Origin of the sequence: Alcaligenes endophyticus, from assembly GCF_026344035.1 — a bacterium.
Taxonomy (GTDB): Bacteria; Pseudomonadota; Gammaproteobacteria; order Burkholderiales; family Burkholderiaceae_B; genus Alcaligenes; species Alcaligenes endophyticus.
The window spans coordinates 1-113,625 of record NZ_JAPKND010000003.1 but is presented as its reverse complement, the minus strand read 5'-3'; the positions used below and the strand labels follow the sequence as shown (position 1 = coordinate 113,625).

Sequence of the window (113,625 nt, the reverse complement as noted above, 5' to 3'; positions counted from 1 at the left end):
GGTTGAAAATCTGCGCGTGGATCATAAGGTAGTTGGTCTTTGTATAAAGCAGGATTGATTCCATGCGTCGCAATCGTACCCATTCCAATAGTATATCCATCCGGTTTTGCTCTGGCCAGATAGCTTGTTCCAATATTACCGCTGGCCCCGGTTTTATTTTCTATAACAACTGATTCCCCTATCTTTTTTGACAACTCTGCGCCTATTGTTCTGGCTAGCGTATCTAAAACGCCTCCGGCCGTAAAAGGAACGATTAAATGAATTGGCTTGTTAGGAAAGTCTTGGGCATAAGCATTACTTGCTATAGAGATAAACGCAATTGATAAAAAACACGCTTTTAGTCTTGAAAACATAGAAAAGTCTCCTTCATGTTTGACGCTGTATATTAAGGTTAAATAACATCAGGTTTAATTTTATTGGCAGAAGCTTAACATGATAAGTAATTGCTCTGTCAAATACATTTTGAAGATAAAGCGCTTTCTCATCGACAGCGAGATTAGTCCCCTGTTGGCTGTTTAGCCGCTTCTCCGGGCAGTTCTACGGCCTGAACGATGCTGTTTTTCTCACGCTCTATGAGGGACTCTAAAGTGGTATAAGTTTGTGAGACCAGTGCTTTCCCTAGTCGTTCTTCTAGGTAACGATACTGGGCTTCAATCAACGGTGCTATTTGTGCAATCAGCTCCTCACCTTTAGGCGCTGTACTGATGAACACACGCCGCTGGTCGTTGGGGACCTTCGCCCGTTGAATGAGCTCCTTAGCCTCCATCCTGGCTAAGACACCGGCCATGCTTGAACTGAGAATTTGACACATGTCGCACAGTTCGCGTGGTTCGAGTTGTTCATGTTCGCCCAATGTGCGCAGGATGCGCCATTGCTGTTCGGTCAAACCGAAGTGCGTGATGATTGGGCGAAAGTGACGGAATATGCTTTCGCGTGCTTTAAGGAGTAATTGAGGAAGGTTAGCTTGGGCCAGTTTAGGTGACATGGAGACTCTCTTGATTTTTTCCAGCTTGGATGATACTCAATATTTTTTGATACGGCCTGCCGTTGACTTACTAGCATGCTAGTGATTATTATACTCACATGTTAGTGAGTTGCGGTGAATTTTATAAAACCGCAAATGGTGTTATTTCATAAGGATAGGCACATGTTGTTACCTTTGGAGGGGCCGCCCAGTTCGGCGACGGTGTTTGGAGTGATACTCAATGATCAAGAGTCGGTGACGCAATTACAAAACGAGTTTGATCAGGTGCCATATAAGGCAGCTCCACAGGCTCCGATCTTGTACATCAAACCTGCTAACACGTGGGTTTCCTCGGGAGCAAATATTATGTTGCCTCAGGGTGAGCAGTCGGTGGAAGTGGGCGCCACTATGGGAATTGTTATGGGCCGTGATGCGGCAAGAGTTACACCAGAAACAGCCAGTGATTACATCTCTGGTTATACATTGGTTGCCGATTTGAGCCTCCCCCACGTCAGCTATTACCGTCCTGCTGTGCGCGAGAAGTGTTTCGATGATTCTTGTGTGTTTGGTGCGTTCATCCCAGCCTCCAGCTTAAGTGAGCTCAGCGATGTGAGCCTTCAGATTACGGTAGATCAAGTACAGAAAGGCAGCCGTACGTTTACCGACTTGCTGCGAAACGTGCCACAGTTATTAGCCGATATCTCTGAGTTCATGACTCTTAGAGCGGGGGATATCCTACTCGTGGGAGTCAAGTTTCAGGCTGTGCAAGCGATGGTAGGCAGCCGTGTTCAGATTACTGGATCACAAGTGGGGGCAATTGAGTTCACGTTACGAGCATTTGATAAAGAGGTGCAGGCATGAAGCAGGGGCGTATTGTATGGAATGGCGGTATTCATCATGTTCGACCAGGTCCAGACGGCACAGTTGTGTTGGCAGATGGCCGTCAGCTTAGCGAGCAAGACGTGCAGTGGCTACCACCGGTTGAACCGCGTACGGTATTTGCTTTGGGTCTTAATTATGCAGATCATGCTCGGGAGTTGGACTTTACACCACCTTCAGAGCCGGTAGCGTTTATCAAACCGGCGGGCACTGTTATTGGTCATCGAACCATAACTAGGCGTCCAGCCGATGTAACGTTTATGCACTATGAGTGCGAACTCGCTGTAGTGATTGGTAAAACAGCTTACCGAGTTAGTAAAGCTGATGCCTTGGACTACGTAGCAGGCTATACGGTTGCCAATGATTATGCGATTCGTGACTACTTGGAAAACTACTATCGTCCTAATCTCAGGGTAAAAGGGCGTGATAACTGCACTCCGATGGGACCATGGTTGGTATCGCGTGATGCCATTCGGGATCCGGGCAATCTGCGTTTGCAGACCCGCGTAAATGGTGTAGTCACTCAGGAAGGCACTACAGCGGACTTAATTTTTGATGTGCCTACCCTGATCGAATGGCTCTCTTCCTTCATGACTTTATCACCAGGCGATGTGATCTTAACCGGGACACCAAAAGGCTCTGTAGATGTGAAGGCCGGGGATGTGGTTGAAACAGAGGTTGAAGGCCTAGGTATCTTGGTCAATACCATCGTGAGTGATGAGCAGTATTTTGCATCCAAACAATAAGCTTCGAGAAACCTATGATTAAGCATCTTATTAACGGTGAATATGTTACTAGCACCGACGTATTTGAAACTCGCAACCCAGCGACTAACGAGGTTTTGGCAGAGGTGGCCAGTGGTGGCGCAGCGGAGGTGGATGCTGCAGTGCAGGCGGCAGCTCAGGCTTTCCCTGCTTGGTCGGGCAGGCCCGCTGCAGAGCGCGCCAAACTTATGCGCAAACTCGGTGAGCTGATCACCGCTCATGTGCCTGAGTTATCAGAGCTGGAAACACAGGACACAGGGCAGGTCATTGGTCAGACCCGTAAGGCTCTGGTACCTCGTGCTGCTGATAACTTTCATTACTTCGCTGATCTATGCATGCGTATGGATGGTGAGGCATTTCTGTCAGACACAGGGCATCAGAATTACACCATGGTGCAGCCGGTTGGCGTATGCGCTCTGATTTCTCCTTGGAACGTGCCCTTCATGACCGCAACCTGGAAGACTGCGCCTTGTATAGCTTTAGGCAATACTGCGGTTCTGAAAATGAGCGAACTGTCCCCTTTGACAGCCGATCGTTTGGGTGCGCTGGCGCTGGAGGCAGGTATTCCGGCAGGTGTATTGAACATTGTTCATGGTTATGGGCATACCGCGGGTGATGCACTGGTACGACATCCTGGTGTGCGTGCTATTTCTTTTACAGGCAGTACCGAAACGGGAAATCGTATAGTACAGAACGCAGGCTTGAAAAAGTATTCCATGGAATTGGGGGGCAAGTCACCTTTCATTATATTTGACGATGCTGATTACGAGCGTGCGCTGGATGCGGCCGTATTCATGATTTTCTCTAACAATGGTGAGCGTTGTACTGCTGGTTCCCGCATTCTGATTCAAGATTCTATTTATGAGCGTTTTGTTGCCGATTTCGCTGCTCGGGCACAGCGCATCAAAGTGGGCGACCCCATGGATCCCGATACCATAATTGGTCCTATGATCAGCAAGGACCACTGGAATAAGGTGACTAGCTATATTGAGTTAGGTCAGCAAGAAGGAGCACGCCTGGTTACGGGGGGTGGTACGCCAAGCCTAGACAGCCGGTTTGCCAATGGCTTTTGGGTTGAACCTACTGTTTTTGCGGATGTAGACAACAGTATGCGCATTGCCCAAGAAGAAATTTTCGGGCCGGTTCCTTGCCTGATTCGCTTCACCGACGAGAACCATGCCTTACAGTTAGCCAATGATATCCGTTATGGCTTGTCATCTTATGTATGGACAGAAAGCACAGGAAGAGCATTAAGAATGGCACGTGGCATTGAGTCTGGCATGGTGTTTGTGAATAGCCAAAATGTACGAGATCTGCGTCAGCCTTTTGGTGGAACCAAAGCTTCGGGAGTAGGAAGGGAAGGATCGCACTATAGCTACGAAGTATTTGCCGAACTTAAGAATGTGTGTATATCGATGGGGCAGCACCCTATCCCGCGTTGGGGAATTTAGTATGCCGCACTTGACGATTGAATACAGTGGGAACCTTCGTGAACAAGGGCGTTTTTCCCAGTTGTGTAACGATTTGGCAAGAGCCCTGGCGACACAAAGCTTTGACAATAAGCTTGTATACCCGCTGGCGGGTATACGCGTGCGCGCAATAGAGGTTGATGCTTTTTGTATCGCGAACGGGCAGGTGTCCGCTGCTTTTGTACATGCCAATCTTAAGATTGGGGCGGGGAGGCCCGAGGTGGTTAAACAGGCCACGGGTGATGCATTGTTCGCCATCATGACTCATCACTTTGAACCCTTAGACGAACAGGTGGATATTGCGCTTTCCTTAGAGCTGAACGAGTTCAGCGAAGCAGGCACATGGAAAAAAAATAAGCTGCATGCTCGTCTTGCAGCAGAAAAAAAATAGTGGTCTGTGGGTAGCGTTTTTGCTGGGCAGAGCGCTAACCCAAGATCGTCCGTAGCGTAGCAAGATCTGTGCTTGGGTTAGCGCCGATTGTTAAGCACAAGCGCTACGGTAGTCTCGTTTTTAATCACAATACAAACGTGCCGTAGCGGATGTTTAGCGCCATGAGCTTTTGTCGCTACGGACTTATTCAGGAGTGCGTGATGTTGGATTCCAAAATCATACAGCAGGTGGCGGCCGAGCTTGAGCAGAGCGAGCAAACAGGGCAACAGATTAAGCAGGTGTCACTCAGGTATCCAAACATGAGCATTGATGATTCCTACGCCATTCAGAGTGCGTGGGTGAATCACAAGCTGCAGACAGGCCGCAGTGTACGAGGGCATAAAGTTGGCCTGACTTCACGTGCTATGCAACTATCATCCAATATCGATGAGCCTGACTTTGGTGTGCTGCTTGATGATATGTTTTATCAGGACGGACAGCCCTTGCCCGCGCAGCGTTTCATCGTACCTAGGGTCGAAGTTGAATTGGCGTTTATTCTTAAGCATGATCTGGTTGGCCCCAATATCAGCTTGTCAGACGTGTTATTAGCGACAGACTACGTCGTGCCCGCATTGGAAATCATTGATGCTCGTTTTCATCAAATTGATCCAGAAACCGGAAAAACACGCACCGTATTCGACACCATTGCGGATAACGCGGCTAACGCGGCTGTAATGCTAGGTGGACGCCCGGTACGTCCCGATGCTGTTGACCTGCGTTGGATGGGGTCGGGGCTGATGCGAAACGGCATCATAGAGGAAACCGGCTTGGCTTTGGGTGTCTTAAATCATCCCGGTAATGGTGTCGCGTGGTTAGCCAATAAGCTTGCCTTGGTAGGCTCCGGCCTAGAGCGTGGTCAGGTGGTCTTGTCAGGTTCATTTACGCGTCCCGTCACGGCACAGGCGGGCGATGTTTTCTACGCTGACTACGGACCGCTGGGTACAATAAATTGTCGTTTTATCTAACTTACTTGCCGGGAGAATGAGTATGCAGCATCCTTCAAATCCATTTAAAACGGCCTTAAAAAGTGGCAGGCCATTGATTGGCTTATGGCAGGGTTTAGCCAGTGCCTACACAGTAGAGCTATGCGCCGGTGTTGGTTACGATTGGCTCTTAATCGATGGGGAGCATGTTCCCAATACTTTACAAACTATTCTGGCTCAGATGCAGGCTGTAGCTGCATATAATGTAGCTCCGGTTGTTCGGCCAGCCAGTAACGACGCTGTGCAATTGAAGCTATTGCTTGATATAGGAGTACAAAATTTCTTTATTCCTATGGTCCAGAATGCAGCCGATGCCCAAGCTGCGGTGGCGGCTGTGCGTTACCCGCCCCGAGGTGTCCGCGGTGTTGGAACCGCGCTTGCGCGTGCCGCCAAATGGGGTGGGGTAAGTGATTACGTTACCCGGGCGGACGAGGAAATTTGTCTTATCTGTCAGGTGGAGTCTACGCAGGGGGTGCAGCATTTGGATCACATACTTCAGGTGGATGGTGTTGATGGCGTGTTCATTGGCCCAGCTGATTTGGCCGCTAGTATGGGATATATCAGTACTCCTGGGCATCCAGATGTTATTGCAGTAATAGAGCAATCCATACAGCGTATACGTGAGAGTGGCAAAGCTTCAGGGATATTGCAATCCGATATTAATCAAGCCAAGAAATACCTTGATTTAGGGGTGGATTTTGTTGCGGTGGGTGTTGATGCAGTTCTATTGCGCCGAGCTGCTACCGAGTTGCTGGCAAAGTTTAAAGGGAGTATTGACGCTGTTGTTACCGTTCCCGGATCGGCATATTAATTCTTATACCTAAGTAGTTATATAGCGCTGAGTAGCACATATTGCAGGGACTAGGTATATTTTAAGCTCTGTGTACCTGAAAACTTATTCGGCCGTCTAAAGGTTTTCACGGCGGGAGAGGTTTGAACGAGTTGATACAGGGTCACAGGTACGGCGTATGTGTGGCACTATCTATCGATTTTGTTCACATATTTATAAAGATTAGCTCTGCCTTATACCTATGTTTAAATAGTACTTCACTCAAAAGGGGGAATACGCATGTAGCCACTTAGCTCGTCTGCCGGTTCGCTAAGGAGCATATCGAACTCAACACCCTGGATAGGGTGAGCCCAATGGCTTATGTGGGAGTGTACATAAATGCATGCGTACTCAATTGCAGGGCTCAGCACTGAGTAATAGGAGGCTGTCCCCTTCTTGAGTACCTATAAGTCACAGATTTATCCAGCTTTGATAAATAATAAAAATGGTATTCGGGCCGGATAAGCAAATCGATGGACATGGAGGCCACTAGCAACAGAGCGTTTTCTGGGCATATATCTGATCAACTTATGAAAAACCTTAGGGAGCATAATTATTACTAGAGGAACCTGCTTGCCGGCACGCATGTTTAGCGAGCATGAAGCCTAGTAATGAAAGTAGCTTGTCTGAGTCTTCTAGCTGATAGGTCGCGTGACTGGTTGAGTTTTGCGGGCCTACTCTAATGCTGATGCCTTGTTGCTGATTCACATAATTAAAAGCGGGCTCATCGGTTAGGTCGTCTCCTACCATAATGGGAATTTTGCCACTAAAAACAGGTAGCTGATGGGCCTTAGCCAGAGCTACACCTTTGTCGCACGCTTTAGGAATACATTCCAATACCGCTTTACCAGCAAGTAGGGTGTAGTGCGGATGAAGTTGCAGGATTTCCTGTATTTTTCTCTCTAGTGTGGGGCCGGCTTCTGGGCAAAGCTTATAGTGCAAGGCAAAACTGAGTGTTTTGCGTTCTAACCAAGCCTTGGGGTAAGGTAGCAACAAAGACTGTAAGGCTTGTTCTAGTTGTTCGAAACCACCTAGCTCAGGCTCGGCCGACCAAAGCACCTGTGAGTCTTGATCCTCCATGCATATACCGTGTTCAGCAATCAGGGCCACAGGAGTTGGGTGGCATAGGCGTCGCAGTGTTAAGAGGTCGCGCCCGGACACTAAGGCAAGTGAGCCATTGCAGGCGGTATTTAATTGTTCCAGCAGCCGTAAGGTACTACGAGGTAATTCTACGGCTTGGGGGCGCTGGGTGATGGGCGCTAATGTGCCATCCACGTCCAAGAATAGAGCGACATGGTATAGATCGGGTAGTAATTGCATTTTAGCTCCCTGGTGTGCCGCTAATAGACAATATGCTACCTGTTACATAGCTGGCAGTGATGTTGCTGCCTAAATATACATAGGCAGGGGCAATTTCTTCAGGTTGCGCAGGGCGGTGAAAGGCCGTTTCCTTTCCAAAGTCAGCCATATCAGAGGCGGGGCGATCGGCAGGATTTAGTGGTGTCCAGACTGGGCCTGGAGATACGGCATTCACTCTGATGCCTTCATCGACTAGATTGCTTGCTAATGAATAAGTGAAAGCGTTAATGGCCCCTTTGGTACTGGCGTAGTCCAGCAATTGTGCATTCCCCTTACTCGCGGTGACCGAGCTGGTATTGATAATGCAGTCGCCTCGGTGAAGATGGGGTAAACATGCTTGGGCCATGAAAATATACCCGTAAATATTGGTTCTAAATGTTTCGTCCAAACGCTCGGGGCTAAGATCTAGTAAAGAGGAAGCATGCTCTTGGAAGCCTGCATTATTAACCAGTACATTGATTTTTCCGTAATGCTCTACCACCTGCTCTGCCGCTTGACGACAAAACTCTGGATCTTTGACGTCGCCCCGCAAGCATAAACATTGTCTGCCCTCATTTTCCACATCCGCTCTAGTTTGCTCAGCGTCCGCCTCTTCGCAGAGATAAACGATGGCAATATCAGCGCCTTCTCGTGCATAAAGAACTGCTACTGCTCGTCCTATACCAGAGTCGCCACCCGTAATCAGGGCGACCTTATTTTCTAACTTTGCACTGCCGCGGTAGCGGGTCGCTTGATAGTCTGGCGGCGGCGTCAGATCAGTCTCAAGGCCAGGTTTCTGTTGCTGTTGCGCCGGTAGTGGAGGAGTGGGATAGTGGCTGCCAGGACGCGTGGCTGCATGGGTAACGGGCTCGGTTTGGTCTAAGCCTTGTTGGTCTTTTTTATTTTGTTGTTCTTGGATGTGACGCTGTTGGTTTAATGTGTCGCGGGTATCAGACATACTATGCGCTCCTTGACAGGAAAAGCCCAAGCGGCTTGGAAAAAAGCTCACTTGGGCGTTCTTGGACTTAACGATGCGTTTTCCCATGGCTAGCTTGGCCGCCTTTCTCACCTGCTTTACGAGCCTCTTCAGAGGTGAATTCGTGTGCTGTGCCCTTTTCATGGGCAGCTTTCCCCCCTTTTGAGCCTGCGTCGCGAGCCTCTTCAGAAGTGAACTCATGCGCGGTGCCTCGTTCGTGGGCTACTTTCCCACCTTTTTCGCCGGCTTTACGAGCCTCCTCAGAGGTGAATTCGTGTGCTGTGCCTTTCTCATGCGCAGCACGTCCCCCTTCCGCTGCAATCTCACGTTGCTTGTCTTTGTCCATTGAAGCAAAGCCGCGATTCTCGGTACCGTGGTGTTTATCATCAGTATGCTTAGTCATAAGACTCTCCTAAATTGAAAAAAAACCGTTGACCGGTACTTTTCTTCTAGCAGAAAGTGTTCCTAGGCTATTAAGGTGTGGGGCAGCTTGCGAGGAAATAGGGGCAGAACGGGAGACTTAATGCAAATCCTTCAATAAGGCATGGCGTGATCGTTCTTTAGCGTTCGGGATACGCATTTGTAAGCGGTACTTGGTAACGGTACGCTTAGAGATCGTTATGCTTTGTTGGCGTAAGTGCTGGTGTATGTCTACATCACTTAATGGGGCATCGCTGGGTTCAGCTTTGATTAAGTCACGAATGAGGGACTTAGCCGTGGCGCTAGAGCAGCGTCCTCCAAAACTTGTTTCTAGCTCACCGGAGAAAAAGAAGCGAAAGCTATAAATGCCCATCGGCGTACTGATGTATTTGTTCATGGTGGCACGCGAGACTGTCGATTCGTGCAGGCCTAGGTCCTGTGCAAGCTGACGTATAGTCAGTGCTTGCAGGGCTTGCTCCCCCACTTCAAAAAATAGAGCCTGATGCTCCACAAGGCGGGTAGCTACTCGACATATGGTGGCTTTACGCATGGCTAAAGCAGTGCTTAATTGTTGAGCTTCCTTTAATTTGGCCTGAAGTGCTTGATGTTTGTGGCTTGCCAAATATTGGATATATTCAGTCGGCACCGTTACTTCAGGCATGCTGTTCGGGTTGGGCGCAATAAGCCATTGGCCTTGATGACGAACAAGGTAAACGTCAGGTATCCGTATAGCCGGTTGGGTGGAAGCGAAATGTAGTCCAGGCTTAGGATTTAAGCGGCGCACCATCCTAAGTAAATCCTTGTAGCGCACATGAGGGGCTTCGGTTGAATAGTCATTTAAATGGCTCATTTCACCTTTGGCGATGCGCGCTAGGTCATGCTCAATGAAATAATGCAAGGCTTGTTCAAGGCTGGTGTCGCGCAGCCCTAAAGCTTGAACTTGTAAGTGTAGGGCTTCTGTTAGGTTTCGTGCAGCCATGCCAGCCGGGCTAAGCTGTTGTACAAGGGCCAGAGCTGTCTGCCAATCGCTGTCAGCCACGCCAGGGTGGCCGCTGGGTAATAAGTGATCGAACTGTTGCGTGAAATAGCCATTTTCATCTAATGCATCAATAATGAAATAACACAGTAGTTTGATCTCGGGGCTAGCATGGCTTAAGCGGACGTTGCTATAGAGCTGGTGGTAGCGTGGAGTAGGAGCAGTCACTCTGTCTTGCCACTCGGAGATATCGGCATGTGCGTGTTTATGGGTTAAATGATCAACTTGTAAGGGCTCGGGAGCCTCGGCCTGTTCAATACAAGGATTATCCTGACTCTGTTCGATGAGCTGCTGTACGTCTTGGGCAGACATTTCGAGTAGGCGGGCGGCTTGTTGTAGCCGTTGCGATAAATGCAATTGCATTTTCAATTGAGGAGTAAGTTGTAAGGACATGCTATGGCCTCCCTGTCGGTGTGAACATAAAGAAGAAAAAATGCTAGACCTTTCACCCTGTATCGCCAATTTAGTTAGCAAATAGTGTTCCCAAGGGCGGGCAGCACAGGATGGGCACAGTGCTTGCTAGGATAAAGATAAGTGGCTGCAGCTATCGGCATGCCGAACAGCAGTGGCAAATTTGATGAACACACAGTAAGGAGCGTATATGCGTAACCGTCATTGGATATGTATGACTTTTGCAGCGGCCTTGGTGTTGGGCATGGGGTTGCGGAGCGCACAAGCGGTAGACATGTTTTCCGAGGAAAAAGGGTTTATAGAGGATGCCGCCCACGCGGGTAACTACGAAATGGAGGCAGCACACTATGCCTTAGAGTACAGTACTGATCCTCGGGTAAAAGATTATGCTCAGATGATGGTTGATGAGCACAAGCAGCTAGCGCAAGCCTTACAGCAAATAGCGGCCCGGCTAGAGATAGATATGCCTGAAGGGCCTAGCTTGATGCAAAAAGCCAAGCTAACGTTATTAAAGAGCAAAGAAGGGCGTGATTTTGACGCCGACTATGCGCAAAAGCTGGGTGTGGCGGCGCATGAAGAAACCATCAAAAGGTTTCAAGACTATATCGAGCGTGGCAAAGATCGTGAGGTGCTAGGGTTTGCGAATGATGCATTGCCTATATTGCAGCAACACTTTCAGCATGCCACCGTGTTGTACCGTTCTATGCAAAGCCCTAGTCCGTAAGTGTACGTTTGGGCAGGGGGCCTCACGCCTCTTGCTCTAACTCAGTTGATAAGTGTATTTCTTGCTGATCACCGAGGATATAAGCGCGTAAGACTACGTTATGTAACTCACGGACATTGCCAGGCCAATCATAATTTTTTAAATGTGTCAGGCTAGCCGCAGAAAGTTGCTTATGAGTGTGATGCTCTTGGTTCAGGCTTTCTAAGAATTTCTGCGCTAGACGTTCAATATCGTCACCGCGGTCTCGTAAGGGAGGTAAGTAAATAGGGAATACGCTTAAGCGATAATAAAGGTCTTCGCGTAGGCGTTGTGCTTGAATAGCTTGAATCGGGTCGCGATTAGTGGCGGCAATAAGGCGAAAATTACAATGAAAAATAGTGCTGCTGCCAACCCGTAAATACTCCCCTTTTTCTACCACACGCAATAGCTTAGTTTGTGCCTGTATAGGCATTTCTGTTATTTCATCTAAAAATAAAGTGCCCTCATGGGCAGTAGCAAAATAACCTTGTCTATCCTTTTCAGCGCCTGTGAAGCTACCTCTTTCATGGCCGAAGAGCTCACTTTCTATGACCTGAGTGGAAAGGGCTGCGCAATTAACAGGCATATAGGCTTTTTCCCTACGTAAGCTATGTTGATGTATGGCATTTGCTGCTAAGTCTTTACCTGTGCCGCTCTCTCCGATAAGTAGCACTGGAACATCGGTGGGGGCCACCTTACGAATCTCTTGGTAAAGTTTAAGCATGCTGGGCGAACGCCCGACAAAGCCATAGAAATCATGCTGTGGCGGGTTTTGCTTAGCTAGATTTATAGTGGCCTCATGGTCATCTTTAATCTTTTGTAAAAAGCTATGTATGCGATTCACTTTTGGAGTTTTTGAGGCAGAGCCTAAGGGGGTGGACCAATAAAAGTGAGCGGCATGCTTTTTTGACCAACGCTCATGAAGCGCCTGGGCTGCATGTTCAGGAAACTGGGTTCCTACACAAACAAACTGAGCCGTTTTTTGTTGATATCGTACTAGGGCTTCTTCTACAGAGCCCGCTGCTACAGCAGTTAAGCCAACTGAGGCCGCTTGTTGTAGAAATAGCTCGATGTGTTCTGGGTTGTTTTCTAAATACAGTATATGGATCATGCACGCTCCTGACTGTTAGAAAATGGGTAAAGAAAGAGGCTACATTTTTATGGTATAGACTTCTGCGGGCCATGTTGTTTCTATATATGTATCGCTGATTATCGCTATCAGCAGATATATTTTTTAAAAGCTGGTTGCGCGTTGGCGGTGTAGCGCTCGCCTTCACTTTGGCGTTTGCTAACAAGTTAGGCAGTCGAAAGACTTACTTACGTTTTTGCTACGTTATTCCCGCAACAAGCAAGCATGAATGACTCGTTGCAACAGAATGAAAAGCACTAGATCAGCGAGGGTAAAGTTTGGATTATGGGGTCACTAAGGGAAAATACAATCGTTTTTATATGAGAGAAAATGATAATTAGTAAATAAACTATGCTAGAGTTTTCTTGACTTATGCGATGTGTGTATAAATATTGTGGTGGTTATGTGTAACAGGGGCTGCGTGAGTGGTTGAGACACTCACTCTTGTTGCTAATTTTCGCTAAAACGTAGCAACCTTTTTAAATGAGGTAGACATGAGTGCTCAGATCACCAAGCCGGCAGTGTCTCTGGATCAAATCTTTTCATTGACTGCGGTGAGAACAGACAGATGGCGTGAAATGCTTGAGTTAGGTCGTAAATGGCTCAAGCACGAGGTAAGTAGTGAGCAGGTGCAAGAGCATTTTACGCAGTTGAGTGATTTGGAAATACTCCATGCTTATCCGGGCAAACCCTTGATGCAAGCATTGGCTGCACAGTTGGTCGCTGAGCAACGAGATGCTTTTGTCGCTTTATGCGGACGTATTTCCTTTTCTATTTTGGCTCGTTACTACAAAGAAGAGTCGCATGAGTGGCAGCTATATCCTGATGCAAGCGCTTTAAGCGATGGCCGCGCGCACGACGAGGCTTTAGGAGGACGCCCCTATTTTGAGGTGTTGATCGTAGCACCAAGTGCAAACTCCCGAGTGGAGCGTAATGTCCAACTGCTGCGTTCGATGCGTCGCAAAGAGGACGATTTTGTCTATGAACCAGTAGTGGTGGAGAGCTTTCAGGACGCTTTTTGTGCCATAGCGGTTAATCCTAATATTGCGGCAGTGGCTATTTTTGAAGGCTTTGACTTTAGCAGTAAGCAAAAAGTGCCATTGTTGGATCACGCGATCCAAGAGCTCAGCGTACATATCGATGACGATCATTTAGCGTTACAACTGGCTGATGTGCTGGCCAATTACCGGCCCGAACTAGATATCTATATGTTATCGGATAGGCATCCTGAGGAAATCGCCAGTGATAGTCGTGCAAAATGTATACGACGGGTGTTGTATGCAGTCGAAGAGCCGATGGAACTGCACCTATCTATCTTGGAAGGGGTGAGGCAACGTTATCGCACTCCCTTTTTTGATAATCTCAAGCATTACGCCAAGCAGCCCATTAGTACCTTTCATGCTTTACCCATTGCTCGTGGTAAGTCCGTTTTTAAGTCAGACTGGATACGAGACATGGGAGAGTTTTATGGGCACAATTTATTTTTGGCGGAGTCCTCGGCCACCACAGGTGGTTTAGATAGTTTGCTTGAGCCCACTGGCAATATTAAAGAGGCTCAGGAGCGAGCAGCCAAGGCGTTTGGGGCAGAGCATTGCTATTTTGTGACTAACGGAACCAGTACGTCAAACAAGATGGTACTGATGGCGATAGCGAAACCCGGTGATATTGTCATTGTTGATAGAAACTGCCATAAGTCACATCATTACGGCATGGTGCTGGGCGGCTTGCTGCCTTACTATGTAGAAGCTTTTCCGATGAAAGCTTACTCGATGTACGGGGCTGTGCCGCTACGTGCTATCAAAAAGGCGCTGCTAGACTTAAAAGCCGAGGGCAAGCTAGAGCGTGTACGGGCAGTGGACTTGACCAATTGTACCTTTGATGGCCACGTTTATAACACCCGCAGAGTGATGGAAGAGTGCCTGGCTATTAAACCTGACTTGGTCTTTTTATGGGATGAGGCGTGGTTTGGTTTCGCTCACTGGTCTCCATTTTTGCGACCACGTACAGCGATGGGGGCCGCGGCCAATATTGAAAGCTGGTTAGCTGATCCGAACTCAATCCGAGATTATGAGCAGCAACAAGAGCAGTTGGGCGAGCAACCTTCGGCGGAAACCTTGTTAGCAACGCGCTTAATCCCTGATCCTAGGGCTGTACGCTTACGCGTGTATCAAACAAACTCGACCCATAAGTCCATGTCAGCGATCCGTCAAGGATCGATGGTGTTGGTCAAAGATGTGGATTTCTATAAGATTGAACCTCAGTTTCATGAGGCAGTATTCACGCATTCCACAACGAGTCCTAATCAACAGTTGATTGCATCCATTGATGTTGCCCGACGCCAAATGGAGTTAGAAGGATATGGCTTAGTAAGTAATGCTATACAAATCGCTTTTGATATTCGTAGTCAAATTAAGCGGCATCCCCTTATTTCTCGCTTTTTCACTGTATTGGGTGCCGATGAAATGATACCCGAGCAGTTTCGTGAAAGTGGCTTTGTTGACTTTCTGGCCGAAGGTATGCATTGGAATAAGGCAGTAGCGAGCATACGGGACGATGAGTTTTTCTTGGATCCAACGCGTATTACCTTGGTGTGCGGAACCGCGGGATACGATGGTACGCAGTTTAAAAACTTGTTAGCGAGCCGATTCGACATACAGCTTAATAAGACATCGCGTAATTCGGTACTGTTGCAATCCAATATTAATAATACCCGCAGTGACGTCGCTCACTTGATTCGCGTGTTAATGGAAATTTCTACTGAGATTGAAGTCCATTTAGCGCGTAGTGGCGAAGAGGGGCGTTTGCAGTTTGAGCAACGGGTACAAAGTTTGATGCATGATGTCCCGGATCTACCTAACTTTAGCGAGTTTCACCCTGACTTTCGCACGGATGTGGGTAATCATGCGGCGGTGGAAGGTAATATACGCGACGCTTTTTTCCGTAGCTGGGATCAGGAAAATTGTGAGTATGTGGCCTTAAATAGTGAAGAGTGCGACCGACGCCTACGAGAAGGGCCTGCCATGGTGTCAGCCAAGATGGTTATTCCGTATCCGCCGGGCTTTCCTATTTTAGTGCCTGGGCAAATCATTGGTGCAGACACGATTGAGTTCATGCGTAAATTAGATGTTAAAGAAGTACATGGCTACGAAGCTAGTAAAGGTTTGCAGCTTATCCGCCTAGCGGCTCAGTAATTAATCATCGGAGCTGATAGCCCAAAGCATTTATCGATGTTTTGGGCTGAGCTACTAAGGAGATAAAATGGAAATCTGGCATTGGATAGAGGCCACCTTGCGCTCTAATCCTGAACTGGCAATATTTTTAGCCTTGGCAGTAGGGTATTGGATTGGAGCGTTAAAGTTCGGTAGTTTTAGCCTTGGAGCTGTCACTGGTACTCTGCTTGCAGGCGTAATCATTGGGCAAATTGGTATTGATATCTCTTCGCAGATTAAATCCATTTTCTTTATTATGTTTTTGTTCTCTGTGGGCTTTGGGGTTGGGCCACAGTTTGTACGCGGAATCGCCAGTGATGGTCTGCCCCAAGCCGCCTTTGCGGTGGTGGTTTGTGTGCTGTGCCTATTATCAGTGTACATAGCTGCTCGTGTTGCAGGTTATGGCCCAGGTTTGGCCGCGGGCTTGTTAGCAGGAACGCAAACTATCTCTGCCTCTATAGGTTTGGCAACTGATGCACTAGGCGGCTTGAGCCTATCGCCAGAGCAAACTCAGGATGAGTTAGCGCATATGCCGGTTGCTTATGCAGTGACCTATTTATTCGGCACGGTGGGTACCGGTTGGATTATTGCTTTCTTAGGCCCCAAGTTACTGCGGGTTGATATTGTGGCGGAGTGTAAACGCTACGAAAAAGAAATGTCAGTGGGTGAACCAGACGGTGGTATTGAGTCTGCGTGGTTTCAGTACATTGTGCGCGCCTTCAAACTCAATAAGCCAGACTTTATCGCTGGGAAAACGGTGGCTCAGGCAGAGGCATGGGCGGGCGAGCGTTTGTTCCTAGAAAACTTGCGACGAGATGGAAAAATCATCGACTTTGATGATGATACGGTGCTGCAAGTGGGGGACGTTATTGCTGTGTCAGGGCGACATGAGTCATTGGTAGAATGGTCTCACAAAGCTGAAGAAGTGGCGGACAGGGATTTGTTGCAAATTCCGGTCGAGGCAATTGATATTGTAGTGACCAGCAAACATGCAATCGATAAAACGCTTTTAGAACTATCGAAATCGCCTAAAGCGCGCGGGGTGTACGTGACTCGAATTCGGCGCGGTTCACTCAACGTTGATATTCCAGTGCAGGCGCAAACTAAGTTACACCGTGGCGATATCGTCAGCGTGAGTGGTAGCCGCAAGCATGTAGATGCGGTTGCTGAAGAGTTTGGCTTTGCAGACCGTCCAACCAGTGTGACGGATATGGTGTTTGTTGGTGCTGGTATTGTATTGGGCGGTTTACTTGGCGCTATCGTTGTTCCGATCAACGGAGTTCCTATTACTTTGTCTACCTCGGGTGGGGCTTTAGTAGCGGGGTTGGTTTTTGGCTGGTTACGTAGCTTCAAACCTAAGTTGGGGAGTGTGCCCAGTGCTACGCTGTGGTTTATGAACTCAGTAGGCTTGAATGTGTTTATTGCAGTGGTGGGAATTACTGCTGGTCCAACTTTTATTAGTGGTGTGAAAGAGTTGGGGTTAGGTCTGTTTTTCTGGGGGCTGTTTGCTACCGGGGTGCCAATGCTGATTGCTCCGCTGATAGGGAAATACATTTTTAAATTTGACCCAGCGATTAACCTAGGTTGTTGTGGTGGTGCCCGTACTAGTACTGCCTCGGTTGCTATGGTGGCAGAAGCAGCACAAAGCAACGTTCCGATGTTAGGTTATACCGTGCCCTATGCCGTCAGTAATACCTTACTAACGCTTTGGGGGATGGTGATTGTCATGATGATTTAAAAAAGGTTGGGTATCTTTGCTGTACTGGAGACATATTACCCACAGCGTATTGCTATGTTCTTACAGAGCGATGCTGATACAGGAAGCTACATAGCGATACTTGTCAGTGGGGCTATGTCTTGTCATGATGTAGGCACAATGTATCTGATACAAGGAGGTTCCATGCATCAATCCATGAAAGCGTTTTTAGCGGCAGCAGCCATAGCCTTTGGCTTATCTAGCCCTTACGCCTTAGCACAAGGTGCGCAAGAGAACGCAGTTCCGGCTACTACGCAGGCAATACAGCCCAACGATACGCAACTGACACACTATGTCAGTACGTATAAGCAAGTTGCGCAAGCGGCGGCTGAGTATCAGCCACGCCTAGAGGCCGCACCAGATGATGCTGCTCGTCAAAACATCATTCAGGAGGCCGACCAGCGCTTAGTGAGCGTAGTCAAGCAAAGTGGTATGTCGCTAGATGAATATAATGGTATTAGCTTAGCCATACAGCAGGATCCCAACTTACGTCAGAAGGTAGAAAGCATGCTGCAGTAAAGCTGTAGCCTGTTTTTACGCTGGATCCGCCCTCGAGTTTGAGTCTTAGTGAGCGTAAACTCGAGGGTCTTTTATTGTCTGATGGCTTCTGTGGTTAGTTGCTGTTGCAGCTTCTGTGACCACTGCTGCCAAGGCAGGCTAGGGGTGGGGGAGAGGATGCGGCGTAGGACCGGTATAAGCTGTTCTTTGAGCGTGTAATCTGTATCAAACCATCGATAAGGCAGCACGTAGCTTAGGCTATCATCTACATTGCGCTCTGCCACCACAAAACGAAACGAATACTGTCCTGGGCCGATGCCCATGCGTAAGTCACTGGCAATGAGCAAGTCATCGATAAGGTCGTAACGTAGCCAATCGTTACTAAACCACCGCAAACGATCTAGCTCGGGCGTTTCTGGTAGGGCATTTAACCAATGCATTTGATGCGGTAGACATAGAAACTCTGTTGGGGTTCCGGCGGCTCGTAGTTTATCTAGCAATCCAATTTGTATTTCGCAGTCTTGGCCGGTGTCAGTACGTGCAATGACGCGCCAGAGCAGTATGCTTAGTGGCTGGGGGGCAGAGAATACACGTTCAGCGTGTAATCCTGCTCTACCTAACACCTGTTGAGCCTGCTGCTCAGCCCAGTATTTTGCTCCCACAGAGCTAGCTAAATACAGGCTACTGAGCAACAATGCCCACTGACAGACTTTCGCGCCAAGGGGACGCACTCCCACCCATAAGCCAATGAGTGTGGCGATGAGTAAAGGAAGTGTGTAGAGTGGGTCAATAATAAAAATGGATGACCAACTGGCGGGAGTTGCTGCGGTAGGCCACAGTAGTTGTGTCCCATACGAGGTGAAAGCATCTAATAAAGGGTGCGTAATGAGTGCCAGCCAAACAGCAACAAACAGGCGGATACCTTGGTATCGGGGGTCGGGACGTGCTACTCGCCAAAGCCAACTCAGAAGTAGAGCGGCAGCGGTGAGTACAAAAAGCGAATGGCTAAAACCTCGATGGCTCGTCATGGAGGTGATGGGGTCTGGGTAAGATAAGAAGACGTCTAAGTCTGGTAGTGTTGCTAGCAACGCTCCTGCGACAATCGCTTTACGGCCATGAAAGCGACCCAACGTAGCGCCGCAAATGCTAGCGCCTAGAACAGCTTGTGTAACAGAATCCATGTTTAGACCAAAGGCAGTGCAATCAGTGACGGTGCTACAGTACACTGGTTTGGATTAATGACCAAGATTTACGGTAGGTAGCGTATCGACAAGTCGTATCTGAGCGTAAAATAGTGGTGATTGTCCCAGTCAATGTCTGAGCTCGCTAAGTATTTGCTTATGTCTTGATGCTAGTCAAAAAGCCCGTTGCTAGTTTTTTATATAGTTTGTTCTATTTCTATGTATTGGCGCTCCTGCTACGTTCAGGGGTGGGCTTATCTCTCGAGTAAAAACCATGTCTACACATTTAGTGGCAGCCCTATATAAGTTTGTGGAGCTCCCCGATTTTGAGCAGTTACGTGATCCTTTATTTGCATTCTGTGAGCAGCAGCATGTTAAAGGTACGTTGTTATTAGCACGTGAAGGGATTAACGGCACTATTTCTGGCCCCGATGCGGGTGTACGCGCCGTGTTGCAGCATTTACGTCAAGACCCGCGCTTGTCAGATCTAGTGCATAAAGAGTCTTGGGCCGAAAAAGCGCCTTTTTATCGTTTAAAAGTAAAACTGAAGAAAGAAATCGTCACTATGGGTGTGCCTGAGTTGGCAACCGCTGAAATGGTAGGTGAGTACGTGCCGCCCGAGCAGTGGAATGAGCTGATAAGCCAACCTGGTGTCGTGCTCATCGATACGCGCAACGATTACGAGGTAGGAATAGGCACGTTTCAAGGTGCAGTGAACCCACATACCAGCAGTTTTTCCGAGTTTCCTGCTTGGGTGGCAGAACAACGAAAAGAGGGTGGACTATTGCATAATAATCCTCCTGTAGCCATGTTTTGTACTGGGGGCATACGCTGTGAAAAATCTACGGCTTTCATGCGCAGTCAAGGCTTTGAACACGTCTATCATTTGCAAGGCGGCATACTTAAATACTTAGAGGAAATCCCCGAAGAAAAAAGCATGTGGGACGGTGACTGCTTTGTCTTTGACGAACGAGTCTCTGTTCGCCACGGTTTAGAACGGGGTGATTATGATTTTTGTCGTGCATGTCGTATGCCTATAGGCGAGCTGGAAATGGCCACGGAACAATACGAGGCGGGAGTTAGTTGTCCGTATTGCTTTGGCACCCATACTCCCGAGCAAGAGCAGCGTTTTCGCGAACGTCAACAGCAGGTTGAGTTAGCGCGTGAGCGCCACGAAACTCACATTGGTGCCGACATGGAACAGCGTCGTCTGGATTACAAACTTGAAAAACAACGACGTATTGAGGCAGCGGCTAAGAAGGCAGCGGTCAAAAGTTAGCCAGTCTTGGCCTAAGCCCTAAACCTATGGTACACATAGTTGTTGTAGAACTATGTGTGCTGTGCATGTCTTTGCCTATCTTATATACTTTTCGCCGTTGCCCCTATGCTATGCGAGCCCGCCTGGCTGTGCTGAGCAGTGGCTTGCAGTGCGAACTGCGTGAGGTTATCTTGCGCAATAAACCACCAGCCTTATTAACGGCCTCGCCAAAAGGTACCGTTCCTGTGTTGATAACCGCCTCTGGCGAAGTGCTAGAGGAAAGTTTAGATATCATGCGGTGGGCACTGGAGCAGTCCGATCCTTCAGACTATTGGCCCAAAAAGGATGACCTACGCTCTCTCAGTCTAGTTTTGATTGAGCGCAATGATGGTGAGTTCAAGCGCGCTTTAGATCGCTATAAGTATCCGGACCGTTATCAACATGAGGCGGATTTCGATAATGCGGCTGACTATGCAATGAAATACCGCCGTTTCGGAGCGCAGATACTCGAGGATTTAAACCAGCGTATCGCTGGGCAGGGTTACTTGCTAGGTGAACAGGCCAGCTTGGTAGATTTGGCGCTGATGCCATTTGTACGTCAATTTGCCCACACAGATAAAGCTTGGTTTGCAGAGCAAAATTGGCCGGCTTTGCACCAGTGGTTGCAGCAGTGGCTGGATTCGGCTTTGATGCAAAGCGTAATGAATAAATATACCCCCTGGGAAGAGGGGGAAGCGCCTGTGTTGTTTGGTGGCTGAGACGTACGCCTTAGCCACCTGAGTGAGGCTAGGGCGTTAGTCTATTTCAGCCATGCCCGGGATGATGCAATTAAAACCAGCGTCAACGTGTGTAATTTCACCTGTTACACCCGCAGCAAGTTCAGATAACAAGAAAGCAGCGACGTTACCTACATCTTCTATGCTGACGTTGCGACGTAGGGGAGAGTTTGCCTCTACGTATTTCAAGATAGCGCTGAAGTCTTTGATGCCACTAGCAGCCAATGTTTTGATTGGGCCTGCTGAAATACCATTGGCACGGATGCCATGCTGCCCTAAGGATACCGCCATGTAGCGTACAGCGGCCTCAAGAGAGGCTTTGGCTAAGCCCATCGTGTTGTAGTTAGGTAAGGCCTTTTCAGCACCTAAGTAGGTTAAGGTGAGTACAGAGCTTTGGCGTCCCTTCAGTAAAGGCAGTGCCGCTTTGGCGAGAGCAGGGAAACTATAGGCGGAAATATCATGAGCGATGCGGAAAGCTTCGCGAGACATGCCATCAAGAAAGTCACCCGCAATGGCTTCGCGCGGTGCAAAGCCAATGGAGTGCACTAAGCCGTCTAGCCCATCCCAGTGTTCTCCAAGTTCGGCCATTGCACCGTCAATTTGTGCGTCTTCGGATACGTCGCAGGGAATAACAATTTGGCTACCTAATTCGGCGGCAAAGGACTGCACACGCTCTTTGAAACGCTCACCCACATAGGTCAATGCGATATCAGCGCCCTGCTGGCGACAGGCGTTTGCTATGCCATAGGCAATGGAGCGATTAGAGAGAACCCCTGTAACCAGAATTCGTTTTCCTTGGAGGAAGCCCATGTTGTGTAATCCTTCTAGATAAGTGTTTGGGACTTAACCACGTATAGCGCTACCGGGTACACGTAGCCGAGCGCCTAATGTTAAGTTATTGCTTTTCAGATTGTTTAACTTACGCAGCTCAGCAACGGAGGTATCGTAACGTTTGGCGATCGCAAACAGCGTGTCACCACGCTTAACAGTATGGGTGCGTACCGTATTACGTCTTTGCAATGTTTTGCTAGGCGTTGTTTGTTGAGCGGTGCTCGTATGGTTCAGGGATGCCAGTTGTATGCTGCCCTCGCCCAGCGAGGTGCTAGGAACTAATAAGGCATGTTGTTGTGCTTTACTTTGACGCGCACTCAAGCCGTTAATTGAACGCAGTTGGGCAACGGTGATGCCATGACGTTGAGCAATAGATAAATATGTCTCGCCTTGTTTGGGCTGGTATGTCTTCCAGTTACTAAGCTTTCCTGTATAGGCATCTAAGTTAGCTTGAAAGATAGCCACTTTTTCGGTGGGAATATTTAACTCGGCCCTATGGGCGGGTATGGTTGGGCGGTTATGGGCGGCATTTAACGCTTTGAACTCTTCCACCGAGATTTCGGCCAATTCAGCAGCAACGGATATATCGATATCGAGGTTTTTGCGTACCGTGGCAAAGTAGGGGGTGTTGTTTACCTTAGGTAGATTTACGCCATATTTTTCGGGGTTACTAACGATATTTTTAATGGCCTGCAACTTAGGTACATAGTTGCGAGTTTCATCCGGCATGCTTAAAGAAAGATAATCGACTTCACGCTCTGCTTTTTCGTTTTTTTCCATAGCTCTGCGTACAGAGCCCTCGCCCCAATTGTACGAGGCTAAGGCTAAATACCAGTCACCTTGGAAATCATATAAGTAAGATAGGTAATTTAATGCGGCATCTGTTGAGGCAACCGGGTCACGGCGTTGATCTGCCCAGAAATCTTGGGTAAGTTTGAAATGTGTGCCAGTGCTAGGAATAAACTGCCAAAGGCCCGAGGCATGAGCGCGAGAGTAGGCCTCTGGGTTGTAAGCACTCTCAACGAAAGGGAGCAGCGCAAGCTCGGTGGGAAGATTGCGCTGTTCAATTTCGTCGACGATGTGATAAAGGTAGCGTGAAGCACGCTGGCTCATTCTGTGTACGGCCTCGGGATGTGAGGCGTAATAGTTGGTCCAGTAGTCGACTCGCTCAGAGTGCAAGTTAGGGATAGCAAAGCCTCGTCGTATACGGTCCCACATATCTCGTGGCGGATGAGTAAGATCCAATGTACGTGACGTATCAGCGGCGATTCGGGTGTCAGTTTTGGCTGCTTTGTCAGCACTGACTTTAGGCGTTTGGCTCGCACAACCGGCTAAGATAAAGGCGCACAAGAGAGCAAGCAGTCGAAGGATTTTCATTAGGTCTACGGTATCTATCAGAAAGTGTTTTTCCATTCGCGCAATTGGGCGAAAACCTCGACGGCATCGTTCAGGGGGTGGCCTGCGTAATGTTCAGCAGCTTGCATAATAGTTGCTTGTCGGGTGCGTAGGAAAGGATTGGTGGCCAGTTCAGTCTCAAGGGTGGAAGGAACGGTTGCTTGTTCCTGATCGCGCAGGATACAGGTGTCTTGCCAACGTTGCTGTAAAGGTAGGTTACCGCTGTCTACTTCTAGGGCCCAGCGCAAATTGGACTGTGTATACTCGTGAGCACAGCAAATCAAGGTGTGGGTTGGTAAAGCAGCCAGTTTATCGAGCGATTCTAACATCTGCGTGGGCGTTCCTTCAAAAAGTCGGCCACAGCCACCCGCAAATAAAGTATCACCACAAAAAACAAACCCCTGTTGTACTTCATTTTCTCCATAATAGGCAACGTGACCGGCCGTATGACCTGGGATGTCTAACACCTTCAGACTGAGGTTCATCGAGGGGATATGAACCACGTCATCTTGTTTGACGCGTATATCGCAAACAGGGAGACGTTCTTTGGCCGGGCCCCAGACGGGGGCAGGGTGTTGATCTAGAATGTCTTTGACACCACCTACATGGTCAGCGTGGTGATGGGTTAGTAAAATAGCTGCTAATTGTAAACCATGCGCGGCGAGCCACTGTAGTGCAGGTTGGGCCTCTCCTGGGTCCACCAGGAGGGCTTGGTCACCGCGGCGCAAGGCCCAGATGTAGTTGTCTGTTAAGGCAGGAATAGGGATCGGTAAATCGGCGGGTGCAGCAGGAGTGTACTTTGCTTTTTTCATCATTTACGGAGGTATCTGTAGGTGGATCAGGCCATTTTTAATGATTTCGCCCAGTGGTTGAATTCTGTACCTGGTCAGTATGCAAGAGCATGGCAACAGCAGCAGCTAGACCGCATATTGACGACTGTTTTTGGCTATCATGCCATACAAATAGGCCTACCACAGTGGCAAATGTTGGGCGCCAGCCGTATTTCTCGCCAATGGTGTGTGGTGAGCAGTACTGATTATGCCATCGACAGAAAAGGTTTGGTATGTGCAGACCCCGCTTATTTACCCTTTGATAGCCAAAGCATCGACTTATTAGTATTGCCGCATGTTCTAGAGTGGGCCGCTGACCCGCATCAGGTGTTACGCGAGGCGGAGCGTGTGCTCATGCCCGAGGGGCGCATCGTGATCAGTGGATTTAATCCTTGGAGCCTTTGGGGAGTACGCGACCGAATACCTGGCATCGAGCCTTATTTACCTGTATCGTCACTGGATTTTTTGTCAGCGCAACGGGTGCGGGACTGGTTGCGTTTATTGTCTTTCGACATAGAGGAAACCATGTATGGTTGCTATGCCCCGTTGTGTCGGGAGCAAAGCTGGCAGCATCGTTGGCAGCGTTTGGACGCTTGGGGTGGCCGTTGGTGGCCTATTGCAGGTGCAGTGTATATGGTCTTGGCCGTTAAGCGGGTGCAAGCCGTGCGTATGGTCGGCCCAAGTTGGCAAACAAAGAAACGGCGTATGCGCAGGCGGCCAGTGGTGGTGGCTGGGGGAGCGCGTCTTAAGGAGTAAAAACATCATGTCAGCAGTAGAAATCTGGACCGATGGCGCCTGTAAGGGCAATCCAGGTCTAGGGGGGTGGGGGGCCTTGCTCAAGCATGGTCAACATGAAAAAACGATTTATGGTGGCGAGCCTAATACCACGAATAATCGCATGGAGCTTATGGGAGTGATTCAAGCTCTGCGCTTGTTAAAGCGCCCCTGTAAGGTCGTGGTGCACACTGACTCACAATATGTACAAAAGGGTATGAGTCAGTGGCTGGAAGGCTGGAAAGCAAGGGGGTGGCGCACGGCAGATAAAAAACCCGTGAAAAATGCTGATCTCTGGCAAGAGCTTGACACGTTGGCGCAGCAGCACGAGTTAACGTGGTTGTGGGTGCGTGGACATGCCGGCGATGCAGGCAATGAGCGTGCGGATGTCTTGGCGAATCAAGGGGTAGAGGTCGCACGTCAGCAACTAGGGTTGTAATATACAGCAACGCCCGTAAATTTTTTTTGCATTACCTATTAAGGTAAGACACCTATCATCATGTTGAATCTACGCTTATATACTGCGCCACTGACCAGAACGCTCCTACTCATTGCGCTAGTGCTGGGGGGAGTAAATAGCTTTGCTTCAACGATTAGGCGAGTGGAGGTGGTGCCCATAGAGGCTCGTACCTTAGGACGCGATATTCAAGCGGTGGGCACATTGACTGCGCGTGACTCAGTCGTGCTGCGAGCCGAGGTGGCAGGGCGTATCGTCGCGTTGAATTTTCAAGAAGGCCAAGAGGTGAAGCAGGGTCAAATTGTTGTGCAGCTCGATGACAGTATGGCGGATGCCCAGGTGCAGCAAGCGCAAGCAAATTTGCGCCTTACAGATAGTCAGTTAAGGCGTGCTGGGCAATTGGCGAATCAAGGGTTTATTAGTGCGCAGGCCAAGGATGAGGCCAGCAGCAAGCATGCGGTACAGCAGGCAGAGTTACGTCTAGCAAAAGTACAATTAGATAAAACACAGATACGAGCACCTTTTACGGGTATAGCAGGATTGAAAATGATCTCCGTAGGAGATTATGTGAGTCCGGGTGCAGAGCTAGTGAACATTGAAGATATCCATAGTTTGAGCGTGGACTTTAGTGTGCCAGAGCAGTATTTAGCTGGGCTTAAAGTGGGGATGCCAGTGAGTCTGCGACTGGATGCATTTCCTGGCGAAGTGCGTATGGGTGAGCTGAGCGTGATAAGTCCGCAGGTTGATACGGCGGCACGAACGATACGTTTGCGAGCTCGAGTTGATAATCAAGATGGCAGTCTACGGCCAGGCCTGTTTGTACGAGTGGGCCTGCAGATGGGCACCGAGCAAGCGTTAATGGTGCCAGAAACCGCCTTGGCACCGGCAGGTCAGCAGCAATATATCTACCTGGTGAAAGATGGCAAGGTAAGTCGGCGAGAAATCACGATTGGGGTCAGACGCGATGCCTGGGTGCAGGTAATTGGTGAGGCATTGCAAGCCGGGGATGCCGTGATCGTGTCGGGGCTACAGAAGATAACGGACGGTAGCCCGGTTGATGTTCAACAAATGCTGGATGTACAGCAGCAAGAACCCTAAGGTCTATTATGTCATTGCCTGAATTATGCATACGGCGGCCGGTTTTTGCTTCGGTGCTTTCGTTAGTCATTTTAATGGTGGGTTTAATCTCGTACGAGCGTTTAACCATACGTGAATACCCCGCTATTGATGAGCCTGTGGTGTCGGTGGTGACTAACTACAAAGGTGCATCGCCTGAAGTGATTGAGTCCCAGGTGACCAAACCATTAGAAGATCAGTTGTCCGGTATTGAAGGGGTCGATGTCATGACCTCGCGCAGTCGCTCCGAGCGTAGCCAAATTAATATTAAGTTCAATTTAAATCGGGCTCCTGATGCCGCCGCCGCAGATGTGCGGGACAAGGTTTCTCGTGCGCGTCGATTCTTACCTGATGAGGTCGACGAGCCTATTATTAATAAGGTCGAGGCAGACTCTACCCCTATTGTTTATGTCGGTGTGGATGCAGGTGATCTGACGCAGATGCAAGCTTCGGACTATATTAATCGCTACTTAAAAACCCGTTTTTCGGTCCTGCCTGGTGCCGCCGAAGTGCGTGTCTTTGGTGAGCGCTTGCCTTCAATGCGGGTGTATGTAGATCGGACTCGCCTAGCTGCCTTGGGCTTAACTGTCCAAGAGGTGGAAGATGCCTTAAGGCAGCAAAATGTCTTGATCCCTGCCGGGCGCTTAGAGTCACAGTCGCGCGAATTCTCCGTGGTGTCCTCGACAGGCCTTGAGACGCCTGAGCAATTTCAGAAAATTATTGTGGCTCAGCGCGGGCAGTATCCCGTGCGCTTGGCCGATGTAGCGGATGTGCGCCTGGCACCGGCTGAAGAGCGTGTATTGGCACGCTACAACGGCAGCAATAGCTTAAATATTGGCGTGACGCGGCAATCTACTGCTAACCCATTGAGCTTATCTCAGGCTGTGCGGGATGAGGTCCAGAAAATCAACGAGACCTTGCCCGGCAATATGAAGTTAATGGTGTCTTACGATAGCTCTATTTTTATTCAACGCTCAATCGAATCGGTTTATAAAACGATCACTGAAGCCATCATATTGGTGGTTCTGATTATCTTCTTTTTTCTGCGTAACGCACGGGCCAGCTTGATTCCCATTGTCACCATCCCTATCTCTTTGATTGGTGCTTTTGCGATTATGTACATGTTAGGGTTTTCTGTGAACACTCTGACCTTGCTGGCCATGGTGTTAGCCATAGGCTTGGTGGTGGACGACGCGATTGTGGTGCTGGAAAATATCTATCGCCACATGGAGGAAGGCAAGACGCGCATGCAGGCAGCGATTTTAGGGGTGCGTGAAATTGCCTTTGCAGTCATTGCCATGACGCTCACTCTAGTGGCTGTCTATGCACCCTTGGCGTTTGCTACAGGTCGCACGGGGCGCTTGTTTATTGAGTTTGCCTTAACGCTGGCTGGAGCGGTGTTGGTGTCTGGCTTTGTGGCCCTGACCTTAACCCCTATGATGTGCTCGCGCTTATTGAAGCCTCACGTCCAACCTGGGCGTATTAGTCAAGCAATTGAACGTTTTTTACAAGCGATTACCACGGCCTATCGGCGTGCGTTAATTAAAGCCTTACGCTGGCGCACCGGAGTACTACTACTGGGGGTGGCAGTGGCGTTAGGCGGTGGTTTTTTATTTACTGTGATAAAAAGCGAGCTTGCCCCAATTGAAGATCGCGGAGTTATTTTTGGGATTGTAAGTGCGCCTGAAGGCGCTACCTTAGACTACACATTGAAAAGTGTCGAGCAGGTTGAGCGTGAGTATAGCAAGCTGCCTGAAGCGGAAGGTTATCAATCGATTATTGGCTTTCCGACTGTGACAGACGCATTCGCTATCTTAAGACTTAAACCTTGGGAAGAGCGCACTGTATCGCAGCAAAGCATTGCGCGTGGTTTGCAGCCTAGTTTGTCGGCAATTCCGCAAGCGCGGGTGTTTCCGACTAACCCACCTTCTCTAGGGCAACGTGCCACCTCCAAGCCGGTAGAGTTTGTGATTCTAGGCCAAATGCCTTATGCCGAGTTGGCGCAAATCGTGGATAACTTTGTGGCTGATCTGAGTCTTTATCCAGGTTTGCAAAATATCGATACGGATTTGCGTTTGAACACGCCCGAGATTCGAGTGGAAATGGATCGCGACAAGTTAGCTGATACGGGCGTGTCAGTCAGTACAGTTGGACGCACGCTGGAAACGATGTTGGGCGGTCGACAAGTGACTCGCTATGATAGTGACGGTGAGCAGTACGATGTGATAGTGCAGATAGATAAAAGTGCACGCGCTAATCCTGATGACTTATTAGGCATTTATGTGCGGAGCAAGCAAGGCGAGATGGTGCCTTTATCAAATTACCTGACATTGCGAGAAAGCCTGTCGCCGCAGTCACTGAATCATTTTAATCGTTTACGGGCGGTGATTGTGCAGGCGGCCGTGGCGCCTGGGTATGCCTTGGGTGAAGTGCTTGAGCATATGCATGACTTAGCTGCCAAAACCTTACCTGATACCGTGCAAATTGACCTGGATGGCCAGTCGCGTGAGTTTAGGGACTCCTCCGGGAGTATCTACTTGGTGTTCTTGATGGCGGTCGCCTTCATTTATTTGGTACTAGCAGCGCAGTTTGAAAGTTGGCGTAATCCGCTCATTATTATGTTGTCAGTGCCTTTGTCTATGACAGGGGCTTTATTGGCATTATGGCTAACGGGTGGGACTCTCTCGATTTATAGCCAAATTGGGCTGATCACTTTAGTAGGTTTGATTACCAAGCACGGTATTTTAATTGTAGAGTTTGCCAACCAGCAGCGTGACGCCGGAGCGGGACTCTACCAAGCGGTGGTACGGGCTTGCGAAATGCGCCTACGTCCCATTTTAATGACGACAGGAGCTATGGTGCTGGGGGTGTTGCCGTTAGCGTACGCCACCGGCGCAGGGGCTGAGTCCAGGCAGCAAATTGGTTGGGTATTGGTAGGGGGCTTAACCTTTGGCACCCTTTTGACTTTGTTTGTGGTGCCTGCCGCTTATACTTTAATTGCCAAACATCGTGCAGCAGATCAAGAACAGTTAGACTTACTGCCCACCGAGGTCAAGTAAGTTCGACAAGGATAGAAGAAAAATGCGTCAAATTATAATGGATACCGAAACAACGGGTTTAGACCCCAGAGACGGCCACAGGATAGTGGAAATCGCAGGCGTAGAAATGGTGAACCGTAAGCTCACGGGTAATCATTTACATTTGTACTTGAACCCTGATCGTGATAGTGATCCAGAGGCCTTGCAGATTCACGGCTTGACCACAGAGTTTTTATCTCAGTATCCGCGCTTTGCTCAGGTGGCTAACGAAATGCTGGAGTTCGTGCAAGGCGCGGAAATCATTATTCATAATGCTTCGTTTGACGTGCGTTTCTTGGATTCCGAGCTCGAAAAAGCAGGTTTAGAAAAATTCAGCACCTACTGCGATAGCATCACCGATTCGCTTTTGTATGCGCGAGAATTACATCCGGGTAAGCGCAACTCATTGGACGCGTTATGTGAGCGGTACGGCATTTCAAACGCTCACCGCACCTTGCACGGGGCCTTGTTAGACTCGGAGTTATTGGCTGATGTTTGGCTAGCGATGACTCGTGGTCAGGATGCGCTAATCATGGACTTTGATGAGCAGGACGATCATGATAATCCTGGTATCGCTTTACAGCGTTTTGATCCATCGGTGCTTAAAGCGGTACAGATCAGCGAGCAGGATCTACAAGCGCATGCCCATTATCTTGCTCAATTAGAAAAAGAAAATAAAAAACCCACCCTATGGCAAGAGTGGGGTCATTGATAACAGGCAGGGTAAGCTGCCTGGTTGATCTGTTTTTATTGGCCTAGTCGATCCTGGCACCCGATTGTTTGACGGCGCTGCCCCATTTTTCAATCTCGGTACTGATGAAGCCTTGGCCTTGTTCTAGGCTATACACCAAAGGTTGAGCACCGCGCTCTTGTAGGGCTTGCTTCATTTCAGGCGATTGCAAGATAGCGTTGATTTGCTCATTCAAGTACTGAGCAATTTCGTCGGGTGTGCCTGTAGGGGCAAAGACGGCAGCCCAGCCTACGGCTTCAAATCCTTCGTAACCTGACTCGGCAATAGTTGGCACGTCGTTAATCTGTTCTACACGCTCTGAGGTGGTGACCGCTAAAGCTTTTGCAGCGCCCGATTGTATGTGCGGTAACGCGGCGGTTACGGAGTCAACCATGAGGGGAATATGATTCCCAAGAAAGTCCGCTTGTGCTGGGCCACTGCCTTTGTAGGGAATATGAGGCAGATCGACATTGGCGACCGATTTGAACATTTCTGCCGATAGGTGCTGCGTGCCACCTACCCCAGCACTCGCGTAAACGAGCGAACCAGGCTTGGCTTTGGCTTGTTGTACCAACTCAGACAACGTGGTGATACCGCTTTGTGGAGTGGCTAAGAAAACGAGTGGAACCGTAAAAATTCCACCTACAGGGATCAAGTCTTTGCTCAACGCATAGCCAGGGTCGGCATAGAGAGTTTGATTAACTGCTGCCGCACTACCTCCGACGACCAAAGTGTAGCCATCGGGTTTGGAGCGAGCCACTTGACGCATACCGATATTGCTGCCTGCACCGGCTTTGTTTTCGACGATCACGGTTTGACCTGTGCGAACCGCCAGTTGCTCACCTACCATGCGGGCAAAAATATCGGTGGCTTGTCCGGGAGGGAAAGGCACAATGAGAGAAATATTACGGTCAGGGTAGGCTGCGTGGGCCAGTGCACTGCTGCTCAGAAGGGCACAAGTTATGAAAGATCGTAAGGCGCGTGGGCGTGAGAACATGAAAACTCCGTAAGAACTGCAAAAAACAGGCTGAGGCATACGCTGTGCTTTGTGTTCCCGGTACGGATAGAACAAACAGACAGACAGGGTGTAGGTGTACCAACAGTCTGAGCTAACAGCCTTGTGGGTAAAGTTGGCTGTTGGCGCCTCAGGAATAAATGGCTGTATCGTTTAAGCATAAAATTGAGTAAAGCCGAGTGTGATCATAACCGTAGAATCGCTAAAACGGCTCAAGAGAGCGACGATGTCTTCATCTATTTAGCTTGCCATACGCTGTTAACGATGAAAATAACAGGTCAAACCTTTGATTTTTTCGCTATATGCTGTACTATATATCGGTGTTTTCGATCGAGTCTGGTTACAGTGATTCCAGACTTTATATTTGCGGGCCCTTGAGGCCCGTTTTTTTTCGTCCTGATATTATGCTTACTCCCCCTACAGCACAGGATAAGAGATGGTGACACAGCATCTAGGTACACATTATTTAAGTCGGCATGCTTTGCTAGATCCGGCTACGCACAAAAACTTGGATCAAGCAGCACTGCAAGCGGGAAAAAGCTGGGCTGAGTTGTTGTGGTCGGCTGCACAGGCTGTAGCCAATGAAGTGATGCAACGCTGGCCGCAGGGAAGCGTCCTTGTCTTATGCGGCAGGGGGCTAAACGGAGCCGACGGCTTTTTATGCGGCGAGTTATTGCGCCAACAAGGACGTACGGTCGATATCTGCAGTCTTTACGCTGAGACAGAGCTGAGTCCGCAAACGAGCTGGGCGAAGCAACAGTGGCATGGCAGGTTAGTGAGCACTGCACAACTAGCGTTGAGCCACTATACGGTAGTGGTTGACGCGATGGTAGGGGCGGGCCTGAATAGGCCGCTGGATGCAAAGCTAGCCACCTTGCTGGAGCAACTGATGCATGCCAATCTACCTGTGTGTGCGATAGACCTACCTTCTGGGATGGACGGAGATAGCGGCCAATATGTAGGCCCCCAGTTACGGGCTAGTTGCACGGTTACCTTTGAGCGCTATAAACCGGCACATGTTTTACAGCCTGGTGCCAGCTATTGTGGAGATATTGTCCTGGCTAGCTTAGCTGTGCCTAGCCAAGCTTATCGAACTTTACCTATATCCTCGTGGCGAAATGATCCGCAGTTATGGTGTGATGTTTTGCCATGGCCCACTGTAGACAGTCATAAGTTTACCCGCGGGCATGCGGTGATCTTAGGGGGCGAGTCGTTAACAGGAGCTAGCCGCCTAGCCGCACGGGCCGCCCAACGAGCTGGTGCGGGTCTGGTAAGTCTATATGTCCCACCATCCGTCTGGGCCCCCTGTGCTGCTGCACTGGAAAGTATTATGGTAGGCAAACTGGCAGATATTATTCCAGACGATCCGCGTATTAGTGCTTATTTATATGGGCCGGGTGCGGGAGTCAATGCACAGACTTATACGCGTGTCATGCAATTGTTGTGCAGTGACAAGCCGGTAGTGTTGGATGCTGACGCCTTGACTGTGTTTCAAGAAGACCCCTCTGTGTTGTGGGAGGCCATGTGCCCTGAGTGTGTCATTACCCCGCACGAGGGTGAGTTTGCACGCTTGTTTAAAGACCTGCAGGGGCCCAATAAGCTAGCGCGGGCCAAGGCGGCGGCGCAACGTAGTGGTGCCGTGGTTGTGCTGAAAGGGTCTGATACGGTGATTGCTGCACCGGATGGCCGTTGTATTGTCAATGTTGTAGCCAGCCCCTTTTTGGCAACGGGGGGGAGCGGTGATGTTTTGGCGGGTGTTATTACAGGACTCTTGGCTCAAGGCATGCCGGTTTTTGAGGCGGCTGCTGCAGCAGTTTGGCTGCATGGGAAAATAGGTTTGAATCATGGGCCAGGCTTAATTCCAGAAGATATTATTCATGCCTTACCACGAGTATTAAACGAGCTTTATGTGAATAACGACGGGTGCAAATAAATAGCTTTAATTAGGGCCCAGATGCGTAGTGGGTTATCTATTGAGTTAGGAGAGTCATCCAGCACTTGACGTTACGTGGGGGTTGCTTGGAGGGTTAAGTTGTTAGTCTAGTGTCAGTAATTGATGTTGCCGTGTCTGGGTGCAATGTGAGCTTATATGATTGTGGGGCAAGTGTGCGGCGAGCTCGCTGCTAATGAGTATCTGGTTGGGATGGGCTTGCCAGCTCAACATTAAGGCTGTTTCTGCATGATAGGAGTAGGCGTCTAGTGTGTTGCCTAGCGCGCTTGTGTGCTGGGCCATATGGATGCCGATGCTCGCACTGACAGTGGCGTTATTCATATGACGCTGAATGTGATAAGCAGCACGATGCATGGTGTGCGCTAGTTGATTCGGTTCACATTGCTCAATGTAATACGCGAGTAAGTGAGTAGCCGAGGCCAGCGTAATCAATGAGGTAAAGCTTGCTAATAGTTGTAGTGCTTGATGTTGCTGTTGTTGCAACAAGGCGAGGTTAAGTTGAACAGACTGGTCGCTTTTGGGGTGCAGTTTAATAGCCATAATGCCTAATGGCGTGGCTTGTGCGGGGAAGGGCTCACTGACGAGGTGTTGAGGACTATAAAAAGCATGAGTTTGCAACGGTCTACATAAGTTTTGTATTGGCTGTTGGGATCGTGTTTGCAGACGTTGCCAAGCTTGTAACACGTCGTTGTCGTGTGGCCATTGCTTTTTGCAGTGATTGAGCACCTGGAGTGCCACTTGGGTAGAACTTTTAGGTAAGAATTGTTCTATGTAAATACTGCGCGCTAGTGCTAAATTGGTTTCAATGGCCAAGTCCAGTTGCTGTTGCCAGTGATATAATTTTGATTTTTCTTGAAACTTAAAGTTATTGAGAAATGAGCCTTGGTATAGAGTCAGTTTATGGATAATTGTGTTTTCGTCTGTTTCATTGTTTAAAACGAATAGGGCGTCAATAAAAATATGCTGAGTATCGAGTAGTAACGAGTCCTTGTGTGTGCTAATTATGGGGTGTTTTTGATTTAATGCTTGTTTCAAAATATGAAGAGCATGCCGTAACCGAGCACGTCGCACGCCCGAGGGAACCTCTTCCCATATGCTGTCTGCCAATGTGCTTCGATCTAGCTTGTGTTCTTTAGCCATTGCTAACATGGTTAAAAGTAAACGTGCCTTCTCATAATTAAGCTCTTGGCTCACTGTTTGATGTTGCAGTGTTAGCTCAAACTTTCCAAGTGTTAATAAACTTCCGTGGAAATGTTGGTTATTTTTAAGCATCGATAAAATAATTATGAAATATTTTTAATTGAAATTAAAAAATAAAATTTATTGACTCTGTTTTTTACTTGATGGAAGTAATTATGGCATAAGAGAAATATTTTTAATGTGGTTGTTAAAAAATCTCTTTCATGCTTTATTGCTACAGCGCAAATGGCTCTGGCTTAAGCACTTAACATGACAAGATAAGGCATGTTAGGGTGATGATTACGTATTGAGTGTGGCATATGATTAATCTTGTAACGGGTTTGAAAAGTTTGCAGATGCTAGGCGTTAGTTCCATCAGGGATACCATTAGTAGTAAGCATCATTCACGAGATTTCAAATATGCTCGTGCAGAGTATATGCGCGTCCGTGTCATGCTCTTAGGGCTGGCTTTCGCGGTGCTGACGCCTTTTTGGGCGTTTATGGATGCAATGATATTGCCGCAATGGGTCAGTAATTTTTTGCCCGTACGTCTCAGCATGTTTTGCGGGTTGCTGCTCTGCGCTGGTTTGGCTTACCGAGGGCAAGATAAAATCTCGTTAATCTATGCGTTGAGTGGCTTAGTGTTTATTTTGCCAGCGGGCTTTTATGGCTATATGTTGTGGATTGCTCCCGAATCGGTAGGCTACATTGTGGAAGCATACGGGTTCATCCCCTTCCTCTTGGTTGCAACATTAAGTGTTTTTCCCTTTACGCTCATTGAGTCAAGTTTAGTAGGCTTGGCTCTTTTGGCTTTGCAGTTTTATGCCTCTTACCAAAAAGGCTTATGGTTAAGTCCGCAAAGCTTACAAGATGCCTGGTTGCTCGCGGCCTTGCTTGTGGTGTCATTAACGGCTAATTATTTCCATCTAGGGTTGTTACAGCGCTTATATCGTCAAGCTACTCATGATCCTCTCACTGGTTTATTAAACCGCGGCGCTTTAAATGCCCAAGCCATGCAGTTAGTACGCGCACCTCGCCCTATGGGTATACATATACTCATGATAGATTTAGATCACTTTAAGCAAATTAATGATACCCATGGGCACTCTGTGGGAGACTCGGTTTTAGCTACTGCCGGGGTTTTGCTTCGCAGTGTTTGCCAGCCAGATTGCTTAGTTGCTCGCTACGGGGGGGAAGAGTTCGTCGTTCTTATATTAGGACGCACAGATCAGAAAGCGTGGGAGCTCGCTCAGCTTTTGCGCAATAACTTAGCGGAACTCACCTTCTTGAATCATGACAGGCAACATTTTTCGGTCACCGCCAGCATGGGGTTGACTGCGCATGATGTAAAGGGTAGTTTGGCGGATTCTCTACGCAGGGCCGATGCCTTGCTATATCAGGCAAAACGTCAGGGGCGTGATAGGGTCAGTAGTGATGTAGTAATTTTGCCGGAGCAAGTGGCGGCGTAGTCAGGTTTAATTTAGCTCCCCAAATGAAGGTCACTGGCTGGTATGCGTAACTTGGTTTCTCAGCCGTTTATATAGGTTTTCTAGCCATGCAATGGTCTGCCTTACTGGTGCAGTTGCTTAACGGTCTTGCATCGGCATCTTCCTTGTTCTTAGTAGCTGCCGGTCTATCTTTGATCTTCGGTGTCAGCCGCATCGTCAATTTTGCTCATGGCTCGCTGTACATGTTGGGGCTCTATGTAGCATATGGGCTCATGCAGTGGTGGGGTGATGGGGCGTGGGGGTTTTGGCTCTCGCTACCCGCCTCAGCGTTACTGGTTGCATTGCTGGGTGTTGTACTGGAGCTGACTTTATTGCGCCGTATTTATGCCGCTCCCGAGTTATTCCAGTTACTGGCCACTTTTGCTTTAGTGTTAATTATTAATGACGCGGCATTGGCCTTTTGGGGGGCGGAGGATTTGCTTGGGCCTTTAGCGCCAGGTTTGGATGGGGCGGTCAATATAGCGGGGCGCTATTTTCCTGAGTATGACCTTTTTTTGATTGCTCTGGGGCCCTTGTTATTACTGTGTTTGCATTGGCTACTCAACCGTACGCGATGGGGGGTATTGCTGCGTGCGGCGACTCATGATCGAGAAATGTTGGGTGCACTAGGGGTTAATCAAGCTTATCTATTTACCGCGGTGTTTACGCTCGGAGCTTTACTGGCGGGCTTGGGAGGTGCCTTACAAATACCACGGCAACCTGCTAGCTTAACGCTAGATCTGGGCATCATAGGTGAAGTGTTTGTGGTGGTCGTCGTGGGCGGGATGGGCTCTATGTCCGGTGCATATTTAGCTGCCGTTATAGTGTCTGTGCTGAAGGCCTTATGTGTTGCAGTGGGGACAGTCACCTTCTTTGGTGTAGAGCTTGTCTTTCCTAAATTAACGTTAGTTTTGGAGTTTATCTTTATGGCCTTAGTCTTGGTGCTAAGACCTTGGGGATTACTCGGTAAGGCCCAAGCAGTAAGTCGTAACTCGGCACCCATCGAAGCCCCCTTAAAAAATGCTAGTAGGCGTATGCGCGCTACGTTTTCTCTTCTGGTTCTCGGGCTATTCCTGTTGCCGTGGATTGGCAACGACGGAGCTTACGGTCCCACCTTAATGATTGATGTCCTGCTAGCCGTGTTGTTTGCCCTGAGCTTGCACTTTTTAATGGGTCCTGGGGGGATGAACTCTTTTGGGCATGCCGCTTATTTAGGTTTAGGAGCTTATGGCGCCGCACTGCTTTACAAGTCAGGGCTTGGGGGCATGGAGGCCGCACTTATATTTGGCCCGTTGCTAGCCGCTTTAGCGGCGGGTTTGTTTGGGTGGTTTTGTATTCGTCTATCTGGTGTTTATCTAGCCATGTTGACCTTAGCTTTTGCGCAAATTGTGTGGTCAGTAGTCTTTCAGTGGGATCAGTTTACCGGCGGTTCAAATGGCTTGTTAGGTATTTGGCCGGATGGCTGGTTAGGGCAGGGTCGTTTTTATTACTTAGTACTGTGCGTGACGGTTGTAGCGGTAGTGGGTGTTAGGCGAGTCTTGTTTGCTCCTTTTGGTTTTGCGATGCGGGCCGGTCGAGATTCAGAAATGCGCGCTTTGGCAAGTGGCATACCTGTGCGTCAGGTACAGTGGTTTACCTTTGTGCTGGCAGGCACTTTGGCAGGTGTGGCAGGCAGTTTGTTTGTCTTTGCTAAAGGTAGTGTGGCCCCCGAACTGTTGTCGGTGACTAAATCGGTGGATGGTTTGGTAATGGTGCTGTTAGGCGGTTTGCAAACTTTGTCTGGCCCTGTGGTGGGAGCAGTCAGCTTTAGTTTGCTACATGACTTTTTATTGGGCTGGACTGAATATTGGCGTGCTCTTTTAGGCCTCATCATTTTAGTTTTGGTGTTGCTCTTTCCGCGAGGCCTGGCCGCTAGTGTGCCTACGCTTAGCGGCTGGGTGGCTCACACTGTACGGGAGCGGAAGACCTAATGCTGGCGATACGCAATCTACATAAAAGTTTTGGGGGTAATCAGGCGGTGCGTAACCTTAGCTTTGAGTTAAAAGCGGGGGAAATGCTGGCCCTGATAGGGCCTAATGGGGCCGGAAAAAGCACTTGTTTTAACTTGTTAAACGGACAATTGAAACCTGATCGTGGGACGGTCCGCCTCGACGGAGCATTAATAAGCGGGCTGAAGCCGCAGCGTATCGCTGAGCAAGGGTTGGCACGTACCTTTCAGATTGCGGCAACCTTTGCGTCGATGACAGTGATTCAGAATATTCAAATGGCGATGGCTGCTCACCATAAGCGTGTCTTTTCCTTTTGGCGTCCTTTACCTCATTATTATTATGCGGAAGCCATGGCGTTGTTACAGCAGTTAGATTTACAGCATCTTGCCGATAGTGCTAGTAGTCAGCTTGCTTACGGTGACGTGAAGCGTCTTGAACTAGGCGTGGCATTAGCCTCAGAGCCTCGTGTTTTACTGATGGATGAACCAACAGCGGGTATGGCGACTGCTGAGCGACGTGCGCTAATGAGGCTTGTACAGGAGCTGGTACGTCGGCGTGGGATGTCGGTGCTGTTTACTGAGCACAGTATGGATGTGGTCTTTGAGTGTGCGGATCGCGTGTTGGTGATGGCTAGGGGTGAGCTAATTGCGCAGGGGGCTGTCGCGGATATTCGCGCTCACCCAGAGGTACAAAAAGCGTACTTTGGCAGTGGAAGTAGTTTTTCAGGTTTGCTACGGGGGTAGGTATGCTTGATCTATTAGTAGTGAATCAGCTCAACGCTTATTACGGTTCGGCACAAGTTATTTTTGATATGGATTTGCAGCTTCAGCGTGGCGAGGTAGTGGCGTTAATGGGCCGCAATGGTGCAGGCAAGTCTACAACGCTGAAAGCAATAATGGGCTTGCTAGCAGGCACTCAGGGTAAGGTTGAGCTGATGGGAGCTGACGTCAGCGCGTGGCCTAGTTACCAACGTGCACGGGCGGGATTAGGGTATGTACCTGAAGATAGACGGGTGTTCAGTGATCTGACGGTATTAGAAAACCTAGAAACAGGCCGTCAAACAGCGCGTTTTTGGCCCGATGGGCGAGTTGCCCCCTGCTGGAGTGTGGACGCTTTATTAACCCTTTTTCCTAATCTGGCAGAGCGCGCCAACCAAGCGGCAGGAAAAATGAGCGGCGGCGAGCAGCAAATGCTAACGATTGCCCGCAGCTTGATGGGCAACCCGTACCTGTTGCTACTGGATGAGCCTTCAGAGGGTGTTGCTCCAGTTATCGTGGAACAAATGGTCGCCATGATTTTGCAGCTTAAGCAGCAGGGTGTGAGTGTTTTATTGTCTGAGCAGAATCTGCATTTTGCTGCCTTATTAGCTGACCGCGTTTACGTACTAGACCGTGGGCACATTTTCTATACAGGTAGCATGCAAAACTTGATGCAGGAAAAAGAGATTCTGCGCGAACATTTAAGTTTATAGAAAGCCTTTGCGGCGTGCGATTTCTTGGCGCTCAATGTGCGTGATATAGCCTTGAATGTTCATTTGGGCCTGCCCCGATAAATTGAGAAATGTACAGCCGATGCGGCGTATTGGACGGCCGGACTCTAGCTGTTGATCTTGTGTGCGTACGAAGAGCACGTCCAAGTTTACGTCGCCGATTCCTGGCAAGTGCAGCCGAGCATCTCGTACTAAAATTCCTGCTTGTGCATCAAGGCTAAGCGTGTCGTCATGGATAGCCATGCCACCGGCATTTATGTCGTGTAAAGGAAAGCTCCATTCCTGTATGCCCAGCTTGAACGAGACGGTAGCCGGATTGCTGACGGGGACGTTGACGCGGTAAAAGCGTCTGCGTTGTAGTCTGTGCACCGTGCTAGGGATGGGCAAGGATAAGGCAGGCTTTTTCTCGAACATGCAAGGGCTGGCGGGCCCCGCTTTGAAGCTGATGAGAATTTTCTCTAGGTGTGTTTGTAGCTGGTTGCTTGCTGAGCGTTGCAAGATGGCATTGATGTTATCGTCGGGGGCAGCGTCAATAATGAAGGTATTAGTGTCTACGGATAAGATGGTGGTGACCACACCACGGTTTTCCTGTGGGCAGGAAATATGCAGCAAACTTTGTGTTTTTTGTATTTTTCGTAAGATTTGCAGGATTTCTAGCTGGGAACGAACGAATAAGGCATCGTCGTCCGAAGCGGTATCATCACGGGGGGGACTAGTATCCATGTAAGCGAACAATGAATGAAGCTGTGGGATGATTAGGGTAGCATGCTTGTGTATCAAAAAGTGTGTCAATCTGACGAAATGTGCCGTTTGGCTTCATAGGATGAGGGCTAGGTAGAGAAGCATTATTGACGCAAATTAGCAGTTGCTTGGGCGAAGTTATTCTAAAATTTGTATCAAATCATTCTTGGACAGGAAAAATGGGACTCTTCAATTCTATGGCATCGGCGCTTTTGTCAGGAGCGTCACAGGCTCAAGTGCAAAGCAAGCTGCTTCCTGCGGTGGTGCAGGTGGTAAACGGTTTTCCGGGCGGGTTAGAAGGTTTGGCGGAACGGTTTCGCCAAGGAGGCCTAGCTGAGGTTCTTGGCTCGTGGATATCCAGTGGACCTAACTTGCCGGTACAAACGAGTCAGTTAAGTGCGGTACTGGGCCAAAGCATACTAAGCCAATTAGTAGTTAAAAGCGGTTTGAATGAGTCTGTGGTGCTAGAGGGCTTACAACAACTGCTGCCAGCACTGATTAAGCAAAGTAGTGTGGGCGGGGTATTGCAGACGGATAAACCCTTGGATGCATCGTCTTTGTTGGCCAGTGTTGGCCAACTGTTAGGTAGCAAGCTAGCGTAAAGCTACTAGAGCGTAGCCCCCCACCACGCGACAAGCTCGTTGCCTATGTGGCTAACGAGCTCGTCGTGTGGGTTGGATAGGGAGTGTTAGGCTTTACTAGCCTCAAGCGCTTGCTCTAAGTCGGCCAAGATGTCGTCGATGTGTTCAATACCAATAGATAGGCGTACTAGGTCTTCGCTGACGCCGGCAGCAGCGAGCTCTTCGCTATTGAGCTGGCGGTGTGTGGTAGTGGCTGGATGGCAAGCGAGCGATTTTGCATCGCCGATATTAACCAGTCGTAGTATCAGTTTGAGCGCATCAATAAAACGTGTGCCTGCAGGCAGACCACCTTTAATCCCAAAGGATAAAATGGCAGCCGGCTTACCGCCTACGTATCGTTGCGCCAAATGGTGATCGGGGTGGTCTTTCAGACCTGCATACTTTACCCAAGAAACTAATGGGTGCTGCTGTAAATACTCGGCTACTTTCTGTGCGTTTTCAGTGTGTCTTTCCATGCGTAGAGCAAGCGTTTCAATACCCTGCAAGATTTGAAAAGCACTAAACGGCGCTAAGGCTGATCCTGTGTTACGCAGTGGACCTACACGGCAACGGCCTATAAAGGCGGCAGCACCCATTGCTTCGGTGAAAACCACGCCGTGGTAGGACGGGTCTGGCTGATTTAGGATGGCAAAGCGCTCTTTGTGTTTGGCCCAAGGAAATTTTCCAGAATCCACCACAATGCCTGCAATAGTAGTGCCGTGGCCACCCATGTATTTGGTTAGGGAGTGCACCACAATGTCCGCACCATGTTCAAATGGGCGGCATAAAGCGGGTGATGCTACGGTGTTGTCGACGATTAATGGGACGCCGTGGCGATGAGCAACATCGGCCAAAGCTTGTATGTCGCAAATATTGCCAGCGGGGTTACCGATGGTTTCGCAAAACACAGCTTTTGTTCTGTCGTCAATAAGAGCCTCTAAGGCTTCAAGATCGTCATGAGGGGCAAAGCGTACGGTAAGCCCTTGGCGTGGTAGAGCATGGGCAAATAAGTTGTAAGTGCCGCCATAAAGCTTACTGACAGACACAATGTTGTCACCAGCTTCTGCGATGGTTTGTATAGCATAGGTGATAGCCGACATGCCGGAAGAAACGGCTAGGGCACCAATCCCACCCTCTAGAGCGGCAACGCGCTGTTCTAGCACGGCATTGGTGGGGTTCATGATACGAGTGTAGATGTTACCTTCTACCTTCAGATCAAATAGGTCTGCGCCGTGTTGGGTGCTATCGAATGCATAAGAGGTTGTTTGATAAATGGGTACCGCCACCGCTTTTGTGGTTGGGTCGGGCTGGTATCCGGCATGAACGGCAAGAGTTTCTAATTTCATGGAAAAGTGAGCGAGCAAAAAGTGTTAAAAGTCGGTTCTTTCAAAGCGTAGCGTGTTGCATGCCTGAAGGGGTGTATAAAAATAGATTATTCTTCTATTTCGATATTACTACAGCTTATATTGCTGAAAGGCTTACTGAGATAGGGGGATAATTCGTAAAAGTGCTGATACTTGCAGCGAAGTATGCATTTTTATACTGGCATGAGGTAGCATTCAGAGTTCATATCATAGCCATAAGATTGAAGGGATAATGTCGCGATGTTGCTGAGGGCTCAATGAAAGTATGGTTTAAACGGGGTTTGTTTGCATTGGTAGCCTTGGCTATTATTGCTTTAGTGGGTGGGGCCATATTTTTACTCACTTTTAACCCTAACTCTTACAAGCAAAAGCTGGCAGACGTGGTCTATCAGAAGTATCAGCGTACGCTGAAAATTGACGGTGAGATTGAGCTATCGTTATTTCCCCGTATAGGCCTGTCGGTTCAAGGTTTATCTTTATCTGATCGAAACTCTGCAGATACGTTTGCCTCGTTGGAGAGTGCGCGCTTTGCTGTGGCGCTATGGCCGCTAATTTCTAACCGTTTGGTGGTTGATCATGTTGCGGTAACGGGATTCAAAGCGTGGATAGTACGCGAAGAAGACGGAAGCTTTAATTTTGACGACTTATGGCAAGCGCCGCCGGCCGGAACAGATCAAGCTAAAGGATCTGCGCTTAACTGGTTGTCTGCTGCGCATGCGGCTAAGGCCCCCGCGGAAGACGAAGCAGTAGTCGCTAAGCAGCCTACTGAGCAGGATGGGTCTAGCTCACTGACTGACCGCTTAGCTCAGCGAGCAGTCGATGACACCGACTTTCAAATTGATATTGCCGGCTTAAGCTTACGAAAGGGCGAGATTCACTTTTATAGTAAGCGCAGTAACACCACGGCGCGCTTGCTAGACCTAGAGCTCAATACTGGACGGGTAACCTTTGGTCAACCCTTCGATGTGGACATGAAGGCGCAGTTGCGGGGTGATTACCCCAGCATTAGTGCAGAGCTAAATGGTCAAGCGCAATTAAAGCTAGAACCTAGCATACAGTCCTATGCAGCCCAGCGCCTAGATGTGCGTGTGAATGGTCGCTTTGATCAGCTAGAGGCACAAAGTGTCAGCGTGAAAGGAAATATCGCGTACAACGTGCTCTTGCGACAGTTTCAAGCGACTCAGCTTGAAACAAACCTGCAAGGGCAATGGTTAGGTGTTCATCCTATCCAAAATTTACAAGCCTCATTAAGCTCACCACGCTTCATGATTGATCAGGCAGGAGACCTGCTTTCTTTCGAAAAGCTGGCGCTTCGGGCGAATGGCAAGACACAAGAGCAGGCTTTAGAGCTTGCGGTGGATGTGCCTCGCATGGCCGTATCGGCCAGTGAGGCTAGCGCTGAACCCTTGACGGCGACTTTTAAGTTGACTGGCCCTAGAGTGTTGGGGCTTGCATTGCATTTAAAAGGCCTTACGGGAAATAGTGAGAAGCTGTATTTTGATGATGCTCGCTTAGAAGCTGCCTTTAAGCGCGGTACGCGTGTGGCTCAATGGAAAGCAGCTTCGCCTGCAGAATGGCAGCCGGCAGGGCAGTGGATTAAGTTGCATGACATACAGTCCAGCTTGAGAGTCGAGGACGAAGCGAGTAAGGGTAGTCGCTATAACTTACCTATCAGCGGAACGGCAGACTTAAACATCGGTCAGTCTATTTATAGCAGTGTATTAGCGGTGCAGACTGACGAGGCGCGTAGTCAGTTAGCATTCGATCTACGTCCCGATGCAGTAGGCTCGTTGCTGACACTTGGTTTGGATGCGGAAAGTGTTAACTGGGATGAGCTACAGTCTATTTTTGTAGCAGCTGCTCCTCAGCTAGAAGCGGAGAAAGTGGCCGAGCCTGAGCAAAACGCAGAGCAAACAGACGCCGCCGAGGCGGCAGCAACCCCTCCCAACGTTGAACCTGTCGTAGAAGAGGAATTAGCCAGCACGCAGGATCCCTTGAGCTGGCTCGAGCAGCTACGTGTGAAGGCCACACTCAACATTCAAGCGTTGCGTGCGCACGGACTGCGCTTAAGCGATGTGCAAGCGCAGTTAGAGAGTGATGCCAAAAACCTACAGTTGAAAAGCTTACGTGCTCAGTTGTACGAGGGTGAACTGCAGGCTAAAGCAAGTCTAAGTCGCGAGTATAAATATCAGCTAGATATGGACTTGCAGAAGGTGCAGTTGGGTTCGTTGTTGCTGGATGGTTGGGGCAACGATTATATGTATGGGCTGGCAAATGTAAAATTGCAGTTGCAAACTCAGGGTAGCACCCGTGCGGCTAGCTTAGCAGCCCTAGATGGGCAATTGCGTCTACAGGTGCAAGAGGGGGGCTGGCGAGGGATAGACTTGACCCAACGTGTCCGCGATATTAACGAGGCCATACGTAATGCGTTTAGTGGTGATGTGCCCGCTTTGCCGTCCGAGGCGCAATGGCAAGAGCGTACGGTTTTTAAACAGTTGCAAAGCCAGGTGAGTTTTAAACAAGGGCAAGGTACGGTAAAAACCTTACAGCTAGACATGCCGTGGTTGCGCGTGACTCAAAGTAAGCCAGCCAGCGTAGATTTACTCAGTGGGCAATTAGATATGGTTTTGCTTCTGCGCCTGCCGGCCAGTATGAACGCCGAGGAACGTAAACTGTGGCAGAGCCTGCGCAATGTCGCCTTGCCGCTCAGTATCAGCGGCCCCTTGGACGCTTTACAGTACCGTATACAGTGGCAAGAGATTAAAAGCACGGTGATTCAAAAAGCGTTGTCAGAGGGGTTGTTAGACTTATTCGAGAAGCAGTCGCCGGTAGAGTTGTTGCAAGAAGAGCAACAGGCCAATGCAGGTATGGTAGGGCAAAAGTTAGGGGAGCTGCTGCAGGCGAATGTACCGCCAGACAGTAAGTCGTTGGGGCAAACTATTAAAAATTTACTAGGTCAATGAGTCAAACTATTTCCCCTATTCAAGGTGCGCCAGGTGTAAAGATTGAGGATGCACTGTCTTATCAGCATCAGTGGCTATTGCTTTCGGGGCAGAGCTTAATAGATCAAAATAATTGTCCAGCTCTAGCGCAATTGGAAGTGGCCGTGCGTTGGGGGCAGCTGCAACTGCGCGCTCCGGGTATGATGCGTTTGGATATTGTGCTGGACGTCATCGAAGACGATGAGAGTGTGATCGAACAGCACGTTGTAGCCGGACAAGCGCTACGCTTAATTGATGAAGGTGAATTGGCGGGGGCTTGGTTTAGCAATTTCTTGCAACAGCCCGTACGTTTATATAAGCGCCTCTAGCCCGTTAACGCCTAACTAAGCGGGATTTATACTTTCTGCAGTGCGTGGTAGCGTGCCATCAGGGTAGCGTTGTCTTCTTGATGGTCTGGGTGGATTTCAATGCACTCTACCGGACAAACCACTTGGCACTGAGGCTCGTTAAAGTGCCCTACGCATTCGGTGCATAGAGATGGGTCGATTTCGTAAATTTCGGCCCCCATGTATATCGCGGTATTGGGGCATTGCGGCTCACAAACATCGCAGTTAATGCATTCTTCGGTTATATGCAGAGCCATTGTCAAGCCTGTGTAAAAGCAAGGGTAATCATATGCTTAGTGTAATACAGGCCTGCCTAAGATGTTTGCTTACTGCACTGATTATTGTTGATTTTGCTGTTGTCGACGCTCTTGGGCTTTGGTGTGGAGCCAGCGCTCTACCGAAGGAAAGACGAATTTGCCCACATCGCCACCCAATATAGCGATTTCTCGCACGATAGTGCCAGAAATAAATTGATACTGGTCCGAGGGGGTCATAAACATGGTTTCGACTTCGGGCAGTAAGTGGCGATTCATGCCAGCCATTTGAAACTCGTATTCAAAATCGGATACGGCGCGTAAACCACGTACAATGACACGTGCGTTTTGTTCACGTACAAAATCTTTGAGCAAACCGCTGAAGCTTTTTACTTCCACGTTGGGGTAATGGCTAAGGACTTCGGTAGCAATGGCAACACGTTCATCGACGTCGAAAAAAGGGCGTTTGTTTTGGCTTTGCGCTACCCCGACTACTAAGTGATCAAACAAGTTGGCCGCACGCCTGACTAAGTCTTCGTGGCCACGTGTTAAGGGATCGAAGGTTCCGGGGTAAACAGCAGTAATCATAATGATGTGTCGCTTATGTAAAATCGGGTAGATCAAGAAGTGGCGTGTTGTCTCAAGACAGTGCTTTACGTGTCATTATTGGCATTATTCACTTTTTCTTGCGTTGCAGCAAATTGCGCCAGCAGAAAATGAGCATGAGCCGTTTTTCCTGAGCGTAGTAACTCAAATTGTTCAGGTAAATTGATGGCAGCTTCTGATTCTACATAGATTAAACCATTATTCACTAATACCTGATTTAGGTGAGGCCATACTTTATCTAACCAGTGGGCACCAAAAGGAGGATCGACAAAAACCAGATCGTACCGCATTTGACTGCGTTGTAGTACGTGCATCGCATCGCCGACGTGAATGCGAACTTGCGTAGCCTGCAACTTGTCGCGTAAGGTTTTCAGGTTTTTGGCGGCGACGGGACTTTGTTCGACCAGTTGTACAAACTGCGCACCGCGCGATGCGGCTTCAAAACCTAGTGCGCCGGTCCCAGCAAAAAGATCCAGACATGAGCGTTGACTAAAATCACCAGACCAAATGTGTTGTAACCAGTTAAATACGGTTTCACGGACGCGGTCTGAGGTTGGACGCAAGCCGGGTGCATCAATGACGGGAATCTGGGTGCGACGGTAATCCCCGCCTACAATACGGATAGTGTGCTTTCTCATGGTGGCCTAGTGCCAGTAGTAGTGAATTTCAATTAAAAACTTCAGCTAGTGTAGAACGTATGTTTAGTTTTTTTAAAAGAAAGAAGGGTAGCCCGCAGGCCGAGCAGCAACAGAGTCTGCCTACCCCCGTGGAAACGTCTGAACCTTTGCCGGTTGCTGATTATCGGTCAAAGCCAGAGTCTGTGCCAGAGCCTGTATTAGATCTAGCGCCTCTTGAGGTGGAGACGGAGGGTGGGGCTGAGGAGGATGTTGTTTTGAAAACAACGCCCACCACGCAAGAGCTGGATGGGTTAGAGGCGCACACAGATTTGTCGTCGAACTCTGATGCCAACCAGCTTGAGCAACTGGTACCAGCCTCTCCTTCAGAGCCCGAAGCTACAGCGCCTTCTAAGGGCTCATGGTTACGTCGTCTACGCCAAGGGCTGTCACGTACAGGTCAAAGCATAGGTGGCTTGTTTGTGGGGGCGAAGGTCGATGAGGCCTTGTTTGAAGAGCTGGAGACCGCCTTGATTCTGGCTGACGCCGGCATGGATGCGACGACTACTCTTATTACGGCCTTACGGGCACGAGCTCGAAAAGAGCGTATCACCGATGCAGAGCAATTGCGTGCAGCTCTGGTGGATTTATTGAGCGATCATTTAAAGCCATTAGAGAAAGCCTTTCCTCTAGGTAGCCACAAGCCTTTGATTCTAATGATTGCAGGGGTAAACGGTGCGGGAAAAACCACTTCTATTGGCAAGTTGGCTCATGCCTTCCAAGCACAGGGGAGTAAAGTGCTACTGGCCGCAGGCGATACATTCCGTGCGGCGGCACGTGAGCAGTTGATTGAGTGGGGTAAACGCAACAATGTGAATGTTATCGCTCAAGACGGTGGGGATCCTGCGGCAGTTGCTTTTGATGCTGTACATGCGGGTAAAGCTCGAGGCATGGACGTGCTAATGGTGGATACGGCAGGTCGCTTGCCTACACAGTTGCACCTGATGGAAGAGCTCAAGAAAATTAAAAGGGTGATGAGTAAAGCTGATGGTCAAGCTCCCCACGAAGTATTACTGGTGGTTGATGGCAACACAGGGCAAAACGTCATTTCTCAGATACGGGCATTTGATGCAGCCATTGGTCTAACCGGTTTAGTCGTCACCAAACTAGATGGCACCGCTAAAGGCGGCACGTTGGTCGCGGTAGCAGCGGGGGCGCAGGGAGTACGGCCTGTACCCGTGTATTGGATCGGAGTGGGCGAGGGTATGCAAGACCTGCAACCCTTTGTGGCCCGTGAGTTCGCCAGTGCGTTGGTGGGTGAAAACCAATAAGCGAGCGGTTAAAGGTGCCTTAGCTGCTCGTGATGGTGTCTTAGCTCATAAGCGACAAGTGCTTTAAGAGCCTGCTGCGCTTTGGTTTGTCGGCTATGACGTGCTTTGCTTAACCATTGTTGAGCAAAGCTTGCTTGCTTGGGAGATAAAGCGTGTTTGGCATACCAAGCTAAGGCCACATCCATATCCGTCATATGGCCGATGCTATGTTGGCAATGTCGCAATAACTTGCAAAGAGTGGGTGCAGCCGCCTGCGAAAACTCCAAGCAATAGCGCATGGTTTTAATCCGGTTGCGCAACACATGTTGTTTTTCGGGATTGAGTTTATCGAAACGTTCGCTACCAAGCTGAATGGCTGTAAACCAGCGGGTCAGACGGTGTTCTATATCTAACGGGTGCCCTGGATTAGTGTGTATCGGAGCGCCAATGAGTAGTTCCTGCAAAGAGCGCAGTAATAAGGATTGAAACTCGGCAGCCGACGCTAAGCTTACGGCAGATTGAGTAGAAGGGGGTTGAGCGTGCTCGGGCGCAGGGCCAGGCATACCCGCTTTTAATAATAGTGGAGTGACCTCTAGCAGCACCATGTCGTAGTCGCGAGCATAGCCAAATAATCCGAAGTAGTAATGAAGTTGCTTATCTGACTGCAGTTCAGCTTGGCTGAGCCAAGGCTTATAAAGTTTGCGGCACGAACGGAGTCGCCGCAAACCAACACGCATTGCTGCTAAGTATTCTGCTTGTAACTCGAGGTTAGGGCGCAGATCATCCAGGCCAGCTAGTAACGATGCATTCCGTATGACTTGTTCTAAGCTTAATGCGGCAGCCTGGCGATAGAAGGTTTCAGGATCTGCGCTCTTAACGGTATGTGACTTGCCTAACTGAAAAGCCTTGCGACTGAGTAATTGAGTGGCGTTGGTCGTGTCGAGCGTTTCGGGCCGTAGACTTTTTTGACGTTTCGCGTAAAGCTGCGCAAGAGCGTCCCCACGCTCTGATTTGCTGCGCAACTCAAGAATAAGCTTATGTTTATACTGCCATTGCTCGCCCACTTTAAACATCGCCAAAGCAGAACCTTTGATGAGCTCCACTTCAAGTTCATTAACGGCATAACTCAGGTTGCCAGCGATAATCTGTCCCGTGTCCCAGGCCATTTCTAACTCATCTCCCTGCGGGGTTTGAATGAGTGCTAAACGACGTGTAACACGAGTTTCATAACGAGCGTGAATGAATTGACCGTGCTCAGCGATCACCGAGGCTAGGTGGGGTGCGCTGTAAAGGCTCAAGTCTAGCGTTGGTTCGGGGCGATTATGATTGAGCTCTAGGCGCGTTAAGGAATCGGGGCCAGGCATTTTTATTGTTTGCACCCATTGTTCACCTTCTAGGCGCAGGCGCAGGGCAATATTAGCCTTAGCTAGGTGGCGCTCAGGGGTATCAAAATAGATAGCCTTCAGGCTGATGACTCCGGTTTGTACGGCCGAGTAGGCCTGATCCAGATGCTCTCTGGCACCTTGCGGAACAAAAAACTTTAGTTCACGTTCAAGCACAGTTATATATCAATGAAAAACAACAGAAACAAAGCGACATTGTCGCTGGGGAAAGTGAAAAATAGCAGGGTTTATGCGCTCTGGGGTAGAGAAAAGCTTGAATGGTGCTAAATCAGCGCCGCTCTTTGGGTGGGCGTTGGCTTAAGGCAACTATAGGCTGTGCCGATCTTGATGAACAGTGGGACTGTACCGGATAGTCGGAAGAGGGGTGGGGGTATAGGACGCGCATACTTGTTGTTTTAGCTATCTCTAATAGCGGTGTGAGACCTGTGGTGAAGATGCTCATAGAAGGGGGGGCAGCAAATGCCAACACGTTTATGGCCTAGGTGACGTAAAATGAAGCTCATACTTATTTGTCAGGGCAATATTTACAATGAGTCAAGATATACAGCCTGGTGCCGAGACGCAGTCAGCCTACGGTATTTCTTCGGTGCTTGAAATTGTTGAAGAGCTGCGCGCTGGCCGCATGGTTATTCTGGTCGACGAAGAAGATCGTGAAAATGAAGGCGATCTAGTGATGGCCGCTGAGTTTGTGACGCCCGAAGCCATTAATTTTATGGTGACACACGGGCGAGGGCTAGTTTGCCTGACACTGACTGAAGAGCGTTGCCGTCAACTTGATTTACCTTTAATGGCGACTCGGAACGGTACGCGCTTTGGGACTAATTTTACGGTTTCTATTGAAGCGGCTGAAGGGGTGGAAACAGGAATCTCGGCTGCAGATCGAGCACGCACCGTGCAGGCGGCTGTCGCACCCGATGCCAAACCCCTAGATTTAGTGCAGCCTGGGCATATTTTTCCTTTGAAAGCCGAAAATGGCGGGGTGTTAGTACGCGCTGGCCATACCGAAGCAGGTTGTGATTTAACCGCCATGGCGGGGCTTACGCCAGCAGCAGTCATCTGTGAGGTGTTAAATACCGATGGCACCATGGCGCGTTTACCTGATTTGGTGAAATTTGCGTCCGAGCATGGTCTCAAAGTAGGCACTATTGCAGACTTGATCCAGTATCGTAGTGAGCACGAATCGATGGTCGAGCGTCTACACGAGCGTACGGTTCAGACTGCATACGGGGCTTTTTTATGCCGTGCTTATCGTGATCTTTCTGCGGGTGGCTTGCATTTAGTGTTACAGCACGGGGACATCCGCGCCGATCAAGAAGTCTTGGTGCGTGTGCATGAGCCCACTTCAGTACTGGATGTGTTGTTTGAAGAGGACGTAGGTCATAGCTGGTCGGTGGGTAAAGCCTTGAAAGCCATTGCTCAGTCGCCAGCAGGAGTCGTGGTGCTGATGAACTGTCAGCAAGAGCCTGAGGCTTTGTTTGAGCAGGTTGATTTCTGGGGTAATGCCCATACTATTGAGGCGCCACGAGGGCGTACGAGCCGTAACGATTTGCGCACGTACGGCATTGGCGCACAAATTTTGCGTGATCTAGGCATAAGCAATGCCCGCCTGTTGGCACAACCGCGTAAAATGCCGAGTATGGCAGGCTTTGGACTGACCATAACGGGTTACCATAACGAACCTGAAACTGACCTTTGAGCGGAGTAGTCATTATGAATCCTTACATTGTAACCCCCGACTTAAACGGCGAAAGCCTGCATATTGGCATCGTGCGTTCCCGTTTTAACGAAGAGATCGGCTTAGCTGAACTGGAAGCATGTTTAGGTGAGTTGAAAGCTTTGGGGGTCGATGAGCGTGATGTAACGGTCTTGACGGTACCAGGTGCGCTGGAAGTAGGTGTGGTGTTGGCGCAAATGGCGGAAACCGAAGAGTTTGATGCTCTGATCGCCTTGGGAGCAGTAATTCGGGGTGAAACCTATCATTTTGAAGTGGTGAGCAATGAAAGTGCGGCAGCCATTGGTCGAGTTTCTTTAGCAACTGGCATCCCTATTGCAAACGGCATCTTAACAACTGAAACCGATGAACAGGCTATGGTGCGTGCCGCCGAGAAGGGGCGTGATTGCGCTCGCACAGCCGTTGAGTTGGGTAACTTGGTAGCCGTGTTTGAGCCCGAGTTAGATGATGATTACGAGGATATAGATTTTGACGACGACAAGTAAAGGGCAGGTAGGCGGTAGTAAAGCGCACGGACGTAGCGCGCGCCGCCGTGCGCGCGAATTCGCACTGCAAGGGGTGTATGCGTGGTTATTACGTGGAGCTGACGGCACACAGGAAGCATTGTCCATAGATAACCACATTCGTGCCGATGAAGAGTTTAGTGAGGCTGATGCAGCTTGGTTTAAAACCTTGCTGTATGGGGTAATGCGTGAATCTGTTGAGTTGCGTGAACGGTTTACGCCCTACTTAGATCGTAACCTTAATGAGTTGTCTCCTGTTGAGCATGGTGTATTGCTGATTGGTAGCTACGAGTTAATTCATCATCAAGAAGTGCCCTATCGAGTAGCCATTAATGAAGCCGTGGAACTAACGAAGTCCTTTGGTGGAACGGATGGCTTTAAGTTCGTGAACGGTGTACTTGACCGACTAGCAGCCGATGTGCGGACGCAGGAAATCGCCGCACAGAAAAAGTAGTAAACGGGCTTTTTCGTTTTGAACGAGTTCGATCTTATCAAGCATTTTTTTAGTCGATCCACCCCTACTTACGACTTAGGGGTTGGAGACGACTGCTCTTTGCTCACCCCTCTTGCGGGTATGCAGCTAGCCACTAGCGTAGATATGCTGGTTGAAGGCCAGCACTTCTTTAGCGATGTCGATCCTTATTTGCTTGGGCACAAAGCCTTAGCGGTTAACCTATCCGATTTAGGAGCCATGGGGGCCGTGCCCCGAGCCTGTTGGCTGGCGCTATCGTTGCCACGCGTGGATACTGAATGGTTAGAAGCTTTTTCAGAGGGTTTTTTTCACCTTGCAGAGCAAGCTGATTGCCCTTTGTTAGGGGGGGATACGACACGTAGCCCGCAGGGTATCGTGATTAGCATTACGGTTATCGGACAACTCAAACCAGATCAGGCTTTGCTCCGTTCCGCAGCGAAAAACGGGGATGATATTTGGTTAACTGGGCAATTAGGAGCTGCTGATATCGCTTTACGTCAGCTTCTAGGTGATATTCCCACTCAGGAAAAACTATTAGCGGCCTGCAGGCCTGCTCTAGAACAGCCTTGGCCACCTTTTCGTTTTGGTGCCTCCCTGGCAGGGGTGGCGCACGCCGCCATTGATGTTTCTGATGGACTAGTGCAAGATTTACGCCATATTCTGAAGGCTAGCGCTTGTGCTGCGACGATAGATTTGCATAGACTGCCCATTGCTCCCGCGCTACAAGGATTGCCGGCCCACTTAATTCACCAGTCGGTATTAAGTGGTGGAGACGTGTTCGAATTATGTTTCACAGCGGCCCCTACACAAGCGCCGCAGATTCAGGCCTTAGCCGCCGCTCATGGGGTAGAGGTCACACGTATAGGCAGTATCCATAAGGGCCAGGGCTTATATGTGCGTGACGAAGAGTCTACACGCCTAGCCCCTGAGCAAGGTGGTTTTGATCATTTTTCCTAAGCTGGGGATGTATGGGTAGCAAAACGGATGTGGATGGCAAAATAATTTATCCTTCGTTGGCCTGGGTTTATGCCAAGCCATGGCGGGTGATTGCTTTTAGTTTGGGTACGGGTGTTCTAAGGCCGGGGCCCGGTACATGGGGTACGGTCTTTGGTTGGCTCGTGTGGGCTTTGTTATTGACCCACTTGTCTGATCTAGCCGTGGGCGCCGTATTAGTAGTGAGCTATATAGTAGGGTGCTGGGCCTGCCAGCGTACAGGTCAAGACCTAGGAGTAAGTGATCACGGTGGAATGAACTGGGATGAAGCGGTGGCCTTTTGGTTTGTGCTTTGGCTTAGTCCCGATACGTGGTTGGCGCAGACAGCGGCATTTTTGTTATTCCGTTTTTTTGATATCGTCAAACCTCCTCCCATCCGCTATTTTGACCAGCGTTTCGATAACGGATTTGGAGTGATGTGGGATGATATCGTTGCAGCAGCCTATGCTTTGTTAGGCATGGCAGTGCTAGTGCGACTAGGAGTGCTCACATGAATCTTCCCTTGTTAGCAGTAAGCCCAGCGCAAGCGCTAGGCATGGCATTAAAAGAACGCCATTGGCTGTTTGCTAGTGCAGAATCTTGCACGGGCGGTTTGGTCGCCGCAGCCATGACAGCCGAGCCCGGGTCAAGTGCATGGTTTGAGCGTGGTTTTGTGACGTATAGCAACCAAGCAAAAGTTCAAGAACTAGGTGTGCATGCCGAAACATTGGAGCGTTTTGGCGCGGTGAGTGAGGCTACGGCTATTGAAATGGCGGCAGGGCTTTTAACAGCCTGTGCTAGTGCAGACCTTGCTGTGTCCACTACCGGTATCGCCGGCCCCGATGGAGCTACTCCTGGCAAACCAGTGGGCTTAGTGTGCTTTGGCTTTGCGCAACGTACACCAGATGGGATAGTGACCCGAGCGATTAGCCGCATTTTTGCGGGTGATCGTTCTTCCGTTCGGGCTCAAGCAGTAGATTTCGCGCTAGAACAGGCCTTACTGTTTCTGAATCCCATCTAAACCTCAGGCATGGTTGATATTGCTTGCTTTATTTGGCAAGTAAGTGGCTTGGGCTATAGCCAAAATGACGTTTAAAAGCACGGCTAAAATGTGCCATATCGCTAAAGCCTGACTCCAGCGCGATTTGCGTAATGGTGCCGTTGGTGTGTCGCTGCAGGGCTTGATGGCTGTGCTCTAGGCGTTTTAGCCACAGCCAGCGCATTGGAGTATTGGCGTGATGAGCAAAAGCCCGAGCAATGGATCGTGGAGAGCTGTGCAAACTCATACTAAGCTGTTGCAAATTGAGTTCAGGGTCACCTAGGTTTTTTTCCAAGTAAGCGCAAGCGGCGGCATAAAGCTTGTCTAACGAGCTCCGTTGCTGTGCCTCTAATGGCTGGTAGAGCAATAGGGCTGCGGCCAGCATATCTAGTAAAGAATTGGCAATATGTGGGCGCGTATTGTCGTCCAGAGTGGCAAAATCCACCTCTTTAATTTGTTGCAAAAGTGAAAAAAATACGCTCCCAATGCTGCTATTGGGGGCTAGGTTTAGTGCGGTCAACTCTTCTGCCATGGGCGCGCGCTCAAGGATTTGTTGCCTAGGTATTTTCATCAGCACAATGGAGCCAGGATTAAGCTGAAAGTCAAAGGTGCTAGCAGTGTCATAGAGAACAAAATCCCCTGGCCCGAGTATGGCCTCACGCTGATTTTGTTGTAATACCCCTGTTCCGTTATGCATGGCAGCGAGTAAAAAATCATCACTTGAGAACTGCCGCACGTGGCGTTGGGTGCGATTCCAAACATGGGGGCTAGAGCTCATTTCACAGAGTTCTAAGCCTGCAATATGTCTGGCGGTAAAGGTCGCCATGAACTCTTCGGGTACTCCTTGCATGGAGTGATCTGCTAAAGCGCAGTGCGAGCAAACAGCATCGTTCCAATAGGCGGAGCGATGCCGGGCCTCAATAAATTGAGTTGAAAAGGTTTTCACTTGCGTCCCCTCGGTTTCCTGTTGAGCTACGAGATTCTTGTTTTAATTGATTTTTTATTCTTATAAAGTGCCATTTTTTTACCACTTCGGCAAGTAGGAATAATCTACTATGTGCTCGCTCAGTACAATCCCTGATGTGGCAATCTCAGGCAAGGCTTTGGCAAATCTAGGCAAGCTGGCAGCTGTTTTCTACCCTACTCTGTATTTCATTCTGATAAAAATTACGGAGACAGCAACATGGCACTGGATCGCAGACGATTTATACAGTTAGCGGCTGGGGCACTGGCCTACAGCAGTAGCCCTCGGCTACTTGCACAATCAAGCATAGATGGAACCAAGGCGATCAAGATAGGCAATATATTGGATCGCACTGGCGGTCTAAATATTTATTGCTTAAAGCAAATTCAAGCCGCTGCATTAGCGGTAGACGAACTGAATGCCCAAGGCGGTTTGTTAGGGCGAAAAGTTGAAATCGTTTTTTACGACGCGCAATCCACCAATAGATTGTATGCGCAATATGCTACTCAAGCGTTTGTGCGTGACAAGGTGGATGTGATTCAGGGTGGAGTGACGAGCTCAGCTCGTGAGGTGGTGAGGCCAATCGTACAGCGCTTTAAGGGTTTGTATTTTTACAATGCGGTCTATGAAGGCGGGGTGTGTGATCGCCGTCACGTTGGGACCGGCATGGTTCCAGGGCAAGAGCTTGATGCTTTAGTTGATTTTGTGATCAAAGAGCGTAACGCAAAAACACACTATATTTTGGCCGCAGACTACAACTATGGGCAGATTACTAGTAAGTGGTTACAGAAATATATACGCGAAAAAGGGGGGCAAGACCTCGCGGTCGAGTTTTTCCCCTTAGATGTGACTAACTTTGCGCCAGTGCTAAGTCGTATACAAGCCGCCAAACCCGATGCCGTGTGGTCAGCTTTAGTGGGCGATGCACATATGGGCTTTTACCGCCAGTTTGAATCCACCATAGGGAAAGAGAATGTTACGTTGGTGGGAACCGTATATGGAGCTGGGCGTGAAAATGCCATGCTTAGCCCAGTAGAAAATAGCGGTATCCTGACCGCCTCATCGTTTATAGATAGTTTGGATACGCCTGCCGCCCAAAGTTTCGTGAGTCGCTTTCAGTCCTTTACGGGAGAAAATGACTATATAGGTGAGTACGGAGAGTATGGCTATCGGGGGGTCATGCTATGGGCCGAGGCAGTAAAGAAAGCCGGCTCAGTCCAAGCCGAGGACGTAATCAAAGTGCTTCCGGGGATTTTCTTTGATGGTCCGGGCGGGCGCTACACCATTGATGAGCATAATAATCATGTACATATGGACATTCACATAGCTCAGGGAAACGCTGAACAAGGCTTTGATGTCTTGCGCTCTTTTGCTCAGCAGCCACCTACTGATGTGCAAGGAATGTGTGACCTGGTTCGCAACCCTGCAGACTCTACCCAGTATGAGCCGCAGCTTTAGTTAGGGAGCATTGGGTGGATACCTTTATTACCACAGTTTATTTGGTTGTTTTTTCAACCGCGACGCTCATATTAATCAGCCTAGGGCTAGCAATTATTTTTGGCTTGATGAAGGTGATTAACCTAGCTCATGGTGAGTTCATGATGCTAGGGGCATACGTATGTGTTCTCAGTGTGCAAGCCGGTGTGCCTTTATGGTTCGGAATTGTCTTGGCTGGGTTGGGTGTAGGGTTATTTGGCTTATTGGTTGAGCGATTAATTATTCGACACTTATACGGGCGTTTAGTGGACACTTTGTTAGCGACCTGGGGTTTATCGCTGATTATGGTTGGCGGTGTAACGACGCTATTTGGCGCTTCTGGTATGGGACTGTCTACACACATGGGCAGCAGCACGTTCGTAGGTGTCAATGTCTCGAACTACAACTTAGTACTCATCGCATTAAGTCTATTGTTGTTAGTGGGTAGTTGGCTCTTAGCTAGTTACACCAAGGCAGGCTTATTAGTGCGTGGAACGATGCAAAATGGCGATATGGCGGCGGCCTTGGGGGTTAATCCTACCTTAGTGCAGATGGGCACGTTTGCTTATGGCTCTATGTTGGCGGGCATGGCGGGTGCCATCTTAGCTCCCTTAACTGGCGTGAGTCCTTCTATGGGGCTGTTCTTTATAGCCAAATCTTTTATTACTGTGATTGTAGGTGGGCCCCTGCCATTGATTGGTTCGAGCACGGCTTCATCGCTGTTTGGTTTTATTGACGGTATTGTTGCTTATCGTTGGTCTTCCGTTATGGGGGAGGCTGGAGTTTTGTTAGCTGCCATTGTATTGCTGCGTATTTTACCAGTGGGCATAACGGGCAAGCTTAGGAGCGGGATATGAATGCACCGCAAAAGGCATTGCTAACGCAGGGTAAATTAACTGGCTTTGGCGTAAAGGCCGCACTGTCCATATTGCTGTTATTGGGATTGTTTCTTTTGCCTATGTGGGGAGATATTGCCGTAGTGCTTGATTTGTCCGTGGCACTTATCTTGGGTCTATTGGCATTAAGCATGGGATTACTGTGGGGCTACGTTGGTATTTTGAGTTTTGGCCAAACTATATTTTTTGGTTTAGCAGGGTATAGCTATGCGTTATTAGCCATGAATGGGGTGGAGGCCGTGTGGGCAGTGCTGCTCGCCATCATCATTCCTATGCTATTTGCTGCAGTTCTCGGTTACTTCATGATTTATGGTCGTTTAAGTGACATTTATTTAAGTGTTATCACCTTAGTGGTCACACTGCTTTTTGAGAAAACCATACGAGCTACTTCTGGGCCTGAATACGTAGTGGGAACGGTTCGTTTGAATGGGCAAAACGGCATACCGGGGGTACCCGGGCTCGATTATCAAATTGGCTTTTGGGACATGAGTTCTATTGAAGGGGTGTACTGGCTGGCGCTAATGTCTGTGGCAGTGATGATGCTGCTCAGTTATATGTTTTTACGTAGTCGTAAAGGCCGAACTCTACAAGGTATACGTGAAAATGAGTTGCGCATGGAACTGCTAGGTTACAACACACGACGATTGATGTTGCTTGCTTTTACTTTGTCGAGCGCATTGGCAGCTATTGCTGGAGTGTTGTATGTGATTTGGGGCAATTTCGTAGGGCCCGAAATGTTTAGTTTGAATCAGGCAGCATTAGTGGTGATTTGGGTGATTGTAGGGGGGCGCATGAGTTTGTTTGGACCACTGCTTGGAGCCTTACTGATTCAGTATCTAAGTACTTGGTTGGGTACGCAAGGGGTAGGTCAAGTAAATATAGTGCTAGGGGCTGTCCTGCTTTTTTGTGTGCTGTTGTTTCCCGAGGGCTTGGTGCCTTTTATACAGCAGCAAGGTCGGCGTTTGTGGCCTGCAGGAGCACGAGCATGAAGAGCGATTATCTCATTGAAGCGCAAGATATCAGCATGAGGTTTGGGGGCGTACACGCATTAACCAAGGTTAATTTTACCTTAGAGCGTAAGGAACTACGATGCCTGATTGGTCCAAACGGCGCGGGGAAAAGTACTTTTTTCAAAATACTAAGCGGCCAGCAAAAACCCAGCTCAGGGCAGTTATGGTACGCCGGTAAGGCTATGGTGGGGCGCCCCACTTACGAGTTCGCGCGTATGGGCATGGGCATTAAGAATCAGCTTCCCAGTGTGTTAGATGGCTTGAGCATCCAAGAGAATATTTATCTTGCGCTCAGCACTACGCATGGCAGCCGAAAACCTCAGTCGGCCGAGTGTATTTGGCACTTGCTAGAACAGGTAGGGTTGGATAAGCAGCGTGAACGTTTAGTGGGTGAGTTAGCTCATGGGCAAAGGCAGTGGATAGAGATAGCCATGGTATTGGCAGGCAACCCTGAGCTTGTGCTGTTGGATGAACCGGCCGCAGGTATGAGTGATGATGAAACAGGGCGTACGGCTGAGTTGATACGGGCAATGACCGAACATGCTGCTGTGATTGTGGTCGAGCACGATATGGCTTTTATTCGCTCCATCGCAAAAAAGGTCACGGTTTTTCATCAAGGGCATATTTTGATGGAGGATAGCTTTGATGCCGTGGTGCGAGACGTCACGGTGCGCAATGTTTATTTGGGAAGGAGCGCTTCATGTTAACGGTGCAATCGCTTGCCACGCACTATGGAAAAGTGCCGGTGTTATTTGGCGTAGGGTTACATGTACGGGCCGGTGAGCTGCTAGGTATTTTAGGGCATAACGGAATGGGTAAAACAACTTTGCTCAAAACCATTATGGGTTTTTTGCCTGCCAGTCAGGGTAGCGTTACTTTTCAAAGCATAGATATTACTGCATGGCCTTGCCACCAGCGAGCTCGTTTTGGTATGGCTTATGTCCCTCAGGGAAGAGGGATTTTTCCAGCACTTAGTGTGCGTGACAACCTGCGCTTTGCCCAAGCAGCCTCAGGGCGCAAAGACTGCAGACAAGAAGAGGAGATTTTGAGCCTTTTTCCGCGTCTAGAGCGCTTACTCACTCGCAGGGGGGGAGGATTGAGCGGTGGCGAACAACAGTTATTAGCCCTCGCCCGAGCCCTTGTAGCAAGGCCTGAGCTGTTGCTGTTAGATGAGCCCACTGAAGGCATACAGCCCTCAATTATTGAGGAAATGATTCAGACACTCTCTGAGTTACGTCAACAGACAGGGATGAGTGTCTTACTCGTGGAGCAGAACCTAGACTTTATTCGCTTTTTGTCAGATCGCGTACTGATTATGAGTAAAGGCGTTATCGAGAGTGAAATGTTACCTGATCAAATATCCGAGGATATGTTCATGGGAGCAAATTGAAAAAAACGAGATGTTTTTATATTTATGGTAAGGAGGAGTATCGATGGATAGTCAAATGGTACGTAATCTCGCGCGTATTGCTGCGTTGAATTTGGCACCAGGAAGGGAGGAGTTGATTAGCCCTACGCTACGAGCTTGGTATGAAGCAGCCAATGAACTTAATCAGAAAATGAGTGCTGCCCCCCATCAAAACTTGCAGCCCATTACCGTGTTTCAACAAGAGCACGAACAAGAAGAGTCATAAGTGGAATACGGAGGAGTTATGGAACTGATGGATTTAACATTGGCTCAAGCAGCACAGAACATACAAAACAAAAAAGTATCACCGGTAGAATTAGTGCAAGCGTGTTTGCAGCGTATTGAGCAATACGATGATCAGTTAAAGACGTTTATCACCGTGCAGGCTGAGTCGGCCATGCAAGTGGCGAAGGCTTCGGAGGCGATGCTCATGGCTGGCCATAAGCTGGGCTTATTGCATGGTATACCCATAGGATTAAAAGATAATCTAGCGGTCAATGAATGCCGTACTACGGCAGGCAGTAAGGTGCTAGCTAACTGGGTACCAAACTATGATGCTACGGTGAGTGCTCGTTTACGTAGTGCAGGCGCTATTTTTATGGGCAAACTGAATATGCATGAGTTTGCCTGGGGCGGAACCTCAGATAACCCTCATTATGGGGCTGTGCGTAACCCCTGGAACCCCAGTCGCTTTGCAGCAGGTTCTAGCGGTGGTTCGGGAGCGGCTGTGGCTGCTGGTATGTGCTTAGGAGCCATTGGTACGGATACCGGAGGTTCAATCCGTTTGCCCGCAGCCATCAACGGAATCACTGGCTTGCGTCCCACTTATGGTCGGGTCAGTAATCATGGCGTTATCCCGTTGGCTTGGAGCATGGATACAGTAGGGCCTATGGCAAGAACAGCGGAAGACTGTGCAATGATGTTTCAGACTTTTGCCGGTTACGATAGAAATGATCCCGTCAGTGCACGCGCAAGTACGGAAGACTATCTTGCTCAGCTGTCTAGAAGCGTTAAAGGTTTACGCATAGGAGTAGTGCCTAATTATTTCTTTCATCATTTGCAGCAGCCCGTACACGATGCGGTAAAACAGGCTTTACAGGTCTACGAGAGCTTAGGTGCAGAAATTGTAGAGGTGGATATTAAAAATATTCACGGTAATATCTCAGCGCAATTAACGATAGAGTCGGCCGAGCCAAGTACGTATCACCAGCGTTGGTTACGCGAGCGACCTAACGATTATGGCGAGGATGTGCGTTTGTTACTGGAGATGGGGGAGATGTTGCTGGCCACCCAATATTTACAGGCGCAGCGCTACCGTAGTTTACTCAAAGCAGAGTTTATGGATGCATTCCGGAAAGTGGATGTATTCATTTGTCCAACCTTACCTTTTACGGCAACCGAGGTGGGGGCGATGAAGGTAGTGATAGAGAACGGTATTGAGGAAGATATGTTAGCCGCCATTATGCAGTTTACAGGAGTGCCTAGCCTAACTGGTTTACCTTCTTTGAATGTACCCTGTGGCTTTGACCCCGATGGTATGCCTATTGGTATGCAAATTATTGGCAAACCCTTTGATGAGGCAAAGTTATTTAACGTAGGTGCTGCCTACCAAGAAGTCACTGATCACCATCGACGTCGGCCTGAACTTGAAGTGTCAGCCTAAGTAGTTGGGGTGTCACGGCCCTGCCTCGGTTAGTGGCAGGGCGACTGGGTAGGGGTATCAAGAAGCTTCGTTGCGGCGAGCGTTATTAATGGCATTGCGTGTGGCGATAGCCGCCGCTTGAGCGGCCTCGCGCCAGTTTTCTTCCCGGCTAGCGTAAATAATAGCGCGTGAGGAGTTGATCATCATGCCTAAACCTTGAGCATCAGCTCCCGCCTGCACAGTGGCGTTGATATCCCCACCTTGAGCTCCAATGCCAGGAATTAGTAAAGGCATGTCGCCTACACGTGCTCTTACTAAGGCTATCTCATCTGGAAAGGTAGCCCCTACCACTAGCCCACATTGTTGATGGGCGTTCCACTTCTCAGCCACCATAGAGGCTAGGTGCAAGTACAAGGGTTCGCCGCTTTCTAGTTTTAAAAACTGTAGATCTGAGCCCCCTGGGTTAGACGTGCGGCAAAGCACAATAAGGCCTTTGTCTTGCCATTCTAAGTAGGGCTCTACCGAGTCATACCCCATATATGGGTTCACGGTAACGGCATCGGCGCGGTAGCGCTCAAAGGCTTCCAAAGCATAGTGTTCAGCGGTAGAGCCGATATCACCCCGTTTGGCATCTAACACAATAGGAAGATGGGGATAGGTTTGGCGTACGTAGTCACATAAAGCTTGCAGTTGCTCTTCGGCGGACTCAGAAGCAAAGTAGGCTATTTGTGGCTTGATACCGCAAATATATTCGGCTGTGGCGTCGACGATGCCTTTACAAAAGTGAAAAATGCCGTCGTTGCGTTGCAGGAGCCCTTTAGGTAGCCGGCGTGGATCAGGGTCCAGACCCACCATTAGCATGGAGTTGTTAGTTTGCCAGGCGGTATTAAGTTTATCCAAGAATTTCATGGCATTAAGTGGTAAGACGGGTATAGAGTAAGTAAGACCAAATGGCAGCAGAAAATAATAGGCTTAACATCACGGCCGCACTGCCTAAATCTTTTGCGCGACCAATTAAAGGGTGGTGCTCTAAGGTGATGGTGTCGGCTAAGGCTTCGATGGCCGAGTTCAGCAGCTCTACGATGAGCACAAAGACCAAAGTGGTCAGTAAGATCAGAATCTCTAGTCCGCTACGACCTACCCAAAACGCGCAGGGCGTGAGTACAGCAGCCAGCATTAGTTCTTGCCTAAAGGCAGCTTCGTGTTTGAACGCTGCCCAAAAACCTTGTAAGGAATAACGTAGCGCACCGGCGATGCGTTTTATGCCGCCTTTGCTTTTAAAGGGAGAGGTCATACCAATAGAATAAGGTGAGCAGAGTCATATTATAGGCCGTGCAGACCACTTGTTTGTATGTTTACATTTTTTCCTGTGCGGGCATAAAAAAAGCCTCAAAACCGTGAAGGTTTTGAGGCTTGGAGTGCCTAAAAGGGCTGTTGTGGCCTAATACGACTATCAGGCCACTGGGCTGTTAGGCTTAGAAGCCGCCCATACCACCCATTCCACCCATGCCACCCATATCTGGCATTGCGGCAGCAGGCTTGTCTTCCACGATTTCTGTTACGGCGACTTCGGTCGTCAACAACAGGCTTGCGATGGATGCAGCGTTTTGCAATGCTGTACGAGTTACTTTGGTGGGATCCAACACGCCTTGCTCAACTAAGTCACCGTAGGAATCGGTGGCTGCGTTGTAGCCGTAGGTACCGCTGCCGTTAGCGACTTCATTAACTACCACGCTGGCCTCTACACCTGCGTTGCTCACGATAGTGCGCAATGGAGCTTCAATGGCGCGTAGTACCAAGCGGATACCAGCGTCTTGGTCGGAGTTGTCGCCGGTTAAACCAGCAACTGCTGCACGGGCACGGATCAGTGCTACGCCACCGCCAGGAACGATACCTTCTTCAACCGCAGCGCGAGTAGCATGCAGAGCATCTTCTACGCGTGCTTTTTTCTCTTTCATTTCTACTTCAGTCGCAGCACCAACACGGATAACGGCAACGCCGCCCGCCAGTTTGGCAACACGCTCTTGCAGTTTTTCACGATCGTAGTCGGAGGTTGACTCTTCGATTTGGACGCGAATTTGTTTAACACGTGCCTCGATGTCGTTGCCGTTGCCAGCTCCGTCAATGATGGTAGTGTTTTCTTTTGCTACTTCGATACGCTTGGCTTGGCCAAGGTCGTCCAGAGTGGCTTTCTCTAAAGACATGCCGGTTTCTTCGGAGATGACTACGCCGCCGGTCAAGATAGCAATGTCTTCTAGCATGGCTTTGCGACGATCGCCGAAGCCAGGAGCTTTAACAGCGGTGGTTTTCAGGATGCCACGGATGTTATTAACAACCAGTGTTGCCAGAGCTTCGCCTTCTACGTCTTCTGCCACGATCAACAAAGGACGGCTGGTTTTAGCTACTTGCTCAAGTACGGGCAACAGATCACGGATATTGCTGATTTTTTTGTCAAAAATCAGAATGTACGGATCTTCCAGCACGGATACTTGCTTGTCTGGGTTGTTGATGAAGTAAGGAGATAGGTAGCCGCGGTCAAATTGCATGCCTTCGACGACATCCAATTCGTTTTCCAAAGACTTACCATCTTCAACAGTGATAACGCCTTCTTTGCCTACTTTATCCATCGCGTTAGCGATAATCTCACCAATGGAGTAGTCGCTGTTAGCAGAGATAGAACCAACTTGAGCTATTTCTTTGCTAGTGGTGCATGGGCGGGAAAGTTTACGCAGCTCTTCAACCGTTACGGCGACAGCTTTGTCGATACCACGCTTCAGGTCCATTGGATTGATGCCGGCAGCTACGTACTTTAGGCCTTCCTCAACGATGGCTTGAGCCAATACGGTTGCGGTAGTTGTACCGTCACCAGCGTTGTCAGAGGTTTTTGAGGCAACTTCTTTAACCAGTTGCGCACCGATGTTCTCGAACTTGTCTTTCAGTTCGATTTCTTTAGCAACGGAAACACCATCTTTGGTAACGGTAGGAGCGCCAAAAGAGCGATCTAGTACAACGTTACGACCTTTGGGGCCCATGGTTGTTTTAACAGCGTTAGCCAATGTGTTAACACCACGTACGATACGTGAGCGGGCGTCATCGCCGAAATAAACTTGTTTAGCAGTCATTTTTAATCCTTAAATTCAGTACGGGGACCGGAATTATTCGATAACAGCGAAGATTTCTTCTTCGCGGATCACCAGCAGTTCTTCGCCGTCGATCTTGACTGCTTGGCCAGAGTATTTGCCAAACAGAACTTTGTCACCCACTTTCAGATCCAATGGAACCAGAGTGCCATTTTCGTTTTTCTTGCCTGGGCCTACAGCCAGGATTTCACCTTGGTCGGGTTTCTCTGCAGCGCTCTCAGGAATGACGATACCGGAAGCGGTTGTGCGCTCGTTATCCAGACGCTTGACGATCACGCGATCGTTCAAAGGACGCAGTGCCATGGAAAAGCTCCTGTTTAAAAATACGTTAGTCGTATAAAAATGTTATTGGGAGGTTAGCTTAGCACTCTCCCCCCTTGAGTGCTAATTATAGGGGCGACTTTTTGAATTTCAAGAGTATTTAACAAGAAAATATTTTGTATCAATCTTGAATCGCCAGCTACTTAACACCTAGTGCTTAGATACATGGGGATGACTGCTGAGATTTCAAGAGGCCAATCAATCAAATTAAGCTAAGTGTTGTCTTGTCTGCTAAACCGTCAAGCCGCATCTAAAATGTCTGCGTTGCGGGCACATTTGTGAAAATAGTTAAGCGCGCCAGCCAAGGAGGGGATAGCTTGCGCCAATGAGGCGCAAGGGGGACGCCTTTGCGCATCGCGCAGTTAGCCTATCATTGCCCTGTAAGCCGCTGGGTCGGTGTCGTTTTCGGTGTTGATTACCAGTACGCGGCTATGCTTGTCTAGATTGACCTGTTTTTTTAGTTCACACACGCCTTGCAGTACTAGCAAGCCTGCAAGGCCCGCTGCTCCGGAGGCGCCAGCGATAATCCTAGGATCGTCTGCTAAGGGGCGTGCGTATTGAATCATGGCCTGTTTAATAGCCTCGTCGTCCAGAGCTAGATATAACTGACTACGTTGATAAATGAGCGGTAACACGGCGGTGGAGGGTTCCCCGCAGGCTAGGCCTGCCAAGACAGTGTGGAACGGACCTGGAGTAGAGCGGTATTGGCCTTCGGCTCGGGCACTGGCTTGCAGGCAGGCGGCATAGCGTGGCTCGACCACAATATAGCAAATAGCGGCTTCAGGCCACGCTCGGCCCAGACAGGCCATCATCGCTGCGGCGAGTCCGCCTACCCCTCCTTGAAGAAAGACATGGGTGGGGGGAGCGCTGAGCTGAGCCTGTATTTCCTCTGCCATGATGCTGTAGCCAGCCATCACAAACTTGGGAATGTCTTGGTAGTCGCCCCAACTCGTATCAGAAATAATCTGCCATTGTTCTTGGGCCGACAGCCGTGCGCACTCGCGTACCGCGTCATCGTAAGTGCCTGGCACTCGAATAATGCGGGCCCCATATCGGCTGATGGCCTCTTCGCGTGCCGTACTCACGCCTTCGTGTAAAAAGATGACGCAGTCTACGCCTGCCCGCTGCGCGCCCCAGGCGACTGAACGGCCATGATTGCCCTCGGTTGCACAAGCGACGGTTTGGCCTGCCGTTTTGGCAAACAGGCTAACGGCGTAGGCTCCGCCCAGAGCCTTAAAGCTGCCTAAGCCAAAGCGGGTGCCTTCATCTTTGCAGTGTAGACTGGCTAATCCATAATGCTTAGCCAGATGGTTCAACTCATGCATGGCGGTAGGCTGATAATGCTGCCATTGAACGATTGCAGCTTGGGCTTGCTTACATAAGGCTGCTGGTAGAGTCAGCTCCGCTGTTGCTTGAACCAGTTGCGCCTGTTCGGGCGTTCGATGGTAAGCCTCAAGGTAAAAAGTTGAGTTCTTGGGCATAGTGTTTACCTCATCAGTTCAGGTAAGGATAGAACCTGTATGCCGGCCTGGTTCAAGGCAGTACGCAGGGACTGGGCTACAGGTACAGCCGTGGGCTCATCACCATGGATGCAAAAAGTATGAACTTTACAAGGGATTTTTTTGCCCGAAACCGAGTAGATAGCTCCTGTTTCTAGAATTCGTAGCACATGTTCGACGGCTTCTTTAGGATCGGTGATCATTGCATTGTCCAGTTCACGGGACAGCATTTTTCCATTATCGTCATAGCGTCTGTCTACGTAAGATTCGTTTGCGACGCGCAAACCTAGTCTTTCTGCCGCTAAGCTCATTTGTGAGCCTACATTGGCCACGTAAATGAGGTCGCGATCAACGGCTTTAATGCCACGTCCTATGGCCATAGCGTAGTCTTCTAGATCGTGAGCCATATTATTCAAGGCGCCATGTGGCTTGACATGAGTAACCCTTGCATTCTGGGCGCCGGCTATGGCTTGTAAGGCTCCGATTTGGTAGGTGACCAGATACTCAAGGTCTTTGGGATTCATTCGAATCTGGCGTCGACCAAAGCCCCAAATGTCGTTAAAGCCTGGGTGGGCGCCGATGGATACTTGATTTTCCAAGGCTAGTCTTACGGTATGAACCATGATGGAAGGATCGCCAGCGTGCATGCCGCAAGCGACGTTGGCCGAACCAATCGACTTCATTAACTGCGCATCAGCACCAATGGTGTATTTGCCATAGCTTTCGCCTATATCGGCGTTGATATTGATATTCATGATGACACTCTTTATAGCTAGTGATTTAGTGGGGTTTACGTAAAAAAGTAATCAGTGCGATGAAGGAGATTAGTAAGATTCCCAAAGCCACAGGATGTTGCAGTAGGGCCTGCGCCTGGCCGTCTGTAATGATCAGGCTTTGACGCAAAGAGAGCTCAAACAAGGGGCCCACGACAAAGCCAATTAGAAAGGTGATGCGTGAATAGTCGAAGCGGTGCATCAGGTATCCGAGCACACCAAACCCAAACATCAGTTGTACGGAGAACATGGAGCGGGTTTCCAAATACGAACCCACCATGCATAACAAAATGACCACAGGAATAATAAAACGCACCGGCACTTTCGTTAGCTGAGCAAAGCCCATTAGTCCTAGTCTACCGACGATGAGCATCAGCAGGCTGGCAATCAGCATGGAGCCGTAAATGCCGTAGATAAGCTGGCCGTGCTCTTCAAACATACGCGGACCAGGCACTACACCGTGGATCATGAATGCAGCAATTAACACAGCCGCGGAGACGCTCCCCGGTATTCCTAGCGCAAACAGCGGGATCAGGCTGGCAGGAGTGACGACGTTGTCCGCTGTTTCTGCCGCGGCTACGCCTTTGATTTCGCCCTTACCGTAGCAGTCGCCGCTTTTAGCGGTACGTTTGGCCAATCCGTAGGCTAGGAAAGAGGCAACTGTGGGGCCTAGGCCTGGGATAATTCCTACCACTATGCCCACGCCGCTGGACTGGACAATGGTGGGTAATATGCGTTTGAATTCCCCCCAACTAAGACCTCGGTCACGTTTGTCAGGCTGATCGGTAAACTCGGTTTTTTCCAGTTGTCCAGTCAGCACCTGTTCGGCTTGAATCAGCATTTCTGTCATGGCTAGCATCCCTACTGTGATAGCCAATAACGGCACGCCGTCCATCAGTTCAACGTGGTCAAAGACCATCCGGGGCAAGGCGGTTTCTGCATCCATCCCTACACAAGCCAAGAGCACACCGAAAGTACCGGCGATCAGACCGCGTATCACGGAGGTGCCAGAGAGGGCAGCAATAAAGGTCAGAGCCAAAAACATAATGGCCGTCATTTCTATGGGGCCAACTTTAAGGGCGAACTTGGCTAGAGGCAAAGCAATGGCAATCAATAGTAGTGTGCCGACTATATCTCCGATCACCGAGCCATATAGGGCCACCTTAAGCGCTTTCTCCCCCTTACCTGCACGGGTGAGCGGGTAGCCATCTAGGCAGGTAGGTGCAGAACTGGGCTCACCGGGCGTATTGAGTAAAATTGCCGTAGTAGCGCCTCCCGCGCCACTGGCTTTGGCGATACCAATCAGAAAACCCACCGCAGCCAAGGGGCTCATATAGTAGCTAAGCGGAACGGCCACTGCCAGAGCTGCCGGACGATTCAAGCCCGGTAGCACACCGACGATATACCCCAGTAGTATTCCTAGGAATACAAACATAATAACGCTGGGACTTAACGCGTCTCCTAGGCCTTGTAACATCATCTCCATCATTCTTTCTCCTATCCTAGGGGGCGATAAACCAGAGCAAACTAGCGCAAACTACGGTGGTGCCCAGTATGGGCAACCAGCGCTTTTCACCTAGCAAGCGTAGCAGCGTGGGGATCAGATAAAGGGCTCCCACACTGAAACCCCAGTAGGAAATAAACACGACCGCAAGTGTGCAAAGTAGGATGATGCTAAGGATGGGGCGCAGGCGTGCAGCAGGGTTGCCTTGAGCTTTTTCGACTGAGGATCTGCACGAGTAAATGAAGCCGATTAACGATAGAACCCCCATGGTCAAAGCACTCATTTTCGGTAACAAGTCGGGCGCTAAGCCAAGGCTATCGCCGCTGTCAATATGAGACGGTATGAAAAACAGCACCAGGTAGACGGAGACTAGGCTTAAAACTGCCAAGTCCCAGGCCGGCCTGCGTGCTGTCACTAGAACAGAGGCCTGACTCATATCAGTCGCCGTTGGTGGCGCGTATTAAGGCTTGGTAGCCTGCAATGTGCGCATCAACGGTTTCTTTCAATTGTGATCCATTCAGGTTAACGGCATCGACACTACGGCGTTTGAGTAAATCTAGTACGGCTGGATCACTCCCTGCTTGATCAAAGGCTAGACGTAGTTTTTCTTGTATGGCTTCAGGTAAGTCTTTGGGAGCCACAAACATCACGAGATTGACGCTGGACACGTCATAGCCCAGCTCTTTCAGGGTAGGGACATCGGGCAAACCACTGATACGGGTGTCGGCCAACGCTGCTAAGACCACAACATCGCCATTCTCTGCTTGTGGATAGTAGGCGCCAGAGCTATAGCCCATATCTAGGTGACCGCCCATGATTTGGGTAACCACTTCGGCACCACTACGTGTTGGCACTGGTTTTAGCGTGACGCCGTCTTGTTTGGCAATATAAGCTGTTAGCATTTTGTCTAATGCTGTGTTGGAAGCGACAGTCATTTGCCCTACTTCTCGGGCAGCGGCAGTAGCATCTTTCAGGGTTGTCCAGTTTTTACTTGGCAGTGCGATATAAGCTTCAGGAAACTGCCCGATGGCTGCCACGTAAGTGAAGTCATCGGCCTTGTAGCCTAGGTTGTTGATCAGTGGGTCCAGGGTCAGGGTGGTAGACGTTGTTGCTACCAGGGTATAGCCATCGGCTTTTTGTCGCGACAACGCGGTAGCAGCGACGGCTCCGCCCGCTCCGGGACGATTCTCTATAACGACGGGTTGTCCTAACTGGCGACTGACCACCTCACCGACGGCACGAGCAACGATATCGGTTGTGCCCCCTGCTCCAAAGCCAACTTGTATGGTAATGGGCTTGTTGGGCCAATCGTCTTGAGCATGGCTGTGGCCCGTCAGTAGAAAGGCAAGAGCAGCGCAAATAAAGGTTTTTTTCATTTCTGTGTCTCCTGAAAGTGAGCGGTATGAATCCGTTCTGTTTTTGACTATAGGGAGACCGGTTGTTTGTGTCCAATGCAAAATTAGTGCAAGATGGTATGCGTTTTGTGCATAAGGAGCCTAGATGTTGAACCTGCGTGCGTTACAGCTATTTATTGCGGTGGCAGAAAGAATGAGCGTGTCCCAAGCAGCAGTTGCTATGCATATCAGCCAGTCGGCACTCTCACGGCAGATACAAAAGCTGGAAGACGATTTGGGGATGCGTTTATTTGAGCGTGCTGGTAAGCGGCTATTGTTGACTGCCGAAGGCGAGGATTTATTGCCGCGTGCCAGCCAGCTCTTACAGCAAGCGGCGGCATTGTCGCAGCGAGCGCAATCGTTGCACCGGGGCGAGGCTGGTTATTTGACTGTGGGAGCAACACCGCAGACTATCGAGGCAGTGCTGGCGCCAGTATTACGTTGTCTGCGAGAGAAGAACAGCGGCCTAGAGGTCCGTTTACTTGAAGGCCCTAACGAGCAACTACTTGAGCAATTAGAAACAGGCGTGATTCACGCTGCTTTGGCTTGGGTTCCGTACGAGCAAAAATTTGCGTGCCAAGATCTTTTTAAGGCGAGGTTATATGCCGTTTTGCCGCCAGAGCATCCAGCCGTAGGGGCTCAGGAATTAGAGTTGAGCAACATTGGAGACTGGCCAATTTTGTCTTTGAAACGTGGCTTTATGACTCGCTCTATGTTTGATCAAGCCTGTGTGGATGCCAATTTGCGGCCTCAGCGTATTGTGGAAAGCGATAGTACTCAGACCTTACGAGCTTTAGCCAGCTCAGGCATGGGGGTGGCAGTTGTGTCTTCCACGGCGGTAAGTCAGTGGCCTAGCCAAGAGGTTATCCCCTTGACCTTGAATGGCAGCAGGCTGGAAGAGGTGGTGTCGGCAGTGCGTAACGTTGAGCGTTATCAGCCGCTTGCTTTACAGGTGTTTTTAGCCGAGCTGCGCTTTTTCCTGACTCAAAGTTTGGATGGAGCTCGATTTCGGCAATTTTCCACGCCATTTTATTGACCTCAACCATGGCAATAAAGGTCAGATCTATAACAATATTGTAGTAGCCTGACCACCCAAGTGGACGAGGGCTTGTTTAGGCAAGCGTCTCGACGAAGACTAGCTCAGCGTCAGTCATAGCAACAATGTGTAGTGTGTGTTCATCCTTAATGGCCGCACCGTCTCGTTCTTGTATGAGAATATCATTGATGCGGATTTCTCCTTGCGCAGGCACCAAGTAGCCTAGTTTATCTGCACCTAAAGTGTAGTTAATAGTTTCACCCGCATCTAGTCGGGCACCCATGACGCGTGCACGGACGCGTATAGGCAATGCTTGACTATCCTGTGAGTAGCCGCTGGCTAAGATGGTGAATTGACCCTTTGTAGATGAGAATGGTTTGGTCCCCCAAGAAGGGGCTAAACCTTCTTCATCAGGCAAAATCCATATCTGAAAAATACGCGTCGTGGTTTGTTCCAGATTGTATTCTGCATGTCGTATACCTGTACCAGCGCTCATCACTTGTACGTCGCCCGCTAAGGTACGGCCTTTATTACCTAAGCTATCTTGGTGACTAATCGCCCCTTCACGGACATACGTAATAATTTCCATATTGGCATGGGAGTGAGGTGGGAAACCGGCTCCTGCTGCAATGGTGTCGTCGTTCCAAACGCGCAAAGCCCCCCAGCCCATATGATTGGGGTCATGGTAGCTAGCGAAAGAAAAATGATGTTTAGCATCCAGCCAACCGTGATTAGCTGCACCGAGTTGATTAAAAGGTCGGCGGATAATCATGTTTATATCCCTAAAAAAGTAGCGTTAGAAAGATAGTAGTGTGTCAGTGTTGAGACGGGTCAAACAAAATGGAATTTCATCTATTCAATTGTCTATTACAACACCTGAGCCAAGGGCCTTGGGCTATGCTGCACTCGTCCGTCAGAAAGAGCCGTTTTGTAAAGATTGTTTGTTACGCTGTGCTCTGAAGAGCGGGCTATCACTTAACTTTGTATAAACTAGGGGGATAAAGATGTCGGAAGCTAGCCATTACGAACGTTTAATTAGTTTGGCGAAAGGTGAGCCCAAGCGCGTATGTGTGGTGGCCCATCCCTGCGAAGAGACTGCTTTGGCGGGAGCCTTACAGGCCCGTGAACAGGGTGTGTTTGAACTGATATTAGTGGGTCCCCAGCAGCGTTTGCATGCTTTGGCCCAAGAGCACGGTTATAGCTTAGACGGCATTACACTCATTGATACTCCCCATAGCCACGCTTCGGCTGAAGTGGCTGTTCAGGAAGTGATGGCAGGCAGAGCACAAATACTAATGAAGGGCAGTTTGCATACTGATGAACTTATGCATGCGATATTGTGCACAGCGGGGAAAGGCTTGCGCACTGAGCGTCGTCTAAGTCATGTATTTGTGATGAGCGTTCCTAGCTACGCCGAACCCTTGTTTATTACCGATGCTGCTATTAATATTTTTCCCGACTTGAACACCAAGGCCGATATTGTTCAAAATGCGATCGACTTACATCTGGGTTTAGGTTTAGGAACTCCTAGAGTCGCTATTTTATCGGCGGTTGAGCAAGTTACCGACAAAATTCCTAGCACCATAGAGGCGGCTGCACTATGCAAAATGGCCGATCGTGGGCAGATTGTTGGGGGCGTGCTCGATGGTCCCTTAGCGTTAGATAACGCGATTAGCCCCGAAGCGGCGCGGATTAAAAACATTTGTTCCGCGGTAGCCGGTTGCGCTCAAATTTTGGTAGTGCCGGATTTGGAGTCCGGTAATATGCTGGCAAAAAATCTGATTTTCCTAACGGGAGCGAAGGCCGCTGGGATTGTATTGGGGGCACGTGTGCCTATTGTGCTGACCAGTCGGGCAGACAGTGAAATTACGCGCCTAGCGTCCTGTGCCGTGGCTACTTTGTATGCAGGTCATTTGGCGCGTAGTGTCGTGGCAACAGGAGCTAAATAATGCGCGATCAAATTTTAGTGGCAAATGCTGGTAGTTCTAGCCTGAAGTTTCATGTTTATGATGTATTCGACAATGACCAGTTGTGCTTTGCGTATGGCGGACAAATCTCCGGCATAGGAGATCGCCTGCCACACTTCAGAGTCCGCGACGCTCAGGGTCAGGATTTGCTTAATCAAGATTTAGCGCCTGACCAAGCCCTTAACTTACATAGCGCACAGCACTTGGTGGCTGACTGGCTGATTGCCCATTTACCTAAGCCTCCTATTGCTGTTGGGCACCGTATTGTTCATGGCGGGACGCAATACAGTGCTAGCGTGGCCATTACCCCCGACGTGATTGAGTATTTGGATGGGCTCTCCCCTTTGGCTCCCTTACACCAACGTAATAACCTGGCACCTGTAAAGGTGATTATGGATCGTTGGCCAGATATCTATCAGGTGGCCTGTTTTGATACCGCCTTTCACCAAGGGCATGATCCAGTGGTGAGCCACTTTGCTATCCCAAAAGCCTATTATGAACGAGGCGTGCGCCGGTATGGCTTTCACGGCTTGTCGTATCAATATATTAGCCAGCAACTACACGCTGAGTGGCCCGATATTTATGCAGGTCGAGTCTTAGTAGCCCACCTAGGGTCGGGGGCGTCGGCGTGTTCGCTCAAGGCGGGACGCAGCGTCGACACGAGTATGGGCTTTACCGCCTTAGATGGTGTACCCATGGGAACTAGGCCAGGCAAACTGGATGCTGGCGTGCTGCTTTGGATGATGGAGCAGGGCATGACGCATGACCAGATTCAATCCTTACTCTATACCGAGTCTGGTTTGAAGGGACTATCTGGTATTAGCGCTGACATGCGGGTGCTGTGTGACTCGGACGAGACGCAGGCACAATTGGCAGTTGATCATTTTTGTTTTCGTGTGGCAGAGACCTTAGCGGGGTTGTGTGTAAGCTTAGGGGGCGTAGATGCACTGGTGTTTACAGCTGGCATAGGCGAACACAGTCCTTTTGTACGTGCCGCGATCGCTGACCGTTTGGCTTGGTTAGGGGTGCATATCGATCCTGCTAAAAACGAGTCCTCTCGGGAAGGGTTGATTTCTACCGCTGACAGTGCCGTGAAGGTCTTGGTTTTGCCCACTAATGAGGAACTCGTGATTGCTCAGGAGTCCCTCAGGCTGATACGCGCAGAGGCCGGTATAAATATCTAAAAGCTAGGTTTAAGTCACGATTAGGCCGGCTGCTACAGTGTGATGCGTGCCCTTGTCGATGAGAATAAAGGACCCCGTTCCCGGGTTGTCATGGTAACTATTGATCGTCAAGGGGTCGCGTGTGTGCAGGCTTACGCGGCCTATATCATTGAGTTGTAGTGAAGCCTGGGCGGACTCCTCTTGCAGGCTATGCATATGCCGCTTGGTGTGTATGGCCTGCACCTTCGCTTGGGTAAGACGAGTACCTTGTTTGAGCCAATATAGGCGGCCGGGCGTTAAGGCCTGTTCGTCTAACCAGCATAACTCGGCCTCAAATTGTTTGCTGGGCACAATACTCTCTTGTGCTAGGGTAAGCAGATCACCGCGCGAGATATCTAACTCGCGATCAAGCACGACGGTAATGGCATCACCACTTTGTACTTGATCAACAGAAACGCCGGCTCGATACAGTTGCTTAATGATTGCGCTGGTGCCTGATGGCCAAATACGAACTTCTTGACCTATTCGTAAGTGCCCCCCGTCAAGCTGCCCAGCATAACCACGGAAAGAATTGAGTTGGCTGCCGGCATGACGTATTACATACTGTACAAATACTCGCGGGGGGCGTTGTTGATCTGCTTGGCTTAACGGCAAGGATTCGAGTAAAGGCAGCAAAGGGACGCCTTGATACCAAGGAGTATTGGCAGACGCCTGAGTAATGTTGTCGCCTTGTAGTGCCGAAATGGGGATGATGTGAAAGTGGTTCAAACCCAACTGTTTAGCAAGTTCTTGATAGGCTTTGGCAATGCGTTGAAATACCGCATGATCCCAATTCACCAGATCCATTTTATTAACAGCTACGATCAGATGCTGGATATTTAACAGCTTTACTACGGTACTGTGGCGCTTGGTTTGGGTGAGCAGTTCTCCGTGTTGGGCACGCGCGGCATCCACTAGCACAATAGCGGCATGTGCCGTAGAGGCTCCCGTAATCATGTTGCGGGTGTACTGCTCATGACCAGGGGTATCCGCAATAATAAACTTGCGTTTTGGAGTGGCAAAATAACGGTAGGCCACATCAATAGTAATACCTTGCTCGCGTTCAGCCTCTAAGCCATCTGTTAGCAACGCTAAGTCAGGTGTTGTATCGTGAGTGCGTTTGTACTTGGAGCGTTCGATAGCGGATAGTTGGTCCGCAAAAACAGCCTGCGCATCCAATAATAAACGGCCTATTAGGGTTGACTTACCGTCATCGACCGAACCGGCGGTAATCAAACGCAGGACGCCTAAGTCGCTCTGGGGCCAGGATTCATTGATCGCATTCATTAAAAGTATCCTTGTTTTTTGCGTAGTTCCATAGAGCTTTCAGAGGTTTGGTCATCCATGCGTGTGGAGCCCCGTTCAGTGACAGTGGCTAATGCTGTTTCGGCAATAATGTCATCGGGTGTAGCCGCTAACGATAAAACAGGGCAAGTGCAGGAAATATCTCCTACCGTGCGAAAGCGCACGTCACGCCAACTGGCTTGTTCACCCTCTAGTAAAGGGGTCAGTGGCGTAATAGGGACAATCAGACCTTGACGCTCTACCACCTCACGTTGGTGAGAATAGTAAATGGAGGGCAAAGCGATGTTCTCTTGCTTGATATATTGCCAAACATCTAATTCCGTCCAATTCGAGATAGGAAAAACGCGCAGATTTTCATCGGGGTGGATACGAGTATTAAAAATATTCCATAGCTCTGGACGCTGAGCCTTAGGGTCCCATTGACCGAAGGCGTCGCGAAAGGAAACGATACGTTCTTTGGCGCGCGCTTTTTCTTCGTCTCGGCGAGCGCCGCCTAAGCACGCGTCAAATTTAAACTCCTCGATAGCCTCTAGTAATGTAGTGGCTTGTGCGCCATTGCGGCTGGCATGCGCATGGCGTAATACGACGCTGCCGCGGGCAATCGACTCATCCACTGTGCGTATAATCAGCGAGGCTTTTAATTCAGCAGCACGCTGATCACGAAACTGAATCACCTCAGGGTAATTATGGCCAGTGTCCACGTGTAACAGCGGGAACGGTAGAGCGGCTGGACTAAAGGCTTTTTCAGCTAATTTGAGAAGTACAGCGGAATCCTTGCCGCCAGAAAATAGGAGTACGGGTTTTTCTGTTTCGGCGGCGATTTCACGCAATATAAAAATAGCTTCTGCTTCTAACCAGTCTAAATGGGTACGCGAGGCGAGCTCAAGCATAAGAGTCCTTTATGTGTTGGTGGAGGTCGTTAGATTGCTGGCATGCAGGCCACATTCCAGCGTGTCGCGTTGCTCCCACCACCAGCGCCCAGCGCGTATGTCCTCGTTGGGACGAATGGCACGCGTGCAGGGCTCACACCCTATAGAGGGGTAGCCTTGATCATGAAGGGGGTTGTAGGGAATATGCAGGCCGTGAATAATCGCCCAAACTTGCTCGTTGCTCCACTCCGCTAGGGGATTGAATTTAGTCAGGCCAAAGGCTGCGTCATACTCTTGCTTGTGCAGCTCAGCGCGGCTTAGCGACTGTTCGCGTCGTTGTCCAGTAATCCAAGCGGAGCGGTTCTTAAGAGCTTGACGCAAAGGCTCGACCTTACGAATCTGGCAACATTCTTTGCGTAACGCGATGCTATCGTAGAACGCGTATTGCCCGTGTTGACGAATATGGGCTTGAAGGCGTTCCGGGTTAGGATGATAAAAGATGACTTCGCGTTGGTAATGATCTCGTATGCGAGCAGCCATGGCGATGGTCTCGTCATGAAGACGTCCCGTATCTAAAGAAAAGGTGTTCAGTTCCGGTGCATACAGCGCTAAAGCATGGAAAATTATCATGTCTTCAGCCGCCATGGAACTGGCAAACACTGCATCGGGATGCGTTTGTGCAATATGCTCTATATCAGCGCGCAATTGCTTCCATAGCAGAAGGGTAGGCTTGTCAAGGGAAGTGTTGGCTTGGTTCACAATAAGTCATCCGGCATATCCTGAGGCAGTGAGCTCATAGCGGCGGTGCACTAAAAAGGCCGACTCAGGTAGGCAATAATAGCGATGTAGGATTGCTTAGTTTGAACGGCTTGAGCCGGTAGGTGAACGAACTATTGGTTAGCTCCATATACCAAGGAGGTATGTAGAGTGTTTACTGAGCTTATGACTTACGGCTGGCGGCGATGATTAAGACAATCAGTAGACAACTCCCCCAAGTCAATAAACTGACCTGCTCTTGCAACCACAGTGCGGAGATGACGATAGCCATAAAAGGTTGTAATAGCTGCACTTGTCCAATTTTGGCCACATTGCCAATCGCCATTGCCTTATACCAAGGAAAGAAACCGAATAAAGAGGACATCAGCGCCAAGTAAAGCATAGCGCCGGTGGCGCTAGGGCTGGGCAGTTCAGGCATGTCGCTGGTTAAGTAAATGCTGACAGGAATAGTTAAAGGTAAGCTGATAGCTTGGCACCAACAGATGGTACGCCAGCCACTCAAGGTTTTGGCGACTAATCCCCCATAGGCGTATCCCACGCCTGAAAAGGCCGAACCTAGCAGTAAATAAAGATGCCCTTTATGTACGCTCCAGCCACTACTGTGTAGGGCATATGTCAGTACTAACAGCGTGCCCAAGATACACCACCCCCAAAAGCGGGCGCTTAAGCGTTGTCCGCTGTGAAACGAAGCAAACAAGGCGGTGAAAAAAGGGATAGTGCCAATAAGTACAGCGGCCTGAGAAGAGGGAACGGTCTGCAAAGCTAAGTTTGAAAGCAGGGGCCAGCCTAAGATTAGCCCCGAGCAGGCGATTAAGATATTGCGCCATTCAGCTTGGTTCGGGAAGCGACTGCGTGTACACAATAAAATCACGGCGGCGGCTGAGCCACCGATTGCGCCCCGTAACATGGCTAGTAACCAAGGGTTGTATTCTGCGACGGCTAAACGGCTCATCGGCAACGTGAACGAGAAAATGGCAACGCCTAAAAAAGCGTAAGCGTAGGCGTGCCAACTATCGTTGGTCAGCGTGGCACTAGCAGGGGATGCTCGGGGCATAGTGGTTCTACTCGGTGGGCGACAATGTGCTTTTAGCGTAAAGTAAATAACAGTACAGAAGCAATACAGTTGCGCAGTCAGATGTTCTAACTGTATTGGGGGATTGATCAATACAGAGGGAAAAATTTTGCATAATACCGAATGGCGGCCAGCTCGTGGGCAGGGACAGCGCGTGAGTGAGCAAGTGCTCACACGTTTACAAAGTGAGATTGCACAGTTGCGTAGTGGAGCGCGCCTGCCTTCTGTACGTTCTTTGGCCAAACGTTGGCACATCAGCACCCATACTGTGGTGACTGTCTACGAACGCTTGATGGCACAGGGGCTCATCGAATCGCGACCTTATTCAGGCTTTTACGTTCGTGCGCGAACAGAACGGCGTGAGCCCGAGATGCCGTTGCAGTTAGCGCACTCAGGACGAGTGGATACGCAATGGATGTTGGCTGCTTTTATGGGGCAGAACGAAGGCGCGGGTGTGCCTAAGAATTGGTTAGATCACGAGCGGGTGCTATCGGCTGTCAGGCATGTGGGGCGCAATGCAGGTAGCGGATTACTGGATTATGGGCATTCTCATGGGTACGCGCCTTTGCGTCGACATATCGCCACACAACTTGATCAGGCGGGTATCCATGCCCACCCAGACCGTCAGTTGTTGTTGTGCTCAGGCGTGACGCACGCTTTGGACTTAATACTGCGCCATAGCGTCAAACCAGGCGACTGTGTATTAGTTGAGGAGCCGGCGTGGTATTTGGTGTTTGCACGTTTAGCCTTGGGGGGAGTCAAGGTGGTAGGCGTGCCACGGCTTGCAGATGGGCCTGATATGCGAAAAATGGAGCAGTTAGTGCAAACGCATCGTCCGGTGCTGATGATTATTAATTCTGTGGTGCACAATCCGACTGGCTCCAGTTTGAGTTTGGCCAAGGCTCACCAGTTATTGCAATTAGCTGAGCGGTATGACTTTTTCTTTATTGAAGATGACACCTTTAGCGAGCTACACCCGGGTTCCGCCTATAGACTGGCGCAATTGGATCAGTTGCAGCGTGTCATTTTAGTGGGGGGGTATTCTAAAGTGTTAGCGGCAGGGTTACGTACGGCGTATGTGGCGGCGAACCCTGAATGTATAGAAGCCTTAGTTCGTTTGAAAATGCTATCGGGCATGACAACGCCAGAGCTTACCGAGCGCGTTGTGCACAGATTGTTGAGTGAAGGCCAGCAAAGAAGGTTTGTGCAGCGTATGCGTTATTTGGCCGCAGAAGGCTTGGAGCAAACACTGGATAGACTCGCTGCTTTAGGGTTGCAACCTGATTTTAAGCCCATTGGAGGTATGTTCGCTTGGGTTAACGTGGGCTGCGATAGTGAAAGTATCGTAAAGCGTCTGCACACAGAAAGGCATACCCTTGTTTCAGGAAATTTATTTTTTCCCGACCAAGCGCCTACTGCGTATTTACGTTTTTCGGCGGCCTTGGCGGATAAGCCTATGTTTTGGGAGGCCTTTCGGCGCTGTCTGGAAAGCTAAGCCTAGCGTAGGGTTTTTGGCAGATGCGATGGTAATTTCATGGGCTTCTTGTTAGTATTGTGCAGGCGCTTATGCTTTTTTTGCGCACTGTTCGATAGCTAACGTCAATTGAGTTGATTGTTTTAATCAATTTTACTTATAAATAGCGTTTTTCTATAATGAACTTACTGTCAATTGTTAACCGCTAATTGGAGCTAACATGTCTTTGATCAACACCACTATTAAACCTTTTACTGCAACGGCTTACCACAACGGTAAATTTGTTGATATTAGTAATGAAACTGTTGCTGGCAAATGGTCTGTCTTTGTGTTTTACCCAGCTGACTTCACGTTCGTATGTCCTACCGAGTTGGAAGATCTGGCCGATCATTACGCTGAGTTCCAGAAACTAGGCGTAGAAATCTACGGTGTATCGACTGATACACACTTTGCTCACAAAGCTTGGCACGACACGTCCGAGGCCATCAAAAAAGTGAACTACCCACTAGTTGGTGACCCCACTCACTTGCTGGCTCGTAACTTCGATGTACTAATTGAAGAAGAGGGTTTGGCTCTGCGTGGTACGTTCGTAGTGAACCCAGAAGGTCAAATCAAAATTTTGGAAATCCATGACAACGGTATCGGTCGTGATGCTTCCGAGTTGTTGCGTAAAGTGAAAGCTGCTCAGTACGTAGCGAACAACCCAGGCCAAGTGTGTCCTGCTAAATGGCAAGAAGGTGCTGCTACCTTGACTCCTTCCCTGGACTTGGTTGGCAAAATCTAAGCTATATCAATCATTGATAACAGCATAGGTGGGCATTCTTAGGGATGCCTGATCGGGGGCCGGTTAGGCCGGCTCCTATCACATATTTCTACAGGAAAAGGCGCTCTTACTATGTTAGATGCAAACCTCAAAACTCAATTACAAGCTTATCTTGAGAAGCTGGTCTATCCCATCGAGTTGATCGCGTCTCTGGACTCCACCCCAAAGTCCGCGGAGTTGCGCACTCTCCTGCAAGAGATAGCTGGCTTGTCCGATAAGGTTACCTTTATCGAAAACTCTACTGCGGATGCACGTAAGCCTTCTTTTACGATTGCACGAGTGGACAGTGATGTTCGTGTTAGTTTTGCTGGTCTACCGATGGGGCACGAGTTTACCTCTTTGGTATTGGCCTTATTGCAAGTGGGTGGACACCCCGTTAAGTTAGATGATGCCGTGGTAGAGCAAATCCGTAACCTGCCCGGCGACTATGTTTTTGAAACCTATTTTTCGCTGTCTTGTCAGAATTGTCCCGATGTGGTGCAAGCGCTCAATGCGATGTCTATCATCAATCCGCGCATCAAGCATATTTCCATCGATGGAGCATTATTCCAAGACGAGGTAGATGCACGCCAAGTGATGGCGGTGCCCAGTGTGTTTCTAAATGGTGAGAACTTTCACTCAGGTCGTGCTAGCGCAGAAGAGCTACTCGCCAAATTAGGTGCTGGCAATACCGAAGCTCGTGCTGAAGCATTGGATGCTAAAGACGAATTTGATGTGCTTGTGGTAGGCGGTGGCCCTGCTGGAGCAGCCGCAGCTATTTATGCTGCACGTAAAGGTATACGTACAGGTGTCGTCGCTGAGCGTTTTGGTGGACAAGTGTTAGATACGATGTCCATCGAAAACTATATTTCTGTGATCGAAACCGAAGGCCCTAAATTTGCGACTGCCTTAGAGCAACACGTTAAAACTTATGATGTAGATGTGATGAATTTGCATCGTGCAGCAGGTATACGGCGTGTGGGCAAGCAAGTTCAAGTTGATATCGATGGTGGTGGTACATTGAAAGCCAAAACCGTCGTTCTGGCAACAGGAGCACGCTGGCGTGAGCTGAACGTCCCAGGCGAGCAAGAGTATCGTAATCGAGGGGTGGCCTATTGCCCTCATTGTGATGGCCCCTTATTTAAAGGTAAGGATGTCGCGGTAGTTGGCGGCGGTAACTCAGGCGTTGAGGCGGCGATTGACCTGGCTGGTTTAGTGAAGTCAGTAACCTTGCTAGAGTTTGGCGCGGAGCTACGTGCTGACGAAGTACTACAACGTAAATTGCGCAGTTTGCCCAACGTTACTATTTTAACGATGGCACAAACTACTGAGGTGTTGGGCGATGGGCAGAAAGTAACGGGTCTGATTTATAAAGATCGCTCCACACACGAGTCTAAGCAATTGCAACTGGATGGTATTTTTGTACAAATTGGATTGGTACCCAATACTGAGTGGCTTAAAGAAAGCGAAGTCACGTTGTCGCGCTTTGGTGAGATCGAAGTCGATGTGCGGGGGGCTACTTCTTTAGCAGGAGTGTTTGCAGCTGGAGACGTTACGACGGTTCCGTTTAAGCAAATTATTATTGCCGCTGGAGAAGGTGCTAAAGCAGCGTTAAGTGCTTTTGATTACATGATTCGAGCGTCTGTTGAAGAAGATCAGCCACAAGAGGAAACAGTTACGGTGTAAAGGCTCTGCCGGTATGAGTCCGCTTCCTTAGCATTGGCCTACATAGACCTGGTAAACAACGTGTTTACCAGGTCTTTCTTACGGCTTGTGATTTAATTATTATCAGGCAAATTAAGGTCTAGCCATTGTTTGCCTAAGCGTTGTTGACAAATCTCTAACCAAGCGCGTGCCGCTAATGATAAGTAGCGCCCATTCCATAGTAATGCAACATCCCAATACAGTTCGGGGTCTCTGATCCGGGTTATATGGGTATCTGGAGTGGCGGCACGGCTGACAAAGGGTTCTGGCAGTAGTGCAATGCCCATGCCAGCTTGTGCCATTGCTGCGACCCAATCCCAATGTCCGCTTTGAGCATGAATGTTAATTTGCAGGCCAGCCTGTGCAAAAGCTAAGCGAAGACTGCGGGTCAGAGCAAAGTCGTCATTTAAGAAAATTAAGGGACTGGCGGCCAACTCGGCCAGAGTGATATGGGGGCGCAAGTGTTTAAAACAGCTTTTGTGACCCATGGCCCAGACTTCATGGCGCGCAACCGGACTGCATGTGATGGCCGGATCAGGATTGATAGGTAAGATGCTCATACCCATTTCCAGCCCGCCATTACTGACCAATGCTTCTATACCCATGCCGGTGTCTTCGTGCAGGTTCAATTCAATGTGTGGATAGGTAGACGTAAACTGCTGCAGCACTTCGGTAAACAGTATGTTAATCATGGGCGGAATGCCAATATCTAATCGACCGCGCTGCAAGGCTTGTACTTCGTGCAGTTCAGTGTGGAGACGTTGCACTCTTTGCAAGATGTCTTGTGCCTGCTCCATGACAACGCGCCCGCAATCGGTAAGTTGAAACTGTCTGTGGTCACGAATCAGCAAGGGCTCGCCTAGACTGCCCTCCAACTGCCGAATCATTTTGCTAATGGTCGATTGGGTGACACCTAAGCTTTTTGCTGCAGCGGTGAAGCTGCGTAGCTTAACGGTCTCAACAAAGTAACGTAGGGAGCGTAGATCCATACAGAATCTTTTAAGTGGTCATGAACAAAACGACTTTATATCATGCCTTGTATTCATTGTGTCGATGCTAAGCTGCAGGCATATGAAAGAAGCACGGTATAGCTGGCTCTTTCTAACAAGAAAATCTGAAAAAATTCAGGGCCTGCTGCATTAGGCACAGATTACCTGCTTACAGGAGCACAAGATGTACACCGAGCGTATACGCTATCCGCAACTCTTGAATAAAGTTATGACCGCCGATCAGGCGGTAGAAAGTATTCAAGATGGCATGACAGTAGGTATGAGTGGTTTTACTCGTGCAGGAGATTGTAAAGCTGTACCGCAGGCCTTGGCTCGTAAGGCGAGCACTGGCCGCTTAAAGCTCAATTTGTTAACGGGGGCCTCGTTGGGGCACGATAGTGATGCAGTTATGGCGCAAGCTGGTGTATTAGCTAAGCGTATGCCTTTTCAGGTGGACCCAACACTACGTAAAAAGATTAATCAAGGCGAGGTCTTGTTTATTGATCAGCACTTGTCCTTGACTGCCGAACAGTTGCGTAGCGGACATATACCTGCGATTGACGTTGCTGTCGTCGAGGCGGTGGCGATTACCGCAGAAGGGGCGATTGTTCCTAGTACCTCGGTGGGTAATAGCGCTAGCTTTGTACAGCAAGCAAAACAGATTATTGTTGAAATTAACCTTAGCATGCCGTTAGCTTTAGAAGGCTTGCATGATATCTACGTACCTGAAGCGAGACCTGGACGTCAACCGATTGCGCTGACTCAGGTAGGACAGCGTATTGGCAGCACAGCCATTGCTATCGATCCCGAACGTATCGTTGGTATTATTATCACGCATACCCCTGATAGCTACTCTACCGTGACGCCGCCCGATGGTGAGACACAGGCAATCGCAGGGCATATTGTGCGCTTTTTGGAGCAAGAAGTTGCGCAAGGCAAGCTTGGCCCTTCCTTGCTACCTTTGCAGGTGGGTATAGGAAACATCGCTAATGCAGTGACATATGGCTTGTTAGATTCGCCATTTCACGACATGACCATGTATTCAGAAGTGCTGCAAGACAGTGCTATTGCTCTGCTAGATTCAGGGCAATTAAGTTTTGCTTCTGCCTCTTCCTTGACCTTGTCAGCAGAAAAAACTCAGCACTTCCTAGAAAATCTAGAGCAATATCGCGATAAGGTGGTACTGCGCCCTCAAGAAATTAGCAATCACCCTGAGCTGGTGCGTCGTTTAGGGGTTATCGCAATCAATACGGCTCTAGAGTTCGATATCTACGGGAATGTGAACTCTACACACGTTTGTGGCACACAAATGATGAACGGTATAGGTGGCTCCGGTGACTTTGCCCGTAATGCACATTTAGCATTTTTTGTGAGTAAGTCTGTCGCAAAAAATGGTGATATTTCTAGCGTGGTGCCTATGGTTTCTCATGTGGATCATACCGAGCACGATGTGGATATTCTGGTTACTGAGTGGGGCTTGGCCGATTTACGAGGTTTGGCACCACGAGAGCGAGCCTTGTTGGTCATCGAGCATTGTGCTCATCCGGATTATCGCACTGAACTCTTGGATTATTACCAGCGTGCCTGTAAGCGTGGCGGGCATACACCCCATATTTTACACGAAGCTTTGTCTTGGCATGACCGTTTTCAAGCAACAGGGTCTATGCATGTAGCACAACCCGAACTGGAGATGGTATAGATTTCAGGTGGTAGTTTGTTTGTAAGTCAGTCTACAAACAGTTAAGCAGTGAGTCTCCAGCCTGTTTGCCCCTGGCCCCATAAGGTCAGGGGTTTTTTTGCTCTTTTATTTTGACCTATGACAAAGATAGTTCCTTAGCTATACTAATTGGTCTATTGCACTTTGTTTCGTTGAGGCTGTTATGTTTACTGGCTTAAGCGCTTTTCCATTAGCGCCATTGCACGAAGAGAAACTAGACGAAAAATCCTTGGTGGGATTGGTCGAGCGGTTAGCACAAGCTAAGGTAGATTCCATTGGTGCATTGGGATCTACGGGCAATTATGCCTATTTTAGCCGCGGCGATCGACGCCGAATAACAGAGCTTAGCGTACAACATGCGGACTCTATTCCTGTTTTTGTGAGTATAGGAGACACACGTTTACAGCAGGTGTTGAGATTAGCCGAGGATGCGCAGCAGGTGGGAGTCCGGGCGCTTATGTTAGCGCCAGTATCGTATCAACCACTGTATCCTGACGAGGTCTATGATCTCTATGAAACGGTGACTCGACATATTTCTGTACCTTTGGTCATCTACGATAACCCTCGCACAACGCGTTTTGAGTTCAGCGTCGAATTGATGCAAAGCATCGCTGCTCTGCCACACGTGAGCTCAATCAAGTTAGGTGGGATGACGCAGGATATGATGGCTATGCGGGCGCGCATCGCGCACTTAAAGCAGGGGCTACCGTCGCACGTAAGTGTGGGTGTAAGCGGTGATGGGGTAGCGATCGAGGGCTTGTACGCAGGTTGTGAGCTCTGGTATAGCGCGTTGGCTGGTTTGTTGCCACAACTTAGTTTGCGTATTTTGCAGGCAGTCCGAAATAATGATCATGCGCAACTTAGCGATTTATCAGCACGCATGCAGCCTGTATGGGACTGCTTTGCGCGTTTTGGCGGTGGCCTGCGGACGGTGGCAACCTTAGCCGTGCTATTGGGTCGAGTAAGAAGTAGTGTTTTGCCTGCGCCATTACGATTGCTGCCTGTGCTAGAGCAAGACTTATTGCGTCAATGGTTGCTGGATATGCAGGAGTTAGCGGCTTAAGGTATGTGTATGGGGCGTTAGTCTATGTTGCGTATTTTGCTTCGTATAGTTTCACCCACTTTGATACTCATTTAACGCTAAAATAATATTTTGTCGCGTCAGGCGAGGAAGCCGTGCTAGAGCAGCTAGGAATCATCAATTTTTGGGCCTTTGTGCTCGGTACAGTCTTTATTGTGATCTTGCCTGGTCCCAATTCCCTGTACGTATTATCTACCGGTGCTGGGCACGGCGTACGAGAAGGCTACAAAGCTGCTTTGGGTGTGGTGGTGGGGGATCTTATACTCATGACCTTAACGGCCTTAGGCGCTGCCTCAGTACTAAAAACGATGCCGCTCATGTTTATGGCAGTGAAGTACTGCGGCGCTGCCTATCTATTTTACTTAGGATTGCGTTTATTGCAGACGGTCATACAGCGACCCAAAGTGGTTGTGACTGTTGATACACGTTCCTCGCGTCACGGACGGTTTCATAAAGCGTTGTTCTTAAGCTTGCTTAATCCTAAGGCTATCTTGTTTTTTTTGTCTTTTTTTGTGCAGTTCGTCGATCCCAGTGCAGGGCATACAGGGTGGGCTTTTTTAGTGCTAGGTATGGTGGTCGAAGCCATTAGCTTTAGTTATTTGTCTTTATTGATATTTGGCGGGGATCGTTTGGCTGAGGTATTTCGAAAGCATCAGAACTTGACGCGTTTGGGTAATGGTTCAGTGGGTGTATTGTTTATGGGTTTTGCCGCTCGTATGGTGGCTGAGTAATCCCCTCTGGTTTGAGTAAAGGAATAAGACGATGAGTAGCAAAATCCGTGTAGGTATTGCCGGGTATGGTAATTTGGGGCGTGGCGTGGAGTTAGCGCTGTCGCAGAACGCTGATATGGAGTTAGTGGCAGTTTTTACTCGGCGTGACCCTACTGCCGTCAATTTATTCAATCAGCAGGTGCCTGTTTATGATCTGGCTCAGATCGAACAGCATCGTGCCGCCATTGATGTCTTGATACTCTGTGGTGGTTCTAAAAATGACTTGCCTGAGCAAGGGCCACTGTTAGCGCAGTGGTTCACAACGGTTGACAGCTTTGATACGCATGCACGTATCCCAGAGTATTATGCAGCGGTGGATGCCAGTGCTCAGGCGGCTAAAACTACCGCTTTGATTGCCGTGGGGTGGGATCCAGGCCTGTTCTCCTTAAATCGTGTCTTTGGTGAGGCGGTGCTGCCGCAAGGAGAGACCTACACTTTTTGGGGTAAAGGTTTGAGCCAAGGACACTCTGATGCTGTTCGCCGTGTACCAGGCGTAAAGGGTGGAGTTCAGTACACCTTGCCAATTGATGCCGCTGTGCAACGGGTACGCGACGGTGAGCAACCCACACTAAGCACGCGTGAGAAGCACCGTCGTCAGTGTTTTGTGGTGCTGGCAGAAGGGGCCGATGCAGAGCAAGTACGCCAAGCTATTGTCACGATGCCTGATTATTTCGCTGACTATGACACCGAAGTCAATTTTATTGATGCTGATACCTTAGCACGTGATCACGCAGCCATGCCACACGGTGGTTTTGTGATTCGTAGTGGGCAATCTGCAGCAGGTACTCAGCAAGTAGTAGAGTATTCGTTGGCGTTGGGCAGTAATCCAGAGTTTACCTCGAGCGTATTAGTGGCTTATGCGCGTGCTGCGTTTAGACTGCAACGCATGGGGCAGTATGGTGCAAAGACCGTGTTTGACGTGGCGCCAGGCCTGTTGTCTGCACGCTCAGCGGCTGAACTCCGTAAAGATTATCTGTAATATGTGCTCACAGACCTTGTGTCAAGGTCTGTGTTGGGAGTGCGACATAGCTCAGTAAATACAGAGTAGAATGTCGCCTTAACTACGTTTAGGAAGCTCGGTATGCGTTTGCTCATTGCTTTATTGCTACCTTGGTTAACTTTTTTCACCATAGGCCGGCCTTGGTCTGGAATTATTTGCTTGTTATTACAGCTTACGCTCATAGGCTGGATTCCCGCTGCTATTTGGGCGGTGTACGCGTTGAGTCAGTATAAAACTGACAAAAAAATAGAGGCTGCCTTGGGACGACGCAACTAAGCTCATCCTTTTGATCGTTGTGTATTAAAAGCGGCCTGTATGCTTACTGGCCGCGCCGCTCTTTTATTATATCTCTGTCATGACACCCCGCCTTGAACTTAAAGGTATCACGAAGGCTTACCCTTCCGTGATCGCTAACGATAATATTGACCTACGGGTGATGCCCGGGGAAATTCACGCGGTGCTGGGGGAAAACGGAGCGGGTAAATCCACCCTGATGAAAATCATCTATGGCGTGGTTAAACCGGATCGAGGACAGATATTATTTGATGGCGAGCCCATACAAATTGCTAGCCCCGCTGCTGCCAGACAGCTCGGTGTTGGTATGGTTTTCCAGCACTTTTCTTTATTTGATACCTTAACGGTAACGGAAAATATAGCTCTAGGGCTGCCTGCCAGTACCAATATGCGCGAGCTAGAAGCACGTATTGCTGAAACAGCACAGCAATATGGGTTGGATTTAGATCCTCAGCGGTACGTGCACACCTTGTCAGTGGGGGAGTGTCAGAGGGTCGAAATTGTACGGGCTTTGCTCGGCAAGCCTAGATTGCTCATTTTGGACGAGCCTACTTCGGTGTTGACGCCTCAAGCCGTACAACGGCTGTTCGATACGTTAAGGCAGTTGGCAGCAGAGGGCTGTAGCATTGTTTATATTAGCCACAAGCTAGATGAAATACGTCAGCTTTGTCATGCATGCACGGTAATACGGGGCGGCAAGATGGCAGGTAACTGCGACCCGCGTCAGGAAAGCTCAGCCAGCTTGTCACGGTTAATGATAGGTCGTGAGCCAGCCGGCTTGGGGAAGCGTCATGCGCAGCAAGGCCAAGTGTTAATGCAAGTAGAGCAGTTGTGCTTACCGAAGGCGCATGCCTTTGCCTGTGAACTAGAGGCTATTTCCTTTGTATTGCACGCTGGCGAGATCTTGGGGATAGCCGGAATTTCCGGCAATGGGCAGCAAGAGTTGCTATCAGCGCTTAGTGGCGAGGATCCGCGTACGGCCGAGCAGAGCATCTTATTTCAGGGACAAGCCATCGGGCACAAAGATGCTTTTTGGCGACGAGAGCAAGGCATAGCTTTTGTGCCTGAAGAGCGTTTGGGTCGGGGCGCGGTTCCAGAACTGTCTTTAGCGCAAAATTTACTCTTGTCTCATCAGGGTAAAGCGACGGTACGGCACGGGTTTCTACGCTTTCCATTAATACGAAGGTTGGCCAGCGGAATTATTCAACGCTTTGGAGTGAAAGCGCCTGATGACCATGCTCTGGCCAACAGTCTGTCTGGCGGTAATTTACAAAAATACATTATGGGGCGCGAGATTTCCCGTCAACCCAAGGTGTTGTTGGTTGCCCAGCCCACATGGGGGGTAGATGTAGGAGCTGCCGCACAAATCCATACTGAATTATTAGCACTGCGTGACGCAGGTTGCGCAATTTTATTGATTTCAGAAGAGCTTGATGAGTTGTTTACCTTAAGTGATCGTTTGCATGTGATTGCCAAAGGACGCTTATCCCCACCGCTACTCACTGCGCAGGCCAGTGTGGATCAAATAGGGCAGTGGATGAGTGGCTTATGGGAGGAGCAACATGCTTAGCCTAGAGAATCGCCCTAACCCCTCAAGCTGGATGGCTTTTTGCTCACCGCTACTGGCGGTGCTGTTAACAATGTTGGTGGTGGGGATATTATTTGCCCTGATGGGCACTAGCCCATGGGATGGCTTACGGGTATTTTTTTTCGAACCCATTAAAGATCAGCATGGTTGGGCGGAAGTGGGGCTCAAGGTCATTCCTCTATTATTAATTTCAGTAGGATTGGCGATCTGCTTTCGAGCCAATATATTTAATATTGGCGCTGAAGGTCAGTTGATCGTAGGGGCTATTTTTGCCGGTGCCTTTATTTTGCAATTTGATAGCGGTGATAATGGCGGTTTTTGGTGGGTGTCCGGGGCCCTGATCTGTGGCGTGCTGGGCGGAATGTTCTGGGCAGGTATTACAGCTTTTTTACGAGACTATTTCAATACTAATGAAATTCTAGTGTCGTTAATGCTGGTTTATGTGGCGCAGCACTTACTTAGCTTTTTAGTGCATGGAGCCTTGATGGATCCGGATGGGTTTGGTTTTCCGCAGTCTAGCCTATTTAATGATGGTTTTCTATTGCCAGCCTTAATTGACGGCACACGTCTGAATGTAGCCATCGTCTTGTCAGGCTTAGCAGCCATCGTTGCTTGGGTATATCTTAATCGTAGCATGCCTGGTTTTCGTCTGCGGGTTGGTGGAATGGCGCCCCTTGCCGCTCGCTATGCTGGATTTTCCTCACGTCGGGCCTTATGGATATCCCTTTTGGCTTCAGGTGGTTTGGCTGGTTTAGCTGGCGCGGCAGAAGTGATGGGCCCTATAGGTCAATTAACACCGTCTGTGTCCCCTGGCTACGGCTTTGCCGCCATTATTGTGGCGTTCGTTGGCCGTTTGCATCCCATCGGAGTCATTTTTTCTTCGTTTATTATGGCCTTGATTTACATTGGTGGTGAGCTAGCACAAAGCAGGCTGGGAATGCCCAATGCCATTAGCGGCATCTTTCAGGGCATATTATTGTTTTCACTGCTGATTTGTGATGTCTTCATTACTAAGCGGCTAGTCTGGAGAAAATAATGGATGCAGCTCCTCTTATTGCGGCCAGTATCAATGCCGGTACACCGTTAATGTTAGCAGCCCTTGGTTTGCTCATGAATGAGAAATCAGGCGTGATTAATCTCGGGTCTGAAGGCATGATGCTAATGGCTGCAATTGTCGGTTTTGCTACGGCCGTCAATACGGGTAGTGCAGAGCTAGGTTTTATGATGGCCGCCCTCACCGGTATGGCCATGGCCGCTTTTTTTGCGGCGTTAACAGTGTGGCTGGGCACGAACCAAATTGCGACGGGCTTGGCCTTATCGCTATTTGGAGTGGGCGTCTCGGCCTATATAGGCATACCGTATTCGGGTAGCTCGCTGCAAGTGCACAAAGTAGGCATACCTTTTTTACGGGATATCCCTTTTCTAGGGCCGGCCTTATTTCAGCAGCATTATATGGTCTATGTGTCGTGGGCATTGTGTGCCCTGATCGCCTGGTTTTTATTACGTACCCGTGCGGGGTTGGTTCTACGAGCAGTAGGCGAGTCTCCTTCTTCAGCACACTCACTAGGCTACAATGTACGCCTTATCCGTTTGGGTGCCTTACTGTTTGGTGGCGCTTGTTGTGGTGTGGCCGGCGCGTTTATTTCTCAAGTTTATACCCCTATGTGGGCCGAGGGTATGGTGGCAGGGCGTGGTTGGATTGCCTTAGCGCTGACCACCTTTGCCACATGGCGGCCGTTTCGCGTGCTGTTAGGTGCTTACCTATTTGGTGGCGTCACAATTTTTACTTACCACGCACAAGCCATGGGGGTGCCTATTGCTTCGCAACTGCTTTCTATGGCGCCATACCTTGCAACCATTGTGGTTTTGGTGCTGATCTCCCGAAACGCCAATTGGATCAGGCTAAACATGCCCGCTTCCTTAGGCAAAAGTTTTAATCCTAATAATTAAAGGACTGCCATGTCTGGTCAATTTTTGCGTAATGTGCTTTTGGCTGCTGCGGTAGCAGCGCCTGTAACGCTAGTGTCTACAGCGGCTCAGGCCGAGGAACCACTAAAAGTGGGTTTTGTCTACGTTAGCCCTATCGGTGAAGCCGGTTGGACCTGGCAGCAAGACATAGGCCGTAAGGAAATGGAAGAGGCTCTGAAAGGTAAAGTGGTTACCCAGTACGTTGAAAACGTGCCTGAAGGTGCGGATGCCGAGCGCGTTATTCGTGACTTGGCTCAGCAAGGTAATAAATTGATTTTCACTACTTCATTTGGCTATATGAACCCTACTCAAAAAGTAGCCAAACAGTTTCCTGATGTGAAGTTTGTCCATTCAACGGGTTACAAAACAGCTCCTAACGTGGCAACGACTAACGCTCGTTTTTACGAATCACGTTATTTAGCGGGGGTTTTGGCGGGAAAAATGACCGAGTCAAACATTATCGGTTATGTAGGGGCTTATCCCATTCCTGAAGTATTGCAAGGCATTAATGCTTTTGCTACCGGCTTGCGTAGCGTGAACCCTGATGCAGAGGTTCGGGTGGTATGGGCGAACACTTGGTACGATCCAGGTAAAGAGCGGGATGCAGCAGTGACTTTGCTGAGTCAGGGTGCGGATGTGGTGACTCACCACACTGACTCCACGGCAACAGTGCAGGCAGCAGAAGAGGCAGGCAAGTACGCTATTGCTTACCACTCTGACATGTCACGCTTTGCGCCTAAGGCACAATTGGCGGCCGTCACCCATCACTGGGGTAAGTATTTCACCGACAAAGCTACTGAAGTGCTAGAGGGCACTTGGCAGGCTGATGGTACATGGGGTGGTATAGATAGCGGAATGGCCGAGTTGGAAGGTTTTGGCCCGGAAGTGCCTGCTGAGGTGAAAGAGTTTGTTTTGGCTAAAAAAGCGGAAATTGCCGCTGGCACATTACAGCCTTTTGCTGCTCCTGTGGTAGATAACGAAGGTAAAGTGCGTTTAGAAGCGGGGCATTTAGATGATGATGCCTTGAATCGCATGGACTACTATGTGCAAGGTGTAGCAGGAAAATTGCCACGAAAATAAGCCAAATTGGTAGATAAGGCTAATAAAACGGATCAGCTGAATGCTGATCCGTTTTTCTTTTACTGTTGGACAGCACGCTCGCGTAGCAAACGGTGTGAACGATGCCGCCAACGTAGCGTCAATAAGACGGCCACGATAGATAATCCAGTAATTAAGCCTATCCAGATACCTACCCCGCCCATTCCGAGCTTAAATGCCAAGAAGGCGCCTATGGGTACGCCTAGTACCCAATAACCTAATAAGGCCAACAGCATAGGGGTGCGCGTGTCATGCAAGCCACGCAGCATGCCAGCCGCGACAGCTTGGGCACCGTCACTTATCTGAAATAGGGCGGCAAGTGTAATGAATTGAGCGGCTAAAGCAATTACGACTAAGTTTTGCGGATCTTCCACATCGAGGAAAATGCCCACTAATAGGCTAGGAAATAGCCATAGGAAACAGGCAGAAATGCACATATAGCCGACGCCTAAGGTATAGGATGTCCAACCGGCTAGCGCCGCGGATTGGGGCTGCATACGGCCAGCCGCTAGACCCACACGTATGGTGGCCACCTGACCAAAACCGAGGGGAATCATATAAGAAATGGCTGATATTTGCATGGCAATCGCGTGGGCAGCTAGCTCATCCTTACCAATCAGCCCCATCATCATGACAGCAGCATAAAAGACCATGGTTTCTAGGGTAAAGGTAATTGCAATAGGGATGCCCAGTTTCCACATTTCCCATAGTACCTTGCCTTGTATCTGAGTCAGATGATGAAACACATGATAACGGCGGAAGTGGGGTTGGCGTATGATGATCCAAATCATGCTCGTACACATAAAGGCACTGGCTAATCCGGTGGCAATTCCCGCACCTTCAACCCCCAAGGCGGGCAAACCAAAATGTCCGAATACTAAGGCGTAGCCAAGTAGAGCGTTGACAATAATTGCTGCACTGGCGATCAGTAACGACCACAGTGGCTTTTCCATAGCGGCTAAAAAAGAGCGTAGTACGATGTAAGCCAAGTAGGGCAGTAGCGCCCACTGTAAGCTATGCATGTATTGCTGAGCTTGTCGAGCAGCAGCGGGGTCTTGCTCCATGAGCAATAGAATGGGTTCTACGTGCCATAGTAAAAACCAAATAGGTAAGCAAATCAGCAGGGCGCTGAGTAGGCCATGGCGCAAAATGCTTTGCACACCGCGCACATCATGACGATTTTTACCTAAGGTACTGGCCAGCATGGGGATAACAGCAGATACCAAACCCATGCTAAAAATCATGCAAGCTTGATATAAGCTTGCCGCCAGTGAGGCGGCGGCTAGGTCATCCGCTCCAAGTTGACCGATAAAAACCAAGTTGGTGGTGAGTAAGGCTATTTGCGCTAAGTTGGTGAGAATAAGAGGCGCACCTAAGCGACAGGAGGCGATGAGTTCAGGCCGCCAGCCAGTATGCCAGTTGGAGCTAGATGACATGGAAAAGTTACGATTTAGGCAATACGCGGAAGCGACCAGGTACTGATAACATGCGCTACGGGGTCACCGCCTAGGGCAGGCACTAGGGTAGCGTCACCGGCACAGATTCGCCCTGTTTTCAGTATTTTGGCGTGAGCAAGTATGCCGCCAGTAGGTGCTTTACGCAAAAAATTGATGCTCAGACTAGATGTTACCGCATCGGCATTACCTGTAGCACCTACTACCGCCGCATAAAGTGCTAGGTCTGCCAAACCCATCAGCATGGGGCCGGCCACCATACCCCCTAAACGCTGATGAGAACTTCGATCAGGCAAGAGTAGGGTAGCAGAGTCTGCGCCAATACTAATCACCTCTATGTCTAATATGGCGGCGAAAGGGTGCAAGTCGGCAAGTAGTTGACGAAACTGCGCCACACTTATTTTTCCTGGATGGGGCTGATTAGTGGTTGTCGTTATGTTCATGATCAAAAGAGTTGTCGTTATTGCTTGCATTGACTGTAGCAGCTTGTACAGTAAGCGACAGTCATATTGATTACTGTATGAGCAGCGCTCTCATAGTACACTTTACCGCTATGTTTTGTTTTTCGCCTAGGCTCACTAGCCGGTATTTTTCTTGGACCGTCGTTATCGTCACGCTGGCGATGATGGTGCGTGCGTGGATACCGCTGGGATATATGCCTGCGCAGCATAGCCCTTACCCACACCTTACTTTTTGTCATGTGGGATTGAATGCAGCACAACAATCATTACTTGGTTTACTTGAAGCAGACGAGCAACACCATTACCTTGATACGAGCCAGCACTGCCTGTTTTCAGCACAGGCCCAGTCGGGCTGGTTAAAAACTAGCGGCGGTGCGCTATTTGGGCCTGCATTACTACCAGTATTTCGTCTAGCTTGGCTGCCTGCTTTTCAATTCCAAACGATACCCACTGTTTATTCTAGTTTATGGGCACGCGCCCCTCCTGTAGTACGTGTTTTGAGCTAAATATCAATATTTTTTACCACGTACGGAGTTACTTTCATGAATCAATGGATTTTTTTGGCTGCTACCTTGGCTTTTTCCCCTGCAGTGCTGGCACAGCATCATGGCGCTGCTCACCAGCACGATCATCAATCAGGGGCCCATCACAGTACCGCTACTGCGCAGTTTGATAAGGCTAGCCTTAATACTCAAGTGCATGTCGAAAAGTGTTGGGTGCGTCTCTTACCAGGAACCGTACCATCAGCTGCCTATTTCACGGTACATAACCAAGGGCAGCAGGATACTGCCGTTATTGCTGCGCGTTCGTCGGCGCACGCCGATGTGATGGTGCACGAAACTACGCATAAAGATGGTATGAGTCATATGGGTCATACGGCCAGTGTAGCGATACCTGCAGGCACAGCAGTAGGCTTTGAGCCAGGTGGTTTGCATGTCATGCTAGAGCAGGCAACTCAACCCTTACAGCAGGGCGGCACGATACAGTTAGAGTTGCTGTACGCTGATCATACTAAAACCGTCACAACATGTGAGTTACGTTCACCCAAAACGCAGTCTTATTGATAACGCTTTACTAAAGCATGGTTAAGGTACGCCTTAGCCTTTTTCCTTCAGGCAGTCTAGCACTGCCTGGTTAAACGCTTTGGGGTTAGCTAAGTTCATTCCGTGTGCCGCATGCTCGATAACAATTTTATTCAAGGGCGTTTGTTGCTGCGCGATCAACTGCATGCAGTAATGGTAACGGGTTGGGCTTTGTTCTCCGGTAATGAAGTACAGGGGTACGTCAGCCTCGCGTAAAAAATGCAAGTCGACCTCAGCCCTACCTTCTTGCTGTTGCAATGGTAGAGTATTGGCGTTGTCTGCGACCATTTGCTTGAACCAGCGGGCCATTTGTCGCCATGTGCCCGAACCATTTACAGTATCAATAAATAGGGTTAGGGCTTCTTCCTGAGAGTTTGTCTGTAAGCGTTGTACGACTTGGTCCAATAAAGGCTGGCTCGAGTATTGGCTACCTGTGGGCAAGCCGGGATCAGCCAGAACTAGGCTGAGGACTTGTGTGGTATACAAGCGATAAAGCTCTAAGGCTACGTGTGCACCCCTTGAGTGGCCAAGGATATGTACGCATTGATTGGGGTAATACTGCTGTAGTAGCGAGAGTAGGTCTTGGGCATGAGTGTGCGCGCTAAACCCCAGGTTACTGGGAGCGTTGGGCCAATAGTTGCGCAAGCTTGGTGCTATGACGGTGTAATGTTCAGACAGCTCAGGAATTTGCCAACGCCAATAACGCCAGTCGCATAAAGAACCATGTATCAGCAGTAGTAGCGGGCCTTGGCCCGATACGATGGCGTGATACTGGTATTGACGGGCGTTAAAAGCTTGTTGTAAGCCTACTAACTCTTTCATATGCCTTGCTACGGAGGGATATTACTCGAGCAATTTCAATCGGCTGCGGGCTGTGTCGGCAGCTTCCGATTGTGGGTACTCTTTCACAATACGTTGTAGTAGCGATTTAGCACCGTTTAAATCGTTCAGTTCTATTTGGCAAGAGGCGGCTACCATTAACGCATCGGCGGCATGTGTAGACTGAGGGGCTTCTTTAGCCAAGCTTTGTAGTGTCTGGGAGGCTAATTTGTAGTCGCGGAGTGCATATAGGCTGCTGCCGTGATAGAAGCGCACGTCGTCGCGTAAAACACTACTTGGGTAGGCATCTAAGAAAGCGCTTAAGCTTGCAGCGGCTTCTTGGTATTGGCCTGCTCGATAAAGATCCATAGCGCTATCGTAAACGGCCTGCTCTTGTGGGTCGTTGGCGGTCATACCTGAATCGTTGTTGTTATTGTTAGATTGACGCAGGTTATTAGTTTCCCAACTGAGTTTTTCCACCTGACCTCGTAGTGTCACGATTTCAGCTCTTAAGCTGTCCACCTGAGCGGCCAAATTCAAACGAGCTTGCTGGTTTTGTTCGCGCATCTGTTGCATTTGTTGACGCAACTCGAGAATCGCGCGGCGTGCTTCATCATCTGCAAAGGCTTGGGCAGGCAAGTAAGCTAACAGGGCTAGACTAAGAGCAGCCAAGCGTACGGGCTTGAAATAAGCGTGCATAAAGAAATCCTGTACCAGTAAAAACGCCGCGGCACAAAAAGGCCACGGCGTTGGGACCGCATTAAGTCGGGCAGAGATTAACGTTGGTAAACGATATCCGCACGACGGTTTTCAGCGTAATCAGCCTCTGTGGTGCCGAGTGCTTTAGGGCGCTCTTTACCGAAGCTAATCGCTTCAATTTGATTGTTGTTTACGCCTAACAGGTTCATCATGCGCGCTACTGCATCAGAGCGACGCTGACCTAGTGCTAGGTTGTACTCGGTACCGCCACGGGCATCGGTATTGCCTTCAATGCGTACTGTCTGCTGTGGATGGCTGCTTAGGTAAGAAGCATGCATCTCAACCAGGTTGCGGTATTGATCCGGTACTGCGTAACCGTCAAAGTCAAAGTACACAGAGCGCTGTTGCGCCAATGGGCTTTGAGGATTGAACGGATCCATTATTTGACCAGTGCTAGCAGAGTCGGAGCCAGTGCCGCTGCCAGTGCTGGAACCTGCTGTTTCGTCCAGAGGCACCGAACTACATGCAGCTAAAGCGGCGGTAATTACGGCAATGGATAAACTTTTAAAAATGCGCGAGCTCATTTGAATTCCTTTGAAAAAGAGTCACACAGGATGTCAGTTGGTAAATGGTCCCCAGGTGGGTTCGCGAACTTTGCCGTTCAAGGACGAGAGGGTCTGACGTACTCGACCATCCACCGATGTGACAGCTAAAACACTGCGTCCCCCCTGAACAGAGCTATACAAGATCTGCATCCCATTAGGGGCAAAACTCGGAGACTGATCGTCGGGACCTGTCGTCAGTAGTTGCTCGGCTCCTGTTGCCATATCTTGAATGGCAATTCGGAATGCACCGTTTCTGCGTGTGACGTATACAAGACTAGTACCGTCTGCAGAGACCTCCGGTGAGATATTGTAACTCCCGTTAAAGGTTATGCGTTGTGCATCGCCTCCATTTAGGTCAACTTTATAAATATTTGGTGCGCCACCACGATCGCTTACAAATACTAAGGAGCGTCCGTCGGGGGTAAAAGCGGGCTCAGTGTCGATGAGTGGTGAGCGCATTACACGACGCAAACCAGAGCCATCACTATTGATCGTATAGATCTGAGAAATGCCATCTCGAGACAGCACAATTGCCAGTTCATGCCCGTTTGGGGCCCATGCAGGGCTACTGTTGTTGCCTTTGAAGTTGGCTAAGGGCTCACGATGTCCCGTTGCAAGGGTCTGTACATAGATCACTGGCTTGTCATTTTCGAAGCTGACGTAGGCTAGTTTTTTTCCGTCAGGAGACCATGCCGGTGAAATAATTGAGTGCTTTGAGCGCAGCATTACCTGTGGATTTTGGCCGTCGGAGTCTGCAATTTGTAACTCATAGCTGTTGCCTGTTTGCAACACATATGCCAGTCTAGTAGAGAAAACCCCACGTACCCCCGTGATTTTTTCATAAATACGGTCAGCAATTTGATGGGAAATACGGCGTAACTCTTTTTCTGATCCTGCAAAGGCCACTGCATCAATTTGGGTCTGGCGTACCGTATCCACTAAGCGGTAGCTCACGGAATATTGACCAGAATTACCGCTGACCGAACCATAAGCGAGATAGTCTGCTCCGCGGTTACGCCATTCATCGTAACTAATACTACTATCCACGTTTAGGTTGGCGCCGGTGGCGTTAATGAGTTGGAACTGGCCTGAGCGGGTGAGGTCAGCGCGGATAACTTCAGCGATGGATTGCGAGGCTGGGTTATCAGCAAAGTCGGCAATCGCGATAGGGTACTGGGTAGCACCCACCCCAGAAATATCGACGCGTAGTTGGGCTTGAGCGGGCTGGCTAATAATGAGGCCTGAAGCCATAGCTAGCAGCCCTGAGACCATTGCCCGCCAAGGACGGCGTACTCTGGCCAGAGTTGGGTTTGCGGCGGTCATTATGCAATCTCCTGATTATTCAAACATACGGTAATCACCATCAATATATGAAGGATACTTACCATTGGGAGGTTTTGGGAACGGGTTGCACTTGGCAATACCTTTTTCTACGGCATCATCGAATTGAGTAATACCGGAGGAGCGTAAAATTCGGACACTATTAACGTTACCGTTAGGGCTTAAGTCGACACGATACCGTAAAGTGGGATTGCCGCGCACGTCACTGCGTGCAGGGTGATTATAGATAACGCGCGGTCGTACGCAGCTGGCCACAAGGGCGCCGTAGCCAGTGTTGCCACCACCGCCACCTGCTTGATTGCGATCAGCGTTTCCACCTGGGCGTCCTGGCGTGCCTTCACGCATGGCTTGGCGAAACGCTTCTTCTTTGGCTTTACGGTCAGCCTCTGCTTTGGCAGCGGCGGCTGCCTTGGCTTTACGCTCAGCTTCTGCTTTGGCCTTGCGGTCTGCTTCTTCTTTCTCTTTACGTTCAGCGTCTGCCTTGGCCTTGCGGTCTGCTTCTTCTTTCTCTTTGCGTTCAGCTTCTGCCTTGGCTTTGCGATCGGCCTCTTCCTTGGCTTTACGTTCTGTTTCGGCTTTGGCTTTGCGGTCAGCCTCTTCCTTGGCTTTACGCTCAGCTTCCGCTTTGGCCTTACGCTCTGCTTCTTCTTTCGCTTTACGTTCGGCGGCTAACTGAGCCAGTCGCTCTCGTTCAGCCTTTTCTTGGCGTGCTTTCTCTAGCGCGATTTCAGGGTCGACCTCTATCTTGGGTTCGGGCTCTTGAACAGGCGGAGGCGTAGGCTCAGGCTCAGGTTCGGGAGTAGGCTCGGGCTGGGGGGGAGATGGAGGTGTTACTTCAGGCTCTGGGGCAGGCTGCTCTTGAGGCTCGGAACTTTGAGTGGGTTCAATAACTTCGCTGACATCGCCTGCATCAGGAGCATCTCCATCCATCCATAGCTCGACCTGGACAGCATCGGGTGTTTTGGGGGCAGAAGTCCAGAGGCCAATCAGCAAAGCCAATAGGATCGCGCCATGCAATAGCAAGGCGTACAACAGCCCTCGGCGGTCGTCGTCTTGCTGGCCGCTGCGATGCGAGCCTGAGGAGCGTAGAGAAATTTTTTTCTGCTTCATTCAAATAAGACGTTTGTCAGTGGCTTGGTCACGCTGTGTAAGTCTCCGGTGCCTTAAGGCTTGGTGGAATCATCGGCGCCTTGATCGACCAACAGGCCTAGGCGAGTAATTCCATTGGAGCGTAAAGTATCCATGATTTTCATGACGTCTTCGTAAGGTACCTTGCCGTCAGCGGCAATGACTACTGGGCTGTCAGGCCCAATGCGGCTGCGCACTTCATCAAGGAGTTGTTCTTTACTGATATTTTGGAATTCTGACCCTGCATCACGCACGCGGATGGCGAGTTGCCCCTCTTTGTTGATTTGTAACTCAACGGGAGTCGCTGGCACTTCAGAAGCTTGCCCTACGGAAGGCAGCTCGACCAAGCCCGGAGTGATCATGGGCGCAGTCACCATAAATATAACTAATAGCACCAACATCACGTCGATGTATGGCACAACGTTGATCTCGTTTTTGATGCGCCGATTGGCTCGGCGCGAATTGCCACGCATAGAGGGCATTAATTCACCTGTCGTTGCAAGATATTCAGAAACTCATCAATAAAACCTTCAAAGCGAACAGCTACCCGATCAATTTCATTTGTGAAGCGGTTGTAGGCAACAACAGCCGGAATAGCAGCGAACAAACCGATTGCCGTAGCGATCAGTGCTTCTGCAATGCCTGGGGCGACGGAAGCTAATGTAGCTTGCTGCATGCCGGAAAGGCCGATAAAGGCATGCATAATCCCCCAAACGGTGCCTAACAGGCCAATGTAGGGGCTGACTGAGCCTGCGGACGCTAGGAAATTTAAGCGGGTTTCCAAATTGTCGATTTCACGCTGGTAGCTGGCGCGCATAGCCCGGCGTGGGCCGTCTAATGCAGCAGGGCCTGTGGTGTGGTTGCGGCGCGCTTTGATGAACTCGGTCATGCCGGATTCAAATATGCGTGCTAATGCGCCGTGTTCATCTCGACGAGTTGCAATAGACTGTTGTAGTACAGTCAAGTCGCCGCCTGCCCAGAAGTCATCTTCGAAGCGGCGGGTCTGTTCTTGAGTGCGTTTGAGCGTGGTGCGTTTACTAAAAATATAAGCCCACGACAACACAGAAATACCCAAGAGTATCAACATGACCAGTTGCACGGGAACACTGGCATCCAGAAGTAGCGAGAGTAGCGACAGTTCGCTAGTAGCTTGCATGGTCAGTCCTGAACCTTTGACAATAGAGTTCGTAAATTAAGATCAAATTTGGTTGGACGAAGCGTGTTCGCATCAACACAAACGACTTGGATGGTACTACTACATAACAGTTCCCTTTCCAGCCACGCTTCTTGGTGAAAGTGTATGCTGGCTGCTCCTAGATGTGTAATCTGACTCCGTATGGTCAGTAAGTCGTCTAGAGCAGCGGGTTTGCTGTATTGTATTTCAACTTGCTTAACCACAAACACCCGCTGGGCACTTACGGCTAAGTCTGATTGGTTTACCCCGAGCTGCCTGAGCCATTCTGTGCGCGCGCGCTCGAAGAATTTCAGGTAGTTGGCATAGTACACAATTCCGCCTGCATCGGTGTCTTCGTAATATACGCGAATATGCAGCTCAGAGTCTTTTCGACTAGTTTCGGTTGCCATAGTAAAGTAAGCAGATTATGCACGTTACTGTGTCGTGTTGGGGCACAGTAACGCACTAACTAACATTTATTTAAAGTGTTTGTAGTAGGTCTAACGTAAACGTTGCACCCTGATCTACAGCTACTTTGCTGCTGTCATGAGCACGACGCGTCTGTATTTCAATGATGCCGTCCTTTAACCCTCGGTCACCAATCGTAATACGTACCGGAACGCCTATTAGCTCCCAGTCTGCGAACATATTACCTGGGCGTATATCACGATCGTCCAAAATGACATCGACACCCTGCGCTTGTAACTGAGCATAAAGTTGGTCGGCTTGCTGACGTACGGCATCGCTTTTTTGATAGCCAATAGGGCAAATTACCACTTCAAAAGGAGCAATGGCGCGAGGCCAGATGATTCCCTTGTCATCGTGGTTTTGCTCGATGGCAGCGGCTGAAATGCGGCTGACACCAATACCGTAACAGCCCATTTGCATCAGGGCAGGTTTGCCGTTGGCGTCTAAGAAAGTCGCTTGTAATTTTTTTGAGTAGGTGTCACCGAGAAAAAATACGTGCCCTACTTCGATGCCGCGTTGGATACGCAATTGTCCGCCATTAGGTGCGGGATCACCGTCAACCACGTTGCGTAGGTCGGCCTGTATAGGCTCGGGCAGGTCGCGGCCCCAGTTGACGCCACTGTAATGAAAGCCGGCTTCGTTTGCGCCGCAGATAAAATCGCTCATGTAAGCCACGCTCAGATCAGCGATGACTTGCACCGGCTTGGCGGTGTTGATAGGCCCTAGGAAGCCAGGCTGACAGCCGAAGGTTTCAATAATTTCAGCCTCTGTCGCTAAGCGGTGGCCTTGTTCAAAACCGTCTAGCTTGGATACCTTGATGTCGTTCACTTCGTGGTCACCACGCACCAACAATAACCAGATTTGGGTGTGCGTTTGGCCATCTTCTTCGGTGTCTGTGGCAAGCACTACCGACTTAACGGTGTCTGTCAGAGGGCGATCCAGCAATTGTGCGACCAGCTCGCATTTGGAGGCTTGCGGCGTGGCGACTTTAGTTAAGTCTGACGTCGCAGGAGCACGCTCGTCGTACAAGCAAGGAGCATCAGCCAGCTCAATATTGGCGGCATACTCGCTGTCTGGGTTGTAAACAATAAGATCTTCGCCTGTATCAGCGATTACTTGAAATTCGTGGCTACGCGAGCCACCGATAGAGCCGGTGTCGGCTGCTACAGCACGGAACTCTAAGCCTAAGCGTTTGAAAATGCTCATGTAGGCCTGATACATATTGTCGTAACTGGCTTGCGCGGATTCGGCGTCACGATCAAACGAATAAGCGTCTTTCATGGTGAATTCACGCCCTCGCATTAAACCAAAGCGTGGGCGGCGTTCATCTCGAAACTTCGTCTGAATGTGGTAGAAATTAATGGGAAGTTGGCGCCAACTATGAATCTCGTTGCGTGCAATATCCGTGATGACCTCTTCAGAGGTGGGTTGTAATACAAAGTCGCGTTGGTGGCGATCTTTAATTCTTAATAATTCATCCCCATATTGTTCCCAACGACCTGACTCTAGCCATAGCTCGGCGGGTTGAACCACAGGCATCAGTAGTTCAATAGCGCCGGCTTTGTTCATTTCGTCGCGGATAATGGCTTCTATTTTGCGCAATACCTTCAAGCCCATGGGCATGTAGGTATAGATACCACCGGCCGCACGGCGTATCATGCCGGCGCGGGTCATCAACTGATGGCTAGCAACCTCAGCTTCGGTGGGGGCTTCTTTTAACGTATTAATATGATATTGGCTTGCATGCATGGTAGTGAACTCGTCAGGAACGTATAATCAGTATAATTGTATTGAATTCGTTTAGAGGTGGCCTATGTTGGACCGGGAAGGCTACCGTCCTAATGTTGGAATTATCCTCGTTAATCGTAAAAATGAGGTGTTTTGGGGCAAGCGTGTGCGTGAACATGCGTGGCAGTTTCCGCAAGGAGGCATACAGTACGGTGAAACACCCGTACAAGCAATGTATCGCGAATTGCACGAAGAGGTAGGCTTGCTCCCCGAACATATTCGTATATTGGGACGGACACGAGACTGGCTTCGCTATAACGTACCTAACCATTATGTGCGGCGGGAAGCGCGTGGTCATTACAAAGGGCAAAAGCAGATTTGGTTTCTCCTGCGATTAATAGGGCGTGATTGCGATGTATGTTTACGCTCCACGACCAGTCCTGAATTTGATGCGTGGCGGTGGAGCCATTACTGGGTACCCCTCGATTCTGTGATCGAGTTCAAGCGAGAAGTGTACATGCAAGCGCTCAATGAGTTGTCAGGAATTTTATTTCGGCAGCGACAAGAAAATCGTTACCTGCGTCAACGGTCGCAGGCAAGCAGTAAAGATATCGTGCAGGAGTCAGGCAGACGTGCGCATCCTCTTGGTTGAAGATGAATTGGAAATGGCGGCGTGGCTTGAGCGTGCCTTAGCGCAAAGTGGTTTTTTGCCTGTGCATGCCCCTGATGCTAAGCGAGCAGAAGAGCTTTTAGCCTCGCAAGAGTTCGATGCTGTCGTGCTGGACTTACGTTTGCCCGACAAGCACGGTTTAGTGTTGTTGCGTGAGCTACGTGCGCAGGGCAATGAGATTCCTGTTTTATTACTGACGGCTCAAGGCGCCTTGCACGACAGAGTTCGCGGACTGAACCTAGGCGCCGATGATTTTGTCAGCAAACCTTTCGCTCTGGAAGAGGTAGAGGCGCGGCTACTAGCTTTATTGCGCCGCAGCCGTGGGCAGCAAAGTGCCAGCCTTGTATGCGGCTCTTTAGAATATAACCCCGTTAATCGTGCTTTTTTATTGGACTCTGTGGTCTTACATCTTACGCCTCGTGAGCATGCCGCCTTGCTAGCCTTAATCACTGATGTGGCCATGCCCGTCGAAAAAGTGCGTTTACACGAAAAGGTGTTTGAGCACGACAGCGAGGCAGGGCCGGACGCCATTGAGGTGGTATTGCACCGTTTACGTAAGAAGCTTGCTCATAGCGATGTGCATATTGTTACCGTACGCGGACTAGGTTATATGCTGGAAGAAAATACTCAAGAGATGCCGCGCTCATGAGCACTCGGTGGGGGCTAAGCGGCTGGAATCTTGGTTTACGATTTTGGCTGCTTGCGTTGTTAATGCCCGGTGTCGTGGCGTTACTGCTTTACGACAGTTGGGAAGATTACTGGGCCATGCGTGACATCACTGAAAATGTCTACGATAGTGCCTTGTTGGAACCGGCAAAAATACTGGAAACTAGTGTTGAGTTTAATGCGGACGGCAGCTTACGCATCGACCCGCCTTTTTATGCGCAAGTCATGCTGGAATCACGCCCGGGTAATCGTAAGTACTTCAAAGTCGAAGAAATTGTTGACACTGGTCAAATTTTAGCGGGTGCTGTGCTCAATGGAATTAAGACCACAAAGCTGATTGGTGTAGAGGGCTTGCCTAGGCCCAAAAACTTGGCCGAGCACGAAGGTATGCCTGTCTTTTATGATGGGTTCTATCGGAATGATACCTTGCGTATGGTGGCATTATGGCGGGATCTCTATCACAAGGGTGTACATAGACAAATTGTGGTGATGGTTGGCGAGAGCCTAGACATGCGATTGCGCACGCAACAAGAGGCGTTGCGAGAAAGTTTATTTCGCAATATTCGTATGGTGGCCTTGGCTGTTTTGCTAGTCTGGTGCTCGGTAGCGATAGCGCTGTGGCCCTTGAATGCCCTGCGCCATGAAGTGCGTAGCCGAGAAAGAGATGATTTGAGCCCTCTGGATTTGCATGCCGTACCCCGAGAAGTGGTGCCATTGGTCAGTTCAGTTAATCACCACATTGATTTGTACCGACAGGTACTTGATAAGCAAGCGCAGTTCTTGGCCGATGCATCACATCAATTACGTACGCCTTTAGCTATCATTCAGACACAAGTTCAATATGCTCGACGTGAACCGGATTTGGTGCGTGTACGTGAGTCTTTGGCGGCCATTAACAGGCAGTTAGGCCAGGCAAATCGTCTTACCGAGCAATTGTTGGCTATGGCTCATGCAAGCCAAACTGAAGCACCCGAATCAGCGCCAGTTGATTTGTATGCCTTGGGCAAAGAGATGGTTCTACAGTATGTGCCTTGGGCGCGTGAGCGATCACAAGATATGGGGTGGCGCGACGTAGAGGACATATCTAGTGAGCCTAGAAAGATTTGGGTCCAGGTGAACGATGCAGAGGTTCATGAGGCTCTATCCAATCTACTCCACAATGCTATCAGTCATGCGGGCCCACACAGCCGAATTACAGTGTGTGCCGATAAAAATGATACCCATGGGTGGATCAGTGTGGTGGATGATGGTATCGGTTTGGCCGCAAGTTTGCGTGAGAGCGTTTTTGTACGCTTTGACCGGGGTGGGCCAGCTAGCCGCGGTACTGGTTCCGGCTCGGGGTTAGGTTTAGCCATAGCACTCACGTACGCCCAGCGCAATGGCGGTACGATTGAACTGAGTGACGGTGACTCGAATGAATTAGGTGGCCACGGCCTGTGCGCCACCTTGCGCTTTCCTTTATTGCCTATTACGCCGACTGCATAAGTGAGTTGCTCAAGCTTTAGCGCTGGCTTGGAGGGCCCTTGCGCCACCTTGGCCGCTTGCGAGTAGTTTACTTACGGCACGTTTTTCTACTACATAAAAAAGCCGGTGCCCTCAACATGGGATGCACCGGCTGGCAATTAGCGTTGCAGCGTAAAGTCTATTTACTCTTCTTCTACAAAGGTTTCAGCACGTTTTTTCTTGATGCTGGGCAAAGCGACGACTAGAACTAAAAGAAGCGCTAAGGCAAGTAGAGAGGCAGACAAAGGCCGTGTAAAGAACGTACTGTAATCACCGCGTGAAAGGAGTAGGGCGCGACGGAAGTGTTCTTCCATCATAGGTCCTAGCACCAAACCTAGCAGCAATGGAGCACCTTCGCAGCGTAGTTTTGACCACACGTAGCCAATTAAACCAAAGGCGGCAGTGACCCAGATATCAAAGACGTTGTAATTTAAGGAATAAACCCCGACTGTACAAAACACAAGAATAGCAGGGAACAGAATACGGTAAGGTACGCGCAATAGTTTGACCCATAACCCAACCAGAGGCAGATTAAGAATAACCAGCATTAAGTTGCCAATCCACATCGATGCGATGAGACCCCAGAAAAGCTCTGGGTGACTGCTCATTACTTGAGGCCCTGGCTGGATATTATGAATGGTCATAGCACCGATCATGAGGGCGGTGACCGCATTGCCAGGTATACCCAGTGTTAGCAAAGGAATAAAGGAGGTTTGAGCTGCAGCGTTGTTAGCAGACTCCGGGCCGGCTAAGCCTGCAGGGTGCCCTTTACCAAAGCGCTCAGGCTGCTTCGAAATTTTCTTTTCCAGTGTATAGGAGGCGAAAGAGGACAAAACCGCGCCGCCGCCGGGCAAAATTCCTAAGCAAGAGCCTAGTGCTGTGCCGCGTACCACGGCAGGCCAAGCTTCTTTGAACTCTGTTTTGTTAGGGTAAAGCGAACCTACTTTTTCGGTGATATCTACACGTTGATCACGTAGCTCTAGGTTATTCATGATCTCAGAGAAACCGAATACACCCATGGCCACCACAGCGAAATCAATACCGTCTTGTAATTCAGGAATACCGAAGTCAAAACGGGCAACGCCAGAGTTAACGTCAGTGCCAATCATGCCCAATAGTAGACCGAGCAAAATCATGCAAATGGCTTTAGGCAGTGAGCCAGATGCCAGCACAACGGCCCCGATGAGCCCCAAGACCATGAGAGAGAAGTACTCAGCAGGCCCGAATTTAAAGGCGATCTGTGCCAGTGGGGGCGCAAAGCCTGCCAGCAGGACAGTAGCGACGCAACCGGCAAAGAAAGAGCCAAGCGCTGCAATAGCTAAGGCAGCACCTGCTCGGCCGTTACGGGCCATTTGGTGGCCATCTAATACGGTCACCACCGCGGAAGTTTCCCCTGGTAGTGCCACTAAAATTGCCGTAGTAGACCCCCCGTATTGCGCGCCGTAATAAATTCCAGCAAGCATAATTAAGCCGGCGACAGGAGGCAGGATGTAAGTGATGGGTAAAAGCATGGCGATGGTCGGTACCGGACCAATACCAGGCAATACACCAATTAAGGTGCCTAGTAAGCAGCCTAATAAGCAATAAACTAGATTCTCTGCCGTGAAAGCGACGGAAAACCCTAACATTAAATTATCTAGTAAATCCATAATTCAGACTCCAGGCTTAGGCGAAAAAGACCGGCCATAAGGGAAAGACTAAGCCTAGGCCTTTGATGAAAGCTAGCCACACAAAAAGGACCAAAGCCACGGCAGTAATGAGCGCGACAGGCCAACTGAATTCATGGCTGGCAAAGCTACTGATAAGCACCAGTAGAAAGATTGAAATGTAGACGCCTAAGAAGTTCAATGCCGCGCCGCAGAGCACGACAGCACCGATCACAATGAACGCTATCTTCCAGTCAAAGGGTTCTACCTCGGCTTCCTCTGCCTTTTTTGAACAACTGCCCAACGCTACAATCGCGCCAAGCAGTGCCAGGCATGTACCTAGCCAAAAAGGAAAATACCCGGGCCCCATGCGAGCTGCAGTGCCCATAGAGTAGTTGCTAGCCCCTAGGGCGAACGCCACCCCTATAGCGATGAACATAATGCCGGACCAGAAGTCTGGCTTGTTTCTAATATGCATATGAAAAAATCCCCCTCTGGGCAAGCTATGCAATTGTCGTTGCCTTATCGGTTGAATAGAAATGTTCGCAGCTTGTTGTGTGTCAAGGATGCGCATTACTATAAAAGTGGCGCATCTTAAGTGAGACAGGGGGGGCTATAGGGCTTGATTTCTTTGGGGTTTACCCTGTTTTTTAAGTTTTCTTAGGGTTTTGCTTAGTGTCAGAAGCGAGCTTAGTGAAAAATGAAAGTTAATTGAAAGCTTATGGAAAGATGGGTGAAAGGTTATGATTAGTATTAATTTATTCTAGCCACTACACTGATCCTTGGTTTACGATAACGTCCATGTTGCAAGATCTCGATATTCTCGCTGACCGCATTGGTCAACTCGTAAAGCAGTCCCGTCAATTGCAGACTGAACGACAGGAACTGCTTGCCCGTCTCAAACGCCTAGAAGCCGAGCGTGATGCCCTGCGCGAGCAGAATCAACGCCAACAGGCAGAGTTCGCTTCCATTTCTACTAACTTGGCGAGTCACCAAAGTACGGTAGCTGACATACAAGCGAAGTCTGAGCAAGTGCAGCGTGAGCTGACTGCACGCATTGACGAGGTGCACGCTCAGAATAAGCAACTGCATATTGATTTAAGCAATGAGCAAGCGGCCAGTAATGTGTTGCGTGAGGTTGCCGCCTTGGCGCGCGATCAAGTGGGGGCTGTGCTGATGCGCTTACCCGGTGATCAACAGGCGCAGGAGTAAACAATGGAACGTATAGATACAGTTATTTTAGGTCGAGATTACTCGCTGGCATGTCCTGCTGCAGAAAAAGATAAATTGCAGTCTGCACTACGTTTAGTTGATAAGCGGATGCAAGTCATCAAAGAAAGCGGTAAGATATCAGGTAACGAACGCATTGCTGTGATGGCGGCAATACAAATCGCTAATGAGCTTTTATCAGCTAAAGCCCCTGATGGGCCATTAAGCACTGTTGCTTTTGGCGATTTCAAGCGTAAACTGGAAGACATGAACAGTTTGTTGGATTCTGCGTTAGGCGTTCCAGGCAAGCCGTTATAAAGTACCAAATTCGAAAGCAGGTTTTTCTTGTTTTCAACCAGTAAGTCCCTGCCTTGCTCGTGACATGACCATACATTCCTTGAACCAATGCTTATGGCAACAGGTTGTTGGATTGGTCAATGGGAGCGATCTTCTCTAGCGGAAGAACCCGAAGTTGACCTGATGACAACCGATCTTGGACCTCGGGTTCCAGGATGCCGGTCTTGACGACAATGGCGGGGCATTTATATAAGCCCACTTTGTGCGCTAGTTATTGTTAACTAGGTACAAAGTGGGCTTTTTTGTGTGCGAGCCAAAATGAGTATGTTATGGGCGTGAAGGAAAAGCTTGGCGACTACTCCATACAAATAGGATAAGTCCACCCAAGATCATGGGTAAAGAGAGCCATTGCCCCATAGACAATCCTGCGCTAAGTAAGCCTAAAAAGTCGTCTGGTTCACGTGTGTATTCGACGGCGAAGCGAAAGCAGCCATACAGTGTTAAAAAGAGCGCACTGACTTGACCTACGGGGCGTGGCTTACGAGAAAATACCCATAAAACCAAGAACAGGATGATGCCTTCTAAACCCATCTCGTAGAGCTGAGAGGGGTGGCGGGCTTGGTGGTCTGCCTGTGGAAACACCATGGCCCATGGTACGGTAGTGGTGCGTCCCCATAACTCCCCGTTGATAAAGTTACCTAAGCGGCCCACTGCTAAACCAAGAGGTATCAGAGGAGCAAGAAAGTCACCAATTTCTAGGAAGCGATAGTGGCGGAAGCGGGCAAATAGCGCCAATACCAGTAAAACCCCAACCAGCCCACCATGAAACGCCATGCCACCTTGCCAGACGTAAAGAATTTCGATGGGGTGTTGTAAGTAGTACGCCGGTTGATAAATAAGGGTGTAGCCAAGGCGCCCTCCGATGACCACACCAAAGACGCAATAAAAAATCAGGTCTTCAAGGTCTTTTGAGGTAAATTGGGTTTTGCCGTGTTTTATGCGCCAGTTACCAGCCACCCAGACCAGGGTGAAGCCAACTAAGTACATCAGACCGTACCAGTGTATGGCTATGGGGCCTAACTGCAGCGCTATGGGATCAAATTGAGGATGTACAAGCATGCGAGATAAAGACAAAGATTGGTGTGGAAAGGATAGCCTGTTGTATGTGGCTCGAGTCACGTGAAATTGTAAGGGACGAGCAAGACAGGGAAGAGACTATTTGTACTGGATTACGATTCGTAGTGAGTTGAAGCGTTTATGTCATGTGTATTGCCCAAGTAGCCCACTATACTATGACGTACGGGGGAGCCTGACAGCACATGCTGCTGATAGGCAATCGTTAAACAAATCCGACAAGGTTTTTATTTTGCGTGTTAGGAGTGGACGAGATGAAAGAGACGGCCATCTTCGGCGGTGGATGTTTTTGGTGCACTGAAGGTGTATTCAGTGCGTTAAAAGGGGTGCTTTCCGTAGAGCCGGGTTACAGCGGGGGGCATATTGAGCATCCAAGCTACGAGCAGGTATGCAGCAAGGAAAGCGGTCATATCGAGGTAGTGAAAATTGTTTATGACCCCAAGCAGTTGAGCTTCACACAACTGCTTGATGTGTTTTTTCATACACATGACCCTACTACGCCTGATCGTCAAGGAGCGGATATAGGCCCCCAGTATGCATCAGCGATATTTTGCCAAGATGCCACACAACGTGAGCAGGCCTTCGAGGCGATAGAGCTGTATCAACCAGAATTTAGTCAGCCCATTATTACTCATATCTTAGATAACGCCGTTTTTTGGCCTGCTGAGCTCGAGCATCATAATTATTATGCGCGCAACCCTCAGCAAGGATACTGCCAAATGGTGGTGGGGCCTAAAGTTCACGCTTTTAAGCAGCGCTATCAGTCTTGGCTAGCATAGAGTGTGCGAAAAACAGTTGGAAGAGGCGTGACCCGGGGCGGCTTAATCGAGCCAAGATAGCGATTAGGCCTATAGTTAGTAACACGCGCCCTACTAAAATAAACCATAAGTTGGCCCCTAGCGCCAAGATTAGTAAAGTGTCTTCGATCAGCGAATGACATAACGATAGCCAAGAGAGGGCTAAGAAGCGTGTTCGAGGGCTGTAGTTCTCTCGCTTGGTGGCTTCAATAATCAATGCGCCTCCGTAGCTCAAACCCAAGAGCACGCCAACTGTGGTGACGGGGGCGACGCGTGGCTCTAGGCCCGAAAAACGAAGCACCGGGGTGAGCAAGGCGGTACATAATCGCGTCAGTCCGATGCGTTCAAAAATGTCTAACGTAAGTACCAACCCCAAGATAATAAGCCAAGTAAAAAACAATGACTTCAGGCTGCCAACGATCCAGTGGGCCCACGCTAGCCATGATGACTCATGATTGCGCGCTTCGCCATGTAGCCAGGACAACGAGACGGGCTCTTGAAGTATGTCTAAATAGTAGCAAGACCAACTAATTAACGCGCCGTAAGCAAAGGCGACACTGGTACGTAAGGCAAAGGTGAACCAGAAGCTCGCGCCTGCTTTACGCACAATCGCTTGTTCAACGGGAAGGTTATGGGCAATTAACATCATTGCACCCATGGCACTTAACTGGGCGTGGGTAAGGATAAAACTATCACCTAAAGCAGAAATAGCCGCAATTCCGCCGTAAATAGTGCTTAGAGCGGTGGTGGTCAGAACAATGCCTGCTTCTGGTGGGAGGTTAAGCACACTCATTACAGGTGTTAGTCCTTGTCCAAGCCAAGTGATCACACCGGTTTCATAGGCAATGCGTACACCAATCATAATAGGCACCATGATTTTAGCCAGGGCAAAAAACATGCGTAGACTGCGGAGTACGGTTGTTTGAAAGTAATGAAACATGCGTAGTGACTAGATGAGCAAGAAAGTAAAGGAGAGGGGAATATTGTTCCAGACGCAATGTAGCATGAACATTAAGGGGTCGAATAAGCCTGGGCGCTAACGCAAAGCAATGAATGGGCTGGGAGGCTCCACTAAGTCTGGGCACGTCTATATGTAGAGTGGGGGCGAAAGACTTAGATGCATATGCGCCTTTAATATAGAAGGCAGCCTTATCAGGCTGTTTGGCGAGGTCTAGGCGACATGAGAAAAGAGAAAGACTCAACTAAAAACGAACTAAGCCTCTTTTTTTACAAAACGCTTGCAATACTAATTTAGGCTTGCTATAGTTTCGTTCTTGGTTGCTTATCAGCGCTTTACCAACCCACCAACACAACGTTACGGGCCAAGTTTTAGCCAGGTAGTAATAAGCAAACAAGCTGTATCACAGCGTGCGGTTTAGCCTAATGGCAGCCCATTCAGTTTTACAGGGTAAGAAAATAACTTGCACAAATCAAAATCACCGTGTTATAGTTATCGACCTTACTGGGTGATCTAAAAAACAAGTTTGTGCGGTAGTAAAAACAAGTTTGTTTTATAGGTTACGAAGAAGTCATCCCTTAGTACAGATTGCTGCAGTAAGTAATTTGCACTAAGTGATGAGTGAAGTGAAGTTTGTAGGAGCTGCCAATAGGCAGCAGCAAGCAGAAAACGGTTTAAAAGATTTTTAAATTATTTTCACAAAACGCTTGACACAACAAAT

Annotated in this window: 112 protein-coding genes and 1 other RNA gene (1 of these 113 only partly in view); 63 read left to right on the top strand and 50 right to left on the bottom strand. The window is 49.4% G+C overall.

Annotated features, from left to right (window positions below):
- Positions 1-353, bottom strand: partial view of a Bug family tripartite tricarboxylate transporter substrate binding protein gene (locus OSH01_RS07030; protein WP_266123373.1) — the 5' portion only. It extends 619 nt beyond the left edge of the window; 353 of the gene's 972 nt are visible here — the first part of the coding sequence; its start codon is at positions 351-353; its stop codon lies off the left edge, out of view.
- 143 nt (positions 354-496) lie between these two features.
- A complete protein-coding gene (gene hpaR / locus OSH01_RS07025; RefSeq protein WP_266123372.1) occupies positions 497-985 on the bottom strand; it encodes a homoprotocatechuate degradation operon regulator HpaR in 489 nt (162 codons plus the stop codon).
- A gap of 162 nt (positions 986-1,147) precedes the next feature.
- Here hpaR and OSH01_RS07020 point away from each other — a divergent pair, with 162 nt between their 5' ends.
- The 6 genes from OSH01_RS07020 (at position 1,148) to OSH01_RS06995 (ending at position 6,300) form a co-directional block, all read left to right on the top strand.
- Positions 1,148-1,825 carry a fumarylacetoacetate hydrolase family protein gene (locus tag OSH01_RS07020; RefSeq protein WP_266123371.1) on the top strand — a complete coding sequence of 226 codons (678 nt, stop codon included), beginning with the start codon at positions 1,148-1,150 and terminating at the stop codon, positions 1,823-1,825.
- Positions 1,822-2,589 (top strand): fumarylacetoacetate hydrolase family protein, encoded by a 768-nt coding sequence (locus OSH01_RS07015; RefSeq protein ID WP_266123370.1) that lies wholly within the window; start codon positions 1,822-1,824, stop codon positions 2,587-2,589. The genes OSH01_RS07020 and OSH01_RS07015 overlap by 4 nt, the downstream gene beginning before the upstream one ends.
- A gap of 14 nt (positions 2,590-2,603) precedes the next feature.
- Complete coding sequence (hpaE, locus tag OSH01_RS07010; protein ID WP_266123369.1) at positions 2,604-4,058, top strand: 5-carboxymethyl-2-hydroxymuconate semialdehyde dehydrogenase; 1,455 nt, start codon at positions 2,604-2,606, stop codon at positions 4,056-4,058.
- Position 4,059: 1 nt separating this feature from the next.
- Positions 4,060-4,467 carry a 5-carboxymethyl-2-hydroxymuconate Delta-isomerase gene (locus tag OSH01_RS07005; protein ID WP_266123368.1) on the top strand — a complete coding sequence of 136 codons (408 nt, stop codon included), beginning with the start codon at positions 4,060-4,062 and terminating at the stop codon, positions 4,465-4,467.
- A gap of 200 nt (positions 4,468-4,667) precedes the next feature.
- Positions 4,668-5,471, top strand: a complete 804-nt coding sequence (gene hpaH, locus OSH01_RS07000; RefSeq protein WP_266123367.1) for a 2-oxo-hept-4-ene-1,7-dioate hydratase — start codon at positions 4,668-4,670, stop codon at positions 5,469-5,471.
- Positions 5,472-5,493: 22 nt separating this feature from the next.
- Positions 5,494-6,300 carry an HpcH/HpaI aldolase/citrate lyase family protein gene (locus tag OSH01_RS06995; RefSeq protein WP_266123366.1) on the top strand — a complete coding sequence of 269 codons (807 nt, stop codon included), beginning with the start codon at positions 5,494-5,496 and terminating at the stop codon, positions 6,298-6,300.
- Between the two features lie 558 nt (positions 6,301-6,858).
- On the opposite strand, the gene otsB is transcribed toward OSH01_RS06995, so the two are convergent.
- The 4 genes from otsB to rpoN all read right to left on the bottom strand — a co-directional run bounded on the left by otsB (position 6,859) and on the right by rpoN (position 10,481).
- The gene (gene otsB, locus OSH01_RS06990) at positions 6,859-7,638 is read right to left on the bottom strand and encodes a trehalose-phosphatase (protein WP_266123365.1); all 780 of its coding nucleotides are present in this window, start codon (positions 7,636-7,638) and stop codon (positions 6,859-6,861) included.
- A gap of 1 nt (position 7,639) precedes the next feature.
- Entirely contained in the window at positions 7,640-8,614 is a 975-nt protein-coding gene (locus tag OSH01_RS06985; protein WP_266123364.1) for an SDR family oxidoreductase, read from the bottom strand.
- A gap of 67 nt (positions 8,615-8,681) precedes the next feature.
- Complete coding sequence (locus tag OSH01_RS06980) at positions 8,682-9,035, bottom strand: KGG domain-containing protein (RefSeq protein WP_266123363.1); 354 nt, start codon at positions 9,033-9,035, stop codon at positions 8,682-8,684.
- Between the two features lie 117 nt (positions 9,036-9,152).
- Entirely contained in the window at positions 9,153-10,481 is a 1,329-nt protein-coding gene (gene rpoN, locus OSH01_RS06975; protein WP_266123362.1) for an RNA polymerase factor sigma-54, read from the bottom strand.
- A gap of 208 nt (positions 10,482-10,689) precedes the next feature.
- Between rpoN and OSH01_RS06970 the strand changes: the two genes are divergently transcribed.
- On the top strand, positions 10,690-11,223 hold the full coding sequence (locus OSH01_RS06970) for a DUF4142 domain-containing protein (protein WP_266123361.1): 534 nt from the start codon (positions 10,690-10,692) through the stop codon (positions 11,221-11,223).
- A 22-nt stretch (positions 11,224-11,245) separates the two neighbouring features.
- Here the strand turns inward: OSH01_RS06970 and OSH01_RS06965 are convergent, their stop codons facing one another.
- Entirely contained in the window at positions 11,246-12,352 is a 1,107-nt protein-coding gene (locus tag OSH01_RS06965; protein ID WP_266123360.1) for a sigma-54 interaction domain-containing protein, read from the bottom strand.
- A 512-nt stretch (positions 12,353-12,864) separates the two neighbouring features.
- Here OSH01_RS06965 and OSH01_RS06960 point away from each other — a divergent pair.
- From OSH01_RS06960 to OSH01_RS06950, 3 genes are all read left to right on the top strand, one after another.
- On the top strand, positions 12,865-15,561 hold the full coding sequence (locus OSH01_RS06960) for an aminotransferase class I/II-fold pyridoxal phosphate-dependent enzyme (protein WP_266123359.1): 2,697 nt from the start codon (positions 12,865-12,867) through the stop codon (positions 15,559-15,561).
- Between the two features lie 67 nt (positions 15,562-15,628).
- Entirely contained in the window at positions 15,629-17,317 is a 1,689-nt protein-coding gene (gene aspT, locus OSH01_RS06955) for an aspartate-alanine antiporter (RefSeq protein WP_266123358.1), read from the top strand.
- A gap of 162 nt (positions 17,318-17,479) precedes the next feature.
- Positions 17,480-17,854, top strand: a complete 375-nt coding sequence (locus OSH01_RS06950) for a DUF4168 domain-containing protein (RefSeq protein ID WP_266123357.1) — start codon at positions 17,480-17,482, stop codon at positions 17,852-17,854.
- Between the two features lie 71 nt (positions 17,855-17,925).
- Here the strand turns inward: OSH01_RS06950 and OSH01_RS06945 are convergent, their stop codons facing one another.
- Positions 17,926-19,014: a metal-dependent hydrolase gene (locus OSH01_RS06945; RefSeq protein ID WP_266123356.1), complete on the bottom strand. Its 1,089-nt coding sequence runs from the start codon at positions 19,012-19,014 to the stop codon at positions 17,926-17,928.
- A gap of 274 nt (positions 19,015-19,288) precedes the next feature.
- On the opposite strand from OSH01_RS06945, the gene trhO reads away from it, so the two are divergent.
- Entirely contained in the window at positions 19,289-20,293 is a 1,005-nt protein-coding gene (gene trhO, locus OSH01_RS06940; RefSeq protein ID WP_266123355.1) for an oxygen-dependent tRNA uridine(34) hydroxylase TrhO, read from the top strand.
- A 65-nt stretch (positions 20,294-20,358) separates the two neighbouring features.
- The gene (locus OSH01_RS06935) at positions 20,359-21,030 is read left to right on the top strand and encodes a glutathione S-transferase (protein WP_266123354.1); all 672 of its coding nucleotides are present in this window, start codon (positions 20,359-20,361) and stop codon (positions 21,028-21,030) included.
- Between the two features lie 36 nt (positions 21,031-21,066).
- Here OSH01_RS06935 and fabI read toward each other — a convergent pair whose 3' ends face one another.
- Genes fabI through gloB form a run of 3 tightly spaced genes read right to left on the bottom strand, consistent with a single transcriptional unit; the run spans position 21,067 to position 24,086 of the window.
- On the bottom strand, positions 21,067-21,858 hold the full coding sequence (fabI, locus tag OSH01_RS06930) for an enoyl-ACP reductase FabI (RefSeq protein ID WP_266123353.1): 792 nt from the start codon (positions 21,856-21,858) through the stop codon (positions 21,067-21,069).
- A gap of 33 nt (positions 21,859-21,891) precedes the next feature.
- Positions 21,892-23,256: a transglycosylase SLT domain-containing protein gene (locus tag OSH01_RS06925; RefSeq protein WP_266123641.1), complete on the bottom strand. Its 1,365-nt coding sequence runs from the start codon at positions 23,254-23,256 to the stop codon at positions 21,892-21,894.
- Between the two features lie 17 nt (positions 23,257-23,273).
- Complete coding sequence (gene gloB / locus OSH01_RS06920) at positions 23,274-24,086, bottom strand: hydroxyacylglutathione hydrolase (RefSeq protein ID WP_266123640.1); 813 nt, start codon at positions 24,084-24,086, stop codon at positions 23,274-23,276.
- Between the two features lie 21 nt (positions 24,087-24,107).
- Here gloB and OSH01_RS06915 point away from each other — a divergent pair, with 21 nt between their 5' ends.
- Genes OSH01_RS06915 through dnaQ form a run of 5 tightly spaced genes read left to right on the top strand, consistent with a single transcriptional unit; the run spans position 24,108 to position 30,240 of the window.
- Positions 24,108-24,860 (top strand): class I SAM-dependent methyltransferase, encoded by a 753-nt coding sequence (locus OSH01_RS06915; protein ID WP_266123352.1) that lies wholly within the window; start codon positions 24,108-24,110, stop codon positions 24,858-24,860.
- 7 nt (positions 24,861-24,867) lie between these two features.
- Positions 24,868-25,317 (top strand): ribonuclease HI, encoded by a 450-nt coding sequence (gene rnhA / locus OSH01_RS06910; protein WP_266123351.1) that lies wholly within the window; start codon positions 24,868-24,870, stop codon positions 25,315-25,317.
- 60 nt (positions 25,318-25,377) lie between these two features.
- Complete coding sequence (locus OSH01_RS06905; RefSeq protein ID WP_266123350.1) at positions 25,378-26,433, top strand: efflux RND transporter periplasmic adaptor subunit; 1,056 nt, start codon at positions 25,378-25,380, stop codon at positions 26,431-26,433.
- 8 nt (positions 26,434-26,441) lie between these two features.
- Positions 26,442-29,510: an efflux RND transporter permease subunit gene (locus OSH01_RS06900; protein ID WP_266123349.1), complete on the top strand. Its 3,069-nt coding sequence runs from the start codon at positions 26,442-26,444 to the stop codon at positions 29,508-29,510.
- Positions 29,511-29,532: 22 nt separating this feature from the next.
- Positions 29,533-30,240 carry a DNA polymerase III subunit epsilon gene (gene dnaQ / locus OSH01_RS06895; RefSeq protein WP_266123348.1) on the top strand — a complete coding sequence of 236 codons (708 nt, stop codon included), beginning with the start codon at positions 29,533-29,535 and terminating at the stop codon, positions 30,238-30,240.
- A 43-nt stretch (positions 30,241-30,283) separates the two neighbouring features.
- On the opposite strand, the gene OSH01_RS06890 is transcribed toward dnaQ, so the two are convergent.
- A complete protein-coding gene (locus OSH01_RS06890) occupies positions 30,284-31,255 on the bottom strand; it encodes a Bug family tripartite tricarboxylate transporter substrate binding protein (RefSeq protein ID WP_266123347.1) in 972 nt (323 codons plus the stop codon).
- A 454-nt stretch (positions 31,256-31,709) separates the two neighbouring features.
- Here OSH01_RS06890 and OSH01_RS06885 point away from each other — a divergent pair, with 454 nt between their 5' ends.
- Positions 31,710-33,206, top strand: a complete 1,497-nt coding sequence (locus OSH01_RS06885; protein WP_266123346.1) for an NAD(P)H-hydrate dehydratase — start codon at positions 31,710-31,712, stop codon at positions 33,204-33,206.
- A gap of 102 nt (positions 33,207-33,308) precedes the next feature.
- On the opposite strand, the gene OSH01_RS06880 is transcribed toward OSH01_RS06885, so the two are convergent.
- Positions 33,309-34,496, bottom strand: a complete 1,188-nt coding sequence (locus OSH01_RS06880; protein ID WP_266123345.1) for an AfsR/SARP family transcriptional regulator — start codon at positions 34,494-34,496, stop codon at positions 33,309-33,311.
- A gap of 227 nt (positions 34,497-34,723) precedes the next feature.
- Between OSH01_RS06880 and OSH01_RS06875 the strand changes: the two genes are divergently transcribed.
- The 4 genes from OSH01_RS06875 to OSH01_RS06860 all read left to right on the top strand — a co-directional run bounded on the left by OSH01_RS06875 (position 34,724) and on the right by OSH01_RS06860 (position 39,349).
- Positions 34,724-35,872, top strand: coding sequence for a GGDEF domain-containing protein (locus OSH01_RS06875; RefSeq protein WP_266123344.1), 1,149 nt, complete (start codon positions 34,724-34,726; stop codon positions 35,870-35,872).
- An 86-nt stretch (positions 35,873-35,958) separates the two neighbouring features.
- Positions 35,959-37,860 carry an ABC transporter permease gene (locus OSH01_RS06870; protein WP_266123343.1) on the top strand — a complete coding sequence of 634 codons (1,902 nt, stop codon included), beginning with the start codon at positions 35,959-35,961 and terminating at the stop codon, positions 37,858-37,860.
- Positions 37,860-38,621: an ABC transporter ATP-binding protein gene (locus OSH01_RS06865; protein WP_266123342.1), complete on the top strand. Its 762-nt coding sequence runs from the start codon at positions 37,860-37,862 to the stop codon at positions 38,619-38,621. Before OSH01_RS06870 ends, OSH01_RS06865 begins: the two co-directional genes overlap by 1 nt.
- A gap of 2 nt (positions 38,622-38,623) precedes the next feature.
- Complete coding sequence (locus OSH01_RS06860; RefSeq protein ID WP_266123341.1) at positions 38,624-39,349, top strand: ABC transporter ATP-binding protein; 726 nt, start codon at positions 38,624-38,626, stop codon at positions 39,347-39,349.
- Here the strand turns inward: OSH01_RS06860 and OSH01_RS06855 are convergent.
- Entirely contained in the window at positions 39,344-40,090 is a 747-nt protein-coding gene (locus OSH01_RS06855) for a flagellar brake protein (protein WP_266123340.1), read from the bottom strand. The two genes, OSH01_RS06860 and OSH01_RS06855, sit on opposite strands and share 6 nt — an antisense overlap.
- A gap of 197 nt (positions 40,091-40,287) precedes the next feature.
- On the opposite strand from OSH01_RS06855, the gene OSH01_RS06850 reads away from it, so the two are divergent.
- On the top strand, positions 40,288-40,710 hold the full coding sequence (locus tag OSH01_RS06850; RefSeq protein ID WP_376918062.1) for a YidB family protein: 423 nt from the start codon (positions 40,288-40,290) through the stop codon (positions 40,708-40,710).
- An 86-nt stretch (positions 40,711-40,796) separates the two neighbouring features.
- Here the strand turns inward: OSH01_RS06850 and OSH01_RS06845 are convergent, their stop codons facing one another.
- Entirely contained in the window at positions 40,797-42,074 is a 1,278-nt protein-coding gene (locus tag OSH01_RS06845) for a bifunctional O-acetylhomoserine aminocarboxypropyltransferase/cysteine synthase (protein ID WP_266123339.1), read from the bottom strand.
- A gap of 275 nt (positions 42,075-42,349) precedes the next feature.
- Between OSH01_RS06845 and OSH01_RS06840 the strand changes: the two genes are divergently transcribed.
- Entirely contained in the window at positions 42,350-45,055 is a 2,706-nt protein-coding gene (locus OSH01_RS06840) for an AsmA family protein (protein WP_266123338.1), read from the top strand.
- Entirely contained in the window at positions 45,052-45,402 is a 351-nt protein-coding gene (locus tag OSH01_RS06835) for an MOSC N-terminal beta barrel domain-containing protein (protein ID WP_266123337.1), read from the top strand. Before OSH01_RS06840 ends, OSH01_RS06835 begins: the two co-directional genes overlap by 4 nt.
- A gap of 26 nt (positions 45,403-45,428) precedes the next feature.
- On the opposite strand, the gene OSH01_RS06830 is transcribed toward OSH01_RS06835, so the two are convergent.
- From OSH01_RS06830 to rsmD, 3 genes are all read right to left on the bottom strand, one after another.
- Complete coding sequence (locus OSH01_RS06830) at positions 45,429-45,677, bottom strand: YfhL family 4Fe-4S dicluster ferredoxin (protein WP_266123336.1); 249 nt, start codon at positions 45,675-45,677, stop codon at positions 45,429-45,431.
- An 81-nt stretch (positions 45,678-45,758) separates the two neighbouring features.
- Positions 45,759-46,262 (bottom strand): pantetheine-phosphate adenylyltransferase, encoded by a 504-nt coding sequence (coaD, locus tag OSH01_RS06825; RefSeq protein WP_266123335.1) that lies wholly within the window; start codon positions 46,260-46,262, stop codon positions 45,759-45,761.
- A 65-nt stretch (positions 46,263-46,327) separates the two neighbouring features.
- Positions 46,328-46,918, bottom strand: coding sequence for a 16S rRNA (guanine(966)-N(2))-methyltransferase RsmD (gene rsmD / locus OSH01_RS06820; protein ID WP_266123334.1), 591 nt, complete (start codon positions 46,916-46,918; stop codon positions 46,328-46,330).
- 59 nt (positions 46,919-46,977) lie between these two features.
- On the opposite strand from rsmD, the gene ftsY reads away from it, so the two are divergent.
- Complete coding sequence (gene ftsY / locus OSH01_RS06815; RefSeq protein ID WP_266123333.1) at positions 46,978-48,225, top strand: signal recognition particle-docking protein FtsY; 1,248 nt, start codon at positions 46,978-46,980, stop codon at positions 48,223-48,225.
- Between the two features lie 8 nt (positions 48,226-48,233).
- On the opposite strand, the gene OSH01_RS06810 is transcribed toward ftsY, so the two are convergent.
- On the bottom strand, positions 48,234-49,763 hold the full coding sequence (locus OSH01_RS06810; protein ID WP_266123332.1) for a CYTH and CHAD domain-containing protein: 1,530 nt from the start codon (positions 49,761-49,763) through the stop codon (positions 48,234-48,236).
- A 373-nt stretch (positions 49,764-50,136) separates the two neighbouring features.
- Between OSH01_RS06810 and ribBA the strand changes: the two genes are divergently transcribed.
- The 6 genes from ribBA to OSH01_RS06780 are packed head-to-tail and all read left to right on the top strand — an operon-like array spanning position 50,137 to position 54,307.
- Positions 50,137-51,303, top strand: coding sequence for a bifunctional 3,4-dihydroxy-2-butanone-4-phosphate synthase/GTP cyclohydrolase II (gene ribBA, locus OSH01_RS06805; RefSeq protein WP_266123331.1), 1,167 nt, complete (start codon positions 50,137-50,139; stop codon positions 51,301-51,303).
- A 14-nt stretch (positions 51,304-51,317) separates the two neighbouring features.
- Complete coding sequence (gene ribH / locus OSH01_RS06800; protein WP_266123330.1) at positions 51,318-51,824, top strand: 6,7-dimethyl-8-ribityllumazine synthase; 507 nt, start codon at positions 51,318-51,320, stop codon at positions 51,822-51,824.
- The gene (nusB, locus tag OSH01_RS06795) at positions 51,808-52,296 is read left to right on the top strand and encodes a transcription antitermination factor NusB (protein ID WP_376918061.1); all 489 of its coding nucleotides are present in this window, start codon (positions 51,808-51,810) and stop codon (positions 52,294-52,296) included. Before ribH ends, nusB begins: the two co-directional genes overlap by 17 nt.
- An 18-nt stretch (positions 52,297-52,314) precedes the next feature.
- Complete coding sequence (gene thiL / locus OSH01_RS06790) at positions 52,315-53,271, top strand: thiamine-phosphate kinase (RefSeq protein ID WP_266123329.1); 957 nt, start codon at positions 52,315-52,317, stop codon at positions 53,269-53,271.
- An 11-nt stretch (positions 53,272-53,282) separates the two neighbouring features.
- The gene (locus tag OSH01_RS06785; protein WP_266123328.1) at positions 53,283-53,801 is read left to right on the top strand and encodes a phosphatidylglycerophosphatase A family protein; all 519 of its coding nucleotides are present in this window, start codon (positions 53,283-53,285) and stop codon (positions 53,799-53,801) included.
- Positions 53,798-54,307, top strand: a complete 510-nt coding sequence (locus OSH01_RS06780) for a CinA family protein (RefSeq protein ID WP_266123327.1) — start codon at positions 53,798-53,800, stop codon at positions 54,305-54,307. The genes OSH01_RS06785 and OSH01_RS06780 overlap by 4 nt, the downstream gene beginning before the upstream one ends.
- 28 nt (positions 54,308-54,335) lie before the next feature.
- Here the strand turns inward: OSH01_RS06780 and OSH01_RS06775 are convergent, their stop codons facing one another.
- Positions 54,336-55,271: an AraC family transcriptional regulator gene (locus tag OSH01_RS06775; protein WP_266123326.1), complete on the bottom strand. Its 936-nt coding sequence runs from the start codon at positions 55,269-55,271 to the stop codon at positions 54,336-54,338.
- 237 nt (positions 55,272-55,508) lie between these two features.
- Between OSH01_RS06775 and OSH01_RS06770 the strand changes: the two genes are divergently transcribed.
- The 7 genes from OSH01_RS06770 to OSH01_RS06740 are packed head-to-tail and all read left to right on the top strand — an operon-like array spanning position 55,509 to position 61,742.
- On the top strand, positions 55,509-56,747 hold the full coding sequence (locus tag OSH01_RS06770) for a transporter substrate-binding protein (protein WP_266123325.1): 1,239 nt from the start codon (positions 55,509-55,511) through the stop codon (positions 56,745-56,747).
- Positions 56,748-56,761: 14 nt separating this feature from the next.
- On the top strand, positions 56,762-57,622 hold the full coding sequence (locus OSH01_RS06765) for a branched-chain amino acid ABC transporter permease (protein ID WP_266123324.1): 861 nt from the start codon (positions 56,762-56,764) through the stop codon (positions 57,620-57,622).
- Positions 57,619-58,650: a branched-chain amino acid ABC transporter permease gene (locus tag OSH01_RS06760; RefSeq protein ID WP_266123323.1), complete on the top strand. Its 1,032-nt coding sequence runs from the start codon at positions 57,619-57,621 to the stop codon at positions 58,648-58,650. Before OSH01_RS06765 ends, OSH01_RS06760 begins: the two co-directional genes overlap by 4 nt.
- A complete protein-coding gene (locus OSH01_RS06755; protein ID WP_266123322.1) occupies positions 58,647-59,378 on the top strand; it encodes an ATP-binding cassette domain-containing protein in 732 nt (243 codons plus the stop codon). The genes OSH01_RS06760 and OSH01_RS06755 overlap by 4 nt, the downstream gene beginning before the upstream one ends.
- Positions 59,372-60,061 carry an ABC transporter ATP-binding protein gene (locus OSH01_RS06750; protein ID WP_266123321.1) on the top strand — a complete coding sequence of 230 codons (690 nt, stop codon included), beginning with the start codon at positions 59,372-59,374 and terminating at the stop codon, positions 60,059-60,061. Before OSH01_RS06755 ends, OSH01_RS06750 begins: the two co-directional genes overlap by 7 nt.
- A 43-nt stretch (positions 60,062-60,104) precedes the next feature.
- Entirely contained in the window at positions 60,105-60,305 is a 201-nt protein-coding gene (locus tag OSH01_RS06745) for a hypothetical protein (RefSeq protein WP_266123320.1), read from the top strand.
- Between the two features lie 18 nt (positions 60,306-60,323).
- Entirely contained in the window at positions 60,324-61,742 is a 1,419-nt protein-coding gene (locus OSH01_RS06740; protein ID WP_266123319.1) for an amidase, read from the top strand.
- 57 nt (positions 61,743-61,799) lie between these two features.
- On the opposite strand, the gene pyrF is transcribed toward OSH01_RS06740, so the two are convergent.
- From pyrF to OSH01_RS06695, 9 genes are all read right to left on the bottom strand, one after another.
- Positions 61,800-62,630: an orotidine-5'-phosphate decarboxylase gene (gene pyrF, locus OSH01_RS06735; protein ID WP_266123318.1), complete on the bottom strand. Its 831-nt coding sequence runs from the start codon at positions 62,628-62,630 to the stop codon at positions 61,800-61,802.
- Positions 62,631-62,634: 4 nt separating this feature from the next.
- Entirely contained in the window at positions 62,635-63,015 is a 381-nt protein-coding gene (locus OSH01_RS06730) for a diacylglycerol kinase (protein ID WP_266123317.1), read from the bottom strand.
- A 181-nt stretch (positions 63,016-63,196) separates the two neighbouring features.
- Entirely contained in the window at positions 63,197-64,843 is a 1,647-nt protein-coding gene (groL, locus tag OSH01_RS06725) for a chaperonin GroEL (protein ID WP_266123316.1), read from the bottom strand.
- 33 nt (positions 64,844-64,876) lie between these two features.
- Positions 64,877-65,164, bottom strand: coding sequence for a co-chaperone GroES (locus tag OSH01_RS06720; RefSeq protein ID WP_266123315.1), 288 nt, complete (start codon positions 65,162-65,164; stop codon positions 64,877-64,879).
- Positions 65,165-65,544: 380 nt separating this feature from the next.
- Positions 65,545-66,663: a diaminopropionate ammonia-lyase gene (locus OSH01_RS06715; RefSeq protein WP_266123314.1), complete on the bottom strand. Its 1,119-nt coding sequence runs from the start codon at positions 66,661-66,663 to the stop codon at positions 65,545-65,547.
- A gap of 5 nt (positions 66,664-66,668) precedes the next feature.
- Complete coding sequence (locus tag OSH01_RS06710) at positions 66,669-67,436, bottom strand: LamB/YcsF family protein (RefSeq protein WP_266123313.1); 768 nt, start codon at positions 67,434-67,436, stop codon at positions 66,669-66,671.
- Positions 67,437-67,461: 25 nt separating this feature from the next.
- Positions 67,462-68,943 carry a tripartite tricarboxylate transporter permease gene (locus OSH01_RS06705; RefSeq protein ID WP_266123312.1) on the bottom strand — a complete coding sequence of 494 codons (1,482 nt, stop codon included), beginning with the start codon at positions 68,941-68,943 and terminating at the stop codon, positions 67,462-67,464.
- 13 nt (positions 68,944-68,956) lie between these two features.
- The gene (locus OSH01_RS06700) at positions 68,957-69,394 is read right to left on the bottom strand and encodes a tripartite tricarboxylate transporter TctB family protein (RefSeq protein ID WP_266123311.1); all 438 of its coding nucleotides are present in this window, start codon (positions 69,392-69,394) and stop codon (positions 68,957-68,959) included.
- Between the two features lies 1 nt (position 69,395).
- A complete protein-coding gene (locus OSH01_RS06695; RefSeq protein ID WP_266123310.1) occupies positions 69,396-70,334 on the bottom strand; it encodes a Bug family tripartite tricarboxylate transporter substrate binding protein in 939 nt (312 codons plus the stop codon).
- Positions 70,335-70,458: 124 nt separating this feature from the next.
- Between OSH01_RS06695 and OSH01_RS06690 the strand changes: the two genes are divergently transcribed.
- Positions 70,459-71,388 (top strand): LysR family transcriptional regulator, encoded by a 930-nt coding sequence (locus tag OSH01_RS06690; protein ID WP_266123309.1) that lies wholly within the window; start codon positions 70,459-70,461, stop codon positions 71,386-71,388.
- A 76-nt stretch (positions 71,389-71,464) separates the two neighbouring features.
- Here the strand turns inward: OSH01_RS06690 and OSH01_RS06685 are convergent, their stop codons facing one another.
- Positions 71,465-72,160, bottom strand: a complete 696-nt coding sequence (locus OSH01_RS06685) for a pirin family protein (RefSeq protein WP_266123308.1) — start codon at positions 72,158-72,160, stop codon at positions 71,465-71,467.
- A gap of 232 nt (positions 72,161-72,392) precedes the next feature.
- Here OSH01_RS06685 and OSH01_RS06680 point away from each other — a divergent pair, with 232 nt between their 5' ends.
- Together OSH01_RS06680 and OSH01_RS06675 are read left to right on the top strand one after the other, a co-directional pair.
- Positions 72,393-73,337, top strand: a complete 945-nt coding sequence (locus OSH01_RS06680) for a phosphate acetyltransferase (protein ID WP_266123307.1) — start codon at positions 72,393-72,395, stop codon at positions 73,335-73,337.
- Positions 73,337-74,539, top strand: a complete 1,203-nt coding sequence (locus tag OSH01_RS06675) for an acetate/propionate family kinase (protein WP_266123306.1) — start codon at positions 73,337-73,339, stop codon at positions 74,537-74,539. Before OSH01_RS06680 ends, OSH01_RS06675 begins: the two co-directional genes overlap by 1 nt.
- A 9-nt stretch (positions 74,540-74,548) precedes the next feature.
- Here OSH01_RS06675 and OSH01_RS06670 read toward each other — a convergent pair whose 3' ends face one another.
- From OSH01_RS06670 to OSH01_RS06655, 4 genes are all read right to left on the bottom strand, one after another.
- The gene (locus OSH01_RS06670; RefSeq protein WP_266123305.1) at positions 74,549-75,844 is read right to left on the bottom strand and encodes a sulfate adenylyltransferase subunit 1; all 1,296 of its coding nucleotides are present in this window, start codon (positions 75,842-75,844) and stop codon (positions 74,549-74,551) included.
- Positions 75,844-76,752 carry a sulfate adenylyltransferase subunit CysD gene (gene cysD / locus OSH01_RS06665; RefSeq protein WP_266123304.1) on the bottom strand — a complete coding sequence of 303 codons (909 nt, stop codon included), beginning with the start codon at positions 76,750-76,752 and terminating at the stop codon, positions 75,844-75,846. Before cysD ends, OSH01_RS06670 begins: the two co-directional genes overlap by 1 nt.
- 9 nt (positions 76,753-76,761) lie before the next feature.
- Entirely contained in the window at positions 76,762-77,490 is a 729-nt protein-coding gene (locus OSH01_RS06660; RefSeq protein WP_266123303.1) for a phosphoadenylyl-sulfate reductase, read from the bottom strand.
- Positions 77,491-77,671: 181 nt separating this feature from the next.
- On the bottom strand, positions 77,672-78,562 hold the full coding sequence (locus tag OSH01_RS06655; protein ID WP_266123302.1) for a DMT family transporter: 891 nt from the start codon (positions 78,560-78,562) through the stop codon (positions 77,672-77,674).
- Between the two features lie 127 nt (positions 78,563-78,689).
- Between OSH01_RS06655 and OSH01_RS06650 the strand changes: the two genes are divergently transcribed.
- The 3 genes from OSH01_RS06650 to ahpF all read left to right on the top strand — a co-directional run bounded on the left by OSH01_RS06650 (position 78,690) and on the right by ahpF (position 82,542).
- Positions 78,690-80,075 (top strand): aminotransferase-like domain-containing protein, encoded by a 1,386-nt coding sequence (locus OSH01_RS06650; protein WP_266123301.1) that lies wholly within the window; start codon positions 78,690-78,692, stop codon positions 80,073-80,075.
- 199 nt (positions 80,076-80,274) lie between these two features.
- Complete coding sequence (ahpC, locus tag OSH01_RS06645) at positions 80,275-80,838, top strand: alkyl hydroperoxide reductase subunit C (protein ID WP_266123300.1); 564 nt, start codon at positions 80,275-80,277, stop codon at positions 80,836-80,838.
- Between the two features lie 111 nt (positions 80,839-80,949).
- Complete coding sequence (gene ahpF, locus OSH01_RS06640; RefSeq protein WP_266123299.1) at positions 80,950-82,542, top strand: alkyl hydroperoxide reductase subunit F; 1,593 nt, start codon at positions 80,950-80,952, stop codon at positions 82,540-82,542.
- Between the two features lie 92 nt (positions 82,543-82,634).
- Here ahpF and OSH01_RS06635 read toward each other — a convergent pair whose 3' ends face one another.
- Complete coding sequence (locus OSH01_RS06635; protein WP_266123298.1) at positions 82,635-83,549, bottom strand: LysR family transcriptional regulator; 915 nt, start codon at positions 83,547-83,549, stop codon at positions 82,635-82,637.
- A gap of 184 nt (positions 83,550-83,733) precedes the next feature.
- Between OSH01_RS06635 and OSH01_RS06630 the strand changes: the two genes are divergently transcribed.
- From OSH01_RS06630 to OSH01_RS06590, 9 genes are all read left to right on the top strand, one after another.
- Positions 83,734-85,248 carry an acetyl-CoA hydrolase/transferase family protein gene (locus OSH01_RS06630; protein ID WP_266123297.1) on the top strand — a complete coding sequence of 505 codons (1,515 nt, stop codon included), beginning with the start codon at positions 83,734-83,736 and terminating at the stop codon, positions 85,246-85,248.
- Positions 85,249-85,429: 181 nt separating this feature from the next.
- Positions 85,430-86,329, top strand: a complete 900-nt coding sequence (locus OSH01_RS06625) for a dihydrodipicolinate synthase family protein (protein WP_266123296.1) — start codon at positions 85,430-85,432, stop codon at positions 86,327-86,329.
- 113 nt (positions 86,330-86,442) lie between these two features.
- Entirely contained in the window at positions 86,443-87,078 is a 636-nt protein-coding gene (leuE, locus tag OSH01_RS06620) for a leucine efflux protein LeuE (protein WP_266123295.1), read from the top strand.
- Positions 87,079-87,109: 31 nt separating this feature from the next.
- A complete protein-coding gene (locus OSH01_RS06615; protein WP_266123294.1) occupies positions 87,110-88,096 on the top strand; it encodes a diaminopimelate dehydrogenase in 987 nt (328 codons plus the stop codon).
- A gap of 102 nt (positions 88,097-88,198) precedes the next feature.
- Positions 88,199-88,393, top strand: coding sequence for a YqaE/Pmp3 family membrane protein (locus OSH01_RS06610; protein WP_266123293.1), 195 nt, complete (start codon positions 88,199-88,201; stop codon positions 88,391-88,393).
- A 79-nt stretch (positions 88,394-88,472) separates the two neighbouring features.
- Positions 88,473-89,981 carry an ABC transporter ATP-binding protein gene (locus OSH01_RS06605; protein ID WP_266123292.1) on the top strand — a complete coding sequence of 503 codons (1,509 nt, stop codon included), beginning with the start codon at positions 88,473-88,475 and terminating at the stop codon, positions 89,979-89,981.
- Positions 89,974-91,035 (top strand): ABC transporter permease, encoded by a 1,062-nt coding sequence (locus OSH01_RS06600; RefSeq protein ID WP_266123291.1) that lies wholly within the window; start codon positions 89,974-89,976, stop codon positions 91,033-91,035. The genes OSH01_RS06605 and OSH01_RS06600 overlap by 8 nt, the downstream gene beginning before the upstream one ends.
- Positions 91,032-91,949, top strand: coding sequence for an ABC transporter permease (locus OSH01_RS06595; protein ID WP_266123637.1), 918 nt, complete (start codon positions 91,032-91,034; stop codon positions 91,947-91,949). The genes OSH01_RS06600 and OSH01_RS06595 overlap by 4 nt, the downstream gene beginning before the upstream one ends.
- Positions 91,950-91,958: 9 nt before the next feature.
- On the top strand, positions 91,959-93,047 hold the full coding sequence (locus OSH01_RS06590) for a BMP family ABC transporter substrate-binding protein (RefSeq protein WP_266123290.1): 1,089 nt from the start codon (positions 91,959-91,961) through the stop codon (positions 93,045-93,047).
- A gap of 59 nt (positions 93,048-93,106) precedes the next feature.
- Here OSH01_RS06590 and OSH01_RS06585 read toward each other — a convergent pair whose 3' ends face one another.
- Positions 93,107-94,501 (bottom strand): MATE family efflux transporter, encoded by a 1,395-nt coding sequence (locus tag OSH01_RS06585; RefSeq protein WP_266123289.1) that lies wholly within the window; start codon positions 94,499-94,501, stop codon positions 93,107-93,109.
- A 14-nt stretch (positions 94,502-94,515) separates the two neighbouring features.
- On the bottom strand, positions 94,516-94,962 hold the full coding sequence (locus OSH01_RS06580; RefSeq protein ID WP_266123288.1) for a PaaI family thioesterase: 447 nt from the start codon (positions 94,960-94,962) through the stop codon (positions 94,516-94,518).
- A gap of 77 nt (positions 94,963-95,039) precedes the next feature.
- On the opposite strand from OSH01_RS06580, the gene OSH01_RS06575 reads away from it, so the two are divergent.
- Both OSH01_RS06575 and OSH01_RS06570 read left to right on the top strand, forming a co-directional pair.
- Complete coding sequence (locus tag OSH01_RS06575; protein WP_266123287.1) at positions 95,040-95,486, top strand: hypothetical protein; 447 nt, start codon at positions 95,040-95,042, stop codon at positions 95,484-95,486.
- Positions 95,487-95,522: 36 nt separating this feature from the next.
- Complete coding sequence (locus tag OSH01_RS06570) at positions 95,523-96,044, top strand: copper chaperone PCu(A)C (protein ID WP_266123286.1); 522 nt, start codon at positions 95,523-95,525, stop codon at positions 96,042-96,044.
- A gap of 33 nt (positions 96,045-96,077) precedes the next feature.
- Here the strand turns inward: OSH01_RS06570 and OSH01_RS06565 are convergent, their stop codons facing one another.
- The 9 genes from OSH01_RS06565 to OSH01_RS06525 form a co-directional block, all read right to left on the bottom strand.
- Positions 96,078-96,884, bottom strand: a complete 807-nt coding sequence (locus OSH01_RS06565; RefSeq protein WP_266123285.1) for an alpha/beta fold hydrolase — start codon at positions 96,882-96,884, stop codon at positions 96,078-96,080.
- A 21-nt stretch (positions 96,885-96,905) separates the two neighbouring features.
- Entirely contained in the window at positions 96,906-97,580 is a 675-nt protein-coding gene (gene ybgF / locus OSH01_RS06560) for a tol-pal system protein YbgF (protein WP_266123284.1), read from the bottom strand.
- A gap of 77 nt (positions 97,581-97,657) precedes the next feature.
- Entirely contained in the window at positions 97,658-98,164 is a 507-nt protein-coding gene (gene pal / locus OSH01_RS06555) for a peptidoglycan-associated lipoprotein Pal (RefSeq protein ID WP_266123283.1), read from the bottom strand.
- A gap of 33 nt (positions 98,165-98,197) precedes the next feature.
- On the bottom strand, positions 98,198-99,457 hold the full coding sequence (gene tolB / locus OSH01_RS06550; protein WP_376918069.1) for a Tol-Pal system beta propeller repeat protein TolB: 1,260 nt from the start codon (positions 99,455-99,457) through the stop codon (positions 98,198-98,200).
- Positions 99,458-99,523: 66 nt separating this feature from the next.
- Entirely contained in the window at positions 99,524-100,636 is a 1,113-nt protein-coding gene (gene tolA / locus OSH01_RS06545) for a cell envelope integrity protein TolA (protein WP_266123281.1), read from the bottom strand.
- A gap of 53 nt (positions 100,637-100,689) precedes the next feature.
- Positions 100,690-101,136, bottom strand: coding sequence for a protein TolR (tolR, locus tag OSH01_RS06540; protein WP_266123280.1), 447 nt, complete (start codon positions 101,134-101,136; stop codon positions 100,690-100,692).
- Positions 101,136-101,810: a protein TolQ gene (gene tolQ / locus OSH01_RS06535; RefSeq protein ID WP_266123279.1), complete on the bottom strand. Its 675-nt coding sequence runs from the start codon at positions 101,808-101,810 to the stop codon at positions 101,136-101,138. Before tolQ ends, tolR begins: the two co-directional genes overlap by 1 nt.
- 2 nt (positions 101,811-101,812) lie before the next feature.
- Positions 101,813-102,238: a tol-pal system-associated acyl-CoA thioesterase gene (ybgC, locus tag OSH01_RS06530; RefSeq protein WP_266123278.1), complete on the bottom strand. Its 426-nt coding sequence runs from the start codon at positions 102,236-102,238 to the stop codon at positions 101,813-101,815.
- A 70-nt stretch (positions 102,239-102,308) separates the two neighbouring features.
- Positions 102,309-104,045, bottom strand: coding sequence for a proline--tRNA ligase (locus tag OSH01_RS06525; RefSeq protein WP_266123277.1), 1,737 nt, complete (start codon positions 104,043-104,045; stop codon positions 102,309-102,311).
- A gap of 64 nt (positions 104,046-104,109) precedes the next feature.
- On the opposite strand from OSH01_RS06525, the gene OSH01_RS06520 reads away from it, so the two are divergent.
- Genes OSH01_RS06520 through OSH01_RS06510 form a run of 3 tightly spaced genes read left to right on the top strand, consistent with a single transcriptional unit; the run spans position 104,110 to position 106,845 of the window.
- Entirely contained in the window at positions 104,110-104,676 is a 567-nt protein-coding gene (locus OSH01_RS06520) for an RNA pyrophosphohydrolase (RefSeq protein WP_266123276.1), read from the top strand.
- Positions 104,657-105,343, top strand: coding sequence for a response regulator (locus tag OSH01_RS06515; protein ID WP_266123275.1), 687 nt, complete (start codon positions 104,657-104,659; stop codon positions 105,341-105,343). Before OSH01_RS06520 ends, OSH01_RS06515 begins: the two co-directional genes overlap by 20 nt.
- Entirely contained in the window at positions 105,340-106,845 is a 1,506-nt protein-coding gene (locus tag OSH01_RS06510) for a sensor histidine kinase (protein WP_266123274.1), read from the top strand. The genes OSH01_RS06515 and OSH01_RS06510 overlap by 4 nt, the downstream gene beginning before the upstream one ends.
- A gap of 161 nt (positions 106,846-107,006) precedes the next feature.
- Here OSH01_RS06510 and OSH01_RS06505 read toward each other — a convergent pair whose 3' ends face one another.
- A complete protein-coding gene (locus tag OSH01_RS06505) occupies positions 107,007-108,512 on the bottom strand; it encodes a tripartite tricarboxylate transporter permease (protein WP_266123273.1) in 1,506 nt (501 codons plus the stop codon).
- A gap of 16 nt (positions 108,513-108,528) precedes the next feature.
- Positions 108,529-108,987: a tripartite tricarboxylate transporter TctB family protein gene (locus OSH01_RS06500; RefSeq protein ID WP_266123272.1), complete on the bottom strand. Its 459-nt coding sequence runs from the start codon at positions 108,985-108,987 to the stop codon at positions 108,529-108,531.
- Positions 108,988-109,310: 323 nt separating this feature from the next.
- Here OSH01_RS06500 and OSH01_RS06495 point away from each other — a divergent pair, with 323 nt between their 5' ends.
- From OSH01_RS06495 to ssrS, 3 genes are all read left to right on the top strand, one after another.
- Positions 109,311-109,721 (top strand): hypothetical protein, encoded by a 411-nt coding sequence (locus tag OSH01_RS06495; RefSeq protein ID WP_266123271.1) that lies wholly within the window; start codon positions 109,311-109,313, stop codon positions 109,719-109,721.
- A 3-nt stretch (positions 109,722-109,724) separates the two neighbouring features.
- On the top strand, positions 109,725-110,036 hold the full coding sequence (locus OSH01_RS06490) for a cell division protein ZapA (protein WP_266123270.1): 312 nt from the start codon (positions 109,725-109,727) through the stop codon (positions 110,034-110,036).
- Positions 110,037-110,078: 42 nt separating this feature from the next.
- Positions 110,079-110,262, top strand: a non-coding RNA gene (gene ssrS, locus OSH01_RS06485) — 6S RNA.
- 80 nt (positions 110,263-110,342) lie between these two features.
- Here the strand turns inward: ssrS and lgt are convergent.
- A complete protein-coding gene (gene lgt / locus OSH01_RS06480) occupies positions 110,343-111,134 on the bottom strand; it encodes a prolipoprotein diacylglyceryl transferase (protein WP_266123269.1) in 792 nt (263 codons plus the stop codon).
- 269 nt (positions 111,135-111,403) lie between these two features.
- On the opposite strand from lgt, the gene msrA reads away from it, so the two are divergent.
- A complete protein-coding gene (gene msrA, locus OSH01_RS06475) occupies positions 111,404-111,928 on the top strand; it encodes a peptide-methionine (S)-S-oxide reductase MsrA (protein ID WP_266123268.1) in 525 nt (174 codons plus the stop codon).
- Here the strand turns inward: msrA and OSH01_RS06470 are convergent.
- A complete protein-coding gene (locus OSH01_RS06470) occupies positions 111,897-112,886 on the bottom strand; it encodes a nucleoside recognition domain-containing protein (protein WP_266123267.1) in 990 nt (329 codons plus the stop codon). The genes msrA and OSH01_RS06470 overlap by 32 nt on opposite strands.
- Between the last annotated feature and the right edge of the window lie 739 nt (positions 112,887-113,625).

Bases quoted from the DNA above. Each gene is read 5' to 3' on its own strand.
- hpaR (WP_266123372.1), bottom strand. From the start codon at position 985: ATGTCACCTAAACTGGCCCAAGCTAACCTTCCTCAATTACTCCTTAAA.
- OSH01_RS07020 (WP_266123371.1), top strand. From the start codon at position 1,148: ATGTTGTTACCTTTGGAGGGGCCGCCCAGTTCGGCGACGGTGTTTGGA.
- OSH01_RS07015 (WP_266123370.1), top strand. From the start codon at position 1,822: ATGAAGCAGGGGCGTATTGTATGGAATGGCGGTATTCATCATGTTCGA.
- hpaE (WP_266123369.1), top strand. From the start codon at position 2,604: ATGATTAAGCATCTTATTAACGGTGAATATGTTACTAGCACCGACGTA.
- OSH01_RS07005 (WP_266123368.1), top strand. From the start codon at position 4,060: ATGCCGCACTTGACGATTGAATACAGTGGGAACCTTCGTGAACAAGGG.
- hpaH (WP_266123367.1), top strand. From the start codon at position 4,668: ATGTTGGATTCCAAAATCATACAGCAGGTGGCGGCCGAGCTTGAGCAG.
- OSH01_RS06995 (WP_266123366.1), top strand. From the start codon at position 5,494: ATGCAGCATCCTTCAAATCCATTTAAAACGGCCTTAAAAAGTGGCAGG.
- otsB (WP_266123365.1), bottom strand. From the start codon at position 7,638: ATGCAATTACTACCCGATCTATACCATGTCGCTCTATTCTTGGACGTG.
- OSH01_RS06985 (WP_266123364.1), bottom strand. From the start codon at position 8,614: ATGTCTGATACCCGCGACACATTAAACCAACAGCGTCACATCCAAGAA.
- OSH01_RS06980 (WP_266123363.1), bottom strand. From the start codon at position 9,035: ATGACTAAGCATACTGATGATAAACACCACGGTACCGAGAATCGCGGC.
- rpoN (WP_266123362.1), bottom strand. From the start codon at position 10,481: ATGTCCTTACAACTTACTCCTCAATTGAAAATGCAATTGCATTTATCG.
- OSH01_RS06970 (WP_266123361.1), top strand. From the start codon at position 10,690: ATGCGTAACCGTCATTGGATATGTATGACTTTTGCAGCGGCCTTGGTG.
- OSH01_RS06965 (WP_266123360.1), bottom strand. From the start codon at position 12,352: ATGATCCATATACTGTATTTAGAAAACAACCCAGAACACATCGAGCTA.
- OSH01_RS06960 (WP_266123359.1), top strand. From the start codon at position 12,865: ATGAGTGCTCAGATCACCAAGCCGGCAGTGTCTCTGGATCAAATCTTT.
- aspT (WP_266123358.1), top strand. From the start codon at position 15,629: ATGGAAATCTGGCATTGGATAGAGGCCACCTTGCGCTCTAATCCTGAA.
- OSH01_RS06950 (WP_266123357.1), top strand. From the start codon at position 17,480: ATGCATCAATCCATGAAAGCGTTTTTAGCGGCAGCAGCCATAGCCTTT.
- OSH01_RS06945 (WP_266123356.1), bottom strand. From the start codon at position 19,014: ATGGATTCTGTTACACAAGCTGTTCTAGGCGCTAGCATTTGCGGCGCT.
- trhO (WP_266123355.1), top strand. From the start codon at position 19,289: ATGTCTACACATTTAGTGGCAGCCCTATATAAGTTTGTGGAGCTCCCC.
- OSH01_RS06935 (WP_266123354.1), top strand. From the start codon at position 20,359: ATGTCTTTGCCTATCTTATATACTTTTCGCCGTTGCCCCTATGCTATG.
- fabI (WP_266123353.1), bottom strand. From the start codon at position 21,858: ATGGGCTTCCTCCAAGGAAAACGAATTCTGGTTACAGGGGTTCTCTCT.
- OSH01_RS06925 (WP_266123641.1), bottom strand. From the start codon at position 23,256: ATGAAAATCCTTCGACTGCTTGCTCTCTTGTGCGCCTTTATCTTAGCC.
- gloB (WP_266123640.1), bottom strand. From the start codon at position 24,086: ATGAAAAAAGCAAAGTACACTCCTGCTGCACCCGCCGATTTACCGATC.
- rnhA (WP_266123351.1), top strand. From the start codon at position 24,868: ATGTCAGCAGTAGAAATCTGGACCGATGGCGCCTGTAAGGGCAATCCA.
- OSH01_RS06905 (WP_266123350.1), top strand. From the start codon at position 25,378: ATGTTGAATCTACGCTTATATACTGCGCCACTGACCAGAACGCTCCTA.
- OSH01_RS06900 (WP_266123349.1), top strand. From the start codon at position 26,442: ATGTCATTGCCTGAATTATGCATACGGCGGCCGGTTTTTGCTTCGGTG.
- dnaQ (WP_266123348.1), top strand. From the start codon at position 29,533: ATGCGTCAAATTATAATGGATACCGAAACAACGGGTTTAGACCCCAGA.
- OSH01_RS06890 (WP_266123347.1), bottom strand. From the start codon at position 31,255: ATGTTCTCACGCCCACGCGCCTTACGATCTTTCATAACTTGTGCCCTT.
- OSH01_RS06885 (WP_266123346.1), top strand. From the start codon at position 31,710: ATGGTGACACAGCATCTAGGTACACATTATTTAAGTCGGCATGCTTTG.
- OSH01_RS06880 (WP_266123345.1), bottom strand. From the start codon at position 34,496: ATGCTTAAAAATAACCAACATTTCCACGGAAGTTTATTAACACTTGGA.
- OSH01_RS06875 (WP_266123344.1), top strand. From the start codon at position 34,724: ATGATTAATCTTGTAACGGGTTTGAAAAGTTTGCAGATGCTAGGCGTT.
- OSH01_RS06870 (WP_266123343.1), top strand. From the start codon at position 35,959: ATGCAATGGTCTGCCTTACTGGTGCAGTTGCTTAACGGTCTTGCATCG.
- OSH01_RS06865 (WP_266123342.1), top strand. From the start codon at position 37,860: ATGCTGGCGATACGCAATCTACATAAAAGTTTTGGGGGTAATCAGGCG.
- OSH01_RS06860 (WP_266123341.1), top strand. From the start codon at position 38,624: ATGCTTGATCTATTAGTAGTGAATCAGCTCAACGCTTATTACGGTTCG.
- OSH01_RS06855 (WP_266123340.1), bottom strand. From the start codon at position 40,090: ATGGATACTAGTCCCCCCCGTGATGATACCGCTTCGGACGACGATGCC.
- OSH01_RS06850 (WP_376918062.1), top strand. From the start codon at position 40,288: ATGGGACTCTTCAATTCTATGGCATCGGCGCTTTTGTCAGGAGCGTCA.
- OSH01_RS06845 (WP_266123339.1), bottom strand. From the start codon at position 42,074: ATGAAATTAGAAACTCTTGCCGTTCATGCCGGATACCAGCCCGACCCA.
- OSH01_RS06840 (WP_266123338.1), top strand. From the start codon at position 42,350: ATGAAAGTATGGTTTAAACGGGGTTTGTTTGCATTGGTAGCCTTGGCT.
- OSH01_RS06835 (WP_266123337.1), top strand. From the start codon at position 45,052: ATGAGTCAAACTATTTCCCCTATTCAAGGTGCGCCAGGTGTAAAGATT.
- OSH01_RS06830 (WP_266123336.1), bottom strand. From the start codon at position 45,677: ATGGCTCTGCATATAACCGAAGAATGCATTAACTGCGATGTTTGTGAG.
- coaD (WP_266123335.1), bottom strand. From the start codon at position 46,262: ATGATTACTGCTGTTTACCCCGGAACCTTCGATCCCTTAACACGTGGC.
- rsmD (WP_266123334.1), bottom strand. From the start codon at position 46,918: ATGAGAAAGCACACTATCCGTATTGTAGGCGGGGATTACCGTCGCACC.
- ftsY (WP_266123333.1), top strand. From the start codon at position 46,978: ATGTTTAGTTTTTTTAAAAGAAAGAAGGGTAGCCCGCAGGCCGAGCAG.
- ribBA (WP_266123331.1), top strand. From the start codon at position 50,137: ATGAGTCAAGATATACAGCCTGGTGCCGAGACGCAGTCAGCCTACGGT.
- ribH (WP_266123330.1), top strand. From the start codon at position 51,318: ATGAATCCTTACATTGTAACCCCCGACTTAAACGGCGAAAGCCTGCAT.
- OSH01_RS06785 (WP_266123328.1), top strand. From the start codon at position 53,283: ATGGGTAGCAAAACGGATGTGGATGGCAAAATAATTTATCCTTCGTTG.
- OSH01_RS06780 (WP_266123327.1), top strand. From the start codon at position 53,798: ATGAATCTTCCCTTGTTAGCAGTAAGCCCAGCGCAAGCGCTAGGCATG.
- OSH01_RS06770 (WP_266123325.1), top strand. From the start codon at position 55,509: ATGGCACTGGATCGCAGACGATTTATACAGTTAGCGGCTGGGGCACTG.
- OSH01_RS06760 (WP_266123323.1), top strand. From the start codon at position 57,619: ATGAATGCACCGCAAAAGGCATTGCTAACGCAGGGTAAATTAACTGGC.
- OSH01_RS06755 (WP_266123322.1), top strand. From the start codon at position 58,647: ATGAAGAGCGATTATCTCATTGAAGCGCAAGATATCAGCATGAGGTTT.
- OSH01_RS06750 (WP_266123321.1), top strand. From the start codon at position 59,372: ATGTTAACGGTGCAATCGCTTGCCACGCACTATGGAAAAGTGCCGGTG.
- OSH01_RS06745 (WP_266123320.1), top strand. From the start codon at position 60,105: ATGGATAGTCAAATGGTACGTAATCTCGCGCGTATTGCTGCGTTGAAT.
- OSH01_RS06740 (WP_266123319.1), top strand. From the start codon at position 60,324: ATGGAACTGATGGATTTAACATTGGCTCAAGCAGCACAGAACATACAA.
- pyrF (WP_266123318.1), bottom strand. From the start codon at position 62,630: ATGAAATTCTTGGATAAACTTAATACCGCCTGGCAAACTAACAACTCC.
- OSH01_RS06730 (WP_266123317.1), bottom strand. From the start codon at position 63,015: ATGACCTCTCCCTTTAAAAGCAAAGGCGGCATAAAACGCATCGCCGGT.
- groL (WP_266123316.1), bottom strand. From the start codon at position 64,843: ATGACTGCTAAACAAGTTTATTTCGGCGATGACGCCCGCTCACGTATC.
- OSH01_RS06720 (WP_266123315.1), bottom strand. From the start codon at position 65,164: ATGGCACTGCGTCCTTTGAACGATCGCGTGATCGTCAAGCGTCTGGAT.
- OSH01_RS06715 (WP_266123314.1), bottom strand. From the start codon at position 66,663: ATGCCCAAGAACTCAACTTTTTACCTTGAGGCTTACCATCGAACGCCC.
- OSH01_RS06710 (WP_266123313.1), bottom strand. From the start codon at position 67,436: ATGAATATCAATATCAACGCCGATATAGGCGAAAGCTATGGCAAATAC.
- OSH01_RS06705 (WP_266123312.1), bottom strand. From the start codon at position 68,943: ATGATGGAGATGATGTTACAAGGCCTAGGAGACGCGTTAAGTCCCAGC.
- OSH01_RS06700 (WP_266123311.1), bottom strand. From the start codon at position 69,394: ATGAGTCAGGCCTCTGTTCTAGTGACAGCACGCAGGCCGGCCTGGGAC.
- OSH01_RS06695 (WP_266123310.1), bottom strand. From the start codon at position 70,334: ATGAAAAAAACCTTTATTTGCGCTGCTCTTGCCTTTCTACTGACGGGC.
- OSH01_RS06690 (WP_266123309.1), top strand. From the start codon at position 70,459: ATGTTGAACCTGCGTGCGTTACAGCTATTTATTGCGGTGGCAGAAAGA.
- OSH01_RS06685 (WP_266123308.1), bottom strand. From the start codon at position 72,160: ATGATTATCCGCCGACCTTTTAATCAACTCGGTGCAGCTAATCACGGT.
- OSH01_RS06680 (WP_266123307.1), top strand. From the start codon at position 72,393: ATGTCGGAAGCTAGCCATTACGAACGTTTAATTAGTTTGGCGAAAGGT.
- OSH01_RS06675 (WP_266123306.1), top strand. From the start codon at position 73,337: ATGCGCGATCAAATTTTAGTGGCAAATGCTGGTAGTTCTAGCCTGAAG.
- OSH01_RS06670 (WP_266123305.1), bottom strand. From the start codon at position 75,844: ATGAATGCGATCAATGAATCCTGGCCCCAGAGCGACTTAGGCGTCCTG.
- cysD (WP_266123304.1), bottom strand. From the start codon at position 76,752: ATGCTTGAGCTCGCCTCGCGTACCCATTTAGACTGGTTAGAAGCAGAA.
- OSH01_RS06655 (WP_266123302.1), bottom strand. From the start codon at position 78,562: ATGCCCCGAGCATCCCCTGCTAGTGCCACGCTGACCAACGATAGTTGG.
- ahpC (WP_266123300.1), top strand. From the start codon at position 80,275: ATGTCTTTGATCAACACCACTATTAAACCTTTTACTGCAACGGCTTAC.
- ahpF (WP_266123299.1), top strand. From the start codon at position 80,950: ATGTTAGATGCAAACCTCAAAACTCAATTACAAGCTTATCTTGAGAAG.
- OSH01_RS06635 (WP_266123298.1), bottom strand. From the start codon at position 83,549: ATGGATCTACGCTCCCTACGTTACTTTGTTGAGACCGTTAAGCTACGC.
- OSH01_RS06630 (WP_266123297.1), top strand. From the start codon at position 83,734: ATGTACACCGAGCGTATACGCTATCCGCAACTCTTGAATAAAGTTATG.
- OSH01_RS06625 (WP_266123296.1), top strand. From the start codon at position 85,430: ATGTTTACTGGCTTAAGCGCTTTTCCATTAGCGCCATTGCACGAAGAG.
- OSH01_RS06615 (WP_266123294.1), top strand. From the start codon at position 87,110: ATGAGTAGCAAAATCCGTGTAGGTATTGCCGGGTATGGTAATTTGGGG.
- OSH01_RS06610 (WP_266123293.1), top strand. From the start codon at position 88,199: ATGCGTTTGCTCATTGCTTTATTGCTACCTTGGTTAACTTTTTTCACC.
- OSH01_RS06605 (WP_266123292.1), top strand. From the start codon at position 88,473: ATGACACCCCGCCTTGAACTTAAAGGTATCACGAAGGCTTACCCTTCC.
- OSH01_RS06600 (WP_266123291.1), top strand. From the start codon at position 89,974: ATGCTTAGCCTAGAGAATCGCCCTAACCCCTCAAGCTGGATGGCTTTT.
- OSH01_RS06590 (WP_266123290.1), top strand. From the start codon at position 91,959: ATGTCTGGTCAATTTTTGCGTAATGTGCTTTTGGCTGCTGCGGTAGCA.
- OSH01_RS06585 (WP_266123289.1), bottom strand. From the start codon at position 94,501: ATGTCATCTAGCTCCAACTGGCATACTGGCTGGCGGCCTGAACTCATC.
- OSH01_RS06580 (WP_266123288.1), bottom strand. From the start codon at position 94,962: ATGAACATAACGACAACCACTAATCAGCCCCATCCAGGAAAAATAAGT.
- OSH01_RS06575 (WP_266123287.1), top strand. From the start codon at position 95,040: ATGAGCAGCGCTCTCATAGTACACTTTACCGCTATGTTTTGTTTTTCG.
- OSH01_RS06570 (WP_266123286.1), top strand. From the start codon at position 95,523: ATGAATCAATGGATTTTTTTGGCTGCTACCTTGGCTTTTTCCCCTGCA.
- OSH01_RS06565 (WP_266123285.1), bottom strand. From the start codon at position 96,884: ATGAAAGAGTTAGTAGGCTTACAACAAGCTTTTAACGCCCGTCAATAC.
- ybgF (WP_266123284.1), bottom strand. From the start codon at position 97,580: ATGCACGCTTATTTCAAGCCCGTACGCTTGGCTGCTCTTAGTCTAGCC.
- pal (WP_266123283.1), bottom strand. From the start codon at position 98,164: ATGAGCTCGCGCATTTTTAAAAGTTTATCCATTGCCGTAATTACCGCC.
- tolB (WP_376918069.1), bottom strand. From the start codon at position 99,457: ATGGTCTCAGGGCTGCTAGCTATGGCTTCAGGCCTCATTATTAGCCAG.
- tolA (WP_266123281.1), bottom strand. From the start codon at position 100,636: ATGAAGCAGAAAAAAATTTCTCTACGCTCCTCAGGCTCGCATCGCAGC.
- tolR (WP_266123280.1), bottom strand. From the start codon at position 101,136: ATGCCCTCTATGCGTGGCAATTCGCGCCGAGCCAATCGGCGCATCAAA.
- tolQ (WP_266123279.1), bottom strand. From the start codon at position 101,810: ATGCAAGCTACTAGCGAACTGTCGCTACTCTCGCTACTTCTGGATGCC.
- ybgC (WP_266123278.1), bottom strand. From the start codon at position 102,238: ATGGCAACCGAAACTAGTCGAAAAGACTCTGAGCTGCATATTCGCGTA.
- OSH01_RS06525 (WP_266123277.1), bottom strand. From the start codon at position 104,045: ATGCATGCAAGCCAATATCATATTAATACGTTAAAAGAAGCCCCCACC.
- OSH01_RS06520 (WP_266123276.1), top strand. From the start codon at position 104,110: ATGTTGGACCGGGAAGGCTACCGTCCTAATGTTGGAATTATCCTCGTT.
- OSH01_RS06510 (WP_266123274.1), top strand. From the start codon at position 105,340: ATGAGCACTCGGTGGGGGCTAAGCGGCTGGAATCTTGGTTTACGATTT.
- OSH01_RS06505 (WP_266123273.1), bottom strand. From the start codon at position 108,512: ATGGATTTACTAGATAATTTAATGTTAGGGTTTTCCGTCGCTTTCACG.
- OSH01_RS06500 (WP_266123272.1), bottom strand. From the start codon at position 108,987: ATGCATATTAGAAACAAGCCAGACTTCTGGTCCGGCATTATGTTCATC.
- OSH01_RS06495 (WP_266123271.1), top strand. From the start codon at position 109,311: ATGTTGCAAGATCTCGATATTCTCGCTGACCGCATTGGTCAACTCGTA.
- OSH01_RS06490 (WP_266123270.1), top strand. From the start codon at position 109,725: ATGGAACGTATAGATACAGTTATTTTAGGTCGAGATTACTCGCTGGCA.
- lgt (WP_266123269.1), bottom strand. From the start codon at position 111,134: ATGCTTGTACATCCTCAATTTGATCCCATAGCGCTGCAGTTAGGCCCC.
- msrA (WP_266123268.1), top strand. From the start codon at position 111,404: ATGAAAGAGACGGCCATCTTCGGCGGTGGATGTTTTTGGTGCACTGAA.
- OSH01_RS06470 (WP_266123267.1), bottom strand. From the start codon at position 112,886: ATGTTTCATTACTTTCAAACAACCGTACTCCGCAGTCTACGCATGTTT.